This is a genomic window from Bradyrhizobium sp. Kon69, assembly GCF_055807515.1.
On sequence record NZ_JBVVOS010000010.1, the window covers coordinates 56,483 to 168,346 of the forward strand.

Below are 111,864 nucleotides of genomic sequence, written 5' to 3' on the forward strand. Positions count from 1 at the left end.
GGTCGAGCAGGGCGCACTGGATCGCCCACGCTCGCTTGTTCTCGGGGAGGCCGCCTCGGCGGGCCTGGTATAACGCGTCCATCAACTCGCCATAGACATCAAGCTGAAGCTGGCTGTGGGCGGCGTTCCCAATACGCACTGGCTTGGAGTTTTCGTATCCCGACAACCAGGGCACCTCCCACTCGGTTAGCCTGCGCTCCCCTGTGACGGCGTACATGATCTGCAACTGGTTCGGACTTCCCGCCACCGCGCGGATGAGCCAGTCTCGCCAGGCGCGCGCCTCGTCGTAGTAGCCAGCTCCCATAAGAGCCAAAAGGGTCAGCGTGGCGTCCCGCACCCAGCAGAAGCGGTAGTCCCAGTTGCGAGAGCCGCCAATTTGCTCCGGAAGTGAGGTGGTGGCCGCAGCGACGATGCCGCCGCTTGGTGCAAACGTCAGGGCCTTGAGAGTTATGAGAGATCTCAGAACCTGGTCCGAATATGGCCCGGCCGCTTCACAGCGGCTGGACCAATCGCGCCAGAAATTTTCTGTACGATCGAGGAGCAGCAACGGATCGGCAGGGGAGGCTGGATCTTCATACGATGTCTGGTAGGAGAGAACAAAGGCAACGCGTTGGCCCGGTTCGACGGAGAACGCGCCGACTGTCTTCATCGATTTGCCGTGCAGCGGCACCGCCGTTCTTAGCACCAGCATGGACGCTCCCGCGACCAAGCTGACCGCACCATCCTCCAGGCGGCTCACCCAGGGTACACTGACCCCATAGTCGAACCGCGCGACCAGCTCGGTTCGCATCTCGACGGATCCTTCCAGGCCCTCAACGATCCTGACGAGGTTCGATACGCCCGTCTTGGGCGGCATGAAGTCGACGAGACGTGCACGGCCGGTCTCCGTCGCGAGGACGGTCTCTAGGATCAACGTGCCTGGTAGGTAGCGACGTTCGTCCGTATATCCCTCGACCGGTCGAAGGCTCCAGTAGCCGTTTTTCTCATCCCCCAGGAGCCGCCCGAAGCAGCTGTCGGAATCGAACCGCGGGAAACAGAGCCAATCGATTGAGCCGTCGCGCCCGACCAGTGCGCCGGTCTCGCAATCGCCGATAAGCGCGTAATCTTCGATCCGGGCCATCAGGACACCCTTGATGGTCAATGGAAAGCCGCGCCCTCCAGTTCCGCGTTCAGGTGGTCCCGAGCATGTACTTTCGTCTAGAGCGCTGGCAACGCGGAAACAGGACCGGACGGCATCAGCACCGCGCCGTATCGCCCGCCCGACCGGTCCTCCGGCCCTCATCCCTCCCAGCACCAGCATTCGAATGGCGGGCCGTTTCCGCCGACGAGAGAACCCGCCATTTTGAGGCGAGCCGGCATCACCGAGGAGTAAGCAGGTCACTAGAGAGTGGTACAGGAGGTTAGGTAGGGGTGTTCAGAGCATCGAGACGCTTGCGCAGAAATGCCAGCACCATGATCTCGTCGGAAGTGAGCTTGGCGTGCTGGCGCTTGAACTTTTGCGCGATCTTGGCTTCAATCATCTTCACGAGGTCACCTGACATGTAGGCGTTCAGGACTTCCGGGTGCACGTAGCACTTTCGGCAGATGGCCGGTGTGTTGCCGAGCTGCTTCGAGACGCTTTCGATCGCGGCGACGACGTTGCGCTTCGCCTCGGCCTGGCTGTCGTACTTCTTGAATTCGGCCAGCGCCAACGCCGCCAGAACCGTTCCCGCCCAAGTCCGAAAATCCTTGGCACTGAAGTCCTCGCCCGTGATGTCCTTGATGTAGGCGTTGACGTCGCCGGAATCGACCGTGCGGGGCTTTTCGTCGTCGTCCAGGTACTTGAAGAGTTCGTGTCCCGGGATCTCCGCACAGCGCTTCACGATCGCAGCTATCCGCTTGTCCTCGACGCGAAGCTTCCATTGCTTGCCCGACTTGCCCGTGAAGTCGAACCGAAGCACGCCGCGCCCGACCGCGACGTGCTTGCGGCGCATGGTGGTGAGCCCGTAGGACTTGTTTTTCTCGGCATACTCGGCGTTGCCGACCCGGATCAACGTCTTCTCCAGAAGACTAACGATCGTGGCCAGCACCTTCTCGCGGGGCAGTCCGTCCCGCTTCATGTCGGCGGCGACCCGATCCCGCAGCGCGGGCAGCGCGGCAGCGAACAGGACGATATGCTCATACTTGTTCTGATCTCGTAGCTCGCGCCATTTCGGATGGTAGCGGTACTGCTTGCGACCCCGCGCATCGAGCCCGGTTGCTTGGATGTGGCCGTTCGACGACGGGCAGATCCACACGGACTCGTAGGCCGGCGGGATGCCGATTGATTTGATGCGTCGGATGACGGCGGCATCGGTGATGCGCTTGCCGTCCTTGTCGTAGTAGCTGAAGCTGGTTCCAGTCCGCTTGCGCGTGTACCCCGGCTCGGAGTCGCTGACATACCGGAGGCCTTCTTCCGCGATTGTGGCCGCGACCTCGGCGGTGCGGTCCAGAACCTCTTCTTCGTTGCTGGTTTGTCGGAGCATGGGCCGGTCCCCTCGGAAGCACCCTGGGATGGAGGCTCCACTCTTTCTCAAGGGATGAAGACACCGGTTGGTTCCGCTCGGAGGTCGGTGGACGCGAGGTGTGGATCAGTGGCCTCTGAATAGCCAGACCTCAGATGGCGAGCCGGTCCGGTTCCTTTCGAGAAGGCGCTGCGCAGTCGATGACGGCATGGTCTAACTTCAGACAATCGCCACAAATTTCACCGACACGCTTCCCACAGTCAGTCTGCACGAAGGCCACTATGCCCCAGTATTCGCTCGATGCATTGCGCCGGCGCTATGTCGTCGAGAAAAGACCGCTCGAGGCCGGCGTCGAGCAGATCTTGCGGGCCGACGCCCGCGCGGGAGCCCGTGCCATCCTGGCTTCAATCGACAAGCGGCGCTCCGAAAATAGGTCCGAAGGGCAGCGCCTCCGTAAGATGTTCCGGTTCGAGACCTCTCTCTGGGAAAGCGGCCAACATGCCGTGGCAGGCGTGGACGAGGCCGGAATGAGCCCTCTCGCAGGGCCAGTCTCTGCTGGCGCCGTGATCCTGAAGCCCGGCACGCGGATAATCGGAATCGACGACTCGAAAAAACTCGATGCCGCCGCTCGCGAAGAACTCGCGAAAGAAATCAAGGAAAAGGCAGAGAGCTGGTGTGTAGCATTCGTCGAGGTCGAGGAGATCGACGAAATCAACATCTATTGGGCAGGCATCCAGGCGATGCAACGTGCGGTCCGGGGCCTAGGGTTGACGCCGCAGCACTTGCTGATCGATGCGAAGCGGTTGAAGGAAATCGACATCCCTCAGCAGTCGATCATTAAAGGGGACGCCAGGTCCGCCAGCATTGCCGCCGCCTCCATCCTCGCCAAAGTCGAGCGCGATACGGTCATGCGGACACTCGACGTGCGTCACCCCGGCTACGGCTTCGCGGATCACAAGGGCTACCCGGTGCCGGCTCATTATGAAGCGCTCGCCAGGCTTGGTGCATGCGCAGCTCACCGGAGGTCGTTCGGACCTGTACGCAAGGCCCTCGGATTGCCGCCCCTGCCGCCGTGGCCTTCGGCATCCGAGCGCGCCGCCAGCTGAACTCCAGGTCGTACTCTGCGTCTGGGGAGCATTATTTTCGCGACCAACTCGTTTCGCGAACGACGTCCTTGGCGTTTTTGTCCGACCTCAGGCCGAGATAGACCGGCTGGCGCAGCTCGCCCTTGCTGGTCCACTCCGCGAATTTCACTTCCGCAACCAACGAAGGACGAACCCACGTCGTAACCCGCTCATCCTTCACCTTGCCAGGGAAGGGCGACTTGGCTGTCTTGAGCCTGACGAGCTTGTTATGAAGCTCTTCGAGAACCTGGTGGCTGAAGCCGGTGCCGACGTGGCCAATGTACCGCCATGCATCGGCGTCGCGTACCGCCAGCACGAGGGCGCCGAAGAAGGGCCGGGTTCGCCTCGGCGCGGTGAAGCCGGCGATCACTACCTCCTGCCGCTGCGCGGTCTTCACCTTCAGCCAATCGGCGGTCCGGCGTCCGGACGCGTACGGGCTGTCGGCGCGCTTGGCCATGATGCCTTCGAGATGTCTCAGCTCGGCTTGTGCAAAGAACTTTGTGCCGCTGCCTTTGCGGTGGTTGCTGAACGCGATGAGCTTGTGGCGCGGCAAGAGGGCCTTGAGCCGCTTCTTGCGCTCGAGAAGCGGCAGCGCACGCAGGTCCTCGCCGGCTGCGAACATGAGGTCGAACGCGCAGTACAAAAGCTTGGCCTCGTGACGCAGGGCGTTTTGAAGCAACTGGAAATGGGATACGCCGTCCTTCCCGATCGCAACGAGCTCGCCATCGATCACGGCGTCCGCCTTCACTCCCTCAAGTGCTTTCGCGACCTCGACATAGGAGTGGCTGATGATCTTCCCGTTGCGGCTGTAGAGCGCGACCCGACCACGCCGGATTTCCGCGACCATGCGGAAACCATCGAATTTGTCCTCGAAGACCCAATCGGGATCGTCGAACGGCGCATCCGTGAGCGTGGCCAACATGGGCTGCAGGCGATAAGGCAGGGTCGATTTGCGGGCCATGTAGGGTCTTTCTACACGGCCGGCAGAGGCCGAAACGAGGAGGACGGAGGGCGAGCCCGCGCGGTATCACCAGCCGCGACCATCCCGCCGGCCCGTACCACACCCAGCACCCCAGATTTGAACGGAGGGCCCGTTTCCGCCGACGAGAGCACCTGTTGCTTAAGGCCGGGGTGGAAGCGGTCGATCAGAACGCAAGGCGTCCGGAGGCCGGTCAGTTCCACGATGGCCGTTGGTCCAAGCTCGATGAGCGTCCCGAGCGGCATCCGCTCAAGGTCCAGACCGGCAGTGGTGATGTTCTCGCCGAGCTCTCCCGGCCGTACCTCGAAGCCCGCGTCCGAGAGGGAGGCGAAGAGCTCGGACGGGATCAGGTGGACCTGCCGGAGATTGGCCAGGCCTGGCCGGCGGCGGGCGAGATAGCGGTGCCGGACGAATGGGCCGGCGTGGGCGTCGCCTTCGACGCCGTGGCCTTCCACCAGGACGATGCGGTCCTGGGGCGGTTTGCTGAAGTTGTGCCCCGGGTCGGCGGCGACCGCCACCACCCTTCCCTGCAGCGAGAGATCGTGCGCCTGCGGCATCAGGCCGCCCGGGCGACCGAGCGCCGCTTCTGGCGGAGGTAGCGCGTGATCTCCGGAAGGGCCATCGCGTTCAGGACCCGGTCGGCGGGGACGCCGCCCTTCCGGGCCATCTCGACACCCCAGTGCATGTGGTCGAGCTCGGGGATCGAGTGCGCGTCCGGATTGATGCTCATCATGCAGCCGAACTCGAGGGCAGCCTGGTGCCAGCGCCAATCCAGGTCGAGCCGCCAAGGGTGGGCATTGATCTCGACGACGACGTCATGCCTAGCGCATGCCCGCAACACCTTCTCGATGTCGATTTCGTAGCCCGGCCGCCGCTGCAGCTGCCGCCCGGTCATATGGCCTATGATGGTGGTGTGGGGATCGGAGATCGCACGAAGCAGGCGCTGCGTCTGCGCCTTGGAGTCGAGTTTGAATCGGCCGTGGACGCTCGCGACCACGAAGTCGAAGCGCTGCAGCACGTCGTCCGCATAGTCGAGCGAGCCGTCGGCCAGAATGTCGGACTCGATGCCTTTCAGGATCCGGAAATCCTTGCCGAAGCGCTTATTCAACCGGTCGGCGTCCCGGTGCTGCTGCCTGATCTCTTCCTCCGAGAGGCCGCCCGCGTAGTGCGCGGACTTGGAGTGGTCGGCGACGCCGAAATACTCGAAGCCGCGCTGGCGCGTGGCCTTGGCCATCGTGTCCAAGCTCTCCGTGCCGTCGGAGGCATCGGTGTGGCAATGAAGGATTCCGCGCAGGTCCTTGTCGGTGACGAGCTTCGGTAACTTGCCCTTCAGGGCGAGCTCGACCTCGCCGCGGCCCTCACGGAGTTCAGGATCGATGAACGGCAGACCGAGGGCACTATAGATCTGGACCTCGTCGGCGGCGATCAGGGTGCGGCCCTTGTGCAGCCCGTCGCTCTCCAGCCGCATTCCTTTCTCCGCGGCCAAAGCCTGGAGCCTCTCGATGTGAGCGGCTGAGCCGGTGCCGAAAAGAAGGGCGGCGCCGAAGTGCTTGCGGTCGGACAGGCGGATTTGCAGTCCGTCCGCAGCGGATGCCTTCGAGGTCTTGTCGAGCTTGGGAGCCTCCGCGACGATCGTGAGGTCGCCGACGAGTTCGCAGCCGCGGCGGAAGTCGCCTGCGATCGTCACGCGCTTGAGCTCCGGCCGAGCCTTGCGCAGCGAGTCCTTGGCGTGCGCGAGCAGGGCGGCGGCACGGTGCAGGTGGAGGCGGCCTTCTCCGACTTTTGCGATCGCCAGGTTCTGCAATATCTTGGCTTGCAGCGCCGCGCCGAGGCCTTTGGCCTTCTTGATGCGGTCGTCCTTGGCGGCGGCCTCCAACTCCGCGAGCGAAGTGATGGCGAGATCCTTGTAGAGCCGCAGCACCTTCTCGGGGCGGAGGCCGGGAACGGCGAGCATCTCGAGCACGCCCTCGGGTATCTCCTTCCGGAGCTTTTCAAGGGTCCGATGAGAGCCCGTCTTGTGAAGCTTGGCAATAATGTCGGCGATCGCCTCGCCGACGCCAGGGATCTCCTTGAGCCGATCTTCCGCAATCAGCAGATGCAGAGGAACGGCAAGGGCTGCCAGGCTGTCGGCGGCCCTGGAATAGGCTTTTGCCCGGTAGGGGTTGCCGCCGCGCAAGGCGGTGCGCTGCGCATATTCCCGCAGCAGGTTTGCTACACCACGGGTGTCGAGGGAAGGCACTCAACAAGCCTCCCGTCCCGCGTCCTGCGACCTCGGCGGACTAAAGCGAGTCCCAGCGCCCGAGCCTTCGCCAGGCGGACGGTCGAGAGACCTCTCCAGCCTCTGGGCTGCCCGGAAGTCTTCAAGGTGCTGCGCATTCGGGCCGTAAGCGGCCTCTTTCTTGAGAAGATTATAGATCCGCCCGGCCAGCAGCTGCAGATGCTTCATCCTGCCCCGCGGCATCGACCGCGCTTTGCAAAGAGCCCGCACGGCGTAGGCGCGGAAGTAATCAAATGCGTCAGACATGATCTAGGTAAACGCAGGCCACGGCCGATGGTTCGGTCGGCAACGGTCGGGACTGGAGGCCGGTTCGGCTCGTCCATTAGGAACCCAGTGCGTGGGCGCGATGCCAAACGTTCGCGGATAGATCGCATAGCCTCTCGCTGTTCGAATATGAAGCAGAGACGGGTACGTCACTCACGGTCTGAGGGCTTATGGCAACAGCGAGGAGCTTGCGGAACCTCCGGAATCCTTAGGGCGTTGCACCGCCATCAGATTCGCAGAAGGAGGTGCCGATGGCAGCCGCGAAGAAGAAGACCGCGCGAGGACGCAAGCAGGACCGGGCGCGCGTCGCCGGCGGACAGAAGTACGAGGTCGGGTATGAGGCGAAGAAGACCGGCCGATCGGTCTCCGCCGTCAAGAAAGCGGTCAAGAAAGTCGGGAATTCCCGCAAACGGGTCGAGAAGCGTCTCGGCCGCTGAGGCCCGCGCTCTCGCCCCAATCCAGAGGCGGCCTGCTCCCAAGCTGGCCGCTTAAACGCGGGAGGAGAAGCGGGTGAAGGCGGTCAGCGTCTGCAGGCGCGGCTCTACGTCGCGCAGGTAGATCTCGGTCCGGAGAAACGCGAGCTCGGTGTCCAGCGCGGACTCGCGGACGTCGACGTACCAGGACTTTGGGCGACCGTCCGTGCCGTCGCTCCAGCGATAGCCGCGGCGCTTCAGCGAATCCTTGAGTTCGAACGGCGACTGTTCGGCCCAGATCCGGACGGTTTTCTGTCGTGCGGTCTCGAGCAGGACGGCGAGCGCGGGCGCGCCGGTCGTTGGTAGGTCGAAGTCCAAGATCTCGAGCAGCGCGTGACAGTCGTCAACCGCGCGGTGCGCCTGGTAGAAATAGCCGGCGCCATTCAGAAGGTAGCCGAGCTTCGCTCCATGGAAGCCGTGCTGCCGCCAATCGACCTCGGTCGCGGAGCATGCCCACGCCTTCCGCTCGAAGACGGGCCAGTAGCGCTCGGAAAATTTGCGATCAAACCCGCTGTTGTGCGCAATGACGACGACCACGGAGTCGTCGACGAAGGCGTTCACGGCTGCCTCGTCGATTTTGTGGCCAGCCACCATTTCGTCGGTGATGCCAGTAAGCGCCGTGATCTCGGCCGGGATCGGCTCGGACGGCTCATTGAAGGCGGAGAACGTCTCCCTGACCTCAATGACGCGCCCGTCCGGCGTGTAGCCGAACTTGACCATGCCGAGCTCGATGAGTTCGTCCTTGCGGTGGTCGAGGCCGGTGGTTTCGGTGTCGAGCAGGATGCCGATCTTGGTTTCCTGTCCGGAGGCCGGTATGGACGTCGGACGCGGCACCAGGCGGCGCAGCACCCGGTAGTCGCTCGATCGGCCTAGTGCCTCGGCCATCGCGGCCAGATCCGATGCGTCTTGAAACATCTCTTCTCGTGTGAGCCGATGAGGTAGTCCCGTGAGGCCCCACAATATCGGGAGCTCCCGGCACGAGATATCTGAAAGACAAAGCAATTCACGGGCTTTTCGGGAGTGTCGGTGCAGTTGGATTCGCTTGCGGGACGTTCGCGCAGGCCTCGATCACGAGCGCTCTGGAGGTCCCCGCCTATGAATGAGGCGGATCGGGCGGGGCATCTGCGGAAGGCTCGACAGCATCTGCGTATGGTTGCCGACCCCGGATTGCTACGGTCCCACTGGTGCGTGATCGTTTACGATCTGCAGCTATACTTCTATCCATGGATCTCGAGTACGACCCCAAGCGCGAGGCCGCCGCGGCGATGAAGCTTGCCGCCGAAGCAAAGGGCGCAGAGCGGCAGAGATGGATCACTGCCGCGCTCGCGTGGTCAGAACTCAACTCCCTGCGCGGGGCTGCCGAGCACAACGTGCCGGAAGGGTGGCCTACGCGGCAGCTCGTTGCCGGTTCAAGGCGCAGCGCCTTCCCCCACCCCCTTCCAAGGCGCTAGGAGCGAGTTCAGGGGGAAACGCGATGCCGCACTCGCTCACGGCATCAAATCCTCGCCGGTGAGGGCAGGACCACCGGCTGGGTATGTGAGCTTGGTCCACGGGAGGCGGCACTCTTCGCGCACTGCGGGACGGCTGCCAGGCTTCATCGGGTGCGCGGTGCGGCACCATCAACGACAGGCTGGGAGCGTCAGGCCTCGCCGGGTCCAGAGAAAGTCGCTGCATGCGGCGTTGTGCGAGGCGTCGGCAGCGGCCGCTCGCTCGGTCCGGATGCCGAGGGCTGACCTCCCCTGCTGTCATACCGCTTGGCGAGATCCAGGAGACGACGCCGGGTGAACGGATCAGCCTTCTCGGCCATACGCCGGACCCTTTGGGCCAGACCCCGGTAGAACTCCTGCTCCATGACACGCTCCTCAACATCACCGCCCAGACTTGAGTGCTGTGCGGCGACGGAGTCAAGAAGGCGCGCAACAGTGCGTGAACCCGACCTAATTTTTGTCGGCCAGCTTGAGCTCGCAATCTCGGCTGAACTAGAGTGCCATCGCAGGGGAAAAACAGATGGCCATGCTCCATCCGGTCCGGAAGGCGTGCCCGACGTGCGGCAAGCCGATGAAAGCTGTGTCCGAGGAAGCTTCAGAACGGCCGCCGCGGTACGTGTGCACCCATTGCAACGATGACCCGCTACACGACCCCGCCGCCCGCAAATGGGCGGACGGTCCGCTGCGGCCTCCGGAGCCGTAGGCGTTCGAGCTGCGCGCGGTCTTGATGTCGAGCATGGAACGGGCTCGGCCGGATGCCGTTGATGTGGTGGGCCCGCGCGAATGCACGGCCTGCGTGGCTCCGCCCTCAAGCCCCCCAGCCCCCAAAACGGCGGGGCCACGCTCATTCTTCCCAGTCCTCTCGCAGAATTTTTCGTTGACCGTAACTTGCGTGAATCCCCGGCTGGCCGGGTTCAGGCAGAATGCTGCTTTCGCTGGGGGAGACCTCCAATGTTCGATGCTGAAACCACCGCGCTGTTGCGCGCGGTCCTCGACGAGGTGTGCGAGAGCGTGTCACGCTACGAGACCTCTGCCCGCACCCACGTGGCCTCCATGATCCTCGAAGCCGCCACCAAGGGCGACATCGGTTGACGGGCTGAAGCAGATCGGCGGGAGTGCACTTCGCGAGGCGCCGATCCTGCGGAATTGACCTGCTCTCGAGGGCGCCGGCGCCCCGCTACACCGGCCTCAATTGGTCGAGGCTTGTGCCGCGAACTACGGTCTCGCGTCCAGGTTCACCTTATCGACACATCGTTGCACCGGTCCCGGGTAGTCTTGCTCGATCCAAGGCTCATCGGCGAAGCGAACTTCCTCAATCTTCGACAACCGAAGGCAGATCCAGCTGGCTTTGACCGGACGCTTCGTGCTCGAACTCGCCTCCACAAGGAGGGCGAATGCGCGCTCCTCACCGGCGGCGTGGCCCAGAGGGTACGGGCAGACCGTCTGGCGCTTGCTGCCATCACTCACGTGAACCGGCCGCCGTTCAAGGATCGCTTGTCTGAGCGCCATGAAGACCTGGCTGTGGCCTTCGCTGAGGATCTGGAACGGTCGCTTGCGACCGCGGCGGGGTCGGTACGCGGCGAAGTCCGGGTTGAAGGTCGCTGCCTGGGTGATCCCGATGCGCTCCATCATCGCAAAACTCGTCCGATCAACGAAGGAAAACAACCCTCTCCGGGAGAGCTCGCCTGTACCTCCGCAGCCGCATCCAGATCAGCGCGGACAATGGGTTCGATCCGAACTCCCCCGTCGCGCAGCCGGTCCCAGAATATCTCCGCAATGTCGCTGCCGAATTGGGCTTTTAGAAGCTGCCACGTTTCAGCCAGCACCAGGTCCGTCGTGAGATGCTGGTCGATGCTGCGAAGGATAGACTTGGCGCGCTCATTCTGAGCATCCCGCTTGGCGGCGGCGGCGAACCAGACGGAGGTGTCAACAAACGCACTCATGCGCGTCACTCCTGAACCGGGTACTCCCAAATCTTACCCGTCGGATCGTTCTGCTCAACCCACTTTTCCGCACACCCTTGCGAGGCAAAGAGCCTGACCCAATCGACGTCGCCAACCTCCCTGGACTCCGGATCGTGCGAGTAGAGCCAAACCGATCCTCGGGCCCGACCGCCTCCCACTTCGTATTCCCAGGCCACGCCTTCAGGGTCATTTTCCTTGAACCACCTCTCGGCGACGTCGGCAGACGCAAACACCCTTATCCATCCGGGCTCGCCGGCCGCGCGCGTTCTGCCGTCCCGGTAATCGTCGATGTACAGCCATACGGTTCTGCCCTCGCGGCGCGCCTCGTCATGGTGGCGGACCACCTCGTTCACCCTCTGCCGGTCGGAACGATCGGCCTCAGGCAGCGACATCACCGCGGCGTAGAGTTCGGCAGGAATGCTCCGCCTGTCACGGGGAGGTTTGTGGCGCCATTCCACCCATCGATCGAATGCATCCGACATGCGGCTCAGCTCCTTGGCTTAACGCGGAATGGACTCTCGATGGCGAAGGCGTCCGGCGCGATCCCGCTCTCGATGCGCTTCCAGGTCACGGGCGCTGCGATCGGAAATCCCTCACGCGCTCGCGGGGAATAGGTGCCGATCGCCGTGGTGCCGCGGCCATTGCGCAGATAATCGAGAAAGATGCGATCGCGACGCTTCGCCTGCGCAGACAGGAGGTAGCGGTCTGGATGGCGCGTTGCGAGGACGGAGACCAGCTGATGCGCAACCCGATGCGCCGTGTCGTGCAGCATCGGCTCATCCAGTGGCGCCATCAGATGAATACCTTTGCCGCCGGTGAGCTTGGGCCAGGTCTCGAAACCTTCTCGTTTCATCAGCGCGCGCAGATCGAGCGCGGTCTCCACGACGGCATCCCAGTCGACGCCCTCGCCGGGATCCAGATCGATCACGATGCGGTCGGCATGTTCGAAGTCCTCGACGGTCGCATTCCATGGGTGCAACTCGACGGCCCCGATCTCGACCAGCCCAAGGAAACCATCGAGGCTGTCGACCCACAGGCGAGTGCCTTGGCCGCCCTCGCGCTTCTGAATGCGGAGCTGGTGCACGGCGGCCGGAATGTCCTTCGGCAGCGGCCCCTTGTGATAGAAGGTCGTGCCGTGCACGTGACGCACTAGCTTGAGCGGGCGATGCCCGAGGTGCGGCAGCGCCTTCTTCCACACCCTGCGCCAGTAGTCGGCGAGTTGTTCTTTCGAGGGCGCAACCGCTTCGGGCAGAAGCTGCAGAATGTTCTCTCGGGGCACGCCCAGCTTCGGCCGGCCGGCCACGGAGGGCACCAGTCGCGGCGCCCTAACCTTGCGCACCGCAAGATCATCGCGAAAGCCCTTGAATACGGCCTCTCGGAGCAAGCCATCATCGGTCCGCGCGCCATATTGAACCTCGATTTCAAGGGTCGGCTCGACCCAGGTCGCCTTCGGCTTTTTGACCGCCACATCGAGCGGAGAAGCCTTGCGGATCAATGGATCAAGCCGCTCGCGCAGTTCGCGCGCCGTCGTCTCGGTGTAGCCGGTACGCACCTTGCCGGCGTAGAGCAGGTTGCCGTTCTCGCGCCGGCCGATGTAGAGCGAGGCCACCTTGCGCGGACGCGCGCCTAATTTCTCCACGAACGCGACGACCGGAAAGCTCTCGCTCTTCTTGCATTTGAGCTTGATCCAGCTCTCCTGCCGCCCCGAGCGATAGGGTTCGCCGAGCCGTTTGGCGACCAGGCCTTCGAGCCCCAGTTCGCACGCTTTCTCGAAGACCTCGTTGCCGTCCGCCGCCAGTGCTTCAACGTACATAAAGGTTTCGGGTGCGTCCTTCAGGAGCCGCTGCAGCAGGCGCTTGCGGTCCTCGTACGCGGCGCCACGCAGATCGTATCCGTCGAGGTACAGGAGATCGAAGGCGTGGTACCGCACACGCTTGCTGCGCTTTCGGCCGAGCTCTCTCCTGAGCTGCTGGAAGTCTGGCAAGCCGCCACTGCCGTACACCACCGCTTCGCCGTCGATGATCGCGCTGTTTGCCTTGAGCAGCTCGGCGCTCGCTGCGATCGAGGAGAACTGTTCGGTCCAATCTAGGCCCGTGCGCGAATAGACTTTGATGTCGCGAGCTTCAAGATGCAGTTGCGCACGGTAACCGTCGGCCTTGATCTCGTAGACCCACTCTTCGCCGCGAGGCGGCTTCTCCCGCAATGTGGGATCACACGGCTCGATGTAACCAGGGATAGCAACTTTGATGGCGCCGTGGACACGCGATACTCCCGAACGAGACTGACGCAACGCCACGGCACACATGCCGATTCAACGCCGTCGCCCTGATTCGTTCCGTGTCTCGCTGAGGACCCGTTCGGAACGCGGGTTGTCTCCGAGCGTTGGCGGCTGTGGGCGCGGGTAGGAGCGGTGCGATGATAGAATCGGAGACCCTGCTGGAGAAATGTCCCCAATGCGGTGCATGGCCTATGGCGGCAAACATCCAAAGGTCTGCTTTCGCGTTACGCGAAATCCAGTTCAAGTGTCCGAGGTGCCAGGCGGAGGAGGCCGGCCGGCTCCGTCGACCAACGTCGCCGCTGCGCGCTGCCTGACACAACGCGGCCAAAGAACCGAACGCGCGATTACCGTCGCCTTTCGAGGTGGGTTCTCGCCCGCCGGTAGACCAGGCTGACCCGCTCGATCCGAATGGTCCCCACGAGGAAGGCGAGTAGCTCGCGCGCTTCAATCCACCACATCAGGCGTCTGGAACGTAATTGACTTTCCGGCTTTTTGCTCCGTGATAGTCGGAGGGAAGTGCGATGAAATCGACGAGCGCTCTCGCATTGGCACTTGTCGTCTCGACAGCGACGGCCTCGGCGCAGCCGGTGCGATGGACCAAGTACACCATTCCCCAGACCGGTACCTCAATGGATTTTCCATCTTCGATCTTCACGGAAGAAGCTGGTGGACCCGACGGCTACGGGCAACGGTTCCGAACGGCCGACGGGCGCGCCGACCTCACAATCCAGGCCGCGTCTAACGTCGAGAACGATTCCCCCGCAGCCTTTCTCGCGAAAAAGCATCCGCCTTCACGCATTCAGTACAAGCGGTGACACCACGGTTCTTTGCAGTATCGAGCTACAAGGGTGACAAGGTTTGGTACAACCGCTGCAACTTCTCAGGGCGGCTGATCCATTGCGTCCTGATCAACTATCCCGCAGAAGAGGAGCGCGCCTGGGACAACACCGTCACTCGTATGAGCCTGTCGCTCAGCGGGAGGTAATTGCCTTGCGGGGCTCCGCGCAGAACATCTCCGCGCGTCCCTTCATAAGGTGCTCAGGTCGTCCGGCACGTGGCCGAACTTGCGGATCACGGTTGCGTCTCCGAATTCGCCTGTAGCCGGATCCCCGCTGCGGCTGAAGGCCACCGCGTCGACAATGCCAAGCTTTCGCGAAAGCGCCTCGGCTTTCATCACGGCGCCGTTGGGATTGAAGCACTCCACGGCCTTGCCGGCAGCGACACCGTCATCCGAAGGGAGGAACGGCAGAGCCACATAGTAGGTGACCGCGGGCATGTCAGTCGTACCAATCCTTTCGGTCGCGCGGTACGTCGAACCGGCCGCGCGAGTAGCCGGCAGAAATCGAAGCCCGCAGCTCTTCGACCTGCGCCTCGAGGAAGCCATTCGCGATGATGAGTGCCTTGAGAGCTTCCCGAGCGTCGCCCCCACAGGCCGCAATCGCCTGGTCGGCGGCGTCCTCCAAGTCGAAGCCGGCCGGTCCGGATGCCATGGGTTGGGTCATCGGCGCATGTTCTCATTTTGTTCGTAAGAGTCAAGACTGCCCGCCACGTCCGCCGGGCGCTTGACGGGAGTGTCCTCAATTTGGCGGTGGACGCCTGCGGGCAGAGTCGGAACTGTGTCGCGCCGTTCGTCTTGAGTCCAAGTCCCCGTACCTGGAGCGTTGCGTAATCATGGCCCCCCGCGCGAACTGGAAAGGCTTCCTTCGGCTGTCTCTCGTCACCTGTCCGGTCGCGCTCTACCCGGCGACGTCGGAGAGCGAGAAGATCTCCTTCAATCAGCTGAACCGGCAGACCGGCCATCGTATCAAGTACCTGAAGGTCGACGCCGACACCGGCGACGAGGTGCCCAACGAGGACATCGTCAAGGGCTACCAGCTCGAGAAGGACCAGTTCATCGAGGTCTCCAAGGAGGAGCTCGAGGAGATCGCGCTGGAATCCACGCGTACCATCGAGATCGACGAGTTCGTCGACAAGACCGACATCGATCCGCGCTACCTGATCCGCCCCTACTACATCCGTCCGGACGGAAAAGTCGGCCACGACGCCTTCGCGGTCATCCGCGAGACCATCCGCGAGATGAACAAGGTCGCTATCGGGCGGGTGGTGCTGACCAACCGCGAACACATCATCGCGCTCGAGCCGATGGACAAGGGTCTCGTCGGCACGCTGCTGCGCTACCCGTACGAAGTCCGCAGCGAACAGGAGTATTTCGACGAGATCCAGGATGTGAAGGTCACGAAGGACATGCTCGATCTCGCCAGGCACATCGTGAACCAGAAAGCGGGCAGCTTCGAGCCGGAGAAGTTCGAGGACCACTATGAGACCGCGCTGATCGAGCTCATCAACCAGAAGCGTGCCGGCAAGCCGATCGTGCCCAAGGATCGGCCGAAAGGCGAGAACGTCGTCGATCTGATGGACGCGCTACGCAAGAGCGTCGGCGGCGCAGCAGCCAAGACCGAGGCTCCGAAAAAGCCTGCCAAGAAGACGAAGAAAGCTGCGGCGGCTCAGAAGGAGATGCTGATGCCGATCGCCGGTAAGAAGTCGGCTAAGGAAGCGGCGGCGAAGAAGCCGGCATCAGGGGCGCGGCGCAAGTCGGCCTGATCTAACGTGAAGTATCCGGTGACGCCCGACGGTCGCTACTTCGTCGTCCGTGGCAGGTTGTGGCGCATGGCCAACCGTGGCCTCGGTGAAGCGGAGCGGACCGGTCTCGTCGGCCATCTGATGACGGCCCGTCGCGCGGTCGCCAACGCCAAGCAGACGCAGGCCCCGAGGCGGAGGCCGCCGCGCATAAGGCAGTGGACAAGGCAAAACGCGAGCTCGGTGAGAGAGGCCCCGTCTGGTGGGAAGACGGCGCACCGGATCTCAACCGGCACATGGCCAAAAACACGACCTACGCCGAATGGTACGCGAAGATCAGTCGCTCAAGCTCGGGAGGATCCTGAATTGACCAAAGCTGCAATTTTCGATGTGGACGGGACGCTCTTGGATTCGGTCGATCTCCACGCCCTCTCCTGGCACGAAGCGATGGTCAAATTCGGCCACGATGTCAGCTTCGAGCAGGCGAGAGGCCAGATTGGCAAGGGCGGCGACAAGCTGATTCCGCACTTCCTGTCCGAAGAAGCCCAGCGGGACCACGGCAACGAAATGGAGGAATGGCGCAGCCACCGCTTCAAGTCCCAGTATCTGCCGCTGGTTCGCCCATTCTCGGCGGTCCCCGATCTGTTGCGGCGCGTCAGGGATGCCGGCGTGCGGATTGCCGTCGCCTCCTCCGCCAAGAAGGATGAATTGGCCAAGTATCTCGACATCGCGGGCATCGGCGACCTGGTCGACGTGACGACCTCGTCGGACGATGTCCAGGAATCGAAGCCGGCTCCCGACATCTTCGAAGCGGTCCTAAAGAAGCTTGGGGTCGAGGGCCACGATGCTGTGGCGATCGGTGACACCCCCTACGATGCGGAAGCGGCGAGGAAAGCGAAGATCAATATCGTCGGCGTGCTGTGCGGCGGCTTCACCGAGAGTTCGCTGAGGCAGGCTGGATGTGTCCAGGTATACCCCGGCCCGGCCGCCCTGCTTGCCTGCTTCGGGGATTCGCTCCTCGCAAGATGAGTACGATGTGGAGGGTTTGATCAACGCGAGCCTTGAGGCGGCGGTTTGCTCTTGCTGTACCGAGCCGCCTTTTCGCGTACCATCTGACCGGCTACAATACGCTACACGTAGCGGGGACAGGGTGTTTTGTTCGACGGATTGTACAAATGCGAGTATCGCGCTGGTTCTGTACTGAACCGTAGCGTCATGCATGTCCGCGGTGGCCGCATGCTGGGCGGAAACTCGGCTTTCGCCCACGTCGGGAGCTACGAAGAGATCAACGGCGTGATCGTCGGTCGCGTAGCCGGACAGCGCCATGCCCTCAATCCCGAGGTGCGGCAGCTCTATGGTGCGGACGATGACGAGCTGATCCTGCGGGGCCGTGCGGTTGGTGATTCCTATCACTTCGATGCCTCTCCGGTCCGGCTCCCTGATCAAGTGATGCATTCCGTGATGACGAGCTTGGATGACGAGTCGTTGCCGCCGCCAGGAAAGGTCGGCAACGGCGGCATCCCAAATGGCCTTTACGGGCTGCGCATCCGCGCGCTCGATGGGATTGATGGCGGACTGACCGGTGTGATGCTGCTGGAGGACGGCCGCATGCTGGGCGGAGACGCCTTCTTCTACTATCTCGGCTCTTACTCCTCTGCGGACAACCGCTGGCGCGGTGAAATCGTCAACCAGGAACACACGGCTGCTCGCGACGCGATCTTCGGCGGGTACGAAGTGGGCATTGGCTTTTCGGGCAGTTGGGAGGCCAACGGCGCGATTTGGGAGGCGACGGCGCTGGCCGGAAAACGAAGTTTCCAGCTGGCGGCCGAGATGAAGCTCCTGCACAGGATCTGATCAAGAGTTCAGTTCGTGGTCGGGTAAGGCCGCTGCAGCTTGAGATCAACCAAGCGGCGAACCAGTAGAGCTTGAGCACGGATGAGGGCGCTCTGGGCGAGCAGGGTGGCCTCAAGCACGTGTGCATAGGAACGGCCCCGGCACCGCGCGGTTGGTGCTGTTCAATTGAAAATGCGCCGATGCATTTGGTCCGACGAGCAGATAGCCGGAGAAGGAGCTCCGCAGGATCGGTCCTGACCTTGGTTCTGGCCTGTTGGGATGGATTGCAAATCTTCCACGCGGCCAGTTGTGACGAGTTCGAGCAGATCTCGCCTGGTGGCGCGCCATGATCATACAGACGGTCGAGATCATCGCAGGAATTGTCCTGGTCGTTCTCGCCCTTCGCGATGTATTCGATACGGTGGTGGTGCCCGGTGAGAGCCGAGGCGCGCTACGCGTGGCGCGGCGGCTGCTCGCCATTATGCTTCCGGTTTGGAAGTGGGTCCGCCGCGGCAAGAGCGGGGTTTCCACCAGCTTTGCGCCGGCGATCCTCATGGGCTCCTTCCTGATCTGGATGGTCCTTCTGTGGCTGGGCTTCGGCTCATCGCGCATGCGCTGGGCGATTGGTTCGCGCCGCCAGCTGATTTCCTGAAGGCACTGTTCATCGTCGGAAGCGCGTTGTGCACGGTGGGACTGAGCGGCATCGAGGCCCACGGTCCGGCCCGCTGGGCCCTGGTCTTAGCCGGCCTTTCGGGTCTTTCGGTCCTGACGATGGCCGTCACATACCTGCTGCAGGTGCAAGAAGGCATTTCCCGCCGCGATGCCGGAATTCTCAAACTTACGACGGCTGCGGGTCAGCCGCCCTCGGCTCTCGGACTGCTCGAGCGTTATGCCGATCTCGACTCTCGGAGGAGGTCAGGCGCGTGCTTCACAGGGGACGCGATTGGTGCGCCACCGTCCTGCAGAGCCATGCTTCCCATCCATCGCTGATCTATTTCCGATCCGTCGGCGTAGGCTCGGGCTGGCCTGCAACGCTCGGAGCCATAATGGACCTCGCACTGATCTTCGAACTGCTGATCGAGGACCGCGAGAGCCGAGCGCTGGCGATCCTCCTTCGAAGCGAAGGGTTGCGCCTCATCGACGATCTGAATGGACTGATCGGCCTTGAGGCAAAATCTGACGACACGACTGCTGCGGCATTGCCGCGGGTTTGTGCCCGCTTGACGGCGGCTGGTTACAAGGTGCGTTCGTCGGTAGATGCGGCGGAATTCGCGGAGCAGCGGAGAAAGCACGCTGGCCGGGTGCGCGCCGCTGCCGAGCATCTTGGCACTATGGTGGCGCCCCTGGTCCCTTGATCGACAGCGGCATCGGACCGTGGGTGTTGGTGCGGTTCAGTCCGACGGGCATTCAGGGCAGGTATCGCCGATCGAATCCAGCATTCCGCGCAGCTCGGCGACAGCCTGATCCGGAGACAAGCCGTCCGGCGGCTCCTGCCTCGCGATGTCCAACGCGCGCTCGCGCGCGTGAGGGTCGGCCCGGTCCTTTGCCCAGCCGTGCTCCTCGCATTCGTGGATGGCGCCCGCCTCCTGCAGAAGGCTGAGCGCCCATCCGCGCAGCGTTCTGATCGCCGGCCGTCTTTCCTTCGTCATCAGCATCGAGCTTGCTCCTAACGGGACGAATCCATTCGCCTGTCTTCTCGTTCCGGGCGGTTAGCACGCAGCAGGGATTCGCAATCGGCAGGGCTGAGGTTTGTCCCCGTGTTCCGCGGCGCTGTGCACAACGCCACCTTCCGGTGCCGGCATGAGGTGCGCCCCAGTGCCCCGGCAGGCTGCTCGGCATTGCTATCCCGACCGTGAAAGGTGTAATTGCACTCGCAGGTACCTCCGACGTGGCAGGAGGGGTGCATGGGTAACTGGCTCGTTGTTCCCAAAGGGACAAGCTTGGCGAGGCGATCCCGGGCGGGCCGTGCTGCGCAATACGTTCGAATGTCGAGAGAGCTCCAGCGCTACTCGATCGCGAACCAGATGGCTGCCATCGCCGCCTATGCCGAGACGAACGCGCTCACGATTGTGCGCACCTATCGCGACGAGGGCCGGAGCGGACTCCGGATCAAGGGGCGTCCTAGTCTCATCGAGCTGATCGAAGATGTTCAGTCGGGTCGAGCCGATTTCGACCACATCCTCGTTTACGACGTCAGTCGCTGGGGCCGGTTCCAGGATGTCGACGAGAGTGCCTACTACGAATTCCTGTGCAAGCGGAGCGGCGTCCAGGTCGAATACTGCGCGGAGATCTTCAAGAACGACGGCACCTTCGTTTCCGGGATCGCAAAAAGCCTGAAGCGCGGGATGGCCGCCGAGTGGAGCCGGGAGCTCTCCGTCAAGGTGCACGCGGGACACTGCCGGGTCGCGAGCCTTGGGTACCGCGTTGGCGCTCCAGTCGGCTACGGCCTCCGACGCTTGATGGTCGACGAAAGCGAGCATCCGAAGGCCCGTCTCGAAAAGGGGCAATTCAAGGCTCTGCAATCGGATCGCGTTCGGCTGCAGCACGGATCGGCCGAAGAGACCGCCGTGATCCGGGAGATTTTCGATCAGTTCGTCAACTGCCGGAAGTCCTACAGCGACATCAGTCGCCAACTGAACGACGCCGGCATCGCCAATCACAACCGTCGGCCCTGGACCGACGGCATGATACCCACCATTCTCGGGAACGAGAACTACATCGGCAAGACCGTCTACAATCGCACCTCAAGACGCTTGGGCCAGAAGCTGGTCAAGAATCCGGACAACGCTTGGGTCCGGGGCGCTGCGGGAATCGAGCCTATCGTGGACCAAGGCATCTTCGCTCGCGCGCAGAAGCTGCTGGCCGATCGACGCGTGGAGATTCCGGAAGAAGAGATGCTGCTGCGCCTTCGACTCACGCTCCGCCGGCGCGGTAAACTCAACTCGCACATCATCAATACGACGCTGGGTCTCAATCACGTCTCCTCGTACGTGAAGCACTTCGGTTCGCTGCGGAAGGCCTATGCGCTGATCGGATATGTGTCCCCGCGCGACTGCGACTGGATTGATACCCGGGATTTTTGGGCCGCCGAACAATCGAGGCATGCCACCGAACTCGCGGAGGACCTGCGAACGGAATTTGACATCAACGCTGCTGTTGTTCCGGACCCCATAGGGGTTGACGTCGGAGGCTCACGCGTAGTTTCGTTTCTCGTCGCGCGACGACTGGCGCATCGTGGAAAGGACCACGCGGCGCAATGGAAAGCCTACCGTAGGCAGATCTCATCGGGCCTACTTGCCGTGATGCGGCTGGATGCGGCGAATCGGGAGATCGAGGATTACGTGCTGTTGCCTGCCCCGTTGAGGTCGGGACGCTACGTCTGGCTCTCATCTGATTCCCTTCGTCGACATCGGGGCGCGCTTTACCAGGAAAAGGAGGCATTGTTCGGTGCCATCAAGACAACGCTGGCAAAAACCAACCGTGCCGCCCCAACCAGCTCAGCACCGTCGAAAAAGCGATCGAAATCAGGCCGGCCCAGAGCCAAGGGCTTCGGCGGGCGGCGCTCACGGTGCGGAGATACAAAATCGCTCCGATGAGCGTGCCGTAATTCCTTCGGAAGTCACCATTCAGCTTCGCAATCTTGGACAATTCCGACGACGTCTCGACATCATTTGCCATCGGGCTGGCTCCTTCGTCTTGGTAGGACCAGCGCCCTATGAACCACTGTTTTGCCCGACGGAGCAAGTGATATTTCGTATTATCAGAAATAAACATGATCGCAGTGGAACTTGGCCGGAAGCTTTAGAATTCTCCGATGCGTCCGCAGTCCAGGCACCTGCTTGGTTATGAATTGCTACGCTGCTTCGCGGTACCCCTCTTCGCTCCGCTTCTTGTTGATGAGATTCAACAACTGCGCCGACGCCCGCGCATCGCATAAGGCTCGATGATGATTGTCGAGCGAGATGCCATATATCTCGCAAAGCTTCCCAAGTCCGTAGGACTTGTGTCCCGGATAGCGCCGCCGCATTCCGGCGCACGTGCAGAGCTTCGGGAATCTGAAGCGCCGCGCGATCCTTTCGAATTCGTAGGCCATGAAACCATAGTCGAAGCTGACATTATGGGCGACGAAAATGCCGTCCCCCATAAACTCCATGAATCGGTCCGCTACCTCCGCGAACAAAGGTGCGTCCCGAACCATTTCGTTCGTGATGCCGGTCAGCTGAACGATCTTTGCGGGAATGGAACGCTGGGGATTGATGAGAGAATGCCACTCGTCGACGACACAGTGATTGCGAACCTTCACCGCGCCGATCTCGGTGATGCGATCGCCATTCGACCAGGAGCCGGTCGTCTCGATATCGACCACCACGTAGTCCTGCTCGGGGTCGAAACGATAATCCACCCGACCGATCTCGGCGATGATGCCGGCCGCGCCGAGCTGGCGGAGACGGGTCAGCTGGTTGCGGCGGATCACGTCCCCCTCGGCCTTGACCTCCATGAAGGACGCTTTGCCGTCCTGCACCAGCATCAGGTCGGGGAAACCGTCCCGCATGCCGCGGAAATCTTCGCACATGCTGCGGACGATGCCGGCTATGGCGGTCGGATCGAATCCTTCGAGCAGCGCGCGGAGCGCCTCCACTTGCACATGATCCCAGCTGAAGATCCCATTCGGGCGGCCCCATTTTGCTGCGATGGTGCGGAGGATCAACGGAAGAGAAGCTCCGGATGCGATGGCGGCTAGTTTCTCGTCGATCGGCACGGCGAAGAGCCGCCGGAAGCTGCGGTCCTTGAGGCAATGGGGTAGCCGGTCGAACCCGCTGGGCATCCGGGTGCTCTCGAAGAGCTCGTCCCAGAAGAGAAGGCCGAACAGGGTATGCCACAGCACATTCTCGGTGAAGAAAACCTTGGTGCCCTCGCGCCGCAGAACGCCGGCGACGCCTGCTTCTGGATTGCCGCGATGGGTATCGTCGACGGTGATTGTGCGCCCGGACCGCAGCAGTTCGGTGTAGACGCCTGTGCGCCTCCCTCCGAACTTGCGAGCGTAAAAGTCAGTTGCGAAAACATGCTCCCCGTCGCTCGCGGGGTCATCGATCATCCGTTGCAGCAGGTCTTCGGCCTCAATGCGATCCCCCGTATTGTAAAGCAGGCGGACCAGGCGCTCGTTGCAGTCCGGCGAGCACCCCGCGCGGTAGAGCTGACGCGCAAGTTCGCTCTCGCCCGCTTTCTCGAAGAAGAGTCCGGTCTGATGAGCCGCTCGGCTCCGGAGGTCGTTGGCGTACTGTGTCCCGCAGGCAGGCCCGGACAGCACGTCGATGGCGGCCCGCCTGTGGACAGGCTCCGATCCGTTCTCAAGGCTGTCAAGAATCTGGCTGTAGTGGAACGAGGCAAGCGCCTCCTCGGCATCCGTGAAGCGTGCGCTGAACGCGGTCTCGCGGTTTGTGCGGAGGAGGCCCAAGTCCCGCAGCGCGAAGTTCTTGAGGTTCACCTCGGTCTTGCCGAAGTAGAGATAGAGCAGGAATTCGATCGGCCGCGTGCCGTCGAGAGCGATGAATTTCCGGGCGCCGCAGTGCTGCGCGGCCGTCGAAAACGGGATCTGTTCGAGATAATAGTCGATGAACTTGGCTTTAGCCCAATACTTGCGGACGTCTTTGCGCCCAGCCGCCTGTGCTCCGGTGAAGAGGACATCTTTGGGAAGACGCGCGACGAACCCGGCGTAGTCGACTTCGCCGAGCACCCGGGCATGACCGACCATCATCAGATCCGACGTCGCCTGCTCGATATCGTCGATCTCGGGGTACTCGAACAGGGATCGATTGAATATCGCACCACGCCGGTTGATCATGCGGATCAACAGGCATCGGGCATCTCTCGAAAGGCCCTCGAAGCGCGCTATGAAAGCGTGATGATCCGGGCCAAGCACGGGTTCGTACGTTCGCTGCACGAACCCGAGCATTTCGGCGAAATGGTCGAGATAATAGTAGACAGGCAGTTGCGGCAGTTTGGCCAAGCGGACCTTCGCGGCTGGAATCGTTTGTTCTATTTTTGTTCGAATGGTGTGAGTGAAGTCAAGCACCTCGACGGCTCCAGCTGCCTAGTCGCCGACCGCTCGGTCCGCTGAGTTAGGAAGGCGAAGCCGGGGCATCTTCCTTCAGACCCCGGGCGACGATCTTGAGCGCTCCGTCCGGAAGCGACCGCTGCAGCTTCAGGGCTTCCTCCGCAGGCGCGGTCATCCAGGTCTCGACTTCGTCAAGCGTCGTCAGGATCACGGGCATCGCCTTTGGATGGATTGCGCCGACTTCTGCGTTGGGCTCCGTCGTCAGGAAAGCGTAGAGGTCGTTCGTAGTCTCGCCCTCCTTGACCTTCCGGACCGACGTCCAGTTGGTCCAGATGCCGGCAAAGCAAAGTAGCGGACGGGTCTCGTCGAGCGCGAACCAAATGTCGCCGCCCTCGGCCTTGTTGAACTCGCTGAAGCTGTTGAACGGCACGACACAGCGATTCTCGACGTCGAGCCAGCGCGTCCAGTGTTTGCTTTTCACATTACGGATGTTGGTCGTTCCAGAATCCGGCTCCATCCGGAGCAATTCCTTGAAGTCGACGGCCTTGCCCTTGGCCTGCAGCTTCTCGGCGCGCTTCTTGGTGGCGTCCATCAGCGCTTTGGACGACGACGGCATACCCCAGCGCGCGGTCGCGAGTTCGCGGCCCTCGGCGCCGGTCCGCACGATCGGCGCCGCGTAATCCGGAAACACGCCAGGCATGGGAGCGAGGTTGCTGATATACTGGTTGACGATCCGGAACAGCGCCGTGATGGCCGCCTGGTTGGTGGTGATGGAGTAGAGATTGCACAAGGTCAGGTCTCCGGATCCGGATGGCGGGCCCGCTGCGCCAGCTGCAGAAGGGTAGCTGCTGGGCGCTTCCCGGCTTTCGCGCACGTCCGGCAGCGCAGGCGGCTCCCCAAGTCATGCACGAACGTCGTCGATGGGTGGGCGAGGGTCGCGAGGTCGACGTCGCGAGCGGCCTTGCAGCGCGAGCATTCGATCTGCAGCCAGCTATAGCCACCGTTGATGGCCTGGTCGATCGTTGGCGACGGATCGAGGGGGCCACCGTCCGACCACCAGCGTTCGTTGACCGACTCGCAAAGAAGCTTGTCGGCTTGCCGGATCAAGGCCTCACCCCCGAGCCTCGGAGGACTGCACCGCGAGGATCGTCGTCATCGCGCGCGCGCGTCCGAGCTCCTTGGCGAGGGCCTTGCGGTCTCCTCCGGAGAGGGGCGTTGGGTGGTGCTTGGGGGCCATGGACGTCCACCGGCTACGGCGCGTCGTACGAGGGCCAGCAGCCGTCTTCCTCGTGTCGCCCGGTCCGCTGTGAACACGTGCCGTCCAGCAGGCGCTGCCCGACATCCCTCCAGATCGCATCCAGACCGTACAGGCGAGTGGCATCGATCTTCTGGATCTCAACGGTCCGGCCGCACCGGCGGCAGCCAACCCGCAGTAGATGCGCCGGAATTTGACCTAACCGCAGCTGGCATTCGAACGGCCTGGGACTGGAGGAATTGCGATCGACGCGAGCATCGCCAAGAAGCGCCTGCCAGTATTCGGGCGGCAGATCGTCTTCCGGAGCCAATCCGCGTGCCGGTGCCGCCCTCCTGCCGCCGGCAGAGGCTATCCTGTCCATCTGCTTGCGGGTTGGCATGCGCCAGCTTGCGGGGCGGTCAGTCATGCCTCATAGAACACAACAAGAACACGAGAGTCTAGCCCCGTCGAACAGGAAACTCGGCGGGCGGCGAGTGCAATCCCATCGGCGGGCGGTTAGCGTGTCACTGCAAGGAGCTCGGCCTTCGATGGAACAGCATCTGCCGGCGCTGCGGGCCGACCGACATACAAAGACCAGGTAAATTGTTTAGATCACAAAGATTGCCATCCGGGAAAGTGCTCGAGTTCCTCATATCATCCGAGGGAGTTCGTCACGTCAGGGGACTTTCGCAAGCGCTTTGCGGAAAAAGAAATCCCCGTCGGTTATTGGGACAAGCCTGAAGATCTAGCAGCCTCGCGGTGTTCCTGCCTCGCGGTCGCGGTACATCATGGAAACGGTGATCCCGGTGGATGAGGACTAAGAAGGTATCAGCACAATTCCTGACGGCCGTAGGATCGGTGGAGCGCAGCGAAACCTATCGCTCATACCCTCGCGGAAGTACGATGGGCTTCGCAAGTGCTCTACCACTCTACGACTACTAAGCTCGACCGGCGATGCCCCGCAGCTCAGGCATCGCCGTCATTCTCAACCGTCTACTTCTCGTTCTTGTACGACTGATTCTTTGCGATCGTCACCCAGCGGCCGTTCTTGATCTGGCCGATGGTCGCGGCGGACACGCCGAGATGATTGTCCCTGGAGAAGGACACGGGCGCGCCGCCGAAGATGTCTTCGAAGACCTTGCCGGATTCCATCGCCCCGATGAGAGAATCCGTCGTCAGGTTCTTGCCCGCGAGGCCGGCATAGAACGCGAACGCCATGGCGCCGTCATACCCCGAGGTCGATTGCAAATTGGGATCGATGCCGAACATCTTGCGGTAGGCTTCGATGAATTCCTTCACCTTGCCCGTCGCCGTATCGGGATAGAAAATCTCGGTCTGGCCGACGCCGAAAATGCCTTCGGTGGCGTCCTTGCCGAGATCGTGCAGGTCAGGCACGTAGCTCGGCGACGACACCACGTAAAGCGGTGTCCAACCGAGCTTCTTGGCGGCAGTGACGATGCCGACGGACTCGCGGACCACGGAGCCGAGCGCAACGAGATCGCAGCCGTCCGCCTTCATGCGCGCAACCTGCGAGTTGAAGTCCGTCGCACCGCGCTTGAACGACACGCGGGTGGCCTCGGGCACCTTCAAATCCTTGAGCTGATCGGAATAGGCATCGGTGAAATTCTTCCCCATCTCGTCGTCCTGATAGACGATGCATGGCTTCTTGATGCCGTTCTTCTCCATCACGTATTTGATGCCGAGGCGCATCGTGTCGTAATAGGGGCTGAACATGTTGAACTTCAGCCTGTCCTCGGGCTTGGCCGGATCCATCTTGAAGGTGAATTCGGCGGCCGTGATTGGGAACAGATGGGTCAGGCCGGCGCCCTGCACCAGCGGCATCGGCGCCAGCGTCGTGGCCGAGCCCATCGCGGACACGATCGAGAATGCCTTGTCGAGCTCGATTAGCTTCTGCGTCTGCAGCACGGCCTTCTTCGGATCGTAGCTGTCGTCTTCTAGAATGAGCTTGATCTTTCGTCCGTTGATGCCGCCCGCGGCATTGATCTGCTCGACTGCGAGCTTCATGCCCGACGAAGCAGGAACGCCCCACGACTTGATCGGCCCGGAGAGGTCCATATGCGTGCCGATCACGATCTCCGTGTCGGTGACGCCCTGCGTCTTGAACTGTGCGAGCGCGGGCTGCGCGGCCAATCCCGTGAGCGCGACGATCGCGGCTGACAAAAGGAAACGTGACGTCATCGTATACCTCCCTGGGCTTTCGGTTATGCGCTCTGTGAAATGGCGCTTGCTGTCATGGAATGTTCTTTAGGACGCAGCAATCGTCTACGCAGCACGAGCATGGCGCTCATCTCGGGGTCGCCAGGACCGAGCGAACGCTCGATCAAGCTGAAACCGTCGATCTTCACGGGCGCCTTCGCATTGGTCTGCGCGATCACCCGACCGATCAGTGCGCGGATGTCGTCGGAGCGGCAAAGGCTGAGGAAGTGCGTGAATGGAATGCTGTTGTCCTGTGCGAACTTGATGACCGAATCAGCGTCCATCAACACCGCAGCGATCACCCTCCCCTCGTCATCGCGATGCAGGAACGCATCGGCGACGTAGGGCGATGTCACGAGATCGGCTTCGCTTCTGAGCGATGCGGCGCCGCTGTCGAGCTGATCCGCGACACGTCCCGCGGGATGCGGTTGGCCGGCATGGACGACATCGCCGCTTTGCCACCAGCCGTCGCGGACCGCGTTCGCAGTCTCACCGGCGTAGCCGACAAACAGCGTATCGGACCTTAGCCGGATTTCGCCCGATGCCAGCGTCTCCAGCCTCGCGCCATCGAGTGTTCTGGACGTGCCGCGATGCGAAACCAACGACACGGCCCCGCCGGACTCGGCCTGGCCGTAGGCATCGGTGAGCGGCCGCCGGATCGCCGCGAACCAGGCCCCGACATCGGCGCGCGCCGGTGCGCCGGTCGTGAGGCACAGTCGTGCCCGCGACAGACCGAGACGTGTGCGGACCGGCGTCAGGACCAGAGCATCGAGAATGAGGTTCGGCCCGGCGCTTCCGGGCTTCACGGCCAGGGCGACCATGCGGCGCTGAAACTTCGTTGCCTCCGCCGCAGCGAGTTCGACAGCGGACTTCAGCTTCGCCCACAGGCGTGGCGGCGCTTGCACGACGGTCGGCTGCAATTCCCTGAGATCGGCGAGCACGGTCTCGCGGCTCTCGGGAAAATTGATGATACAGCCCGCAAGCAGCGAGGCGTAGACGCCGACCACGCGCTCCATCACATGATGCAGCGGCGTCAACGACAGGCGCTCGTCGCGCGCGCTCAGTTGCAGTTCACTGGCGGCCCGCGCCGCCTGCCGGCCGAGTGCGGCCTGCGTGAGCAGGGCTCCACGCGCCGGCGCCGTAACGCCCGATGTCATCAGGATCGCGGTGATCGCGACCGCGGCAGGCGCAGGAAGCGTCTCGGCGCTCGCGCCGCGGGCCTGTAGCTCCGCCAGCGTCATCACATGGTCCACGCGCGCGCCGTCGTCCCACTGCTCGTGCATGACGACGATCAGCCGTAATCCCGGGCAGCGATCCCGGATGCCGAGCGCCTGGTGCAGATGCGCGTCGCCGGCGACGAACAGAATGGCGACCTCAAACAGATTGACCAGCCGCGCCAGCTCCTCACCGTTGGCGTCCGCGTCGAGACCCGCCGAAATGCCGCCGGCGGCCATGATGCCTAGATCGGCGAGCACCCAATCCGCGCAGGTGTCGCCGCAGATGCCCGCGACGTCCTTGTCCTGCAGACCGACGGCACGCAAGCCGCGCGCGATCGCGGCGATACGCATCGCGGTCTCCGTGCCGCTGAGTGGCTGCCAGAGCCCGTAACGCTTCGAACGCATGACGGTCGCCGCGCCGTGCGCCGCGAGGGCCGCGGCAAGACGGGCCGAGAGTGCCTCGTTTTCAGCGCCCGCCATGACCACCTTCACTGTGCATACCCAGATAGAATTCGCGGACCTGATCCGACTGGAGCAGATTGGCGCAGGTGTCGTGCATCACGACACGACCGACCTCGAGCACGTAGCCGTAATGCGCCGTCTCCAGCGCCATCTTGGCGTTCTGCTCGACCAGCAGGATCGCGACGCCCTCCTCCGCATTGAGCCGGCGGATGATCGTGAAGATCTCCTTCACCAGCAACGGAGAGAGCCCGAGCGACGGCTCATCCAGCAGCAGCACTTTCGGACGGCTCATCAGGGCCCGGCTGATTGCCAGCATCTGCTGCTGGCCGCCGGAGAGCTGGCCCGCGAGCTGGTTTTGCCGTTCGCGCAGCACCGGAAAATAGTCGAACACCTTCTCCAGATCACTGGCGATGGTCTTGCTGTCCTTGCGGATGTAGGCGCCCATCCGAAGATTGTCGCGGACGGAGAGGAACGGAAACACCTCGCGTCCCTCAGGCACGTGGCTGATGCCGAGCCGGACGACCTTGTCCGGCTCCATCGAGCGGATCTTGCGCCCTTCGAACTCGACCGTTCCCTTCACAGGATCGAGCACGCCGGAGATGGTTTTGAGGATGCTGGTCTTGCCGGCGCCATTGGCACCGAGCACGGTGACGATCTGCCCCTGCATAAGATCGAGGCTGATGCCGCGAATCGCGGTAATCGGCCCGTAGGTGCTCTCGACATTGGCTAGACGAAGTATCGGTTGCGCGTCCATCGTCATGTCCCGAGATAGGCCGCAATGACATCCGGGTGGCCCTGGACCTCCGCGGCCGTGCCGAGCGCCATCGTCTTCCCGTAGTTCAGCGCGAGCACGCGGTTAGAGACGCGGCTGACCAGCGACATGTCGTGCTCGACCATCAGCACGGTGACGCGGAGACGGCGGTTGATCTCCAAGATCCACTCCGCCATGGCATTGGTTTCCTCGACGTTGAGGCCGGACGATGGCTCATCGAGCAGCAGCAGCGTCGGACCGACACACAGCGCGCGAGCAACCTCGATCACCTTGCGGACGCCATAGGGAAGCGCGCCAATCGTGGTGTCGCGGTATCTTTGCAGCCGCAACACGTCCATCACCTCCTCGGCCGCGCGACGGTGCGCAACTTCCTCCGTGCGAGCCTTCTTCGTGCGGAGAATGTCGTGCCAGGCCCGCGTGGTCGAATGGCGGTGGCGGCCGACCAGAAGGTTTTGCAAGGTGGAGGCGCTCTCGAACAGCTCGATGTTCTGGAAGGTGCGCGCGATGCCACGTCCGGCGATCTGCTGCGCCGAAAGCCGCGTGACGTCCTCGTCGCGGAAGATGATCTGGCCCGCGCTCGGCGTGTAGAGCCGGCTGATGAGGTTGAACAGCGTGGTCTTGCCCGCTCCATTCGGGCCGATGATAGTGAAGACCTCGCCCTCGTTGATCCCGAACGAGACGTTGTCCACGGCCGTGAGACCGCCGAACTTCACCGTCAGGTTCTTGACGTCGAAGAAGCTCATCGGCGCTCGGATTTCAGGAACATGCGGGGTGGGCGCGCGCTGCGTTGGCGCGCCAGCGGAAACTGCTTGAAATAGGCCTTCACGCGCTGCCAGCGGCCGTCGAGGCCCATCGGCTCATAGATGATGAAGACGATGATGATGATGCCGAAGATCAGCGACTTCAGGCCGGGCGCGTTGACCACGCGAAGGACGCCGGCCTGAACGGCCTGGGTCACGGTCTCGGGCAGGAACAGACCGTGCATCATGGCGTCGGTGCACACCGGCACCTTGTCCTTGAGGATGATCAGCAACGGATCGGCCATGATCATGAAAATCGCGCCGAACACCGCGCCCCGGAGGCTCACCAGCCCGCCGATGATGATGATCATGACGAAATCGATCGAGACAGCCAGGCTGAACATCTCCGGCGAGATGAACGACATCTTGTGCGCATAGAGCGCACCCGCGATTCCCGTGATGCCGGCCGACAGCGCGAACGCCGTGGTCTTGTAACGCGCCGTGTCGATGCCCATGCTGCGCGCGGCGGTCTCGGAATCCCGGATCGCTATGAAGGAGCGTCCGGTCGAGGACCGGATGATGTTGATGGCGGCGAGGATCACCAGCACGGTGACGAGCAGACAGAGGTAATAGAAGCCTTCCGTGCCGAGCTTCACCCCGAACACGGACGGCGGCGGCAGCATCAATCCTTCGTTGCCATGGGTGACGCTCTCCCATCGCGCAATGATCTCCTCGACGATGAAGGCAAAGGCGAGCGTGGCAATGGCCAGATAGATCCCGTGCAGGCGAAGCGCCGGCAGCCCGACGAGGTAGCCCGCGACCCCTGTGAAGACACCCGCGAGCGGGAGATAGAGCACCAGCGGAACGCCGTGCTTCTGCGCCACCGCGGTGAAATAGGCTCCGATCGCGAGAAAGGCGGCGTGACCGATCGAGACCTGCCCGGCCTGCCCTGACAGGATGTTCAGCGCCACGCCGACGATGGCGTAGATCATAATGAACACCAGTTGGCTGAGATAATAGGATTCGATCACGTAGGGCGCGGCAATCAGCCCTGCGAGCAGAACAGCGTACCAGAACACTGCGGCCTTCGACGGGAACAGCGGATCGCTGTCGCCATAACCGGTGCGGACATGGTGCGCCATGCCTTACACCTTCTTGACGGCGTTGAGGCCAAACAGGCCCTGCGGCTTCCACAGCAGCACCGCGAGCAGGACGACATAGGCCGCGACGTCCTTGAATCCCTCCGGAAGATAGAAGCCGGACAGCGATTCGACGATGCCGATTGTGATGCCGCCGGCGACGGCGCCGGGAATCGAGCCGAAGCCGCCGAGCACGGCCGCAGGAAATGCCTTAATGCCGAGAAAACCGAGATTGGCGTGGACTAGCGTGATCGGCGCCAGCAGGATCCCGGCGGCGCACGCGACCATCGCGGATAGGCTCCAGATCAGCGAGAACATCCGCTTTACCGGAATGCCCATGTAATACGCGGCGAGCATGTTCTGCGACGTCGCCTGCATCGCGATGCCGACCCGCGTATGGCGGAAGAAGGCGTAGAGCGCGGCGCAGAGCAGCACTGTCGCAACGATGATGGAGAGCGCGTCCCAGGCGATGACGAGCTTGCCGACTGTGAACACGCCGTCAGTGAAGGGCGTCTCGATCCGCAGATCGTCCGTGCCCCAGATGATGCCGACGAGCGCGCGGATCACGAGCCCAAGCCCGATCGTCGCCATCACGATCGAGAACTGCGGGTAGCCGAGGATGGGACGAAGCACGAGGCGTTCCATGATCGCGCCGAGGATCGCCATCGCGATCACGCACAGCAGGAACGACAACCAGTAATTCAGCCCCAGCGTCGTGATGAAGGTGACCGACATGAAGGCGCCGAGCATCATGATTTCGCCTTGCGCAAAATTCACCACTTCGGTCGCCTTGTAGATCAGGACAAACCCAAGGGCGATCAGCCCATAGACGCACCCCAAAGCTACGCCGCTAATCAATTGCTGCGTGAAATCGAGCATTTCCGTCCCAATAGCGCGTTGCGCTTGATCTTTTTTCGATAAGAGGACGGTCGATGTTGTTAGTCAAGCAGCTAATTAATTCAATGCTGCGACCATCGCATGAGAACGTGATAGTGCGCTCAATCGTCTCGTGCAGCGCCTTACCACAAGACTTGCTGCAGACCATAATCGGCGCAGTGGCGTGCCGCCTCGGCCTTCTACGATCACGGGCATAGCTTGTAGAATGGGTGAAGCGCAGCGAACCCGTTCGGGTCTGTTGGGGAGGAGCGATAATCGGTTTCGCTCCGCTCCACTCGTCCTATGAACTGCCGCCTGGTGATTGCCCTCGCTCTACTCTTTCTTCGTTCGATAATCGCCGAACGTCGTATCGCGCTGGTCGAGGAGATCCTTCACGCTGCCGCCGTCGCGGCGAAAACTGCCCATGTAGGCCTTGCTCGCCTCAGTGGTGAAGGCCAGCGCCTGGATCTCGGTGCCGGCGCGAATGGCAGCGCGGGCGCCCATGATTTCCATGGCACGATGGACGCTGCGCTTGTTGAGCTGCTGCAACTCGATCGGCACCTTGGCGGCGCGCTCGGCGAAATCGAGCGTTTTCTCGTCGAGCTCGGCGAGCGGGAAGGACCGCGTCGCGTATCCCCAGTCGGCAGCTTCGCGTCCGGACATCGCATCGCCCGTCAGCATCAGTTCCATGGCGCGGCGCATGCCGACAAGCCAGGGATGATACTGCATGTCGGGCGGGCTCATGAGACGCACTGGCGGATAACCGATCTGCGCATCGTCGGCGACGTAGACGACGTCGCAGGCGGTGGCGAGCTCGGTGCCACCTGCAAGGCAGTAGCCGTGCACTTGCGCGATCACGGGCTTGGCGAGATCCCAGATCCGGAACCAGCCTTCGACCACGTGGCGTGACCACTGGCCCGGACCCGACGCCGAGTGATAGGGCTGGTCGACGCGATTGTCGGCGGAGAGATCGTAGCCGGCGGAGAAGCAAGGCCCCGCGCCGCGCAGGACCGCAATCGAGACTTCGCCGTCGCGATCGGTCTGTTCGAGCACCTCGAAGATTTCGCTGCGCAGGCGATTGTTCAGTGCGTTGCGCTTCTCCGGCCTGTTCAACGTGATGCGCCGGACGCGCGGACGCGGTTCGTCGACTATGATGTGCTCGTAGCTCATGAAATCCTCCCGATCGCCAGGCTTTTTGCCTTTGAGAGAGGTCTTGCCCGAGATCGAAAGCGATGTCATCGGCCGCAAACGCAGATCACCCCGCCAGCAGCAGCGAGAGCGAAGGCGGATATGTTGTCTGTCCAAAGGCGGCAGAGGCCCGACTTCTGAGGCGCTCGAGAGATCAGCCCCGAGCCACTAGCCACCTATTCATGCAGCAACGCTTGCCAGTCTGGGGGCACCGCTCCGGCCGGCCCGGGGACGGGCTGATCCGGCGGACGCGAGTGCGCGCCTTGAAGATTCGGGCCCGCGAAACTCTCTCCCGTGCGATAATCGTAAAACCATCGTTCGCCCGGCTCGAAGCTCGTGATGATCGGATGGGCCGTCGCCGCGTTGTGTTTCGATGCGTGTTGGTTTGGTGAAGTATCACAGCAGTCGATGTGTCCGCATTCGGCACATCTGCGAAGATGAAACCACCACCCGCCCGCGGCCGAGCATTCCACACACCCCGTTCCGGTCGGCTTGGCCGCGAGGTTGATGCCATCCTTCTCAGCCTTCATAGCTTTAACTCACTGGAACTGATGGCGACCACGACGGATGCATTCGCGCCGAGACCCTACCTAGCATCCTGCCAGTGTTTTGCCCGAGGGGTCAACGTGAGCGCAGCTGCTTGCGCAGTCATGAGGTGATTCGGAATAGCCACCGTTCGAGGAAGAAGGACATCCGATCTCCGGCTGAAGCCGAGATGAAACGCTCGTCGCCTTGGTAGGTTCGAACAGCAATTCGGATGGGTTCGAGGAGGACGTTGTCGATCCCTACTTCGAACATGCCGCCGGAGAACGTGCCGATAACGTTGAAGAGAAACCAACACATCTGAGATATCCCGCTGTTGCGCAAATAGACGTATTTAGGTCAGGGCCCGTTCGGAATTCATGGTGAGCCGATTGCGATTCATCGGCTCACTCAGGAACAATATCAGGCATCCGGGTAGCCATTCGCCCTGTTGCAAGCGCGACGATCGCGGTTGTAGGCGATCACACCGGCCGTATGACCGTAGAGCTGCGTTATTACCTGGCGTGGCTGTAAGCCTGTTGCACGCAGGCAACATATGGTTTGTTGCTCATTCAATCATATGGTCCTGCACTTGCAGTGGAGACCGAGACGACGGTCGAAGCGATTGCGGCCGCAGTTGCGATGGCGAAGAGCCCTGTTCGAAAGCATGTCATGTTCGTTGGTCCCAAGTCAGACCGCACTATTGCGTGTCTTTGCAATTACAATGGGAGCTCACCCGAGTTCCTGTATGTGCGGCACGTCACTTCACCACCGGCCACCGACAACTCTGCCCGTGGTCAGGATCGGACCGGCCTATGCAGCGCCTGCCCGATAATCATTAGGGGAACGGCCAACAAGATAAAAAAGATGGACATCATAACGAGCTGGTCGTGGAAATTAGTGTTAGGCGGCGTTCTTGAGACCACCAGGCTGGTGATGATGAACCCAAACCCGGCCAAAGAGGATAGTATGCTGCTGGCTTTGGCAATCAGCCCAAGCCGACGCCATTCGATGTCCCGAGCCTTGGCTCTAGCAGCGTGAGCATCCAGCTCCGAACGCAGTGCCCGCAGCTCGGTTTCTATTTCAGCCTGAGTCATATCTGGCGCTTTCAGGTGAGCTGCCCGTCTCGCCAATGTGACGGCACTCACCATCTCGGGTATTGACCGATGGTCCCTCGGGGATGCTTTTGACGTCTGGCCGCTCCGCATGCATTTTGACAAACAGGCGAAGCGGCCTTGGAGCGTGATCAGGAACCTCGCGCACCGCTCATGATCGGCCCAAACCTTTCCCAGCTTTCTCCCTTAAATCGCATCATCTGGAGCTGCTCGATCGGGGCGAAATCGTCAGGGCCTGTTTTGATACGTGTGCCAGTAATGTAAATTCCAATCTCAAAATCGAGGTTGGCTGCCTGCTTCATTACATTCTCTCGGGTCAGCGTATCGCCGCACTGACGGAGGACTTGCTCTAAACCCTTAGCAACACCATAGCCAAAGACAGTCGCAGAGTCGTCGAGATCACCTTCGGGGTACCACTTCGTCATAAAAGATCGCCACTCGTTCATCGATGCGTCGTTCTTCCATTCTGAATCCTTGGGGTCCTTGAGGTATGCGGTAGACAGAATGCCCTGGCTGGCCTCGAAGCCCGCGGGCTTGATAACCCCCCCTATAGAGCCAGAGACGTTGGTCAGGAACTGCACGGGATGCCAGCCTAGTTCGGCTACTTTCTTGATGGCCTGAGCGGCAAACTTTGGGGTGGCGATATTGACGAAGATGTCGGGGTTTGCGCCCTTGATCTGCACCACCTGGGAATCGACGGTAGGCGAGCTCGTCTCATACGCTGCCTCGACAACGATAAGCTTGCCGGCTTGGTCGCCGAGGCCATCCTTCAAGCCGGTGACGTAGTCTTTCCCAAAATCGTCATTCTGATAAAGCACACCGACAGTCTTACCGGGGTAGTTCTGCAGAATGTACTTGCCGTAGATGCGAGCTTCGACCTGGTAACTGGGCTGCCATCCCATAGTCCACGGGAAGTTCTTCGGGTCGTTCCATTTGGCTGCTCCGGTCGAGACAAATAGTTGCGGCACCTTCTTGGAGTTCATGTACTTCTGGATTGCGGTGTTACCGGGCGTGCCCAAGGGGTTGAAGATCAGCAGAACTTCATCGCTCTCGACCAGCTTGCGGGCTTGCTCGACCGTCTTCGGCGGGCTGTACGTATCATCATAGGAGACGAAGTTGATCTTGCGGCCGTTGATGCCGCCTTCGGAGTTAATCTTGTTGAAGTAGGCGGCTTCGGTCTTTCCAATCGTTGCATATGCGGATGCGGGACCAGAGTACGGCATGATGTTGCCGACCTTGATTTCGGTGTCCGTTGCGCCAGGGTCGTATTTCTTTTGAGCATTAGCGCTTGATGAGATCGTTGCAACAAGTGCCGCTGTGATTGCGGTCGAATAGACAAGCTTGACGTAAGAATAACGCATCGTTGTCCTCCCTTGCAGCACAAGCTGTTCAGCCATTCTGGTGAGCTGTTCAGCCGCGCATAAGTGAGTATGCATGAGAACCGTCTACGGCAGCAACGAAAGGTGCCTGCCATTTGACTTCAGCAGTTAGAAAGCCAACTCTAGACGCGGCGCACAATTCCTTCCGCAGGAATTAGCGGGAGCAGGCGGGCTGCAAGCTAAGCTTGCGCAGCACGGAGCTTACGCCATCTGCTCGACAGTCTTGAGCATCAGCAAACTTTGTGGCGGAGGCGTTTCGTGAGGCACTTTTCGTAGACTCCGCCTTTGGCTTCCTGGCGCTGACGCGGGTGTCATTAGGATCGTGCCAGTGGCGAGGAATGAACCCCGGCTCCCTCGCCTTTGCTACTTCCTTTGGCTGAGGCTGAGCTGGTAATCGAGACTCGGAAGGTGGCGTGTAAGCGAGGGCAACCTGCTCCACCGTCGGCTGAATGTCTTGGATGCTGATCAGCGATAGCCGATCAGCCTTGTTGCCGGTTACAGCAGGATAGACAATTGAAGGTGCCGGCACCGGAGCAGACTTGGAGGTGGCGGCAGCAATAGCTCCGGCACCACCAACACAAACTAATCCAACTACGATGACCTTGATCACAGCGATGCCCCACACCGAGGCGCCGAGCCTAGATGACATTTGGCCCGGATTAAGGCGACCTGATTTTTTGGTTAATTCTGCCGCGCAAGCCACTGCGATCGCCCGGGCCTGAACGTTTGTCTTTTGCCGATTCCAATGAGCGCCACCGGCGCCGAGATGCAGGCTACGACCTGCCTGCCAGCTCAAGGCGATAGTTGTCGATCACAGGCTTGGCGGGGTCTCATGACGCCTACCTTTCTCAAATGGATCGGGACGACATCGGCCATGTCCCTCTGGAGACGGCCTTCTGGTCGGGTTGAGACCACGGCCCCCTGTAAACCGGCTTCAAACGACAGGTGCTCTCGCCGCGAATGCGATCACCCGCAAGCCAGGAAACCTGCTGCGCCATCGTGCTGAATGATCTCTGATATTCAGGCGATCGACCTTACCGCACCTCTGACCGGCATTCCGTCCTGCGCACCCTCTTTAAGGCATTTTAATGCGGCAGCCTCGCATCCAATTTCCAAAGACTTTTGCAGCGAGACCATCTCACGTATCATAGACGCGAACGCGCCGACGAAGGCATCGCCGGCCCCGGTTGTGTCGATGGGCGTGATGCAGGGAGCAGGCGCGCGGAGACGCTTGCCATCGGCGGTGAAGGCGAGTGCGCCTAGCGCGCCAGCGGTTACGATGCAGTTGAGGTCACCGGCCCTGGCAAGTTCGGCGGCTGCGGCGTCGTAATCCGGCGACGGGGCGAAGCCGATGGCCCTGGCTGCATCCAGAGCCTCATGCTCGTTGACGAGGAGATAATCGGTCACCGAGAGAAGCTCGACCACCATCTCGCGGGTCATCAACTCCGGCACGGGTGCGAGATTCCAGATGACAGTACCGGACACGGATTTCGTCTTGCGTGCGGCCGCCAGCGCTTCTGCGAAAGGCACTTCCATCTGAAGCACCAGGATTGTGTCACGGCCGAATAGCGCGATGGGGAGGTCATCGGCGCTCGCGGTCATGTTGGCGCCGCTTGCCACCGTGATTGCATTCTCACCGGTCTGATCGACCGTGATGAAGGCACAGCCGGTCGGCTGGTCCGATCTGACGACGAGATCCGTGTCGACGCCGTTTGCTCGGAGATTCTCTACCGCTCTGTCGCCGAATCCGTCGCGTCCGATACGGCCCGCCATTCGGACGCGTCCCGACCCGGCAATGCGCGCGGCAGCCACGGCCTGATTGGCGCCCTTGCCGCCGAAATGGGTCCGATAGGAGGGCGCGAGCACGGTGCAGCCGGGGCCCGGAATGACCGGGACATGAGCTACCAGATCGATGTTAAGCGATCCGAACACTAGGATCATGGCGGAGAAACCGTCAGCCTTGCTCGTCCATGACTCGCAGCTTCTCGACGCGTCGGCGGAAATCCTCGTCGGTGGAGAACTCGGCGGAGAGATAGGACGAGACGAGATCGACGGCAAGCCACGCGCCGACGATCTGCGCGCCGATGCACATGACGTTGACGTCGTCATGCTCAACGCTCTGATGGGCTGAATGGATGTCGTGGCAGACCGCGGCGCGAATGCCCTTCATCTTGTTGGCGGCGATCGAGGCGCCGACGCCGGTGCCGCAGACCATGATGCCACGCGTGGCTTCGCCCGAGGTCACCTTCTGAGCCACGGCGCGGGCGATGTCGGGGAAATCCACCGGCTTGTCGTCATAGGAGCCGACGTCGAGGACGTCATGGCCGAGGCTGCGGATGTGGTCGATGACGGTTTGCTTGAGCGGCCAGCCGGCGTGGTCGGATCCGATGACGAGACGCATGTGATGCCCTTCTTGATTTTGCTGGGTCGTGGCAGCCGCGCGCGGCTGCCACGATTGTTTCTAGGTCTTAACTACGCATATCCGGCGGCAGCTCGACGCCGTGGAACTTCTTGTAGATCGCATTGAGCTTGCCGTTCTTGACGTTTTCGGTGATCCAGGTGTTGAGCTTGTCCATTAGGCGCTGCTCACCCTTCTTCAGTCCGATGGCGAGGTCGAAGGTCGCCAGCGGAATCCGGGACTCGAACACGCGCGAGGGGTTCTTCACTCCGATCTGGTTGATGATGGTCGCGGACGAGGCGACACAGTCGACCTGACCGGACACGGCCGCCGTCACCATGGTGGCGTCGTCATCGTAACGGGAGATCTTGAGGTCCTTGTCCTTCATGTTGGACAGGGTCGTGTCCTGCGTGGTTCCGCGCGAGACGCCGATCGACTTGTCCTTGAGGTCAGGCCAGTCCTTGACCGTCGATGATTTCAGGCAGCCGACGTCGGATTGCAGCGTCGCATAACGCTTGGTGAAATCGATCACCTTGGCGCGATCGGGCGTCACAGACAGCGTCGAAATGATGATGTCGGCCTTGCCGGTCAGGACGTTCGGGATACGGGTTGCCCCGGTGGTCTGGATGAACTCGAGCTCGAGTCCCCAGTCCTTGGCGAGCAGCTGCGCGACTTCGACGTCGGAGCCGGTCGGCTTCATGCTCGAGTCCATCATGCCCGACGGCGGGATGGCGAGGTCGGTCGAGATGCGGATCTTCTTGGCCTGCGTGATATCGTCGAGCAAGTCGGCCGATGCCGGCGTCGCCGCCATCATGACGAGGCCAAACAGCGCGGCGGCAGCTCCCAGCAATGTCTTCTTGGTCATTCCTAGTTCCTCCCTATTATGATTTTAAGTTTCCCGTGCCCACGAATTGCGTGAGTTCGGGGGTCGTCGGCGACGTCAGGATCGAGGCAGGTCCGGTTTCGTGAACCTTGCCGCGATGCATGAAGACGATCCGGTCGGCGATGCCTTTGGCAAAGCCCATCTCGTGGGTGACCATCACCATGGTCATGCCATCAGCCGCCAGCTGCTCGATCACCTTGAGCACTTCGCCGGTGAGCTCCGGATCGAGCGCGGATGTGACCTCGTCGAACAGCATCACTTTCGGCTGCATGGCGAGCGAGCGGGCGATTGCGGCGCGCTGCTGCTGGCCCCCGGAAAGCTGCTCGGGATAGGCGTGAAGCTTCTCGTCGAGCCCGACCTGCGTCAGCACTTGTCGCGCAAGGTCTTTGGCCTGCGACGCTGTCATGCCCTTCACGGCAGAGGGCGCCAGCGTGATGTTCTGCTCGATCGTGAGATGCGGAAACAAATTGTAGCTCTGGAACACGATGCCGACGTCCTGGCGCAGCGCGCGCAGGTCGACGTCGGGACGGTCGACCCGATGTCCGCAGACGACGATCTCGCCGCCGTCGACCTTCTCGAAGCGGTCGATGCAGCGCAGCGCCGTGCTCTTGCCGGACCCGGAGCGGCCGATCAGCGCCAGCACCTCGCCGCGCTCGACGGCAAAACTGACACCATCGAGCACCCGCAGCGAGCCAAAGCTCTTCTGCACGTCGCGGAGCAACACAATCGGTTCGGAGGCGGAGGCGTTCTGCTGCATGTTCAGGCCGGTGCAAGGTGAAACTTGCCACGCCCCATGCGACGTTCCAGCTTCTGGCTGAACAACGACAGGGGATAGCACATGGTGAAATAGGCGACGGCGATGATGGCGTAGATGACGAACGGCTCGAAAAGCGAGTTGTTGACGATCTGCCCCGAGCGCATCAGCTCGACAAAGCCGACGACGGAAGCGAGGGAGGTGTTCTTGATGATCTGCACCATGAAGCCGACGGTAGGCGGCGTCGCGATGCGGATCGCCTGCGGCAGGATCACCTTCATCATGCGCTGGGTCCGGCTCAGTGCCAGGCCTTCGGCAGCCTCCCATTGCGGCTTCGGCACGGACTGGATGCAGCCACGCCAGATCTCGCCGAGATAAGCGGCGACATAGAGTGTCAGCGAGGCGCCGGCGGCCGTGAGCGAGGAGACCTTGAGGCCGATTGCGGCGAGGCCGAAATAGCCCAAGAAGAGGATGACCAGCAGCGGTGTGCCCTGGATGAGCTGGACATAGACGCCACTGGCGATCCGCACCGATTTGAGCGGCGAGATGCGTGCCAGCGCAATCACAAAGCCCACGATGCTGCCGCCGATCAGCGCGATCACGGATAGACCAATGGTCCACAGCGCGCCCTGGCCGAGGAACATCAAATGGTTGATGTTGAGATGTCCGCCCATGGTCATCTCACAACGGTGTGCCGAGCCGGCGACGGCGCGGGAACAGCACGAGGCCGAGGCCCCAGAAGCCCGCTCGCATCACCAGCGACAGGATAATGTAGAGCACGGCGACGATGATGTAGGTCTCGAACGCGCGATAGGTGTCCGACTGAATGTAGTTGGCGACGGCGGTGAGCTCTTCGGCGGAGATCTGCGAGCAGACCGAGGAGGCCAGCATCAACAGCACGAACTGGCTGGTCAGCGCTGGATAGACCTTCTCGATCGCCGGCAGCAGGATGATGTGCCAGTAGATCTGGAGGCGTGACAGCGCCAGTCCTTCGGCGGCCTCGATTTGTCCGCGTGGAACCGCCTCGAAGCCGGCGCGCATGATCTCGGCGGTGTAGGCGCCGACATTGATGGTCAGCGCGGCCACCGCCACGGTAAAGGCCGAGAGTTTCAGTCCCAGGCTGGCGAGGCCGAAATAGACCAGGAAGATCTGCACCAGCAGGGGCGTGTTGCGGATCGATTCGACGTAGACCTTGCAGGTGCCGGCGATCAGCGCGCTGTGCGAGCCGCGGCCGACGGCTGCAAGCGTGCCGAACAGGGCGCCGAGCACGGTCGCAAAAATCGCCAACTCCAGCGTCAGCGCGGCGCCGGCGAGAAAGCTCGGCCAACGCTCCAGCACTGCGGGGAAGTCGAGTTGGAGGCTCATTGTGTCAGGTTCAGCCGGTGGTCTGGTTGGTCATGCGGTCATAGACGCGGAAAAGCGCCTGGTTGCCGTTGTTGCCTTCGCCATGCGCGCGCGCGTCCACATATTGGCTGGTGACGAGCGCCGTGCCCGGCAGCGGCACGCTCAGCGCCTGCGCGTGCTCCTGCACGAGGCGGAGGTCCTTCAGCTGGAGATCGATCCGGAAGCCGGCGGAGACATCACCGGCGATCATCGCGGGGCCGAGCTTGTCGAGCATCCAGGAGGCGGCGGAGCCTCCGAGCAGCACTCGGCGCAGCAAATTGAGATCGAGGCCCGAAGCGCGCCCGAGCGCGAGCGCCTCGCAGATGGCCTGGATGTTGATGCCGCAGATCAGCTGATTGCAGAGTTTGACGGTCTGCCCGGCGCCGGACGCGCCGACATGCGTGATGGTGGTGCCCATCGCGCGGAAGAACGGCTCGGCCTGCGCGAAGGCGTTCGCATCACCGCCGGCCATGATCGAGAGTGCGGCGTTCTTGGCGCCCAACGGCCCACCCGAGACCGGCGCGTCGATGAAGCTGACGCCAATTTTTTGCAGGTCGGCATGGATGCGGCGGACCGCGACCGGCGAGATCGTGCTCATGTCGACGATCAGCTTGCCGGGGGGCGGCGACTTCAGCAGCCCATGCTCGCTGTAAACAGTCGCCTCGACATGGGGCGTGTCGGGCAGCATGGTGATGACGATGTCGGCGCCTTGCGCAGCATCGGCCGGGTTCTTGGCCCGGGTCGCGCCTTCCTGGACGATACCGGCTAAGGCGGCCTCGTTGAGGTCGAACGCGTGCACCGCGTGCCCCGCCTTCAGAAGGTTGCGCACCATCTCCAGGCCCATCGTACCGACTCCGATGAAGCCGACGCCGCCCTTGTCGTTCCGTCCCATGCTATTCGTCCGTTTCTAGGTTAGTCCGCGATCAGCGCGAGGCGCTGGTCTTGTCGATGTCGCCGACGACGGCCCTCCTGCGGTATTCGTCGCCAATGGCAAAATGCTTGCGCAGTGTCGCATCCGCTCGCTCAGGGTCGCGCGCGATGATCGCGTCGAATATGCGCCGGTGGTCGTCGATGAGGTACGTCTTCATCGACGGGAAGGCCTGCACCAGCTTGCGGCGGCTGCGATGCGAATGCGTCAACAGACCCGCCAGCGACCCGTGCAGGACGGTCAGCGTCTCCGAATGCGAGGCCACGACGATTGCGCGATGGAATTCGAAGTCGGCCATACCGCCGGCATCGGACTCGTCGATGGTGTCCCCAATTTTCGCCAGTGCACGCTGCAGCCGTTCGAAATCGGCAATGTTGGCGCGCTCGCAGGCGAGGCGGATCGCCTGGCATTCGATCGCGACGCGCGCCTGCATGACGTCGTCAAGCATGTCTGCCTGGTGGGCAAGGGCGAAGGTGAAGAAGTCGTTCAGTACCGAGACGTCCGGCCGGGTCACCACAGTGCCGATGCGGTCGCGGATCTCAACGATGCCGAGCACCGTAAGGGCACGCAGCGCCTCGCGGACGATCGGCCGGCTAACGCCAAGCAGGGTGGCGAGCTCGCGTTCCGAGACCAGGCGGTCGCCCGGCCTGAGCGAGCCCGCGAGCAGGCGTTCGCGCAGGAAGGCAAACACCTTCTCAAACCCTTTTTCGGCTTCGACCGCGCGCTTAAGCTCCATCCCGATCTCGCTGGTCTGATCTTGGTCAGACCAGTATGACGACAAGCTGACCTCGTCAACTCTTTTGATGTGGGGCTATCCGTGGATTCCGGTTTCATATGCAAGTCGTTCAAGCTGGGGGCGTATAGCGCGCGGCCCCGAACCAAGTGTGGATCTTAGAAAACGGCGCCTCCTCTCGGCGGACATCTTCTTCCCCGACCTGCCGCCGTTCACCAGCATTCCGGAGAGCAAAGCGTTCGTGGGCGCCTACACCAAGGCCTGTGGCACCGCTCCCGACAAGAGTGCCGCCCTGGGCGCCGCCGCCGTGCAGGTGTGGGCGCAGGCCGTGGAGTCGACAAAGTCGCTCGACCGCAAGACGGTCGCGGAGGCGATCCGCGGTAAGCCAGTCAACGGAACGGTGTTCGGCGACGTCCAGTTCCTGCCGAACCGGCAGATGCAGCCGCACTACGTCATGTTCAGGTCGTCGACGGCAAGAAAGCTCGAGGCGCTGCCGTAGTCACACCCACCTGGACTGGTCAGTTCGTAAGTGCCCGCCGAGTTAGCGCGGGCGTCATGGCGTCGCATGTGTTGTCAGCCGGTGCACGGCCCAGCCCGCCGTTCGGAAGTCGCAGGTGCGGGGCCACTGCTGCCCCACGGCCCGGTCCACGGGACGAAGCTTCGCCGCCGGCCACGGATACGGCATCTCGGACAGTGGATAAGGCCGACACGTCCGATAAACTTGCCGTCGAGGCTCTTATGAGGAGAGTAGCTCCCGCGAGCGCTCAAGCACGAGACCGACCGCTGTTATGGCGAAGCAAGGATTCGAAAAACGGTTCGCTGCCCGGGATTCAGCGGCGGTGACGGCGCTCGCAAATAACATTCGTCGGCTGCGAAAGCTGAAGGGCTGGAGTCAGGATCGCCTGGCGAGCGAACTGGAATGGAACAGAACGCCGTCAGCCTGCTCGAGAATGGCCGAGCCAATCCCACGTTGATAATGATTGAAGGCATTGCGGTGGCCTTAGGAGTCCCGTGGATCTGCATACGCGCATAGAGCGATGGCGCCTTCGGTACGGAAGCCATGATGCAGTTGCCGCAGATGTAGAATTTGAAGGGCAGCGGAGCGTGGGGGTGATCGGGCCAGCCGTCAGAATTTCCCCGACGAGATCGGCGAAGCGCAAGGTAACCGGCAATCCGTCGCAGTATTCGGCGCCATTAATGTTTAGCATGGTGAGGGACATCACGTCGTTCATCACCTGCGCGATGCCCGCCGTTCCCTGCCTGACTTCCACGGTCAACGGATTCGGCACTTCCCGACCCGGTAGGTCCTCAGTCGTGGAATATAGCCGCGGGTCCACAGATAACCCGACGTATCCGAGATGACGACGGCCGTCCGCGCAGGACCGCGTTTGCCCCGTAGCGACTTGACGTATCTGCACGCCGACCAATTTCGTCGTCGCTCGATCCGTTCCGCTTCCCACGATGACTGCGCCGTAATCTCGCGCAATGCCAATCGGGTGGTGCCATGATCGAGGTCGCGAATTCCAATCTCGGCTTTCGCCGCGCGATCGGCCTGGCATCTTCTTGCGTACCTCTCGGCGTGGTCGCGAGCTATCGGCGTTGCTGCGATCACATTGCGCGGGCAGGAGTCGTCCGACTTCCGCGTCGACGGAAGTTGTCTTTGGCCATTCCCCATGCCAAATAAGGGGCTCCCCCTAGGGCTACACCTTGGGGCTACACCAGAGATCTCTGGCGTGCAGTAAGGCCTGATTTTACGGGACTTTCTCGAAGCCGTTTTAATATGGCGGAGAGGGAGGGATTCGAACCCCCGATAGGCTTGCACCTATGCCGCATTTCGAGTGCGGTGCATTCGACCACTCTGCCACCTCTCCTGAAGGCGCCAAGTAAGGAGCATGGCCCCTGTGGTTCGGGCGTTAATAGGCGAGGATGGCGGGCCAGACAAGGCTTGCGAGGGCGAAAATCGGGCCGGTTTTCCGGCTGGACCCACGATGTCACGGTGATGATCGGGGGCGATCACGGATTTCGGCGGCGGTTTGCGCGGGAATGGGCCTGAGCCGTTCGCCACTGACCCGGCGCGAGCCCGATGCGGCACGTCGGTGCCCGAATCACTGGTACCCGCAAAAGGCGGGGTGGGACCGCCAGACGCGGTAAACACTGGCGGTCCCGTGCCGCTCCTTAAAATACTGGCTGGGAAGGGCGGCTTCGCCGGCCAGGTGAGGCGACGGTTCCGACCGTAGCGTGCGGCCCGTGCACCGCAACGCAATCCGGTCCTTAACCTAACCAGTCAAGGTTACTCCTTGTCGCTCTTGGCCTTTTTCTTCCCGTTGCCCGTGGAATCCCCGTCTTTGCCGTTGTCCTTGCCGTTGTCCTTGCGGCGGTTGGTGAAGCGGGCATTGCCCAGCCCAGTGCCGATGGTGAGCACGCCCCAGCGATCGACGTCCTGCATGAACGGCACCTCGGAGAGGCCCTGAACCACGCCGTCATTGTGCATCAGGATCGCGGTGTCGTGCTCGCCGATGGAAGGGATGCCGTCGAGCAGGCTCGCCGGCAGGTTGAACTTGCTGCTCTCCCAATTGCCCGGCAGGTTCTGCGCGCCTTTCTCGATCGAGCCGTCGGCGTTGATCACGCCGGGACAGGCGATGCCGATGAACGGCGCCAGCTTGTAGCCTTCCTTTTCGGCCTCGGTGATCAGCCCCTTCAGCATCTTGGTGAGCCGCTTCACCGCGCCTTCGCGCGTCGGCTCGTCGTCGGCATGACGCCACAGCTCGGCTTTCACGACCTTGGCTTTCGACAGGTCTTTTGCCTTTTTCCAGCTGGTCTCCACCAGGCCGCAGCGGATGTTGGTGCCGCCGATATCGACGGCGAGGATGCTGTCATGGGCCTCGAAGATCCACGACGGCGCCAGATGCAGCGCGCCGATCAGGCCGGCTTCGTCGGGATGATGACGGATCGGCACCATGTCGATCTTGAAATCCTCGGCCATGAGGATGATCTCGGTGCGCGCGATCGCGAGCTCGCCGAGCCTGGAATCGCGAAAACCGCCGCCGACCACGATGCGCTCGGTCTTGGCCCAGGCCTTGGACTTGAGGAAGCGGCGGGTGACGTAAGCGAGCTCCTGGGCGAAGTCCTCGATGGCGCTATGCACCACCGCCCAGGCCTCGGTGTCATCGCCGACCAGGATGGCGTCCAGCGTCTTCTTGCTGATCTCGTCCGACGGCTCCTTGCCGAACGGGTCCTCGCCGGACTTGCGCAGCGGCTTGCGCCAGCGCTCGAGGATCTCCCTGAACGCGCCCTTGCTGGCGCGGTCGCCGATGAAGCCATCCTCGTCCTTCATCTCGATGTTGAAGCTGTCGATATCCACCGACGGCAGCCGTTCCGCGCCGTGATGGGCGATGCCCGTCGTCGTCTTGACCAGCTCGTCTGTTGCCATGGTATGCCCCTTGCCCGTGTGACCGAATTCGCGGGGACAACGGCGGGGGAACCTGTTGGTTGCGGCGCGGTCCGAAATTCGCCTGCGGAGCCGGATCGGGCCCAAATGCTTCAAATCCGGGCCGTTTTCGCCGGCTTTTCCTTGACTCTGTGCAGTCAGCGGCTATAAATCCCGCAACCGGCGCGGGGCGTTTCTCGCGCCGCTTGTTTTTGCGTGGGTTTTCAAAGGGATAACTCCCGCCCGCACAAAACTCGCATAAACCCATAACGACTGACAAAAAGCCGGCCCCGACACTATGTCGCGAGGCCGGGAATGAACACGAAGGAAAACAACGATGTTCGCAGTCATCAAAACCGGCGGCCGGCAGTACCGCGTCGTTCCGGATGATGTCCTGGAAGTAGGCAAGATCGAAGGCGAAGTCGGCTCGATCGTGCAGCTCAATGAAGTTCTCCTGGTCGGCGGCGACACGCCGGTCCTGGGTCTGCCCACGGTCGCAGGCGCCTCGGTTGCGGTCGAGGTGCTCGACCACAAGCGCGGTCCCAAGGTCATCGCTTTCAAGAAGCGCCGCCGCAAGAACTCGCGACGCAAGCGCGGCTATCGCGACGAGATCACCGTGCTGCGCATCTCGGAAATCCTGACGGACGGCGCCAAGCCCACCAAGGGGCCGCGTCCGAAGCGGGAGAAGGTCGCCAAGCCAGAGACCACGACCGAAGAGGCCGCCGCATAATTTGATCACGCGCCATCACGAATTGATGCGTGAGAAATTGTGAAATGATTCCGTCAAGGAATTGATCTAGACATACGTAGAATTTCGGAGACGAGCCATGGCTCACAAAAAAGCAGGCGGTTCATCGCGTAACGGTCGCGATTCCAAGGGCAAGCGCCTCGGTATCAAGGCGTTCGGCGGGGAAGTTGTGATTCCCGGCAACATCATTGCGCGTCAGCGCGGCACCACCTGGCATCCCGGCCTTAATGTCGGCATGGGCACGGACCACACCTTGTTCGCCAAGGTCGAGGGTCGCGTAACGTTCCAGGCCAAAGCCAACGGCCGCACCTTCATCTCGGTGCTCCCGCTCGCAGAGGCGGCTGAATAGACGGTGGATCAAATTTGGAGTCCGCCGGGTCCCAGACCGAACCGGCGGAGTCCTTGAGATCAAAATAGATCGAAGGCTCCAGGGGAGGCGGGAAACCGGCCTCCCCTTTCGTTTGCGTGCTCACTTTTCACTTTAGTGACTTCGACGGAGCCGGACATGTTGCAGGACTTTTCGAGCGTGACCTTGCGGGAGGCGAGACCCAGCGTCGTCGCCACCGAGCGGCTGACCTTGCGGCGGCCGACCCTCGCCGACGTCAGGACCATCGCCCTCCTCGCCAACGATCCCCGCGTTGCCGAAAACACAAGGCGCCTCCCGCACCCCTATTCGCAGGACGACGCCGTCGCCTTCGTCCGCGCCACCGCAGTGCCCGGCGGCGAGACGGTGTTCCTGATCGAGCATGACAGCGGCCCCATCGGCATGGTCGGCATCGACTGCTCGACGCCGGGCAACGCTGAGCTCGGCTATTGGCTCGGCGTCGAGCATTGGGGCCGGGGCTTTGCCACCGAGGCCGCGCGCGGCGCGATCGACTTCTTCTTCGAGGAGTTCGAGGACGATCATCTATATGCAGGCGCGCGCGTCACCAACCCGGCCTCGCGCAACGTGCTGGAGAAGTGCGGCTTCCAGTGGAGCGGCGTCCAGCTGCATCGCTTCCTGGCGCTCGGCTCGTCGACGCCGGTCGATTGCTTCCGCCTGTCACGCGGCGTGTGGGCGTCGCTGAAGAGCTGGAGCAGTGCGCGGCGGGTGAGGTAGGCGGAAGTGGCGCCACATTCACACTGTCGTCCCGGCGAAGGCCGGGACCCATAACCACAGGGAGTAGTTTGGCGAAGACTCGGAGTGAGAGTCCTAGCATCAGCAACAGTCGGGGTTATGGGTCCCGGCCTTCGCCGGGACGACACGATGGTTGGAATTACGCGGGCGGATTCACCTCTCCGCCGGCGCGCCCGAGATCGCGCTCACGCAAGTAAATATAGAACCCGGCGCCGATGATGATGGCGGCGCCGATAATGGTGGCGATTTCGGGCACGTCGCCGAACACGACGAAGCCGAAGATCACCGCCCAGACGATCATCGAATATTGATAGGGCACGACGACGCTGGCCGGCGCGAGCTTGAGCGAGCGGTTGACGCAGAACAGCGCGGTGACCGAGACGCATCCCGCCAGCGCGAAGATCACGAGGCTGCCCGGCGTCGGCGGCACCCAGTGGAACGCTGACAGTACCGCACCCAGCCCAAACGTGCCGACGAATTGGGACGACGCCATCACGATATCGGGCGTCTTGCGCAGGCTGCGCGTGATCAGCATCAGCGTTGCAAATGACAAGCTGCCGCCCAGTGCGATCAGCGCCGGCAGGCTCACCGTCTGCGCCGAGGGCCGCAGCGCGATCAGCACGCCGCAGAAGCCGATCAGGATCGCCGTCCAGCGCCGCCAGCCGACCTTCTCGCCGAGAAAGATCGCCGACATCGCGGTGACGAAGATCGGCCCCGCGAGATAATAGGTGATGACGTCGGCGAGCGGCAGGTAAACCGTCGCCAGGAAGAAAGCCGCCACTTCCAGCGTCGATAGCACCACCCGAAACAGCTGCAGCCACGGCCGCTCGAGCTGCAGGAATTCATGGCGCTGCCGCCAGACCAGCGGCGACAGCAGCAGCAGCGCCGCGCAGGCGCGCAGGAACAGCAGCTGCCCCACCGAATAAGTCCCGACCAGGAACTTGCCCATGGCATCGCCGAACGAGAACATGAAGATCGACAGCACCATGAGCGCAATCCCGGCGAGCCGCGCCGAGCGTTCGTCATAGGCCGAGAGATTCTTGAACAGGGGCATTGCTGTCGTTCGTGGAAACGCGTCATTGCGAGGAGCTCTTGCGACGAAGCAATCCAGACTGTTGCCGCGGAGACAGTCTGATTGCTTCGCTTCGCTCGCAATGACGAGCGGAGAGAGCGTCGAAACGGCGACCAGAGTCGCTTGCGGTCGTTTTAATGACGTGAGCGCCCGCGACAAGCCCGCCTTGGACGAATTGAACGGATTGTCGCAGTCTTCGCGTCGCGGTAGCGATAGGCGTTCTGCCGATAAGAGAGCCAGGAAAGAGCCAAGCCATGACCGACTTCGACCCGGCCCGGCATCGCATGATCCCCGCGCAACGCTGGTTTGAGGATTTCGTGGTCGGCGAACGTTTCGTGCTGCCGAGCCGCACGCAGACAACGGCGGTGTACGCGGCATTCCAGACCGCAAGCGGCGACACGCATCCGGTGCATTACGATGTGGAGTATTGTCGCAGCCGCGGCATGCCGCATCTGCTCGCCCACGGTTTCCAGACGCTGATCCACACCGCGCCCGGCGCGGGCCTGTTTCCGTTCATGGTCGAGGACTCCCTGGTCGGCTTCCTCGAGCAATCCAGCCGGTTCCTCAAACCTGTCTTCGCCGATGACACAATCTATCCCGCGCTAGAGGTCATCGAGCTGGTGCCGGGACGCTCGACCGGCGCGGTGACGCTCAAAAGCACCGTGTTCAACCAGCGCAAGGAGCTGGTGCTGGAGGGCACGCAGAAATTCCTGATCCGGCGCCGGCCCTCCTAACGTCGTCCCGGGGTTAAGCACACCCCAAAATCGCGGAAATTCGGCCGATTTGCGGGTCTATCCGGGTTGCCGCGCGGGACCGGCTGGCCTACCTATGGCCCATGAAATTCCTAGACGAAGCAAAGGTCTATATCCGCTCCGGCGACGGCGGAAACGGCTGCGTGGCGTTCCGCCGCGAAAAATTCATCGAATTCGGCGGCCCCTCCGGCGGCAATGGCGGCCGCGGCGGCAATGTCATCATCGAGGTCGCCGACGGCCTGAACACGCTGATCGACTATCGCTACCAGCAGCACTTCAAGGCCCAGAAAGGCGAGAACGGCTCGGGCTCGGACCGCCATGGCGCCAACGGCAAGTCGATCGTGCTGAAGGTCCCCATCGGCACGCAGATCTTCGACGAAGATCGCGAGACCATGATCCACGATTTCACCACGGTGGGCGAAAAATTCGTGCTGGCCGAAGGCGGCAATGGCGGCTTCGGCAACGCGCATTTCAAGACCTCGACCAACCGCGCGCCGCGCAATGCCAATCCCGGCCAGCCCGGCGAGGAGCGCTGGATCTGGCTGCGGCTGAAGCTGATCGCGGATGCCGGCCTCGTCGGCCTGCCCAATGCCGGCAAATCGACCTTCCTCGCCAAGGTCAGCGCGGCCAAGCCGAAGATCGCCGACTATCCCTTCACGACGCTGCATCCGCAGCTCGGTGTCGTGAATGCCGACGGCCGCGAATTCGTGCTGGCTGATATCCCCGGCCTGATCGAAGGCGCGCATGAAGGCGTCGGTCTCGGCGACCGCTTCCTCGCCCATGTCGAGCGCTGCCGCGTGCTGCTGCATCTCATCGATGCGACCTGCGAGCACGCCGGCAAGGCCTACAAGACGGTGCGAACCGAGCTGGACGCCTATGCCGGGCAGCTCACCGACAAGATCGAGATCGTCGCGCTGAACAAGATCGACGCGGTCGAGCCGGACGAGCTGAAGAAGCAGAAGGAACGGCTGAAGCGCGCCGCCAAAAAGACGCCGCTGCTGCTCTCCGCCGTCACCGGCGACGGCGTGCAGGAAGCGCTGCGCGCCCTGGCGGATGTGATCGGCGAGAGCCCGGTCTCCGCCAAGGCCAAGAGCGCGGCCGAAGCGGAGCCGTGGTCGGTTTGATTCGTCGTCCCGGCCTAGTGCGCAATTGCGCACGGGGGCCGGGACCCATAGCCACCGAACGCGATTTGGCGAAGATTCGTCATTGCCGTCTTGCGCCACGACTTCTGCTGAGGAGTATGGTCCCGGCCTTCGCCGGGACGACGTTTGGGAGAGGTTGTCACCGGCGTTCCGATAGCGCAGCATCCAGCAATCAAGAAACGGCAGGGATGATTCATGGCGCGCGCGAAGAACGTTCTCTGGATCATGTGCGACCAGCTTCGCTACGACTATCTCGGCTGCACCGGCCATCCCACGCTTAAGACACCGAACATCGACGCCATGGCCAAGCGCGGCGTGCTGTTCAGCAAGGCCTATGTGCAGTCGCCGATCTGCGGCCCCTCGCGGATGTCGTTCTACACCGGGCGCTACATGCGCTCGCACGGCTCGCACTGGAACGGCTGGCCGTTGCGGGTCGGCGAGCCCACCCTCGGCGATCACCTCAAGAAGCTCGGCGTGCGCAACGTGCTGGTCGGCAAGACACACATGGCGCCCGATCTCGAAGGCATGAAGGCGCTCGGCATCCCGCCGGAATCGATGATCGGCGTGCACGTCGCCGAATGCGGGTTCGAGCCCTATGAGCGCGACGATGGCCTGCATCCGACTGGGCGGCCGCGTCCGAAATACGATGAATATCTGCGCCAGCAGGGTTTTGATGCGCCCAATCCCTGGGAGCATTGGGCCAATTCCGGCGCGACCGAGGACGGCTCGCTCCAGAACGGTTGGCTGCTCGTGCATGCCGACAAGGCCGCGCGCGTGCCGGACGAGCATTCCGAGACGCCCTACATGACGCGACGCGCGATGGACTTCATCAGCGAAGCCGAGACCGACGGCAGGCCATGGTGCCTGCATCTGTCCTACATCAAGCCGCACTGGCCCTACATCGCGCCCGAACCCTACGCCAGCATGTATTCGACATCGGACATGATCCCGGCCATCCGCTCCGAGCGCGAGCGCCAGAATCCGCATCCGGTGTTCGGCGCCTATATGGACATGCGCTACTCCCGCAACATGGCGCGCGACGATGCCCGCGAGAAGGTGATCCCGACCTATATGGGCCTGATCACCCAGATCGACGACCAGATGGGCGTGCTGATGAAATTTCTGGAGGAGCGCGATCTGCTGGACACCACCATGATCGTGTTCACCTCCGATCACGGCGACTATCTCGGCGATCACTGGATGGGCGAGAAGGATCTGTTCCACGAGCAGTCGGCGAAGATCCCGCTCATCATCATCGATCCCTCGAAGGAGGCCGACGCCACGCGCGGCACGCGCAACGATGCGCTGGTCGAAGCCATCGATCTCGCGCCGACCTTCGTCGACTATTTCGGCGGCAAGGTGCCGGGCCATATCCTCGAAGGACGCTCGCTGCTGCCGCTACTGCGCGGCGAGAGCCCGCCGGATTGGCGCAAGGTGGCGTTCTCCGAATACGACTATGTCATGCAGGACGTTCGGCTGAAGCTGAACCAGCCGATCGAGCGCTGCCGCCTGTTCATGGTGTTCGACGGCCGCTGGAAATACATCCACGCCTCCGGCTTCCGCCCGATGCTGTACGACCTCGAAACCGATCCGGAAGAGTTTCTGGATCGCGGCGACGACCCTGAGTGCGCCGGCATCATCGCGCGACTGCAGGCCGAATTGTTCGACTGGGCGCTACATCCCAACGACCACATCACGACCTCGCGCGAGAAGATCGCGGCCTATGCCGACAACCAGCTCCAGGTGAAGGGCGGCATCCTGATCGGGATCTGGGACGAAGCCGAGCTGGCGTCGATCAAGGACGGCATCGCGCAACGCGCGAAGCTGTGAGGTGTCTTCGCCTCTCCCCGCGTGCGGGGAGAGGCCGGAATGCGCGCAAAGCGCGGATTCCGGGTGAGGGGGGAGTCTCCGCGAGTCCGACTGTCACGATATTTGCGGAAGCAGCCCCTCACCCCGCCCTCTCCCCGTAAGAACGGGGAGAGGGAGAAGACCTCAATTCTCGATCTTGTAGCCCGTCGCCTTCACGATCGGCTGCCAGAACGCCGTGTTGGCGGCGAGCTCCTTGGTCAGACCTTCCGCGCTGCTGCCGACCGGGATCAGCCCAATCGCGGTGAGCTTCTCCTTCACCTCGGGCTTGGCGAGCGCGGCGCTTGCGGCCGCGCCGAGCTTGCTTGCGAATTCCGGCGGGCTGCCGGCGGGAAGCCACATGCCGTACCAGGCGTCGGCAACGAGATCGATGCCGCTCTCCTTCAAGGTCGGCACCTCCAAAGCAAAAGGTGAACGTTCGGCGCTCGCGACCGCGATGATCTTCACGCCCTTGGCACGATGCTGCGGCAGCGCATCGGCCAACGTGACGATGCCGAACGAGACATGACCGCCGATGATGTCGTTGAGGATGGGCGCGCTGCCGCGATAGGGCACGCGCGTCATGGCAATGCCGAGGTCCTTCTCGAGCTTGGAGCCCATGAAATGCGGGATGGTGCCGTTGCTCGGCACGCCGAACGAGGCCTTGTCCGGATGCGCCTTCAGCCAGGCGACGAACCCCTTGAAATCCGCGGCATCGATTGTCGGATTGATGACGACGGCGAACTCAAACCGCGCCAGCAGCGAGACCGGGACGAAATCCTTTGCGGTGTCGAAGCTCGGGGTCGTCTCCACCATCGGCAGCAGGTACATGGTGGGCCCGGTCGTCACCAGCACCATGCTTCCGTCCGGGCTACCCCCCTTCACCGCCTTGATGCCGATCAGGCCGTCACCGCCGGTGCGGTTCTCGACCACCATCGTCCGTTGCAGCGCCGGCGCCATCTCCTGCGCGATCAGCCGGCACAGCGTGTCGCCGCCCGCTCCCGCCGCGAACGGGAAGATCATTTTCGTCAGGCCGGCCTGAGCTTGCGCCTCGGCCGCCTGCGCCAGCAACGGCAACCCGAGGCATCCGGCGATGAAGTTGCGGCGGTCCATTGGTTTCCTCTTTGAGCCTATTATGGTTGGCGACAGTTAGAGCCAGACGGGCGCTCCGGACAAGCGCCGTTTACCGGGCCTGCCGCCTTGCGCCGGCCATCGTCCTGCTGCAAAAGCGGGCCTTACCGGCGCCGCTCTCCAGCACATACACGCACCACATACACACATGGCCAGCCCCGAACTCAGTCAATTCCGCCGCATCGTCGTCAAGGTCGGCTCCGCGTTGCTGGTCGATTCCGACAAGGGCGAGGTGCGGGCGTCCTGGCTTGCCGCGCTCGCCGACGACATGGCCAAGTTGCATCGCGAGGGACGTGACGTTCTCGTCGTCTCCTCAGGCTCGATCGCGCTCGGCCGCAGCCGCCTGAAACTGCCGCGCGGCCCGCTGAAGCTGGAGGAGAGCCAGGCGGCCGCCGCCGTCGGTCAGATCGCGCTCGCCCGGATCTGGTCGGAGGTGCTTGGCGCTCACGGCATCGGCGCCGGCCAGATCCTGGTGACGCTGCAGGACACCGAGGAGCGCCGCCGCTATCTCAACGCGCGCTCCACCATCGGCAAGCTGCTGGAGTGGCGCGCGATCCCCGTGATCAACGAGAACGACACGGTCGCGACCAACGAGATCCGCTACGGCGACAATGACCGCCTTGCCGCGCGCGTCGCCACCATGGCGAGCGCCGACCTGCTGGTGCTGCTGTCGGACATCGACGGGCTCTACGACGCCCCGCCGAAGAACAACCCGAACGCCAAGCTCATTCCCGTCGTCGACAGCATCTCCTCGGAGATCGAGGCCGTTGCAGGCGACGCCGAGTCCGAGCTGTCGCGCGGCGGCATGCGCACCAAGGTCGAAGCCGCAAAAATCGCGACCACCGGCGGCACGCATATGCTGATCGCCTCGGGCAAGATCGAGCATCCGCTTCAGGCGGTCGCCGATGGCGGCCGCTGCACCTGGTTCCTGACGCCTGCCAATCCCATCACGTCGCGAAAACGCTGGATCGCGGGCTCGCTGGAGCCGAAGGGCACCCTGACGATCGACGCCGGCGCGGTCGCGGCGCTGCGCGCCGGCGCCAGCCTGCTGCCGGCCGGCGTGATCAAGGTCGAGGGCCAGTTCGCCCGCGGCGACGCCGTGATCGTGCGCGGCCCCGACACCAGCGAGGTCGGCCGCGGCCTGATCGCCTATGACGCCGACGATGCCGAGCGGATCAAGGGCCGCTCCTCCCCGGATGTCATGGCCATCCTCGGCATCAGCGGGCGGTCCGAGATGATCCACCGCGATGATCTGGTGATGGGCGGGTAACGCTCGGCAGGCACCCAAAACGTCATGCCCGGGCTTGTCCCGCCTGCGCGGTCGAAGCCGCTTCGGCGAGGCGAAGGCCCGGGCATCCACGTTCTTTCTTGCTGGCGGCAAGGCGTGGATGGCCGGGACAAGCCCGGCCATGACGTCGGAGCTGGGCCAGTGGCCGATGTGGCACAACACCGGGAGACCAGCCATACCCTGCCGACCCTTCGCAAAAGCGGGATTTCCGTGCTAGGACACTGCCTTAGCAGAAGGTTGAAACTCCCATGGCTGCCCCCCTCAAAGCCGTCGACGGCAATGCCGATCTTCAGGCGCTGATGACCGATCTCGGTACCCGTGCCCGCGCTGCCGCGCGCGTGCTGGCGCTGGCGCCGCCGGAGCAGAAGAACCGGGCGCTCGAGGCCATGGAGCGGGCGATCCGCAACAACGCGGCCGCGATCCTTGCCGCCAATGCCGAGGACGTCACGGAGGCCCGCGCCTCCGGCAATGCCACCTCGTCCTTCATCGACCGCCTGACGCTGACGCCGGCGCGGGTCGAGGGCATGGCCGAGGGCATCGGTATCGTGCGCGGCATTGCCGATCCGGTCGGCATCGTCACCGAGAGCTGGCAACGGCCGAACGGCATGACCATCGAGCGCGTGCGCGTGCCGCTCGGCGTCGTCGGCGTGATCTTCGAGAGCCGGCCGAACGTTGCGGCGGATGCCGGCGTTCTGTGCCTGAAGTCGGGCAATGCCGTGATCCTGCGCGGCGGCTCCGACAGTTTCCGCTCCTGCCGCGCGATCCATCAATGCCTGGTGCAGGGCCTGCGCGAAGCGGGCCTCCCCGAGGCTGCAATCACGCTGGTGCCGACGCGCGACCGCGCGGCGGTAGGCATGATGTTGTCGGGATTGAACGGCGCCGTCGACGTGATCGTGCCGCGCGGAGGCAAGAGCCTCGTCGCGCGTGTCGAGCAGGAAGCGCGCGTGCCGGTGTTCGCGCATCTCGAAGGCGTCAATCACGTCTATATCGACGGCAGCGCCGACCTCGCCATGGCGAAATCGATCGTGCTCAACGCCAAGATGCGCCGCACCGGCGTCTGCGGCGCCGCCGAGACGCTGCTGGTCGATCGCGCGGCTGCCGGTAAAAACCTCAAGCCGCTGGTCGAGATGCTGATCGAGGCCGGCTGCGAAGTGCGCGGCGACGATGCCGTGCAAAAGACCGACGCGCGCGTCAAGCCCGCGAGCGCGGACGATTGGGACACCGAATATCTCGACGCGATCATCGCAGCGAAGGTCGTGGACGGCGTCGACGGCGCCATCGCGCATATCCAGAACCACGGCTCGCACCATACCGACGCGATCGTGAGCACCGATGAGAGCGCTGCGAAGAAATTCCTGAGCGAGGTCGATTCCGCGATCGTGCTGCACAATGCCTCGACGCAGTTCGCCGACGGCGGCGAGTTCGGCTTCGGCGCCGAGATCGGCATCGCCACCGGCAGATTCCACGCCCGCGGCCCGGTTGGCGCCGAGCAGTTGACGAGCTTCAAATATCGCGTTCACGGCACCGGGCAGACGCGGCCGTAGACGACGCAGGGCGCGGGGCATTGAGCAACAATTTCGTCGCGCCACGTTTCTTCGCGCAGGCCATACCGACCCATACCTCGGGCATGCGCATCGGCCTGCTCGGCGGCTCGTTCAATCCACCACACCAGGCTCATCGCGCGATCAGCCAGTTCGCGCTGAAACGCCTCCAGCTCGATCGCGTGTGGTGGCTGGTGACGCCAGGCAATCCGCTGAAGGAGAACGGCACGCTGCATGAGCTCGGCGAGCGCATGCAGGCGGCGCGCGACGTCGCCGACGATCCCAGGATCGAGGTGAGTTGTCTCGAATCCGTCATTCGCACGCGCTATACCATCGACACGATCAACACCTTGCGCCGCCGCCTCTCGGGCTTGCGCTTTGTCTGGATCATGGGCGCCGACAACCTCGCTCAATTCCATCGTTGGCAGCACTGGCGGCGCATCGCCGATCAGGTGCCGATCGCGGTCATCGACCGCCCGCCACAGAGTTTTCGCGCCCTCGCCTCTCCCGCCGCCCAGGCGCTCAGGCGCTACCGTTTGCCGGAGAATGAGGCGCCATTGCTTGCGGATCGGGCCGCCCCGGCCTGGGTATTCCTGACAGGTATGAAGCTGAATCTCTCTTCGACCGGCTTACGGAACCCGGACGGAAGCTGGAAAGGTACGAAGTGAGTCAGATTGTGCGAACGCGTTCGGACTTCGGGCTCTCTGGCATATTGAAACCCTTAACCCCACATGATGTAGTGTAACCAGTGAGCGCCGGATTCGGCGTTCGCGATACAGTGAAAGGAATGGTCCCTGACCACATCTGTATTGTCCAAGACAGCCTCACCCAAGACGGCTTCACCGAAGTCTGTTTTACCCAAGGTTGCTAAGCCGACGCGTAAAACATCGACCAAAGCTGCGGCCTTGAAGGCGCAACCCGACGCCGACAAGACGCTGAGCCTGATCCTCTCCCGCCTCGACGATATGAAGGCGGAAGAGACGGTCACCATCGACCTTCGCGGCAAATCGGCCTACTCCGACTACATGATCGTCACCACCGGCCGGGCTAACCGGCACGTCGGCGCGATCGCGGAGAACGTCGCCAAAGGCCTCAAGGAAAACGGCATCAAGAACATCCACGTCGAGGGCTTGCCCAATTGCGACTGGGTGCTGATCGATTCCGGCGATGTGATCGTGCACGTGTTCAGACCCGAGGTCCGCGAGTTCTACAGTCTCGAGAGATTGTACACGCAGGGCCCAGGGGCGGCGAAGGCGATCTGAGAGGCTGCTGGCCGATTTCGAATCGGCCGACGCGCATGCTAGCGTCGTGCGCGCGCATATCGCGCGCGGCCCAGAAAACGCGACCCTGAACATATCATGCGCATAGCCGTCATTGCGGTGGGCCGGCTGAAGCAGGGCCCCGAACGGGAGCTTGCCGAGCGCTATTTCGAGCGGTTCGACGAGGCCGGGCGTAAGCTCGGATTCCGCGAGCTCGCCATCCACGAATTGCCCGAAAGCCGCGCGCGCGATACCGCGACGCGGATGGCCGAGGAGGCCGCGGCGATCTCAGCCCATATTCCCGAAAAATCGATCCTGGTGGCGCTGGACGAGCGCGGCCAGAATCTGGATTCGACCGTATTCGCACGGCATCTCGGGCGCTGGCGCGACGAGGGTGCCGGTCATACTATCTTCATGATCGGAGGGGCGGACGGACTTTCGCCCGAATTGCGCCGTAAGGCCAAGCTCGCGATCGCGTTCGGCTCTGCGACCTGGCCGCATCAAATGGTCCGCGTCATGCTTCTGGAACAGCTTTATCGAGCCGCCACCATTCTGGCCGGCCACCCCTATCACCGCGCGTGATCCGCGCCACAACGAGCACCTTTGCCTAAAGCGATGCGAGCGCCAATTCTCAACCAGCTGCTGATCGCCGGCGTTATGGGCTCAAGTATTTTGGGCGCAAGCCTCGCGCAAGCTCAGACGCCTGCACCGCAGACTGCGGCCGTCGCGCCTGACGCGATCAAGCAGCGCGAGCAGGAGCTCGAAGCCGCGCGCGCAAGCAAGAAGAGCGCGGAGGAAGCGCAAGCCAAGCTCAAAGCGGAGATCACCTCGCTCGGCCAGGACCGCACCCAGCTCAATCAACAGTTGATCGACACCGCCGCCAATGTGCGCACCGTCGAGACCAAGATCGACGAGGCCGAAGCGCGGCTGCGATCGCTGAACGGCCGCGAGCAGGCGATGCGCAGCTCGCTCGATTTACGCCGCGCCGACATCGTCGAGGTGCTGGCGGCCTTGCAGCGCGCCGGAAGGCGGACGCCGCCAGCGCTGCTGGTGCGGCCCGAGGACGCACTGCAATCGCTGCGCACGGCGATGCTGCTCGGTGCCGTCGTGCCGGAATTGCGCGGCCGCGCCGAGAAGATCGCAAGCGAGCTCGGCGAGCTCGTGGCCTTGCGCAAGACCATCGCGACCGAGCGCGACCAGCTTGCCTCCGACCGCGACAAGGTGCGCAACGACCAGACCCGGCTCGCGGCTCTGGTCGACGAGCGGCAGCGCCAGCAGGCGTCGCGCGAAAAGGACCTCGACGCCGAGAATGCGCGCGCCGTCGCGCTCTCACGACAGGTCGGCGATCTCCAGGGGCTGATCGCCAAGATGGAGCAGGATCTGCAAAGTGCCGCCAAGGCAGCCGAGAAGGCGGCTGAGGCCGCCAGGCAGGCCGAGGCCAAGGCGGCTGCAAACGCGGCCGCCAGCGCCAAGACCGGCCCCGGCGCTTTCAAGGATCGTTCCCGGACCACCCCTGCGATGGCCTTTGCCGCGGCCAAGGGCCTCCTGCCTCTTCCGGTTAACGGTAACAAGATCAGGGATTTCGGCGGTTCGGACGGGCTCGGCGGGGTCCAGAAGGGCATTTCGCTGGCGAGCCGGCCCGGGTCTCAGGTCACGACGCCGTGTGATGGCTGGGTGGTCTATGCCGGCCCGTTCCGCAGCTATGGACAACTCTTGATCCTCAATGCCGGGGGCGGGTATCATGTGCTGATCGCCGGGATGGAGCGCATTTCGGTCAACATCGGTCAGTTTGTGCTCACGGGGGAGCCTGTCGCGACCATGGGGTCGACTTCTCAAGTCGCCTCCATTCTCGCCACGAACGCGAGTCAACCTGTGCTCTATGTCGAGTTCCGCAAAGACGGCACTCCAATCGATCCAGGCCCATGGTGGGCCGCAAATGAAGGCGAGAAGGTTCGCGGATGATGCGCAAGACTTCAGTTATCCTCCTCAGCGCGGCCACCGGTGCGGCGCTGACGCTGTTCGTGACGCAACCGCGCGCGGTCTTCATGGGCTCCAGCGCGCGAGCCGCCACCGCGGACACCTATCGCCAGCTCAATTTGTTCGGCGACGTCTTCGAGCGCGTGCGCTCGGACTATGTCGAGAAACCCGACGACACCAAGCTGATCGAATCCGCGATCAGCGGCATGCTCACCGGTCTCGATCCGCATTCGAGCTACATGGACGCCAAGAGCTTCCGCGACATGCAGGTGCAGACCCGCGGTGAGTTCGGTGGCCTCGGCATCGAAGTCACGATGGAAGACGGCCTGATCAAGGTGGTCTCGCCGATCGACGACACCCCGGCCTCGCGCGCCGGCGTCATGGCCAACGACATCATCACCAATCTCGACGACGAGGCGGTGCAGGGCCTGACCCTGAACCAGGCGGTCGAGAAGATGCGCGGCCCCGTCAACACCAAGATCAAGCTCAAGATCATCCGCAAGGGCCAGGACAATCCGATCGACGTCACGCTGGTGCGCGACAACATCCGCGTCCGCTCGGTGCGCGCCCGCGTCGAGGCCGACGACATCGCCTATATCCGCATCACCACCTTCAACGAGCAGACCACCGAAGGCCTGAAGCGCGAGGTCGCCAACCTCTCGAATCAGATCGGCGACAAGCTGAAGGGCTACGTCATCGACCTCCGCAACAATCCGGGCGGCCTGCTCGAGGAAGCGGTCACCGTCTCCGACTCCTTCCTGGAGAAGGGCGAGATCGTCTCGACCCGCGGCCGCAATGCCGAGGAGACCCAGCGCCGTACCGCGCATACGGGCGACCTCACCAAGGGCAAGCCGGTCATCGTGCTGGTCAACGGCGGCTCGGCTTCGGCGTCGGAGATCGTCGCGGGCGCACTGCAGGACCACAAGCGCGCGACCATCGTCGGCACGCGCTCGTTCGGCAAGGGCTCGGTGCAGACCATCATTCCGCTCGGAAGCGGCAACGGCGCGCTGCGGCTGACCACGGCGCGCTACTACACGCCGTCGGGCAAGTCGATCCAGGCCAAGGGCATCGTGCCCGACATCGAAGTGCTGCAGGACGTGCCGGACGAGCTAAAGTCGCGCACCGACACCAAGGGCGAAGCTTCGCTGCGCGGCCATCTCAAGAACGATGGCGACGAGAAGACCGGCTCGCAGTCCTACGTCCCGCCGGACGCCAAGGACGACAAGGCGCTCAAGCTCGCCGACGATCTGCTCCACGGCATCAAGAACAGCGCCTCGGCGGCGCCCACCCCGGGCGGCGACAAGGCCACGACCGACAAGCCCAAAGCGGCGAACTAGGTCGGCGCATCGCGATCTGACGAAAAGGGCGGCTCCCGGGAGCCGCCCTTTTTGCTTGGAACTCCTGCTATCCCCGGCCTATCCCGGCCTGCCGCCGCTTGACCTCGGCGTGGTATCGTCGTCTCGAGTGATTCGGGATCGCGCATGACTGAAACGGCCGATGATCTGAGCGCCCCGCTCGGACGGGACAAGCCGCGCCGGAAACGCCGGCTGCGGCTGCCGTTCACGGCCATGCAACTGCTCGCTGTCCTGCTCGGCCTGTTCCTGGTCAGCTTTGCCGGCTTCGCCATCTTCAACAAGGATCCGCTTGGCGGCGAGCCGATGACGCGGCTCGCGATCCGCGAGCCCAGTGCCGCAGACAAGGCCCGCGATGACAAGCCGGCCGCATCCGGCCACGGCCAGGACAGCAAGCAGGAAAGCAAGCAAGAGACTAAGGAGGCGCCGAAGCAGGCGGGCGAGCAGAAGACCGTCACCATGATCGACGGTTCCACCGGCACGCGCCACGACGTGGTGATCGGCGGCGATGCCGCCGGCAAGAGCGAGGCGGCCTCGGCCTCCGCACCGCCGCCCGTCATGGCCGGGATCGACCCAAAACTCCTCGAGAAATCGCGCTACGGTATGATCCCCGCGATGTCCGGCGACCTCAAGCCATTCAACGTCTATGCGGCGGATGCCGACCGCGCCAAGGCCGCCAAGATGCCGGTGGTTGCGATCCTGATCGGCGGCCTCGGCGTCGGCGCCGCCAAGACCACCGATGCCATCATGCGGCTGCCAGCGGCGGTGACGCTGGCCTTCACGCCTTATGGGTCCGATCCAGGGAAACTCGCCGAGCGCGCCCGCGCCCAGCGCCACGAGATCTTCCTCCAGATCCCGATGGAGCCCTATGACTTCCCCGACAACGATCCTGGACCGCAGACGCTGCTGACGTCGCTGAGTGCCGACCAGAACATGGACCGGCTGTACTGGCATCTGAGCCGGATGCAGGGCTATGCCGGTCTCACCAACTTCATGGGCGCCCGCTTCATCGCAACGGAGCCGGCGATGCAGCCGATCATCCGCGAGGCGGCCAAGCGCGGCCTCGGCTTCTTCGACGACGGCTCCTCGCCGCGGAGCATCGCGCCCCAGGCCGCCGGCAGTCTGGCGATGCCGTTCGGCAAGGGCGATATCGCGATCGACGCGGTGCCGACCCCGGCCGAGATCGATCGCGCCCTGACCAAGCTCGAAGCGGCGGCGCGCGAGCGCGGCATGGCCGTGGGCACCGCCTCCGCCCTCCCGGTCTCGATCGAGCGCATCGGCGCCTGGACCAAGACATTGGGCGACCGAGGTATCCTTTTGGTGCCATTGACAACCGCGATGCTGAAATCAAAATCCAGCTAAATCAACGGATTGGTACGGCACAGGCCCGCGGGGCCTGCTTCAGCCTTACCGACAGCATGCGAGAGGTCTGGCGGAATGGCGCGTTACGAGGATCTGCCCTACCGGACCTGCGTCGGCGTGATGTTGCTCAACAAGGACGGACTGGTGTTCATCGGCCGGCGTGCCGGCGGTATCGAGCACGTCGACGACACCCATGTCTGGCAGATGCCGCAGGGCGGCGTCGATCCCGGCGAGGACAATTGGGAGGCTGCCAAGCGCGAGCTCTATGAGGAGACCAGCGTGCGTTCGGTCGAGCGGCTCGGTGAGGTTCCGGACTGGCTCACTTACGACATTCCGCGCACAGTCGCCGGGCGCACCTGGAAAGGCCGCTACCGCGGCCAGCGCCAGAAGTGGTTCGCGGTCCGCTTCACCGGCAAGGACAGCGAGATCAACGTCGAAAAGCCCGGCGGCGGCCACAAGGCCGAGTTCGTGAGCTGGCGCTGGGAGCCGATGAAGAACCTGACCGGGCTGATCGTCCCGTTCAAGCGCCCGGTCTACGAGCGCGTGGTGAAGGAATTTTCCCCGCTGGCGCAGGATTAAGTTCAAGTCGCCATTCCAGGTTGATGCTAATGCATCGCCTGAAATGACGACGAGAGATCCACGCGTGACCCATGAAAAGCCTTACCGTCCCAATGTCGGAATCGCGCTGTTCAATGCCGATGGCCGCGTGCTGATCGGGCACCGCTTCAAGGGCGACGGACCCGAGATCATCCTGCCGGGCCTCGACTGGCAGATGCCTCAGGGCGGCGTCGACGAGGGCGAGGATTTACGCGACGCCGCGCTGCGCGAGCTCTGGGAAGAGACCAGCGTCAAGAGCGCAACCTATCTCGGGGAGACCGATTGGCTGACTTACGAATTCCCGCCCTATGACGGGCCGCAGACGCATCGGCTGGCGAAATTCCGCGGCCAGCGCCAGAAGTGGTTCGCGCTGCGCTTCACCGGCAAGGATGACGAGATCGATCCGCTGACGCCGCGCAACGGGCAGCCCGCCGAGTTCGACGCCTGGCGTTGGGAGCGGCTCGACCGTGTCCCCGACGTCGTGGTGCCGTTCCGCCGCCACGTCTACAGCGCCGTGGCGCAGCAGTTTGCGCCCTTCGCAAACTAAAAACGCGAAAACAACCCCATGCACAGTAGAACGGGGTTGAAATCATTAGAGAACTTTCGCCGGAAATTTGCGCGAGCCTAGTTGATCGGTCCCACCGTGAAGGGGCCGATCGCGATGACGTGGCAGTCGCTGTCGCGCTTGGCGCAGTCGGCGAGCGCGGAATTGACCGCGGTCTGCTCGTCGGCGGCCCTCACACCGAGGCCCGGCCGGCCCGCGGTGCCGACCGCGACGGCGTTCCAGCCCATGCCATCGGCGAGCTTGCGCACCACCTCGTCGCGCGCGTCGGCGACAATCGAGGTGTTGGACGCCGCGTGGAAGAAGCCGGTGATCCGGAGCAGGGTCGGGATCGGCACGACGAAATTCTCGTCGACCGCAACGACCAGGCAGGCGACGCCGGCGATCGCGCCGCACGATTCCAGCGAACGCCGCGCGGCGTCGTCGGCGGATGATGCGCCCATCACCATGAAATATTGACTCCCCGGGCCGAGCGCGACCGCGCGGGATTTTGCCGCGGGCACGAACATGTTCTCGAGCCGGACCTTTGCGGGATCACGCACCATCGGAAAGTCTTTCGAGGCGAAGGCGCGCTCGGTCATGGCATCATGCCGGACGAACGGTTGCGGCGGCATCGGCGGCTTGCCGTGTGTGTAGACGACATTGTTGCCGACCGCGTAGAGCTCGCAGCGCCGCGGCGACTGCGCGGCATCGGCGCGCTTCTGACACTGATCGAGTGCGGCGTTGCGCGCGGCTTCCTCGTTCGGCTGATTCAACGACGCGCCGGTGAATCCGCCGACATTGAGCGCGAACGCCTTGTAGTCGCTGGCAGCGGAATAGTCGCCGGCCAGGTAGTTGCGGATGCGCTCGTTGATGAAGGGGACGCTGTCGGCGGGAAACTTGCCGGCCATCGGCGAAGCCGATGGTGCCGGCATGGGCATCGGCGCTTTCGCCGCCATGGTGGATGACGGGCTTGGCGCAGTTGGTGCGGGGCTTGATACAGGGCTTGATGCAGGGCTTGGCACGGTCGCTGCGATCGCCGGCGCCCTCGTGGTCTCGAGCTTGGTGAAATAGAGGAAGCCGCCGACGCCGATGGCGACGATGGAGACGACACCGACCACCAGCGGCCACATCCAGTTCGGCGCGGGCGCGGCCTTCGCCACTTTCTTGATCTGCGGCGTTGCGTAGCTGCCGTCCCCGCGCCGCATTGCGACCATGTAGGCGTGCACCGGCGTCGGGATGTTCTTGACCTCCTGCGCGCCGATATCGGCGAACTGTACCGACAGCTTGTTGGCGACCTGCTCGTGCACCGCGCGGGAGACGCAGATGCCGCCGACCTCGGCGAGGCCCTCGAGCCGGGCGGCGATATTGACACCGTCACCGAGTAGATCGCCGTCGCGCTCGACCACATCGCCGATGGTGATGCCGATGCGGAACGACATCTGCCGGCTTGGCGGATAGGCCATGTTGCGGGTTCGCAGGGATTCCTGGATATCGATCGCGCAGCGCACCGCATCGACTGCGCTTGGAAATTCCGCGAGCACGGCGTCGCCCGCAGTGTTGAAGATGCGTCCGCCCGCCCTGGCAATGAAATCGTCGACGACCTCGCGATAGGAGGCGAGACGCCGCAGCGTCTCCTCTTCGTCTTCCGCGACCAGTCGCGAGTAACCGGCAATATCGGCCGCGAAAATCGCTGCGATCTTGCGTTTCATCTGCGGCCCGCCCCCGGAACAAAGTTCGCGGGCGCAGAATGGCGCTATCGGCGGCGCCGTGCAACAAAGTTCAGCGCCCGCCACTTCCGTGACAAGCGCTGGATTTATTCAGGAGTTTGTAGGTTGAGCCCCGGCGCGGTGCACCGGGGCTTAGTGCATAGCCGTGGTGTTGAGCTCGTGCTGGATACTCTTGAAGTGGTCGAGCCGGGCGATGGCTTGATCGAGCTCGTTGCCTTCGTGCTCCTTCAACCCCTCTTCCATCTCCGAGACGGTCGCGGCGAACTGGGCGCGGTCGAGCTCGGCCAGCGAGGTCGCGACGTCGGCGAGCACGGTCAGGCCCTTGTCGGAAACTTCGGCGATGCCGCCGAGCACGATGATCTTCTCGTGCTTGCCGCCGGTGGTCACGGTGAGAATGCCGGGCCGGATCGCGGCCACGACCGGCGCATGTCCCGCCAGCACGCCGAAGTCACCCTCGACGCCGGGGATATCGACCTGGTCGACCTCGCCCGAGAAGGCGAGCTTTTCCGGCGAGACGAGATCGAAGTGGAAGGTGGCCATTGGAAACCTGCGAATGGTGAGTAGCGAATTGCGAATGGAGCGGGAGCAGCGCGACTAATCGCTACTCCCTGCTCGCCCTTCGCAGCTTAGGCCGCCTCGGCCGCCAGCTTCTTGCCCTTCTCGATCGCCTCTTCGATGGTGCCGACCATGTAGAAGGCGGCTTCCGGCAGGTGGTCATACTTGCCTTCGCAGAGGCCGCGGAAGCCCTTGATGGTGTCCGCGAGGTCGACGAACTTGCCGGGCGAGCCGGTGAAGATTTCGGCGACGTGGAACGGCTGCGACAGGAAGCGCTCGATCTTGCGGGCGCGAGCCACCGTCAGCTTGTCCTCTTCCGAAAGCTCGTCCATGCCGAGAATGGCGATGATGTCCTGCAGCGACTTGTAGCGCTGCAGCACCTGCTGGACCTGACGCGCGGTGTCGTAATGCTCCTGGCCGACGACGAGCGGCGAGAGCATGCGCGAGGTCGAGTCGAGCGGGTCCACCGCCGGGTAGATGCCCTTTTCCGAGATCGCGCGGTTCAACACCGTGGTGGCGTCCAAATGCGCGAACGAGGTCGCGGGCGCCGGGTCGGTCAAGTCGTCGGCAGGAACGTAAATGGCCTGCACCGAGGTGATCGAACCCTTCTGCGTGGTGGTGATGCGCTCCTGCAGCGCGCCCATGTCGGTGGCGAGCGTCGGCTGATAACCCACGGCGCTCGGGATACGACCGAGCAGCGCCGACACTTCAGAACCGGCCTGGGTGAAGCGGAAGATGTTGTCGACGAAGAACAGCACGTCCTGACCCTGGTCACGGAAGTGCTCGGCGACAGTCAGACCGGTGAGGCCGACGCGGGCGCGGGCGCCGGGCGGCTCGTTCATCTGACCAAACACCAGCGCGCACTTCGACTTGACGCTCGGATCCGGATTGTGCGGATCGGCGTTGACCTTGGACTCGATGAACTCGTGATAGAGGTCGTTGCCCTCGCGGGTACGCTCGCCGACGCCGGCGAACACGGAATAACCACCGTGCGCCTTCGCGACGTTGTTGATCAGCTCCTGAATCAGCACGGTCTTGCCGACGCCGGCGCCGCCGAACAGGCCGATCTTGCCGCCCTTGGCGTAGGGCGCGAGCAAGTCGACGACCTTGATGCCGGTGACGAGAATTTCAGCTTCGGTCGACTGGTCGGTGTAGGTCGGCGCTTCCTGGTGGATGGCGCGCGTGCCTTCGGACTGGATCGGGCCGGCTTCGTCGATCGGCTCGCCGATCACGTTCATGATGCGGCCGAGCGTGCCCGCGCCGACCGGAACCGAGATCGGCTGACCGGTGTCGGTCACTTCCTGGCCGCGGACCAGACCTTCGGTCACGTCCATCGCGATCGTGCGCACGGTGGACTCACCGAGATGCTGCGCAACTTCCAGCACGAGGCGGATGTTGCCGTTCCTGGTTTCCAACGAATTCAGAATGGCCGGCAGATGGCCTTCGAACTGAACGTCGACGACGGCGCCCATGACCTGGGTGACACGACCGACCTGGGTAGCTGCTGTAGCCATGAAGCTCTCCTTCGAAATTCTTTACTTGAACGACCGTCGTTTGGTTCGTGCGTCAGACCGCCTCGGCGCCGGAGATGATCTCGATCAGCTCCTTGGTGATCTGGGCTTGACGGGTTCGGTTGTAGATCTGGGTTTGCTTGCGGATCATTTCGCCGGCATTGCGGGTGGCGTTGTCCATCGAGCTCATCTGGGCGCCGTAGAACGAGGCGTTGTTTTCCAGCAGCGCGCGGAAGATCTGCACCGCGATATTCCGCGGCAACAGGCCGGAGAGGAGTTCGTCTTCCTCCGGCTCGTAGTCGTAAGACGTCGACGGCGCGTTCGCCGCCTTTTCTTCCACGGTCAGCGGAATGATCTGCTGCGCGGTCGGGACTTGGGCGATCACCGACTTGAACTGCGCGTAGAACAGCGTGCAGACGTCGAATTCGCCGTTGTCGAAGCGGGCCAGAACCTTCTTTGCGATGTCCTCGGCGTTGACGAAGCCGAGCTGACGAACGCCGCGCAGGTCGAGATGCTCGACGATCTGCTTGTCGTACAGGCGGCGGAGCTGCTCGTAGCCCTTGCGGCCGACGCAGAAGAATTTGACTTCCTTGCCCTGCGCCATCAGCGCCTGGGCGCGCTCGCGCGCGAGGCGCACGATCGAGGAGTTGAAGGCGCCGGACAGACCACGCTCGCCGGTGCAGACCAGCAGCAGGTGAATCTGGTCCTTGCCGGTGCCGGCCAGCAGCACCGGCGCGCCGGGCGAACCGGCGGCAGCGCTGGCGATGTTGGAGATCACCGCGCTCATCTTGTCGGCATAGGGCCGCGCCGCCTCGGCCGCTTGCTGGGCACGGCGCAATCGGGACGCCGCGACCATCTGCATGGCCTTGGTGATCTTCTGCGTCGCCTTGGTGGAGGCGATGCGGACGCGCATGTCTTTAAGTGACGCCATTCTTCGTTCACCCCGGCGGTTCGATCCCTTGGATCAAGCCGCTAGCCTATCCCAGTCGTCATGCCCGGGCGTGTCCCGGGCATCCACGTCTTCGTTTCCATGCAGTGAGGCACGGAAGGCCGGGACAACAAGCCCGGCCTTGCGACCGCTCTCTTATGCGAAGCTCTTGGCGAAACCTTCGACCACCGACTTCAGCTTGGCGGCACTGTCGTCGGAGAGATCGCGGCTGTCGCGGATCGCGTTGAGGATCTCGACGTTCTTGCCGCGCAGGAGCGACAACAGACCGTCCTCAAACGCGCGCACCTTGTTGACCGGAAGCGGATCGAGATAGCCGTTGGTGCCGGCCCAGATCACGCAGACCTGCTCTTCCATCTTCAGTGGCGCGAACTGCGGCTGCTTCAGGAGCTCGGTGAGACGCGAGCCGCGGTTGAGCAGGCGCTGCGTCGAGGCGTCGAGGTCGGAGCCGAACTGCGCGAACGCCGCCATTTCGCGGTACTGCGCCAGCTCGCCCTTGATCTTGCCGGCGACCTTCTTGGTGGCCTTGGTCTGCGCCGAGGAGCCGACGCGCGACACCGACAGACCGACGTTCACCGCGGGGCGGATGCCCTGGAAGAACAGGTCGGTTTCGAGGAAGATCTGGCCGTCGGTGATCGAGATGACGTTGGTCGGAATGTAGGCCGACACGTCGTTGGCCTGGGTTTCGATGACCGGCAGCGCCGTCAAAGAGCCCGAGCCCTGGTCCTTGTTCAGCTTCGCCGCGCGCTCGAGCAGGCGGGAATGCAGATAGAACACGTCGCCCGGATAGGCTTCGCGGCCCGGCGGGCGGCGCAGCAGGAGCGACATCTGGCGGTAGGCGACGGCCTGCTTGGACAAATCGTCATAGATGATGACGGCGTGCATGCCGTTGTCGCGGAAGTACTCGCCCATGGTGCAGCCGGTGAACGGCGCGATGTACTGCATCGGCGCCGGATCGGACGCGGTGGCGGCGACGATGATCGAATATTCGAGCGCGCCCTGCTCTTCCAGCACCTTCACGAACTGGGCAACGGTCGAGCGCTTCTGGCCGATCGCGACGTAGACGCAATACAGCTTGATGTTCTCGTCCGGCTGCGCGTTGAGCGGCTTCTGGTTGAGGATGGTGTCGAGCGCGATCGCGGTCTTGCCGGTCTGACGGTCGCCGATGATCAGCTCGCGCTGGCCGCGGCCGATCGGGATCAGGGCGTCGATCGCCTTGAGGCCGGTTGCCATCGGCTCGTTCACGGACTTGCGCGGAATGATCCCGGGCGCCTTGACGTCGACGCGCATGCGCTTGTCGGCCTGGATCGGGCCCTTGCCGTCGATGGGATTGCCGAGCGCGTCGACGACGCGGCCGAGCAGGCCCTTGCCGACCGGCGCGTCCACGATGGCGCGGGTGCGCTTGACGGTCTGGCCTTCCTTGATCTCCCGGTCGGCGCCGAAAATGACGATACCGACGTTGTCGGTTTCGAGGTTCAGCGCCATGCCGCGGGTGCCGTTCTCGAACTCGACCATTTCACCGGCCTGGACGTTATCCAGACCGTAAACGCGGGCGATACCGTCGCCGACGGACAGCACCTGTCCGACTTCGGAGACTTCAGCTTCCTGGCCGAAATTCTTGATCTGGTCCTTGAGGATCGCGGAAATTTCCGCGGCGCGGATGTCCATCAGCCTGCCTCTTTCATCGCGTGCTTGATCGAATTGAGTTTGGTGCGAAGCGAGCTATCGATCATCCGGCTGCCAAGCTTGACCACGAGGCCACCGATGATCGAGGGATCGACCTTCACGTTGAGCGCGACGTCCTTGCCGGTCACCGACTTCAGGGCAACCTTGAGGGCGTCGAGATTCTTGTCCGAGAGCGCCTCCGCCACGGTGACGTCGGCCGTGGCCTCGCCCTTGAACTTGGCGACCAGGGCGCGATAGGCGCGGATGACGTCAGCCACCGCGAACAGGCGGCGGTTGGCGGTCAGCACTTTCAGGAAATTGGCGGAGATGCCGGCGATGCCCGCCTTGTCCAAAACGGCCGAGAGGGCCCTGGACTGGGCGTCGGCCGCGAAAACCGGGCTGCGGACGAGGCGCTTCAGATCGGCGCTTTCGTTCAGCATGCCCTCGAATTTCTCGAGATCGGCTTTGACCTCGTCGACCACTTTCTGGTCGCGGGCCAGTTCAAACAAGGCCGTTGCATAACGGCCCGACACACCGGAAACGGACGTATCTTCTGCAGCCACAGACGTGCTCTTTTTGCTGTCAAACTCGCAAGGGAAAAACCGTCGCCACAAAGCGGCGCCTAGCGATCCAAGCCCTTGGAATTCAAGCGGGACTTCGATTTTCGACCCCGCACGGAAGTGCCGGGCTCGTTAAAATCGCGGCTTTGCTAACATAGCAGGCGCGCACGTGCAACATGACGCCAAATTAAAGGCATGACGTTCTGTCGCCAGTTCGTCGCAGTCCACGACGACGCGATGACGACCTGCCACGCCGCGGAATTGCCACAGCCCCTAAGGCCACCCCCGAGCCGATGCCGGCCATTGGTTCCTGCCCTCAGCGCATAGCGGCCATGAACACGGATCGCTGAGGCGTGATTCCGGCGCTCCCAGCTTCACTCGCCGAATACTTTCCGAATTCTAAATGCAGAAAGCGATGACTTCGTTTTACAGTATTCCCGAGTAATATAGAAGTTAATGAATCGTTAAATTTCAATATTACGGAATGTCGGCTGAATATCCCTGCCGGTAACAAGATATTACACGGCGACACAGAACGGATTTACTGCCCAATTCACGCCTCATTAGGAATCGAAACGCGGTCCCGCTCGCAAACTTACGGGGGCTCCACTTGCCACATATGTGGCAATACTAGCTTAGGGACCAATATATGCTTTGTTTGAAGACGCTGGGCTCTGTGACCCGGCCGCGTACGGCGATCGCCTTTGTTGCCGCAACTCTTCTCATCGGTGGAACTGCCACCGAAGCTTCCGCCAAATCCCGCCATCACCATCGGTATTCCCACCATCATCACCGCCACCACGCCCAGAACGATGCCAACACGACCTCCGATTGGCGTAACGCCAATGCGTCGATGACGCCGTCGCAGGGCACCGGACGTTCCTTCTCCGGCATGGCTTCCTTTTACGGCAACGAGTCCGGCAGCAGGACTGCCTCGGGCCAGCGCTTCAACCAGAACGCCATGACCGCGGCGCACCGTTCGCTGCCGTTCGGCACCAAGCTGCGCGTTACCCATGGTGGCTCGAGCGTCATCGTCACCATCAACGACCGTGGCCCGTTCATCCGCGGCCGTGTCCTCGACCTCTCCACGGGCGCTGCCCGCGCCATCGGCCTCACCGGCGCCGGCGTCGGCCGCGTCACCGCGGAAGTCGTCTCCTAAGACGCGCGACGCGTGAAACAAGCCCGCCGTCTTGGGGGACGGCGGGCTTTTTGTTTGTTCCTCGGCCGTCATTGCGAGGAGCGCAGCGACGAAGCAATCCAGACTGCCTCCGTGGAGGGATTCTGGATTGCTTCCGCCTTCGCTAAAGCTTCGGCGGACAAGTCGCTGCGCTCGCAATGACGGGGAGAGAGCGGTGGCCTACAAAAAGCTCTGCGGATCGACGTCGATTTCGAGCTTTTGATTGCCCTTCGGCTTCGGGCAGACGGCAAGCCAGTTGCGCAGATAATCCGACAGGTCGAAGCCGCGTGCGGATTTCACCAGAATGCGGAAGCGGTAGCGGCCCTTGATGACCGCGAGCGGGGCTTCCGCCGGGCCGAGCACCACCACGCGCTCGTCGCGCGGCGCGAGCGCAACGAGGTGGCGGCCAAAACCCTCGGCGCTCGGCCGGTCGCCGGCGGAAATGATCAGGCTCGCAAGCCGCCCGAACGGCGGATAGAGCGTGCGTTCGCGCAAATCGATCTCGCTGTCATAGAACGCTTCGCGGTCGCAGGCGATCAGCGCCTTCATCACGGGATGATCGGGCTGGTGGGTCTGGAGATAGCCGACGCCGCGGCCCTGCTCGCGCCCGGCGCGGCCGATCACCTGGTTGAGCAATTGCCAGGTGCGCTCCGATGCGCGCGGATCGCCATTGGACAGGCCGAGATCCGCATCGACCACGCCGACCAGGTTGAGCCGCGGGAAATTGTGGCCCTTGGCGACGAGCTGGGTGCCGATGATGACGTCGACGCGGCCCTCCGCAATATCATTGAGTTCCGAGCGCATCGTCTCGATCGAGGTGATGAGATCGCTCGACAGCACCATGGTGCGCGCTTCCGGGAACAGCGCCGCCGCTTCCTCCTGTAGGCGCTCGACGCCGGGCCCGACCGCGACCAGCGATTCCTCCGCCGCGCAATGCGGGCAGGTTTGCGGGCGTGGCATCGAGAAACCGCAATGGTGACAGACGAGGCGCTGGCGGAAGCGGTGATCGACAAGCCAGGCATCGCAGATGGTGCAGGCGAAGCGATGGCCGCAGGCGCGGCACAGCGTCAACGGCGCATAGCCGCGGCGATTGAGAAACAAGAGCGCCTGCTCGCGCCGCTCGATCGCGGTCCTGATCTCGGACGCCAGCCGCGGCGAGATGAAGCGGCCGCGCGCCGGCGGCTCGCGGCGCATGTCGATGGCCTCGATATGCGGCATGTGCTGGCCGCCGAAGCGCGACGGCAGCGCGATGCGCTGATAGCGGTTCTTGCGCGCATTGACCTCGGACTCGACCGACGGCGTCGCCGACGCCAGCACGATCGGGACCTTTGCGATGTGCGCGCGCACCACCGCCATGTCGCGGGCGTGATAATGCACGCCCTCGTCCTGCTTGTAGGCCTGGTCGTGCTCTTCATCGACCACAATGAGGCCGAGATTGGCGTAAGGCAGAAACAGCGCCGAGCGCGCGCCGACCACGACCGGCGCGCTGCCCTCGGAGATCGCCGCCCAATTGCGCGCGCGGGTGCGCGGCGTCAGCTCGGAATGCCATTCCAAGGGACGCACGCCAAAACGTTGCGCAAAGCGATCGAGGAACTGGCCGGTGAGCGCGATCTCCGGCATCAGGATCAGCGACTGTTTTCCGCAGCGGATCGCCTCGGCCACGGCTTCGAAGTAAACCTCGGTCTTGCCCGAGCCGGTGACGCCGTCGAGCAGCGCGACGTGAAAGCTGCCGTTGGCCGCGAGCGCGCGCATGGCATCGACCCCGGCGCGCTGGAGCGGCGAAAACTCCGGCCGGCTGAAATCCGGATCGGGTGCGGGCGGCGGCGGAGGCGGCGGCATCGGCTCGACCGTGAGCGTACCTTCGTCGACGAGGCCGTCGATCACGCCGGCCGAAACGCCGGCCTCCTTGGCGGCTTCCGACTTTCCGTGCAGCAGCCGGTCCGACAGCACCTCGATCAGGCGCTGCCGCGCCGGCGTCAGACGTTTTGGCGGATCGCCGACCAGGCGGACGCCGGCGCGCACCCGCTCGGGGCCGAGGTTCTCGCCCATCCGCAGGCACATGCGCAGCACCATGCCGCGCGGGCTCAGCGTGTAATTGGCGATCCAGTCCACGACCGCACGCAACTCGGGCTTCAACGGCGGGATGTCGAGCTTTTCGCTGACCTCCTTGAGGCGGTTGTGCAGGCGCGGATCGGGATTGGCGTTTTCGGCCCAGACCACGGCGAGCACCTCGCGCGGGCCGAGCGGCACGCCGATAATATCGCCCGCCTTCAGCTCCATCCCGCGCGGCACCTTGTAGGAATAGGTCTGGTCGAGCGCGACCGGCACCAGCACGTCGACCATGCGGGTCGCGTTGGCGGAGACGGCGTTGCTGCGCGACGTGTGGTCCATGAGGGGAATCGGAACCCGGGGCTTCAAGGCTAGCGCCCTGAGGCGGCCTTAGCGAACGATAAACGAGTGTGATGCGATATACTGAGTGGAATCACCACGTCCAGAGCGCATGAGCAAAGCCGCCGCCCCACAAATCGAGCTCGCCAGCGCCGATCCTGACATCGCGCAGGAGATGACGCGCTGGCTGTCGCATCTCGGCGCGGAGCGACGGCTGTCGCCGAAGACGCTGGAAGCCTATGCCCGCGATTTGCGGCAGTGCCTGAATTTCCTCTGCGGCCATTGGGGCGAGCGGGTGACGCTGAAGCGGTTCGCCGCGCTGGAAGCCACCGATATCAGGGCCTTCATGGCGATGCGCCGCGCCGACGATATTGCCGGCCGCTCGCTGATGCGCGCACTCGCGGGCCTGCGCTCGTTCGGCCGCTTCCTCGAACGCGAAGGCAAGGGCAAGGTCGGGGCGCTCTCGGCGATCCGCGCGCCGAAAGTCGCCAAGAGCCTGCCAAAGCCGCTGCCGATGGCGTCGGCCAAACGTCTCGCGGACGCCGACGAGCGCGCCGGCGAGGATCGCGAGAGCTGGATTCTGGCGCGCGATGCCGCGGTGATGGCTCTCCTCTACGGCTCGGGCCTGCGCATCTCCGAAGCGCTTGGCCTGACGCGCCGCGAGGTGCCGCGTCCCGGTGAAGGCGACGTGCTGATCGTAACAGGCAAAGGCAACAAGAGCCGCATGGTGCCGGTGCTCCAGAACGTGCTCGCACTGGTGCAGGAATACGTTTCGATGTGCCCGTATCCGCTGCCGGCCGAAGGCCCGATCTTCGTCGGCGCACGCGGCGGGCCCTTGAGCCCGCGCATCATCCAGCTCGCGATGGAGCGGCTGCGCGGCGCGCTCGGCCTGCCCGACAGCGCCACGCCGCACGCGCTCCGGCATTCCTTCGCCACGCATCTGCTGTCACGCGGCGGCGATTTGCGCGCGATCCAGGAATTGCTCGGCCATGCCTCGCTCTCGACCACGCAGATCTATACCGGCATCGATGCCGAGCGGCTGCTGGAAGTCTATGCCAGCGCGCATCCGCGGCGCTAGCGGCTCAGTTGGCGAGATACTCGATATCGTAAACGTAGTTCGAGCCGCGCCCGACCTCGACGCGGACCATCGGCCTGAACGTCTCCAGCCGCTCGTACAGCGGCGCGGTGACCTTCACCGGTTGGCCCGCGATGCGAACGAGATAGTCCGCCTTGCGACGGTTACCTGACCTCCACGCACGATCGACACGGCCTTCGATCACAAGGCGGGACGTCAGGTGATCGAGAAACAGCATTCGTCCGGCATACCATGCAAGACCGCTGCCGAGCAGCACGATCAGGATCATCGAGGCGAACGCCTTCGCCTTGTCGCGCCATGAGCCGTACAGCGGAGGTTGTCGCAGCTGCGAGCCGACGATAATCAGGCCCAGAACAACGAGGCCGATATGGACGTCGTTGACTGCGATGATCGAGCTCTTGTCATAAAACCGCAACAGGCCGATGTAGATCAGGCCAAGCGCGAGAACAATCTTGCCGACGAACGGAAAGGCCGCGGTGTTGCGGGCCTTCAGTAGCGCAAACGCGGAGGCGAGGATGGAAGGCCAGACGCAGGCTGCGATGAATTCCGCTGTGGTCATGGGACAGGACTAGATCAGCCCGGAAGCGAAACCCTTAATTGCAACGGCCATCGCGGCTTGCCACTTGCGCCCGTCGCGCAGTTCGGTCAATCGTTGGTAAACAGGCAGGAGGGATTTATGAGTGCACATGAAAGCATGGAGCATGCCGAGCACGCCGAACACGCGTCCGGCTCGAACAAGAAGATCGCGCTCCTGATCGCCGTTCTGGCGCTGTTCCTGGCGATCTCCGAGACGCTCGGCAAGGGCGCCCAGACCGAATCGATCAGCAAGAACGTCGAGGCCTCCAACCTCTGGGCCTTCTTCCAGGCCAAGAGCATCCGCCGCACCGTGGTGCAGACCATGGCCGACCAGGGCAAGCTCATCCTCGGCGCGGCGAGCGACGAGGCCAACAAGGTTGCCGTGCAGAAGCAGATCGAGGACTGGCAGAAGACCGCGCAGCGCTACCGCTCCGAGCCGGAGACCGGCGAAGGCACCGAGCAGCTGGCCGAAAAGGCCAAGCACGCCGAGCACGAGCGTGATGAGGCCACTGCGAAATATCATCATTTCGAGCTGGCGTCCGCCGCCTTCCAGATCGGCATCGTGCTGGCCTCGGCGACGATCATCACCGGCATGCTGCCGCTCGCCTGGATCGCGGGCCTGCTGTCGCTTGCCGGACTTGGGATGACCATGCTCGGCGCATGGTCGCCGCATCTGCTGCATCTGCATTGAGGCTCGTAGCCCGCATGAGCGCAGCGACATGCGGGGAGCCACAATAAGGAATCCCGGATATCGCTTTGCTCATCCGGGCTACGCGACGCTCATTGCGTCGACGCTCAACGCGCTTCGTGCACGCTCTTGCGAAAACGCTGGATCAGGCGGAGCGTGCGGGAGGACCAGCCTTCGCCGTTGCCGGCGATCAGCTCCCTGATGCGCCGCTTGACCGGATCGACCAGCTCGGCGGCCTTGGCACGCAGCTTCAGCACCAGATCATAGAGCCGCTCGAACCAGGCCATCTCCATCAGCTTGTCGCGCGTCACATCGAACACGAAGGCGGTGACGCCGACCCCGAGCAGCTTTGCGAACACGATGGTGAAGACCGCGCTGGTCCAGTATTCGTGCGTGAGCAGCCACAGGCCGACCAGCTTGAGCGGAAACAGCGGGATGATCGGCACAGCGAACACGATCAGCGTCATCGCCGGCGACAGCGCATCGACGCGGTCCGACAGCCATTGCTTGAACCGCGCGAGCGGGACAATGGCGACAACGCGCGCAACGATCGGTTCGAGATGGTCCCACAGCCAGGCTTCGATCAGGAAGATGATCGCAAGCAGGACCCAGACCGGTTGAAGCAGGCGGCGTAGCATGTGTTTCCCGCCCGGTTCGGCGCTGGGCGCGACCTACATATGGATGGCCCGCTTGCCGACTGCAAGCGCGGCCTCCTTGATGGCCTCGGAGCGGGTCGGGTGTGCGTGGCAGGTGCGCGCGAGATCTTCCGCGCTGCCGCCAAACTCCATGAGAACGGCCGCCTCATGGATCATTTCGCCGGCTTCGCGGCCGATAATGTGCACGCCGAGCACGCGATCGGTCTTCGCATCTGCGAGAATCTTCACAAAGCCGTCGGTGGTCTGGTTGACCTTGGAGCGGCCGTTGGCGGTAAAGGGAAACTTTCCGACCGTATAAGCCACGCCCGCCTGCTTCAGCTCCTCCTCGGTCTTGCCGACGGAGGACACTTCCGGCGTGGTATACACGACGCCTGGGATAACATCGTAGTTCACGTGGCCGGCCTGCCCCGCGATGATCTCGGCAACAGCGACGCCTTCATCCTCGGCCTTGTGCGCGAGCATCGGGCCCGCGACGACATCTCCGATGGCATAGACGCCCTTCACACTGGTGGCGAAATGCGGATCGATCTGCACGCGGCCGCGATTGTCGAGCGCAACGCCAGCTTCCTTCAGGCCCAGCCCCTCCGTGTACGGCACACGGCCGATACAGACGAGAACGACGTCGGCTTCCAGCGTCTCGGCGGCGCCGCCGGCGGCGGGCTCGACCGTCGCCTTCAGCGTCTTGCCGGAGGTGTCCACGCCCGTGACCTTGGCACCCAGCTTGAAGGCAAAGCCCTGCTTCTCCAGGATGCGCTGGAATTGCTTGGCGATCTCGCCGTCCATGCCGGGCAGGATGCGATCCAGGAATTCGACGACGACGACTTCGGCGCCGAGACGGTGCCAGACCGAGCCGAGCTCGAGGCCGATCACGCCGGCGCCGACGATCAGCAGCTTGCCGGGGACCTTGTCCAGCGACAGCGCGCCGGTCGAGGACACGATGCGGGTCTCGTCGATCTCGATGCCCTTGAGGCGCGCGATATCCGAGCCGGTCGCGATCACGATGCTCTTGGTCTCGACGACCTGCGACTTGCCGTCGGCCGAGACTTCGACCTTGCCGGTGCCGAGGATCTTGCCGGCGCCCTTGAGCACGTCGATCTTGTTCTTCTTCATCAGGAACTCGACGCCCTTGACGTTGCCGTCGATGCCCTGCTGCTTGAAGTTCATCATCGCAGGCAAATCGAGCTTCGGCGCGGAGACGCTGACGCCCATCTTGGCGAAGGAATGCCCGGCCTCGTCGAACATTTCGGAGGCGTGCAGCAGCGCCTTCGACGGCATGCAGCCGACATTGAGGCAGGTGCCGCCGAGCGTCGCGTTCTTTTCGACCACGGCGACTTTCATGCCGAGCTGCGCTGCACGCACCGCGCAGACATAACCGCCCGGTCCGGTGCCGATGACGACGAGATCGTATGCCATGAGAGAAAGTCCCGTAAGTTTAGCGTTGAGGGAGGTGTCGGCGTCCGCGCAGCGCGTCAGCGTCCGCCGGAGACATCGAGAATGGCTGAGGTGACGTAGGAGGCCTCGTCCGACATCAGCCAGACGATGGCATTGGCGACTTCATCGGCAGTACCGACGCGCTTCATCGGCACCATATGGGCCAGACGATGGGCGCGGTCGGGCTCACCGCCGGCAGCGTGGATTTCGGTGTCGATCAGGCCGGGGCGGATGCCCGCGACGCGAATGCCCTCGCCGGCAACCTCATAGCCGAGGCCGATGGTGAAGGAATCGATCGCGCCCTTGGACGCGGCATAATCAACATAGGTGTTAGGCGCGCCGAGCTTGGCAGCAACCGATGACAGATTGACGATGACGCCGCCCTGGCCGCCGTGCCTGGTCGACATCCGCTTCACCGCTTCGCGCGCGCAGAGGATGGAGCCGGTGACGTTGACCGCCATGACGCGCTGGATGCGCTCGGCCGACATCTCGTCGACGCGCACGCCGCTGGTCCCGACAATACCGCCATTGTTGACGAGTGCGCCGAGCGTGCCGAACGCGTCCGCGGCCTTGAACAGCGCGAGGATATCGCTTTCCTCGGCGACGTCGCATTTCACCGCGATGGCCTTGCCGTTGCTGGCTTCGATCGCGGAAACCACCTCGTCGGCGGCCATCTTGTTGCTGGCATAGCCGACGACGATTCGGAAGCCGCGAGCGGCCGCCGCGATCGCAGTCGCGCGGCCAATGCCGCGGCTGCCGCCGGTGATGACAACGACTTTATCGGTCACGCACGCCTCCATGGTTCGACACGCGCCGTCGCGAAAGGCGACGGCGCTCGCAGAGCATCAGGGATCAGAGATCGAGCACCAGGCGCGCGGGATCTTCCAGGCTCTCCTTGACGCGAACCAGGAAGGTCACGGCTTCCTTGCCGTCGATGACGCGGTGATCGTAGGACAGCGCCAGATACATCATCGGGCGGACCTCGATCTTGCCGCCGACGACCATCGGCCGCTCCTGGATCTTGTGCATGCCGAGGATGCCGGACTGCGGCGCGTTCAGGATCGGGGTCGACATCAGCGAGCCGTAGATGCCGCCATTGGTGATGGTGAAGGTGCCGCCCTGCATCTCGTCGATCTTGAGCTGGCCGTCACGGGCGCGGCGGCCGAAATCGGCGATGCCCTTCTCGATGTCGGCGATCGACTTGTTGTCGCAGTCGCGCACCACGGGCACGACGAGGCCCTTGTCGGTGCCGACGGCAACGCCGATGTGGTAGTAGTTCTTGTAGATCAGGTCGGTGCCGTCGATCTCGGCGTTGACGGCCGGGATGTCCTTCAGCCCCTGCACGACGGCCTTGGTGAAGAAGCCCATGAAGCCGAGCTTCGAGCCGTGCTTCTTCTCGAACGCATCCTTGTAGTGGGCGCGCAGCGCCATGACGTTGGTCATGTCGACCTCGTTGAAGGTCGTGAGCATCGCGGCGGTGTTCTGCACGTCCTTGAGGCGGCGCGCGATGGTCTGGCGCAGCCGGGTCATCTTGACGCGCTCTTCGCGGGCGGCGTCATCGGCCGGCGAGGGTGCGCGGACCTGAACCGCTGCGGCAGGCTGGTTGACCGGGGTCGGCGCCGAGGCAGCACGCTCGATCGCGGCGAGCATGTCGCCCTTGGTGACGCGGCCGTCCTTGCCGGAGCCCGGAACGGTCGAGGCGTCGATGCCGGTCTCGGCCGAGAGCTTGCGCACGGACGGGGCGAGCGGCGCATCGGCCGGCGGCGCCTTCGCCGCAGCGGGAGCAGCCGCAGCAGCGACGGCAGGAGCGGCAGCCGCGGGCTTGGCGGGCGCAGCGGGCGCCGGCTTGGCAGCGCCGGCGGCGCCTTCGGTAATCTGGCCGAGCAGCGCACCGACCGCAACGGTCGTGCCATCTGCGGCGATGATCTCGCTTAGCGTGCCCGCGGACGGCGCCGGGACCTCAATGGTGACCTTGTCGGTCTCGAGCTCCACCAAGGGCTCGTCAACGGCGACAGCATCGCCGGCCTTCTTGAACCAGCGGCCGATGGTGGCCTCGGTGACGGATTCGCCGAGGGTCGGCACACGAATTTCAGTCATGGTCTTTTCCTTAAGGAGATCGCCAATGCGGTCGGGAATTTCATACGTCATTGCCCGCGAAGGCGGGCAATCCAGTACGCCGTGACTTTCGTGATTAAGACGAGCGGCGCGGAATACTGGATGCCCCGCCTCGCGGGGCATGACGACGTCCAAAAAACTTCTCAGCTCAATGCTTCGTCCAGGAACGCCTTCAACTGCGCCTGATGCTTCGACATCAGACCCGTCGCGGTCGCGGCGGAGGCGGCGCGGCCGACATAACGCGGACGCCGGCTCACACCGTTCACCTGGTTCAGCACCCATTCCAGATAGGGCTCGATGAAGTGCCAGGCACCCATGTTGCGGGGCTCTTCCTGGCACCACACCACTTCGGCCTTCTTGAAGCGCGACAGCTCGGCCACCAGCGCCTTCAGCGGCACCGGATAGAGCTGCTCGATGCGCATCAGATAGATGTCGTCCATGCCGCGCTTCTCGCGCTCCTCGTAGAGGTCGTAATAGACCTTGCCCGAGCAGAGCACGATGCGGCGGATCTTCTCGTCGGGAACGAGCTTGATCGCTTCGCTCGGCAGCATCTGAGCGTCGTCATAGAGGATGCGGTGGAAGGTCGTTCCCTTCGCGAGCTCCTCGAGACGCGACACCGCCCGCTTGTGACGCAGCAGCGACTTCGGCGTCATCACGATCAGCGGCTTGCGGATCTCGCGGTGGAGCTGCCGGCGCAGCACGTGGAAGTAGTTCGCCGGCGTGGTCGGATAGACCACCTGCATGTTGTCTTCCGCGCACATCTGGAGATAACGCTCCAGACGCGCCGAGGAGTGCTCCGGTCCCTGGCCTTCATAGCCATGCGGCAGGAGGCAGACGAGGCCGGACATGCGCAGCCATTTGCGCTCACCCGAGGAGATGAACTGGTCGAACACGACCTGCGCGCCGTTGGCGAAGTCGCCGAACTGCGCTTCCCACAGGGTCAACGTATTCGGCTCGGCGAGCGAATAGCCGTATTCGAAGCCGAGCACGGCTTCTTCCGACAGCAGCGAGTTGATGACCTCGTAATGGCCCTGCTCGTGACCGAGATGGTTGAACGGCGTGTAGCGGCTCTCGTCTTCCTGGTCGATCAGGACCGAGTGGCGCTGCGAGAAGGTGCCGCGCTCCGAATCCTGTCCGGACAGGCGGACATGGTGATTCTCGTTGAGCAGCGTGCAGAACGCCAGCGCCTCGCCGGTCGCCCAGTCGATGCCCGTGCCGCCGTCGATCGCCTTGGCGCGGTTTTCGAGGAAGCGCTGGATGGTGCGGTGGACGCGGAAACCGTCCGGCACCTTGGTGATCTTGCGGCCGATGTCCTTCAGTGCGGTGATGTCGACGCCGGTGACGCCACGCCGCGCGTCTTCCTCCTGATCGGCGATCTTGAAGCCGGCCCATTTGCCGTCGAGCCAGTCGGCCTTGTTGGGCTTGTAGCCGGAGCCGGCTTCGAGTTCTGCATCGAGCCGCGCGCGCCAGTCGGCCTTGGCCTTCTCGACCTCGCCCTCGGTCAGCACGCCTTCGCTGATGAGACGGCGGGCGTAGAGCTCGAGCGTCGAGGGATGGGCCGCGATCTTCTTGTACATCACCGGCTGGGTGAAAGCCGGCTCGTCGCCCTCGTTATGGCCATGCCTGCGGTAGCAGAACATGTCGATGACGACGGGCTTGTGGAATTTCTGCCGGAACTCGGTCGCGACCTTGGCCGCGAACACGACGGCTTCCGGATCGTCGCCGTTGACGTGGAAGATCGGCGCGTCGATCATCTTCGCCACGTCGGACGGGTAAGGCGACGAACGGGAATAACGCGGATAGGTGGTGAAGCCGATCTGGTTATTGACGATGAAGTGCACGGAGCCGCCGGTGCGGTAGCCCTTCAGGTCCGACAGGCCGAAACATTCCGCGACCACGCCCTGGCCGGCGAACGCAGCGTCGCCATGCATCAGGAGCGGCATCACCGAGATGCGCATATCCGGCGGATCGCCGTGCTGATCCTGCTTGGCGCGGACTTTTCCGAGCACCACGGGATCGACGATCTCGAGATGCGAGGGGTTGGCGGTCAGCGACAGATGGATGCGGTTGCCGTCGAACTCGCGGTCCGAGGACGCGCCGAGGTGATATTTGACGTCGCCCGAGCCTTCGACCGCATCAGGATTGGCCGAACCGCCCTTGAACTCGTGGAACAGCGCGCGATGCGGCTTGCCCATCACCTGGGTCAGCACGTTGAGCCGGCCGCGATGCGGCATGCCCAGCACGACCTCCTTCACGCCGAGATTGCCGCCGCGCTTGATGATCTGCTCAAGCGCGGGGATCAGCGATTCAGCACCGTCCAGGCCGAAGCGCTTGGTGCCGGTGAACTTGGTGTCGCAGAACTTCTCGAAGCCTTCGGCTTCGACCAGCTTCATCAGGATGGCGCGGCGGCCTTCGCGGGTGAAGGAGATTTCCTTGTCCGGCCCCTCGATGCGCTCCTGGATCCACGCCTTCTGCGCCGCGTTGGTGATGTGCATGAACTCGACGCCGAGCGTCTGGCAGTAGGTACGCTCGCAGATCGCGGTGATTTCGCGCAAGCTGGCGTATTCGAGACCGAGCACATGGTCGAGGAAGATCTTGCGGTCGAAATCGGCTTCGCTGAAGCCGTAGGTCCGCGGGTCGAGCTCTTCGCGGTTGCGCTGGGCTTCGATGCCGAGCGGATCGAGCTTGGCGTGGAAGTGGCCGCGCATGCGGTAGGACCGGATCAGCATCAGGGCGCGGACGGAGTCGCGCGTGGCCTGGAGCAGATCGGCGGAGGAGAGGCCGCCGGCCTTGTCGCCACCCTTGGCCTGGGCCTTGGCAGCGATCTTGGCGCCGACGGTCTTCTCGACTTCCGCCCAATTGCCGTCGAGCGCGGAGGTCAGATCGTCCTGCGGGGTCAGCGGCCAGTTGGCGCGCTCCCAGGACGGGCCTTGGGCGTTCTTGCTGATGTCACCCGGCTGGTCGTTGAGGCTCTTGAAGAATTCCTGCCACTCGGCATCCACCGAGGACGGATCCTTCTCGTAGCGGGCGTAGATTTCGTCGATGTAGGTGGCGTTGGTGCCCTGCAAAAAGGAGGAGAGGGCAAAGGCTGCGTTCGCGTCTTGGCGAGACATACTTGAGTTCCTGGCGATTTCGGTTCGCGCATAACAAACGGCGCTGGCGCTGGGCTCCCCGGCAGAGGACCAGCGCGACAGGCACCATTTACCCTATTTGCTGCGAAACTTCGCCCGGAAAATTACGAAGGTGTGAATCAAGCCTTCAATTTTTCGGCAAGCGTGTGGCCAAGGCGAGCGGGAGATGGCGACACTGTAATTCCTGCCGATTTCATGGCGTCGGTCTTGGAACCGGCGTCGCCCTTGCCACCCGAAATGATCGCGCCGGCGTGGCCCATGCGGCGGCCGGGAGGGGCCGTGACACCGGCGATGAAACCGACCATCGGCTTCTTGCGGCCGCGCTTGGCCTCGTCCTTGAGGAACTGGGCGGCGTCCTCCTCGGCGGAACCGCCGATCTCGCCGATCATGATGATCGACTCGGTCTTGGGGTCGCCGAGCAGCATTTCCAGCACGTCGATGAACTCGGTTCCCTTGACCGGATCGCCGCCGATGCCGACCGCCGTGGTCTGGCCGAGGCCTTCCTGGGTGGTCTGGAACACGGCTTCGTAGGTCAGGGTGCCCGAGCGCGAGACGATGCCGACGCTGCCGGTCTTGAAGATGTTGGCCGGCATGATGCCGATCTTGCATTCGCCGGCGGTCATGACGCCCGGGCAGTTCGGCCCGATCAGGCGCGACTTGGAGCCGGCCAGCGAACGCTTCACCCGGACCATGTCGATGACCGGGATACCTTCAGTGATGCAGACGATCAGCGGGATCTCGGCGTCGATGGCTTCGCAAATCGCATCGGCCGCGCCCGGCGGCGGCACATAGATCACCGACGCGTCGGCACCAGTCTTCTCACGCGCCTCGCGCACGGTGTCGAACACCGGCAGACCCAGATGCGTCGCACCGCCTTTGCCGGGCGAGGTGCCGCCGACCATCTTCGTGCCATAGGCAATCGCGGCCTCCGAATGGAAGGTGCCGTTCTTGCCGGTAAAGCCCTGGCAGATGACCTTGGTGTTCTTGTCGATCAGGATGGACATGAGGTCTGCTTTCGCGAAACTAACGAGTGAGAGGTCAGTGGATGCGGCGGTAGACGCCGGTGAGCACGTCGGCCCAGCCTTCCGCGTCCGGCGAGAACTGGATCTTCAACGAATAGGAATCGTCGTCGATGATTTCATAGACGTGGCGCGCATTGCCGCGGAGCGAACCGCGCACCAGCGTCAGGGTCTTGCCGACCCAACCACCGGAGGCGGGCGAGGGCGGCGTGTAGCCGAGCGAATCGTACCAGAACAATTTGTAGGTCCGGTCTTCGCGGTCGAAGGTGAAGATGCCGTGGGTGGCGAAGCTCTGCTTGCCGTCGCGGGTCTGGACCGAGTCCTGGATCAGGTAGAAGCCGTTGAGATCCATGTGGGCCACGACGTGAGAGGTCGCCGTTCCACCCTCCGTCCACCGCGACGCAAAGACCACCTCTTCGCCATTCCATTCACCGGCGAATGCGGCAAGACGCGCGTGCTCCGGCAGCGGGGATGATGCAGCGAGATGGTCCTGGGTCATGGCCTCAGCCTCCCTTGACGGCCTTCACGATCTTCTGCGCGGCGTCGTCGAGATTGTCGGCCGGCACCACGTTCAGGCCGGATTCACGGATGATCTTCTTGCCCAGCTCGACATTGGTGCCTTCGAGGCGAACCACCAGCGGCACGCTGAGGCCGACCTCACGAACCGCAGCCGTGACGCCCTCGGCGATCACGTCGCACTTCATGATGCCACCGAAGATGTTGACCAGGATGCCCTTCACGTTCGGGTCCGCGGTGATGATCTTGAAGGCGGCCGCGACCTTCTCCTTGCTGGCGCTGCCGCCGACGTCGAGGAAGTTCGCCGGCGCCATGCCGTAGAGCTTGATGATGTCCATCGTCGCCATCGCGAGGCCGGCGCCGTTGACCATGCAGCCGATATTGCCATCGAGGGTGACGTAGTTGAGGTCGTATTTCGACGCCTCGATTTCCTTGGCGTCCTCCTCGGTCTCGTCGCGCAGTGCGAGCACCTCGGGGTGACGGAACAGGGCGTTGTCGTCGAACGACACCTTGGCGTCGAGCACGCGGAGCTGGCCCTGCTTGGTCACGACCAGCGGGTTGATCTCCAGCATCGACATGTCCTTGGCGACGAACGCCGCGTAGAGCTGCGCGGTGAGCTTCTCGGCCTGCTTGGCGAGATCGCCGGAGAGTTTCAGCGCGTTCGCGACGGTGCGGCCGTGATGGCCCATGATGCCGGTCGCGGGATCGATCGAGAAGGTCACGATCTTCTCAGGGCTGTTGTGCGCGACGTCCTCGATGTTGACGCCGCCCTCGGTCGACACCACGAAGGAAACGCGCGAGGTCTCGCGGTCGACCAGGATCGAGAGGTAGAATTCCTTGTCGATGTCGGAGCCGTCCTCGATGTAGAGGCGGTTGACCTGCTTGCCGGCGGGGCCGGTCTGGATGGTGACGAGCGTGGCGCCGAGCATCTGCTTGGCGAATTCGGAAACCTCCGCGGCCGACTTGGCGATGCGCACGCCGCCCTTGTCGCCAGCCGATGCTTCCTTGAACTTGCCCTTGCCGCGGCCGCCGGCGTGGATCTGGCTCTTTACGACCCAGACCGGGCCCGGGAGTGCCTTTGCCGCCGCGTCCGCATCGGCCGCCTTCAGGACCGGAACGCCCTTGGAGATGGCGACGCCGAACTCGTTCAGCAGCGCTTTGGCCTGATATTCATGGATATTCATATGGTCGCTCCCTGAACCCGCGGGCGGTGACCTCGTAGGCCCACCTCAGTCTTGTGGCTGGCATACCATATACCACAGGAACTGCAACCCGGATTCTCTGACATCGATCTCTGGACTTGCGGACCCGCACCCCCCCCAACCTTAAACAAGGTTTGGCGGAGCCCGGAAATGAAACCGCCGAAGACCGGTTTTCGATCTTCGGCGGAATGTTTCGACCTTAGCGGCCCAGAAGATCGGGTGCGATCTTCTTGCAGGCGTCAACCAGACCCTGCACCGCGCCGACCGACTTGTCGAAGGCTTCGCGGTCCTTGCCGACGAGCTCGATCTCGACGACGCGCTCGACACCCTTGGAGCCGATCACGACGGGCACGCCGACATACATGTCCTTCACGCCGTATTCGCCGTTCAAATAGGCGGCCGAGGCCAGCACGCGCTTCTTGTCACGCAGATAGCTCTCGGCCATCGCGATCGCGGAAGCCGCCGGCGCGTAGAAGGCCGAGCCGGTCTTGAGCAGATTGACGATCTCGGCGCCGCCGTTGCGGGTGCGGTCGACGATCTCGTCGAGGCGCGCCTGCGAGGTCCAGCCCATCTTGACGAGATCGGGCAGCGGGATGCCGGCAACGGTGGAGTATTTTACCAGCGGCACCATGGTGTCGCCATGGCCGCCCAGCACGAAGGCGGTGACGTCTTCGACCGAAACGTTGAACTCGTCGGCCAGGAAGTAGCGGAAGCGCGACGAATCCAGCACGCCGGCCATGCCGACGACTTTCTTGTGCGGCAGGCCGCTAGCCTTCTGCAGCGCCCAGACCATCGCGTCGAGCGGGTTGGTGATGCAGATGACGAAGGCGTCGGGGGCGTACTTCTTGATGCCGGCGCCGACCTGTTCCATGACCTTGAGGTTGATGGACAGGAGGTCGTCGCGGCTCATGCCGGGCTTGCGCGGCACGCCGGCGGTGACGATGCAGACTTTTGCGTTGTCGAGCGCCTCGTAGGAGTTCGCGCCGGTGTAGTGCGCGTCAAAGCCGTCGACCGGCGAGGACTGCGCGATGTCGAGCGCCTTGCCCTGCGGCACGCCCTCGGCGATGTCGAACATCACCACGTCGCCCAGCTCTTTCAGGCCGATGAGATGAGCCAGCGTTCCGCCGATCTGACCGGAGCCAATCAAAGCAATCTTGTCGCGCGCCATGTGAGCCTGTCCTTTAGACACGTAAGGAGGGGAAAACTGAGACGGGTGGTTATCCCTTTCGCCTCCCCCGTTCAAGTCACGGGTTGCCCAATTGTCGGGCTTGCCGCGTATTCGAGCGCAACCTCGTCATTCCGGGGCTTGGGAAGCGCCGAGCCCGGAATGACAGCGCTGGCAAATAGGACTTAAGTCCCCGCCAGACCCTTTAAGTCTCAACCAAACCTTTGGTCGAGCCGCTGGCGGTGGAATCCTTGCGGCCGTGGGGCAGCGCCAGATAGGATTCCGAGCTCATTTCGATCAGGCGCGAGGCGGTGCGCTTGAACTCGTTGGCCTCGTTGCCCTCGTTGGCAAGATAGAGCGAGATCGGGTTGGCATCGGCCGAGGCCATCAGCTTCACGGCATTGTCATAGAGCGTGTCGATCAGCGTGATGAAGCGCTTGGCGGCGTTGCGCTGGGAGATGTCCATCACTGGAATATGGTCGACCAGGATGGTGTGATAATCGTGCGCCAGCCAGAGATAGTCCGATGCCCCGAGCGGCTTCTCGCAGAGATCGGCGAACGCGAAGCGCGCCACGCCGTGGGCCGAGCACGGCACGTGCAGGATGCGGCCCTTGATCGAAATATCCCGCGACTTGCATTTGGCGCCGCCTGACATCTTCGACCAGGCGCGGTCGAGCGCGGCGTCCGCCTCAGTGTCTGCCGGCGTCAGCCACATCGGCACGCCCTGAAGCTTTTCCAGCCGGAAGTCGGTGCGCGCGTCGAGCCGCAGCACGTCCATGTGGTCGGTGATCTGCCTGATGAAGGGCAGAAACAGCGAACGGTTCAGGCCGCCCTTGTAGAGGTCGTCAGGCGCGACGTTGGAGGTCGCGACCACCACGGTGCCGAGCTCCAGCAGCTTTGCGAACAGGCGGCCGAGGATCATCGCGTCCGCAATGTCGGTGACGTGGAATTCGTCGAAACAGAGCAGCCAGCTCTCCTCGAAGATCGCATGCGCGGTCAGCGCGATGACGTCGCCGTCGGCGATCTCGCCGCGCGCGATGCCCTGGCGAAAATCGTAGATGCGCTCGTGCACCTCGGCCATGAATTCGTGGAAATGCGCGCGCCGCTTGTGCTCGACGGTCGAGTGCTGGAAGAACAGATCCATCAGCATGGTCTTGCCGCGACCGACCTCGCCATGGACGTAGAGCCCGTGCGGCGCCTCGTCCTTGTCGCTGCTGAACAGGCGGCTGAGCAGGCCCTGCTTGCGCGCCGGCTTGTAGTCGGCGAGCCGCTGATCAAGCGCCGCATAGGCGTCGGCAATTTCGGCCTGCGCGGCATCGGGCTCGATCGCGCCGGACGCGATCTGGGCCTGATAGGCCTCGCGAAATGAGGAACTGGGGGTCGAGAGCATGCTCTTTACCGCCAGAGATGAGCGGAAATTGCAACTCCGTATTGGCGCAAAGGCTTATGCGCGCACCCACATCCACGTGGTCGGAGGCGAATAATTGAGATATCACAGGGCTAAAGCGACTACTTTGAGGTTCCTGGCATGGCCCTTAGTATCGAGGACTCCGAGGTCGAACGTCTCGCGAGGCGTCTGGCGCAACTCACTGGCGAGACGGTTGCCCTTGCTACGACGCGAGCTATCGAAGAGCGCCTCAGGCGCATCGACAATCAGTACTGCAAAACTGCTCTTTTGGAGGATATGGCCGCAATCCGTCGACGCTGGAGCGAGCTGCCTGTATTAGCCGACCGGATGCCCGACGAAATAGTTGGATACGACGAACACGGATTGCCATTCTGACTTCAGTCGATGCTAGGCATCTACGCGCCATATGGGTCGGCGTCGCTCCATCTTCTGCGAGCCAGACTCACTCACACAGCTCGTACGCGTCCTCGACCACATACGGGCCGCCGCCGGTGGAGGCGCGAGACGAGAACAGCACGAAACGTTCGGCCGTGAACGCCTTGCTGGGAAAATAGCCGCGCAGCGAGAGATAATCGGCGACGTCACGGTCGGTGGCGTCGTGCAGCCGGGCCAGCGTGACATGCGGGATGAACTTGCGGCCCTCAGGGTCGAGGCCGATCCGCTGCATCAGGCGCTCGAGCTCGGCCTGCAATTCCATCAGCGGCTTGCTCGGCACGATGGTGGCCACCACCGCGCGCGGCTTGCGTCCGCCGAAACTCTGCAAACCCTGCACCTTCACCTCGAACGGCTTGCGGTCGACGCGAAACAGCATCGAGGCGATCTCGTTGGCGGACATGCCGTCGATATTGCCGATGAAGCGCAGTGTGACGTGGTAATTTTCGGGATCGATCCAGCGGGCGCCGGGAAGGCCGCCCCGCAAATTGGAAAGCGACTGGCCAATCTCGGCCGGAATTTCCAGACCAGTGAACAAACGCGGCATCGTTTCGCACTCCCGATGCTTGGGCATGATCCCGGGGCAAGATCCCAAGGCAAGATCATATCCAAATTTTAGAGCCGGCGACGAATCACCGGTACCTTAATTCCTATCGCAGTTGTGTGACTCTGCGAAGCATCGCCCGCCTCACCCCGGTAAAACCCTGGGAATTACGGTCGGCGCTGCCTGCTTTTCAACGCCGCTGCTCAGCTATCGTGCCAATGAATGCCTCAACCGTGGGCAAGATATTCCTGACGATGATGTCGACGCCGACCGCGGTCGGATGAATGCCGTCGGCCTGGTTGAGCTTGGTATCGGCTGCGACACCCTCAAGAAAAAACGGATAGAGCGGCACGCCGAATTTTTTCGCCAGATCCGGGTAAATCGAATTGAAGCGCGCGGCATAGTCCGCGCCGTAATTCGGCGGCGCCAGCATGCCGCACAGCATCACCGCGATCTTGCGCGCCTTGAGGCGCTGTACGATCTCGGTCAGCGCGGTGCGCGTCAAATCGGGATCGATGCCGCGCAGCGCATCGTTGGCGCCGAGCTCGATGACCACACCGTCGGTTCCGTCGGGGACCGACCAGTCGAGCCGGTCACGGCCCCCGGAGGAGGTGTCGCCGGAGACCCCGGCGTTGGTCATATCGACCTCTATGCCTTTGTCTTGCAAAGATTTTTGAAGTTTTGTGGGGAATGCTTCCTGAGCCGGGAGGCCGAGGCCGGCGCTCAAGGAATCGCCGAGAACCACCAGCTTGATCGGTTTCGCCGCCTCGGCCCATGCCGGAGCCCACGCCGGATTTGCGACCGTCATCAAAGCGAGCATCAACACGGCTATGTGCATGAACAATCCGTAACGCCTCTCGACCGCGCGTGCGGAGTTGCCATATGACCGGACCATGGATACTCGCATCTCTTCCTCTTCGCTCGCCGACAGCTCGGCGGACACCATCGCCATCTCCAACGTCAATCTGTCATTGGGTACGGGCGCGGCACGCGTTCACATTCTCAAGGATATCAGCTTGCGCGTGGGCCGGAGCGAAACGATCGGCCTGATCGGCCCGTCAGGCTCGGGCAAATCCACGCTGCTGATGGTGATGGCGGGGCTGGAGCGTCCTGATAGCGGAGAGGTGGTGGTCAGCGGCACGCCTTTCAATGCCCTCGACGAGGACGCGCTGGCCCGCTTCCGCGGCCGCCAGGTCGGCATCGTCTTCCAGTCCTTCCATCTGATCCCGACCATGACCGCGCTGGAGAACGTCGCGGTGCCGCTCGAGCTTGCGGGCAATCCCGACGCCGCCAAGCGCGCGGCGCAGGAGCTGCAATCGGTCGGGCTCGGCGACCGTCTGCACCATTATCCGACGCAGCTCTCCGGCGGCGAGCAGCAGCGCGTCGCGCTGGCCCGCGCGCTGGCGCCCGATCCCGCGATCCTCGTTGCCGACGAGCCGACCGGCAATCTCGACGAAGCCACGGGACAACAGATCGTCGACCTCCTGTTCAGCAAGCATGCCGAGCGCGGCATGACGCTGGTGCTGGTCACGCACGATTCCTCGCTCGCGCATCGCTGCGATCGCGTGATCCGCCTGCGCTCCGGCCGCATCGACACGCAGTCGGCGCCGGCATGAGCGCTGCTGCCGAACCGTTCGCGAAGCCCAACGGCGTCGCGCTGTCACTGCGCTACGCGCTGCGCGAATTGCGCGGCGGCCTGCGCGGCTTCTACGTCTTCATCGCCTGCATCGCGCTCGGCGTGATGGCGATCGCCGGTGTCGGCTCGGTCTCGGCGAGCCTGAGCGACGGCCTCGCCCGCGAGGGCCGTACCCTGCTCGGCGGCGACGTGTCATTCGTCCTGTTTCAGCGCGAGGCCAAGCCGGAGGAAGTCGCCTTCCTGCGTTCGCGCGGCACTGTCTCGAGCGCCGCCACACTGCGCGGCATGGCGCGCTCGGCCGAGGGCAAGCTGGCGCTGGTCGAGATGAAGGCGGTCGACGACACCTATCCGATGCTGGGCCAGTTGACGCTGGCGCCACCGCTGCCGATGTCCGACCTGCTCGCGGAGCGCGACGGCGCGTTCGGAGCGGCCGCCGATCCGACACTGCTGGCGCGGCTGTCGCTCAAGACCGGCGATCGCGTCACCGTCGGGGCTGCGACGTTCCAGATCCGCAGCGCCGTCGAAGCCGAGCCCGACAAGCTCGCCGGCGGCATCGGCTTCGGCCCGCGCTTCCTGATCAGCGAAGCGGGCCTTCAAGCCACCGGGCTGGTCCAGCCCGGCAGCCTGGTGCGCTGGGTCTATCGTGTGAAGCTGCCGGAGATCGCCAATAGCGAGCGCGCCACCGACGCCTTCATCGCGGACGCCCGCAACGCCGCGCCGCAGGCCGGCTGGGAGGTCCGCAGCCGCTCCAATGCCTCGCCGCAGCTCGAGCGCAACATCAACCGCTTCACGCAGTTCCTGACGCTGGTCGGCCTCGCCGCGCTGCTGGTCGGTGGCGTCGGTGTCGCCAATGCCGTCAAGGCCCATATCGACCACAAGCTCGAGGTGATCGCGGCCTTCAAGGCCGTCGGCGCCACCGGGCGCGACGTGTTCGGCATCTATCTGGCCCAGGTTCTCCTGCTCGCCGCGATCGGCTCGGCGATCGGCCTCGCGCTCGGCGCCGCGATGCCCTTCGCGATCGTCGGCCTGTTCGGCAAGCTGCTGCCGCTGCCGGTGGTGCCGGCGGTGCATGCCAACGAGCTCGCGCTGTCGTTCGTCTACGGGCTGCTCACGGCGCTTGCCTTCGGCCTGTGGCCGCTCGGCCGGGTGCACGACGTGCCCGTGGCCGCCCTGTTCCGCGACACCATCAGCTCCGAATGGCATCGGCCACGCTGGAGTTATCTCGTCTTCATGGCTGTCGTGATCACGCTGCTCATCGCGGTCGTAATTGGCCTCTCCTTCGACAAGCGCATCGCCGCCGTGTTCGTGGCCTCCTCCGTGGTCGTGTTCGCGCTGCTGCGTGGCATTGCCGCGCTGCTGATGACGATCGCGCGGCGGCTGCCGCGCACGCGATGGCCGATGCTGCGACTTGCGATCGCCAACATCCACCGGCCGGGCGCGCTGACGCCCTCGGTCGTGCTGTCGCTGGGCCTCGGGCTCGCCGTGCTCGTCACCATCACCCAGATCGACGGCAATCTGCGCCGGCAGTTCCTGGCGGCACTGCCCGAGCACGCGCCATCGTTCTTCTTCATCGACATTCCGAGCACGCAGGCCGAGCAGTTCGACTCATATCTGCGCCAGATCGCCCCTGGCGCGAAGGTCGATGACGTGCCGATGCTGCGCGGGCGCATCGTCGGAGCCCGTGGCGTCCGCGCCGAGGAGCTCAAGCCCAGCACCGATTCCGAGTGGGTGCTCCAGAGCGACCGTGGCCTGACCTATACCGCCGAGCTGCCGAAGGGCTCCAAGGTGGTCGAGGGCGAGTGGTGGAGCGCCGATTATGCCGGCCCGCCGCTAGTTTCGATGGAGAAGAAGATCGCAGACGGACTCGGCCTCAAGCTCGGCGACGAGGTCGTGGTCAATATCCTCGGCCGCGACATCCCCGCGAAGATCAGCAATCTGCGCACGATCGACTGGCAGGGCCTCGGCATCAATTTCGTCCTCGTGTTCTCGCCGAACGCCTTCAAAGGCGCGCCGCACACCCACATCGCGACTCTCACGGAAGCCGGCGGCGATGCGGCCGGCGACGGCAAGATCATCAAGGATGTCGCTGACGCCTATCCGATGGTGACGAGCGTGCGCGTGCGCGAGGTGATGGAGACGGTCGGCTCGGTCGTGACCAACCTGGCGCTGGCAATCCGCGGCGCCAGCGCGGTGACCCTGATCTCCGCGATCCTGGTGTTGGGCGGCGCGCTCGCCGCCGGCCACCGCCATCGGGTCTACGATGCGGTGATCCTCAAGACCCTGGGCGCGACCCGGCTGCGGCTGCTCGGCGCCTATGCGCTCGAATACCTCCTGATCGGACTTGCCACCGCAATGTTCGGCGTTTTCGCCGGCAGCGTCGCGGCCTGGATGATCGTGACCCGGCTGATGACCCTCACTTTCGTCTGGCAGGGCGGCAGCGCCGCCGGCGTGGTCGCGGCTGCCTTGGTCGTCACGGTCGGCCTGGGTCTCGCCGGTACGCTGCTGGCGTTGAACAAAAAGCCCGCCACGGTGTTGCGGAATTTGTGACAAATGGTAGCGGGCGGGTGCGCGGGAGCGAAATCGCACGATTCCGGCGATTAACCACGTCCGCTCGTCTGGATTGCAGGGAAGGGCGACATTCAGCCGCGCGTGGACGGTTGCAGCGGATGTGTTAGTTTCCCACATATCGAATGGGTTCGGAGCCCCGATTGTTAGCCAAAATTTAGTCGGCAGACATCGGTATCCGAGATAGAATTTGACGAACCGGCGGCATGGCGACCCTCATGCCGGACCGGACCAACCAACGGGAATTCGACCATGTCGGACCTAGACCGCAATTACGCTTCTCCTTTCGGCAGGGCCGCCGGGCGTGTTGACGCCGCGACGGTCGATGCCGGCCTGCGCGCCTACATGCTGCGCATCTACAACTACATGAGCATCGGCCTGGCCATCACCGGCTTGGCCGCGCTCGGCGTCTACATGGCCGCCGTGACGGACGTTCCGACCCCGGAAGCCGTCCGCGTCGGCAAGCTGTTCCTGACGCCGTTCGGCTACGCGATGTTCGTCAGCCCGCTGAAGTGGCTGTTCATGCTCGCGCCGCTCGCCATGGTGTTCGTGATCTCGGCGGGCATCAACCGTCTCGCTCCCTCGACCGCCCAGATCCTGTTCTGGGTGTTCGCGGCGCTGATGGGCGTCTCGCTGTCCTCGATCTTCCTGGTGTTCACGCACACCTCGATCGTGCGGGTGTTCTTCATCACCGCGGCGACCTTCGGCGCGCTCAGCCTCTACGGCTACACGACCAAGCGTGACATGAGCGGAATGGGTTCGTTCCTGTTCATGGGCCTGATCGGCATCGTCATCGCGAGCCTGGTGAACCTGTTCCTGGCGAGCTCGGTGCTGCAGTTCGTGGTGTCGGTGGTCGGCGTGCTGGTGTTCGCGGGCCTCACCGCCTGGGATACCCAGCGGCTGAAGAACGATTACATCTACGGCTACGCCTCGGCCGGCGGTGACATCGCAGAGCGTGCGGCCATCACCGGCGCGCTGTCGCTGTACCTGAACTTCATCAACCTGTTCACGCTGCTCCTGCAGCTCCTCGGCCAGCGCGACTAAGCGCCAGACCAGAGCGAACGACACCAGCCCCGGCCGAAAGGCCGGGGTTTTTGTTTGGGCGTGATGTTCCCTCAACCACGGTCATTGCGAGGAGCTCTTGCGCCGAAGCAATCCAGAGTCCCTCCACGGACGCATTTCTGGATTGCTTCGCTTCGCTCGCAATGACGACGTGCGGAGGCCGTTCGCCTCTTCCAGTCGTCCCGGGAAGGCTCTAATCTTGCCCCATGTCCGCACCCGAAATCAGGCCCACCACTGAGGCCGACCTTCCCGCCATCACCGCCATCTACCAGCAGGCTGTCCGCGAGGGCACCGCGACGTTCGAGCTGGAGCCGCCCGACCTCGCCGAGATGACGCGCCGCTACCGCACGCTGATCGACGGCGGCTATCCCTATTTCGTCGCCATCCTCGACGGGCGCGTCGCCGGCTACGCCTATGCCGGCGCCTACCGGCCACGGCCGGCCTACCGCTTCACGGTCGAGAACTCGATCTATCTCGATCCCTCTTTCCACCGCCGCGGCATCGGGGCGCTCCTGCTGGAGCGGCTGATCGTCGAATGCGAGGCGCGCGGCTTCCGCCAGATGATCGCCGTGATCGGCGATTCCGCCAATGCCGGCTCGATCGGCGTGCACACCAGGGGCGGCTTCAAGATGATCGGCACGCATCCCAGCGTCGGGCTGAAATTCGGCCGCTGGCTGGACACGGTGATGATGCAGCGGGATCTTGGTGAGGGCGCGAAGAGCGTGCCGGCAAAATAGGTCTCGTAGGGTGGGCAAAGCGAAGCGTGCCCACCATAGCCAACGCGTTTGACGAAAGATGGTGGGCACGGCGCGATGCGCCTTTGCCCACCCTACAGCACCGAGCGCGCCGCTACACCACCGCCAGCTTGCGATCGATCACCAGGAGCACGCGCTCGAGCTCGTGGCCACGGCGAAGGATCAAGCCCGTCGCCGAGATCACGCTGTACATGCCTTGCTTGCGCGCGAGGCGCGGATCCTTCTCGATGCGATAGATCGGCACTTCCGAAGCGCGGCGAAAGACCGAGAACACGGCGCGATCCCTGAGGAAGTCGATGGCGTAGTCGCGCCACTCGCCGTCGGCGACCATCCGGCCGTAGAGATTGAGAATACGGTGCAGCTCGAGCCGGTTGAACGTCACGCGGCTCAGTTGCGCATTCGAAGCGGCGGGGCGCGCCGCCGCGCGCTGTTCGCTCGGGTCGGCATCCTCCGACAGACTCATAGGCCGCCTCCTGTCGCATCAGCATGACCGCGTCCGCGAAGACCGTCCCCGGAACCGCGGATCATGACAGTTGCATGATCGCGCCAACTGTTCCCCGCCGCAAGGGGCCCTGTAAGGACGCTGGACCGGAGCAAACCGCCCACACGCAGCGGTGGAACTCTGTCGCGGCAAACCGTCACGGGATCGTTAGCAGGAATCATAGTGTCGCCGCTTTTCCGCCAAGCGACTGCCGCCCTGCATTGCGAAAAGACCTGTGTGCGTTGACCCGGTCCTTTCGGTTCCGGATTCCTCAGCCCCCAGCCCCCCGGGGCCGTCAGGATCGGGTCTGTTCGCACGACAAGGAGGGCCAACGCGAGTTGGTCCTTTTTTGTTTGTGTCGGTTTGGTTTGGGTCGGGATGTTTCTGCCGCGACGGATCTCACCATCTCAGCGCAAACTCTCTCCCCTCATCCTGAGGAGCCGCGAAGCGGCGTCTCGAAGGATCGAGGCTGAATTGCATCAGCGGGCCTGCATGGTTCTCGCGGCGATGCGCAGCATCGTCCGCGGCGCGCGCAAGAGCGCGCTCCTCACCATGAGCGTTGAGAGCGAGTACGACGCCTAGGAAGAGTGAAGCAAATCAGTGCAGCGACGTGTACGCCGCGCCCAGCATCGGGCCTGGTTTCTCGCGGCTGCCGTCCTGAACATAGACCACGGCACCGTCGACGCCGTCACGCGTGAGGTTCTCGATCGGCACCGTCCAGCTTTCCGGACGGCCGGTCCAGTCGCCGACCTTCAGCAGGTTGCGCACCACGTTGTGATAGATCACCTGCTGTCCGCGATTTTCACCGCGGCTGATCGCGATCGGCACCGACTTCGCAATCGAGCAGATCCAGACCTCGCCGTGGGACGCCGTCGGCTCCTTGCTCGCGGCCACCGAGACGTTGATCTGCTTGCCCGCGAGCGACATCGTCACCGGCACGCTCATCACACCAGTGCCCGTGTCGGTTTTGCCGATGGCGCTTTCGATGCCGGTGCGGTCGCTGCCCACGACATGCGTGGAGCCGTTGACCACGACCTGCGGCGTGTAGACTTCGCGGTCGCCGCGCATGCGCGAATAGGCACGCTGCCGTGCAGAGAAGCGCGAATCGGCCAACGTGTCCTTCCAGCCGAGATAGTCCCAATAGTCGATCGGCATGCTCAGCGCGATGATCGAGGGATCGCGGGCGAGGTCGCCGATGATCTTGTCGGCCGGTGGGCAGGAGGAGCAGCCCTGCGAGGTAAACAATTCGACAACGGCGCGGGGGTCAGCCTCGGCAGGACGAATGACGGCGACGATCGCACAGAGACCAAGTGCACCCGACCAGAGGGCGCCGGACCACCTCGAGATCACGTTGCGTGAAACCAGATGAGAAGCCGTCATTGTTGTCATGTCGAACGCCGCACACCATTGCTCGTGAGAGGGAAATCTTACCGCCGGATGGTCACCGTAGTCTTACGGGCCTCACACATTCGTCCGTCCAAGAACCGTGCAAGGCGAGGTTCTCTGCCGGGCGGGCCCATCTGAAGCCTGCCGCAAACGCGTGAAGGCGGCCTTGTGATAGGCCGCCTTCGTGTAACCTACTACTCACTTCGCAGTGAGCCACCGTTCACAAATCCGCGCTTACGCCGCGAGCTTGCGCAGCACGTAGTGCAGGATGCCGCCGTTGCGATAGTATTCGAGCTCGTCCAGCGTATCGATGCGGCAGAGCAGCGAAACGCGCTGCAGCGAACCGTCGCCGGAGACGATCTCGGCGGTCAGCTTCTGGCGCGGCTTGAGGTCGCCGATGAGGCCGCGCAGCGTGACCTTCTCGTCGCCCTTCAGGCCGAGCGAGGACCAGGAGGTGCCGTCCTCGAAGGTCAGCGGCAGCACGCCCATGCCGACCAAATTGGAGCGGTGGATGCGCTCGAAGCTCTGGCAGATCACGGCGCGCACGCCGAGCAGACGCGTGCCCTTCGCGGCCCAGTCGCGCGAGGAGCCGTTGCCGTATTCGGCGCCGGCGAACACCACCAGCGGCACCTGCTCCTGCTGGTACTTCATCGCGGCGTCGTAGATCGACATCTGCTCGCCGTCGGGCCAGTGCTTGGTGAGGCCACCTTCCGGAATATTGCCGTCGGCGCCCTTCAGCATGAAGTTCTTGATGCGGATATTGGCGAAGGTGCCGCGCATCATGACTTCATGGTTGCCGCGCCGCGTGCCGTACTGGTTGAAGTCGGCCGGTCGCACCTGGTGCTCGCTGAGATATTTGCCGGCGGGCGAGGTGAGCTTGATCGAACCGGCCGGCGAGATGTGGTCGGTGGTGATCTTGTCGCCGAACATGGCGAGGATGCGGGCCTCGACGATGTCGGTGACCGGCTCCGGCTCCTTCTTCATGCCTTCGAAATAGGGCGGGTTCTGCACATAGGTCGAGCTCATGTTCCAGCGATAGGTTTCGCTCTCGACGGTCTTGATTTTGCGCCAGTTGGTGTCGCCCTTGAACACGTCGGCATACTTCTTCTTGAAGATCGCCGCGGTCACGAACTTCTTCATGAAGGCGTTGATCTCCTTTGTCGTCGGCCAGATGTCCTTCAGGTAGACCGGCTTGCCGTCCTTGCCTTCACCGAGCGGCTCGACCGCGAGGTTCTTCGTGACGGTGCCCGCGAGCGCGTGGGCGACCACGAGCGGCGGTGAGGCGAGGTAGTTCGCCTGCACGTCCGGCGAGACACGGCCTTCAAAGTTGCGGTTACCGGAGAGCACCGCAGCCGCGACGATGCCATTGTCGTTGATCGACTTCGAGATCTCCTCGGGCAGCGGACCGGAATTACCGATGCAGGTGGTGCAGCCGAAGCCGACCAGGTTGAAGCCGACCTTGTCGAGATCGGCCTGGAGACCGGAATCGGCGAGATAGGCCGCCACCACCTGGCTGCCCGGGGCGAGCGAGGTCTTCACCCACGGCTTTGCCTTGAGGCCCTTCGCGGCGGCGTTGCGCGCCAGCAGACCGGCACCGATCAGCACGCTCGGGTTCGAGGTGTTGGTGCAGGAGGTGATCGCGGCGATCACGACGTCGCCATGGCCGATGTCGAACTTCTTGCCGTCGACGGCGAAGCGCTTCTCCGGCTCCTCGGCCTTCTTGTATTCGCTGGCGAGCGCGAGCGAGAAGCCCTCGGCTACGGACGGCAGCGCAATGCGGCCTTCCGGGCGCTTCGGGCCGGCCATCGAGGGCACGACGTCGCCGAGGTCGAGCGTCAGCGTCTCCGTGAACACCGGATCGGGCGACTTGGCGGTGCGGAACAATCCTTGCGCCTTCGCGTAGGCCTGCACCAGCGCGACGCGCGCCGAGGCCCGGCCGGAGGTCTTGAGATAATCGAGCGCGGCGGCATCGACCGGGAAGAAGCCGCAGGTCGCGCCATATTCGGGCGCCATGTTGGCGATCGTCGCCTTGTCGGCGACCGAGAGATGGTCGAGGCCGGGGCCGAAGAACTCGACGAACTTGCCGACGACGCCGAGCTTGCGCAGCATCTGCGTCACGGTCAGCACGAGATCGGTCGCGGTGACGCCTTCCTTCATCGCGCCCTTCAGCTTGAAGCCGACGACATTGGGCAACAGCATCGACAGCGGCTGGCCGAGCATGCAGGCTTCCGCCTCGATGCCGCCGACGCCCCAGCCGAGCACGGCGAGACCGTTGACCATGGTGGTGTGGGAATCGGTGCCGACCAGCGAGTCGGGATAGGCGACCTCGAAGGTGCCGGTCTTCTTGCCGACCGTCATCTTCTCCTTCTTGGTCCAGACCGTCTGGGAGAGATATTCGAGATTGACCTGGTGGCAGATGCCGGTGCCGGGCGGCACGACGGAGAAGTTCGAGAACGCCTTCTGGCCCCATTTCAGGAACTCGTAGCGCTCCTGGTTCTGCTTGTATTCCTCGGTGACGTTCTTGCCGAAGGCCTTGTTGTCACCGAAGAAGTTCACGATCACGGAGTGGTCGATGACGAGGTCGACCGGCACCAGCGGATTGATCTTCTCGGCATCGCCGCCGAGCTTCTGCATCGCGTTGCGCATCGCGGCGAGATCGACCACGGCGGGCACGCCGGTGAAGTCCTGCATCAGCACGCGCGCCGGGCGGAAGGCGATCTCATGCTCCAGCGACTTCTTGCGCAGCCACTTCGACACCGCGACGATGTCTGCCTTCTTGACCGAGCGGCCGTCCTCGTTGCGGAGCAGGTTCTCGAGCAGGACCTTCATCGAATAGGGGAGTTTCGAAATTCCCTTCAGACCATTCTTCTCGGCCGTGGGCAGGCTGTAATAGACATAGGTCTTGGCGCCGACCTTGAGGGTCTTTTTGCATTTGAAGCTGTCGAGCGAGGTCATGTAGGAAATCCCAATTGTCAGTTATACCCGGCAGGGTATTTTAACACCGTCAGCGTAGGCAGGCTGAGTCGCTTGCAGGGGCAGGTTGAGTTGCTGCATCAAGTAGTTCCGGGCTTATAGAAGCTTTCTAACCGCGCCGCCACAGCCACAAACGTGCCGCGGCAATCCGCGAGCCAAAAATTCCCATACGCTACCCCAAGTTTTCCTGAGGCCTGACGTTGAGCGGGTTGGTACGAGGCGAGATGCAGCTTTCCGGACATGGGGTCACATGCGTGCGGGGCGGCCGCGAGGTGTTTGCGGGGCTCGATTTCGGGGCCGGCTCCGGCGAAGCCGTGGCGGTCGTCGGCCGCAACGGATCGGGCAAGACCTCGCTGCTGCGGCTGATCGCGGGCCTGCTCATTCCGGCGGGCGGCACGATCACGCTGGACGGAGGCGATTCCGAGCTGACATTGCCGGAGCAATGCCACTATCTCGGCCATCGCGACGCACTGAAGCCCGCCCTGAGCGTGGCGGAGAATCTGACGTTCTGGGCCGATTTTCTCGGCGGCGAGCGTTTTGACGCCGGCAAGAGCCTCATCACCGTCGGGCTCGACCATGCCGCCGATCTGCCCGCCGCCTTCCTGTCCGCCGGCCAGCGCCGCCGGCTCTCGCTGGCCCGCCTGCTGACCGTCCGCCGACCGGTCTGGCTATTGGACGAGCCGACCACGGCGCTGGACGTCGCGGGACAGGACATGTTCTCCGGATTGATGCGCGAGCACTTGGCGCGCGGCGGCCTGATCGTCGCCGCCACCCACGCCCCGCTCGGGATCGATTCGCGGGAGCTGCGGATCGGGGGGACGGCATGATTCCCGTTGACCCTCAGTTTTCCAAGCGGCGGGGTGCCGCTCTCTCCGTTCCCTCCCCCCTTGTGGGGGAGGGTCAGGGAGGGGGGTGCCACACGGCGCGCTCTCTCGGAGCTGGCGGTCGGCAGGCGGGCGCTCTGTTGCTCGCGGCCCGCACCCAAGAACCATCTTCACCGGGGCTACCCCCCTCCCCCGCCCTCCCCCACAAGGGGGGAGGGAGCGCAGCTCGCCCGGGGCAACCGGCCGACGTTGCCTCCTCACCTCTGGGAGCAGTGGCATGACCGCCCTGTCTGCCCTCATTCGCCGGGACATCAGGATCGCGCTCCGCGTCGGCGGCGGGGCGTTGATTGGCGTGCTGTTCTTCCTGACCGTGGTGGTGCTGATGCCGTTTGCGGTGGGGCCGGATCTGGCGCTGCTGTCGCGGCTCGGGCCGGCGATCCTGTGGCTGGGGGCGCTGCTGGCGAGCCTGCTCACCCTGGACCGGCTGTTCATGGCCGACCATGAGGACGGTTCGCTCGACCTGATCACGATGAGCCGGACCCCGCTGGAACTCGCCTGCGCGGCGAAGGCGCTGGCGCATTGGCTGGCCGCCGGCCTGCCGCTGATCGTCGCAACCCCCGTGCTCGGCCTGCTGCTCAACCTCGACATGGTCGCGACCGGCGCGGTGGCGCTGACGCTGCTCGCCGGCACCCCGGCCCTGACGTTCACCGGCATGATCGGTGCGGCGCTGGCGGTGACGCTACATCGTGGCGGATTATTGATGGCGGTCCTGGTGCTGCCGCTGTCCATCCCGGTGCTGATTTTCGGGGTCGCGGCCTCGCAGGCGGCGATCGTCGGCCCCATGACGTTCGGCGCGCCGTTCTCGATCCTGTGCGCGCTGTCACTGGTCAGCCTCGTGATCGGCCCCTTCGCGGCTGCGGCGAGCCTGAAGCATGGGCTGGATTGAGATGGACTGGACTGACCTTGACCCCGATCAACTTTCGCTGCGGACTTTCGTGCTGATTGCGTGAGCGCTTACCTGTGATTATCAGGATACCATGACGCTGATCGACCTCGCCAACCCCACACGGTTCCTCGCGCTGACGGGGCGGCTCTTGCCGTGGCTTGCGGCTGCGACAATCATTCTGCTCACGATCGGACTCTATCAGTCTGCCACCGCGCCCGATGACTATCAGCAGGGCGCGACGGTTAAGATCATGTTCATCCACGTGCCCAATGCCTGGCTGTCGATGTTCGTGTGGGGCGTGATGAGCATCGCCTCGCTGGGCACGCTGGTGTGGCGGCATCCGCTCGCCGACGTCGCCGCCAAAGCGGCTGCTCCCATCGGGGCCGCCTTCACCTTCCTCGCGCTGCTGACGGGCTCGCTGTGGGGCCGGCCGATGTGGGGCACCTATTGGGAATGGGACGCGCGGCTGACCTCGGTGCTGATCCTGTTCCTGATGTATCTCGGCCTGATGGCACTGTGGCGCGCGGTCGACGAGCCCTCCCGCGCGGCGCGCGCCGCCGCCGTGCTGACGCTGGTCGGCGCGCTCAACCTGCCCATCATCAAGTTCTCGGTCGACTGGTGGAACACGCTGCACCAGCCGGCCTCGGTGATGCGGATGGGCGGCTCGTCGCTGGACAGATCCTTTTTGATTCCGTTGCTGGTGATGGCGGTCGGGTTCACCCTGCTGTTCGTCACGCTGCATCTGGCTGCGATGCGCAACGAGATTTTGCGCCGGCGCGTGCGGTCTTTGCAGATGATGCAGGCGAGCCGTGTGGCGTTTTCAGAAGTCGGCACCGGCTCGCATGAAGGCAGCACGTCAAAAGAAGCTGGGGCTGCATGATCATGTCGCTCGGTCCCTACGCGTCTTTCATCGTGACATCCTATGCCGCGGCCGCCCTCGTGGTCGTGATCCTGATCGGCTGGATCGTGCTCGATTATCGTAGCCAGACACAGCGCCTGCGCGAGCTCGAGCGCAGCGGCGTGACCCGCCGCTCCGGCCGTAGCGCGACGGATCGGCCATGAGAGATCGAGCATGAGAGATCAATCATGAGCGAGCAATCGACGTCCGCTCCGCCGCAGCGCCGCACCTTCCTGATGGTGCTGCCGCTGATCGCCTTCATCGGCCTGGCGCTGCTGTTCTGGTTCCGGCTCGGCAGCGGCGATCCCTCGCGAATTCCTTCCGCGCTGATCGGACGTCCCGCGCCGCAGACCATGCTGCCGCCGCTCGAGGGATTGCAGGCTGACAACGCGCAGATCCCCGGCCTTGATCCCGCTGCGTTCAAGGGCAAGGTCAGCCTCGTCAATGTCTGGGCGTCCTGGTGCGTGCCGTGCCACGACGAGGCGCCGCTGCTGACCGAATTGGCAAAAGACAAGCGCTTCCAGCTCGTCGGCATCAACTACAAAGATGCCGCCGACAATGCGCGGCGCTTCCTCGGGCGCTACGGCAACCCGTTCGGCCACGTCGGCGTCGATGCCAACGGCCGCGCCTCGATCGAATGGGGCGTCTATGGCGTGCCGGAAACCTTTGTCGTCGGTCGCGAAGGCACCATCGTCTACAAGCTGGTCGGGCCGATCACGCCGGACAATCTGCGGACGGTGTTGCTGCCGCAGATGGAGAAGGCGTTGAGATAGCCGCCGTCATTGCGAGGAGCTCTTGCGACGAAGCAAGCCAGCATCCCTCCGCGGAGACATTCTGGATTGCTTCGCTTCGCTCGCAATGACGAGTTGAAAGAGCTCAGCCCTTCCTCACATCCCCCGCCTCGGCCTCGCTCGCTTCCAGCGACGCCGGCTCGAGGTGATAGCGCTTGGTCAGCGGCATCTGGGCGATGGCGAAGATCATGGTGATCGGCGTGACGCCGAACACCTTGAAGTTGACCCAGAAGTCGGTGCTCTGGGTGCGCCAGACGATCTCGTTCAACACCGCCATGCCGGCGAAGAACAGCGCCCAGCGTAGCGTGAGGATGCGCCAGCCCTGCGGCGTCAAATTGAACATCTGGTCGAACATCACGGCGATGAAGGAGCGGCCGAACAACAGGCCGCCGCCGAGGATCGCGGCGAACAAAGCGTAGATGATGGTCGGCTTGAGCTTGATGAAGGTCTCGTCGTGCAGCACCAGGGTCAGCGTGCCGAACACCAGCACGATGACGCCTGTCACGATCGCCATGATCGGGATGTGCCGCGTCACCACATAGGAGGCGATCATCGCCGCGACGATCGCGACCATGAAAGCGCCGGTCGCGGCGAACAGATTGAACTTCGCATTGACGAAGAAGAACACGAGCAGCGGACCGAGCTCGGTCGCAAGCTTGAACAGCGGGTGCGGCTGGGTCTTGTCCATTCTTCAGCTTTCGATTCCGGCAATCGCGCGAGCGAAATCGCGCGCGGTGAACGGCGCGAGATCGTCGACGCCTTCGCCGACGCCGATGAAATGCACCGGCAGTTTGAATTTCTCCGCGAGCGCCACCAGAATGCCGCCGCGGGCGGTGCCGTCGAGCTTCGTCATCACGAGGCCGGTGACCCCGGCGGTGCGATGGAAGGCCTCGACCTGCGACAGCGCGTTCTGGCCCACGGTGGCGTCGAGCACCAGCAGCACCGCATGCGGCGCAGTCGCGTCCACCTTGCGGATGACGCGCACGACCTTTTCGAGCTCGTTCATCAGCTCGGCCTTGTTCTGAAGCCGCCCGGCGGTGTCGATCAGGAGCACGTCGATGGCCTGCTCCTTCGCCGCCGTCAGCGCGTTGAAGGCGAGGCTCGCCGAATCCGAGCCTTGCGCACCTGATATGACGGGCGTCTTCGTGCGTTCGCCCCAGACCTTGAGCTGCTCGATCGCCGCTGCGCGAAACGTGTCGCCGGCGGCCAGCATCACCTTGCGGCCTTCGGACGCGAATTTTTGCGAGAGTTTCCCGATGGTCGTGGTCTTGCCGGAGCCGTTGACGCCGACCACGAGGATGACGAAGGGCTTCTTGCCGGCGTCGATCTCGAGCGGTTTTGCCACCGCTGCCAGCACCTTCTCGACTTCGGTCGCGACGACGTCCTTGACCTCGTCCGCCGAGATCGCCTTGTCGTAGCGTCCCGTGCCGACCGCATCCGCGATCCGCACCGCGACCGAGGTGCCGAGATCGGCGCGCAGCAGCACGTCCTCGATGTCGTCGAGCATGGCGCGATCGAGCTTGCGCTTGGTGACGAGGTCGGCGACCGCGGTCCCGAGCGAGGACGAGGTGCGCTTCAGCCCGTCGGACAGGCGGCGCCACCAGCTCAGCTTGGGGGTCTCGGGGGTGGTATCGTTCATGGTGGCGGTGTGTTAGCCGTTCCGGCTCGCAAACGAAAGTCTTGACCGAAAGTCTCGCCGATAACGAAAGTCTTGCAATTGCTCGATGTTCCCGAATTGACGGCCGAGGAAATCCTGGCGCGCGTGCTCCATCGCGACGGGCTGATGCTGGTCATCGACAAGCCGGCCGGCCTGCCGGTGCATCGCGGACCCAAGGGCGGCGCCAATCTGGAAACGTCCTTCGATGCGCTTCGTTTCGGCCTGCCGCGGCCGCCGGTGCTGGCCCACCGGCTGGACAAGGACACCTCCGGTTGCCTCGTGCTCGGCCGCCATCGCAAGGCGACGGCCTCGCTCGGCCTGCTGTTCAAGCATGGCAAGATCGGCAAGACCTACTGGACCATCGTCGAGGGCGGCCCCACCGAGAACGAAGGCACCATCGACATGCCGCTCGGGCGGCTGAACGCCGAGCGCGGCTGGTGGCAGAAGCCCGATCCCGAGGGCCAGAAGGCCATCACCAACTGGAAGGTGATGGGCCGGGGCGACGGCCTGACCTGGCTCGCCATGGAACCGGTGACCGGGCGGACCCATCAACTGCGGGTGCATTCGTCCGCGACCGGCTGGCCGATCTTCGGCGATAACATTTACGGCAACGGCCCGCGCTTCGGCGAGCCGAAGCTGCACCTGCATTCCCGCGAGATCGTGGTGCCGATCTCCCGCAACAAGGAGCCGGTTCGCGTGATGGCGCCTGCCCCGCCCCACATGCACGAGCGGCTCCGCGCCTGCGGGTGGAACGGGGAGTAGCCCAACTGCTCGCTCCTCATGGTGAGGAGGCCGCGCATCGCTCCCTATAGTTTACGAAACGTTCAGTGCTCGTCTCTAATGATAGCGGTTGCTTAGAACAAGCTTCCGTCAATCTGCTCAGGACGAGCTGCGCGTCATGTCCACGGCCGAGTTATCGATCATCGACGAGGTCGAGTCCGCGCTTCGGACTGGCTCCGCGGAAAAGGGCTTGGCAACCGCCCGCCGCGTCACCGACCTGTTCCTGTCCTCCGCCGGCAGTTTCGATGACGAGCAGATCGCACTGTTTGACGATGTGCTGGATCGCCTGATCGGCACCATCGAGCTCCGGGCCATCGCCGACATGGGCGCGCGCGTAGCGCTCGCCGAGATCAGCGCGCAGCTCGCGCCGATCGCGCAGGCGCCGCCATCGGTCATTCGCCGCCTCGCTAACAATGACGAAATCCGCATCGCCGGTCCCGTGCTGCAGGAATCCGCGCGCCTCGATGACGGCGCGCTGGTGCAGATCGCATCCAGCAAGGGCGAGCCGCATCTGCTCGCGGTCGCCGGGCGCTGGTGGCTGAAGGAGATCGTCACCGATGCATTGCTGGCGCGGCGCTATCCCAGCGTCAGCCGCCGGCTCGCCGCCAATCCCGGCGCGCGCGTGTCCGGAAACGGATTTGCCGTCATCGTCGGACAGGCCGAGGCCGATCCCGAGCTCGCGGTCAGCGTCGGCGTCCGCGTCGATCTGCCGTCAGACCTGCGCCGTCAATTGCTGCGCTCGGCGAGCGATGCCGTGCGGACCCGGCTGTTGTCGCGCGCTCCGCCGCATCTGTTCGAGGAGATCCAGACCGCGATCGCCGCCGTCACCGTCGGTGTCGGGCGCGAGATGTCGGGGGTCCGCGATTTCGAAGGTGCCAAGCGCGCCGTCGCAGGCCTGAAGGCGGCCGGCCAGCTCAGCGAAGCAACGCTGCTCGGCTTCGCCACGCAACGGCGTTATGAAGAAGCGGTGGCCGCATTGGCCGCATTGTCGGGATCGACCGTCGAAGTGATCCGCCCGCTGATGCAAAGCCTGCGCGAGGACGGCCTGCTGGTGCCGTGCAAGGCGGCGCAGCTCAGCTGGGAAACCACCGCCGCCGTGCTTCAGAGCCGCTTTGCGAGCGGCGCGATGAAGCCGGCCGATATCGCAAGGGCGCAAAGCCATTACGCGCGCATGACCCCAGAGAATGCGCGGCGGACGCTGCGGTTCTGGCAGGTGCGGGCGTTGTAGTTTTTCCCTCTCCCCTTGTGGGAGAGGGTGGCTCGCCGCGCAGCGGCGAGACGGGTGAGGGGTCTCTCTCCGCGAGTCCACATTGAGTTGAGTACGCGGAAGCAACCCCTCATCCGGCGCTTCGCGCCACCTTCTCCCACAAGGGGAGAAGGGAAGGAACCGTCACACCGTCAGCCGCGCGCCATCACGACCGGCGATCCGCAGCGGCACCACACTGCCGATACGCTCGCCCGCGATCGCCACCGGCAGATAATGCTCCGTGCGTCCCTGCTCCTCGCTCTCGATCAGCACCTCGCGCGTGGCGCCGATCTCGGCTTGCAGCCGCCGCAGAAGCGCGGCCTCACCGGCCGAGCGCAGCCGCTTCGCCCGCTCCTTGATTGCGCCGCCCGCCACCTGCGGCATCCGCGCGGCCGGTGTGCCGGGACGCGGCGAATAGGGGAAGACGTGGAGGAATGTCAGGCCGCATTCTTCGATCAGGTCGAGCGAGCGCGAGAACATCTCCTCGGTCTCGGTCGGAAAGCCCGCAATGATGTCGGCACCCAGCGCGATATCCGGGCGCAGGCGACGGACCTGGTCGCAGAACGCGATGGTGTCGCCGCGCGTATGCCGCCGCTTCATGCGCTTCAAGATCATGTCGTCACCGGACTGCAGCGACAGGTGCAGATGTGGCATCAGCCGCGAATCCTCAGCGATGGCATCCAACAGATCGCTGTCTGCCTCGATCGAATCGATCGAGGAGATGCGCAGGCGCCTGAGCTCCGGCACATGCCGCAAAATCTGCTTCGTCAGCAGGCCGAGTTTCGGCGCGCCCGGCAGGTCGGCGCCGTAACTGGTGAGGTCGACGCCGGTCAACACGATCTCGGCATGGCCGCGTTCGACCAATGCCCGGACCTGATCGACCACCGCGCCCATCGGCACCGAGCGCGAATTGCCGCGCCCGAACGGAATGATGCAGAAAGTGCAGCGATGGTCGCAGCCGTTCTGCACCTGCACGAACACGCGCGGCAGGCCGCTCGCAAAGCCGTCGATGAGATGCGGCGCCATCTCCTTCACCGCCATGATGTCGCTGACGGCGATTTTTTCGCACGCACCGAGATCAAACGCCGCACGCGCCTCGCGCCATGCGGACGACCGCATCTTGTCGTCATTGCCGACGACGCGATCGACCTCGGGCATCCCGGCGAACATTCCGCTTTGCGTCTGCGCCGCGCAGCCGGTGACGACGATGCGCGCTGCCGGCCGCTCGCGCTTCAATTTGCGGATCGACTGGCGCGCCTGCGCCACCGCCTCATTGGTGACGGCGCAGCTGTTGATGACGATGGTGTCGGAGAGCCCCGCGCCCTCGGCCTCGCGGCGGATCACCTCGGCCTCGAAAGCGTTGAGGCGGCAGCCGAAGGTGACGATGTCGACGCTCATCAGCCGACCGGCGCGAACAGCGCCGGATCGAAACGGCCTTCATATTCGAAGGTCGCCGTGCCCGTCATCAGCACGTGATCGTCGCGCTCGCGCCATTCGATCCCGAGCTTGCCGCCGGGCAGCGCGATCTCGACATTGCGCTCGGCGCGCTTCAGCCGCGCCGCCGCGACCGCCGTGGCACATGCGGCCGACCCGCAAGCCCTGGTCAGGCCGGCGCCGCGCTCCCAGGTGCGGATCGTGATGTGCTGGGGATCGACGATATGGGCGAGCGTGATGTTGGCGCGCTCCGGGAAGATCGGATGGTTTTCCAGCAGCGGACCGAAACGCTCGAGGTCGTAGGCGTTGACGTCATCGACCCAGAAGATCGCATGCGGATTACCCATGCTGACCACCGAGGGCGAATGCAGGATCGGATTGTCGATCGGGCCGATCTGCAATTCGATGTAGCGGGTGTCGCGGAATTCCTGGTCGAGCGGAATGTCCTGCCAGCCGAATTTTGGCGCGCCCATGTCCACCGTATAAAGCTCCGGCGCCGGACCCTGCCAGGCATTGAGCAGGCCCGCGGCCGTCTCGAACGTCGCATTGGTCTGGCCGGTCTTCTCGAAGATGCGGCGCACCACGCAGCGCATGCCGTTGCCGCAGGCACCTGCCTCGGAGCCGTCACTGTTGTAGATGCTGATGAAGGCTTCGGTGCCGTCGAAGCGCGGCTTCTGCAGCACCATGAGCTGGTCGTAGGCCACGCCGCCTCGCGCCGATGCCACCGCGCGGGCATCGGCCGCGGTGACCTTTGAGGTGGAATCGCGCATGTCGACGACGACGATCTCGTTGCCGATGCCGTTCATCTTGGCAAATGCGTGGTTGGCCAGCGCGCTCATGAAAATTCCCGAATTTCGCCTGCCTTATATGGCGATCCTTGGCCCTCTTGGCCAGTGATTTGCCGCCGAGAGCCAGGACGCTGCCATGACGCATCTGTCATGGGACGAATTCGGCGCTCGCGTGTTAGAACGGCGCAATTCGCGCAAACCGGGACATGCGGCCGGGTTAAGGCCTCGGAGACGTAAGGCCTTGG

At 63.6% G+C, this 111,864-nt stretch carries 107 protein-coding genes, 1 tRNA gene and 4 pseudogenes (1 of these 112 running past the window's edge); 44 read left to right on the plus strand and 68 right to left on the minus strand.

The features are described 5' to 3' along the window. On the minus strand, window positions 1-1,123 hold the 5' portion of the coding sequence (locus AC0L3U_RS15155) for a glycoside hydrolase family 15 protein (RefSeq protein ID WP_473362371.1). 719 nt of this gene lie to the left of the window's left edge; 1,123 of the gene's 1,842 nt are visible here — the first part of the coding sequence; the start codon lies at window positions 1,121-1,123; the stop codon falls past the left edge of the window. A 277-nt stretch (window positions 1,124-1,400) separates the two neighbouring features. Next, window positions 1,401-2,504 (minus strand): DNA topoisomerase IB, encoded by a 1,104-nt coding sequence (locus AC0L3U_RS15160; protein ID WP_473362247.1) that lies wholly within the window; start codon window positions 2,502-2,504, stop codon window positions 1,401-1,403. Window positions 2,505-2,764: 260 nt separating this feature from the next. Here AC0L3U_RS15160 and AC0L3U_RS15165 point away from each other — a divergent pair, with 260 nt between their 5' ends. Next, window positions 2,765-3,589 (plus strand): ribonuclease HII, encoded by an 825-nt coding sequence (locus AC0L3U_RS15165; RefSeq protein WP_473362248.1) that lies wholly within the window; start codon window positions 2,765-2,767, stop codon window positions 3,587-3,589. Window positions 3,590-3,620: 31 nt separating this feature from the next. Here the strand turns inward: AC0L3U_RS15165 and ligD (AC0L3U_RS15170) are convergent, their stop codons facing one another. From ligD (AC0L3U_RS15170) to AC0L3U_RS15180, 3 genes are read right to left on the minus strand one after another with little or no spacing between them, the layout of a single operon-like run. Further along, the gene (gene ligD / locus AC0L3U_RS15170) at window positions 3,621-4,568 is read right to left on the minus strand and encodes a non-homologous end-joining DNA ligase (RefSeq protein ID WP_473362249.1); all 948 of its coding nucleotides are present in this window, start codon (window positions 4,566-4,568) and stop codon (window positions 3,621-3,623) included. A gap of 11 nt (window positions 4,569-4,579) precedes the next feature. After that, a complete protein-coding gene (locus AC0L3U_RS15175; protein ID WP_473362250.1) occupies window positions 4,580-5,143 on the minus strand; it encodes an MOSC domain-containing protein in 564 nt (187 codons plus the stop codon). Continuing rightward, entirely contained in the window at window positions 5,143-6,825 is a 1,683-nt protein-coding gene (locus AC0L3U_RS15180; protein ID WP_473362251.1) for a PHP domain-containing protein, read from the minus strand. The genes AC0L3U_RS15175 and AC0L3U_RS15180 overlap by 1 nt, the downstream gene beginning before the upstream one ends. A 554-nt stretch (window positions 6,826-7,379) precedes the next feature. On the opposite strand from AC0L3U_RS15180, the gene AC0L3U_RS15185 reads away from it, so the two are divergent. Next, window positions 7,380-7,565, plus strand: a complete 186-nt coding sequence (locus AC0L3U_RS15185; protein WP_354161654.1) for a DUF3606 domain-containing protein — start codon at window positions 7,380-7,382, stop codon at window positions 7,563-7,565. Window positions 7,566-7,616: 51 nt separating this feature from the next. Here the strand turns inward: AC0L3U_RS15185 and AC0L3U_RS15190 are convergent, their stop codons facing one another. Continuing rightward, a complete protein-coding gene (locus AC0L3U_RS15190) occupies window positions 7,617-8,516 on the minus strand; it encodes a 3'-5' exonuclease (protein ID WP_473362372.1) in 900 nt (299 codons plus the stop codon). Between the two features lie 724 nt (window positions 8,517-9,240). Continuing rightward, window positions 9,241-9,453 (minus strand): hypothetical protein, encoded by a 213-nt coding sequence (locus AC0L3U_RS15195; RefSeq protein ID WP_473362252.1) that lies wholly within the window; start codon window positions 9,451-9,453, stop codon window positions 9,241-9,243. A 586-nt stretch (window positions 9,454-10,039) separates the two neighbouring features. Between AC0L3U_RS15195 and AC0L3U_RS15200 the strand changes: the two are divergent. Beyond that, window positions 10,040-10,238, plus strand: a pseudogene (locus AC0L3U_RS15200) (hypothetical protein). Window positions 10,239-10,303: 65 nt separating this feature from the next. On the opposite strand, the gene AC0L3U_RS15205 reads toward AC0L3U_RS15200, so the two are convergent. Genes AC0L3U_RS15205 through ligD (AC0L3U_RS15220) form a run of 4 tightly spaced genes read right to left on the minus strand, consistent with a single transcriptional unit; the run spans window position 10,304 to window position 13,357 of the window. Then, complete coding sequence (locus AC0L3U_RS15205; protein WP_473362253.1) at window positions 10,304-10,720, minus strand: hypothetical protein; 417 nt, start codon at window positions 10,718-10,720, stop codon at window positions 10,304-10,306. After that, window positions 10,717-11,031 (minus strand): type II toxin-antitoxin system VapC family toxin, encoded by a 315-nt coding sequence (locus tag AC0L3U_RS15210; protein WP_473362254.1) that lies wholly within the window; start codon window positions 11,029-11,031, stop codon window positions 10,717-10,719. Before AC0L3U_RS15210 ends, AC0L3U_RS15205 begins: the two co-directional genes overlap by 4 nt. Before the next feature lie 5 nt (window positions 11,032-11,036). After that, entirely contained in the window at window positions 11,037-11,534 is a 498-nt protein-coding gene (locus AC0L3U_RS15215) for a hypothetical protein (RefSeq protein WP_473362255.1), read from the minus strand. Window positions 11,535-11,539: 5 nt separating this feature from the next. Beyond that, entirely contained in the window at window positions 11,540-13,357 is a 1,818-nt protein-coding gene (ligD, locus tag AC0L3U_RS15220; RefSeq protein ID WP_473362256.1) for a DNA ligase D, read from the minus strand. Between the two features lie 494 nt (window positions 13,358-13,851). Here ligD (AC0L3U_RS15220) and AC0L3U_RS15225 point away from each other — a divergent pair. Next, window positions 13,852-14,315: pseudogene (locus AC0L3U_RS15225) on the plus strand (hypothetical protein). A 42-nt stretch (window positions 14,316-14,357) separates the two neighbouring features. On the opposite strand, the gene AC0L3U_RS15230 reads toward AC0L3U_RS15225, so the two are convergent. Then, window positions 14,358-14,606, minus strand: coding sequence for a hypothetical protein (locus AC0L3U_RS15230; RefSeq protein ID WP_473362257.1), 249 nt, complete (start codon window positions 14,604-14,606; stop codon window positions 14,358-14,360). 1 nt (window position 14,607) lies between these two features. Continuing rightward, window positions 14,608-14,832 (minus strand): hypothetical protein, encoded by a 225-nt coding sequence (locus AC0L3U_RS15235; protein ID WP_473362258.1) that lies wholly within the window; start codon window positions 14,830-14,832, stop codon window positions 14,608-14,610. A 169-nt stretch (window positions 14,833-15,001) separates the two neighbouring features. Here AC0L3U_RS15235 and ku point away from each other — a divergent pair, with 169 nt between their 5' ends. The 6 genes and pseudogenes from ku (at window position 15,002) to AC0L3U_RS15265 (ending at window position 19,095) form a co-directional block, all read left to right on the plus strand. Further along, window positions 15,002-15,931, plus strand: a complete 930-nt coding sequence (gene ku, locus AC0L3U_RS15240) for a non-homologous end joining protein Ku (protein ID WP_473362259.1) — start codon at window positions 15,002-15,004, stop codon at window positions 15,929-15,931. Window positions 15,932-15,937: 6 nt separating this feature from the next. Continuing rightward, window positions 15,938-16,272: pseudogene (locus AC0L3U_RS15245) on the plus strand (hypothetical protein). 1 nt (window position 16,273) lies between these two features. Continuing rightward, complete coding sequence (locus AC0L3U_RS15250) at window positions 16,274-16,936, plus strand: HAD family hydrolase (protein WP_473362260.1); 663 nt, start codon at window positions 16,274-16,276, stop codon at window positions 16,934-16,936. A gap of 126 nt (window positions 16,937-17,062) precedes the next feature. Beyond that, window positions 17,063-17,761, plus strand: a complete 699-nt coding sequence (locus tag AC0L3U_RS15255; RefSeq protein WP_473362261.1) for a GrlR family regulatory protein — start codon at window positions 17,063-17,065, stop codon at window positions 17,759-17,761. 325 nt (window positions 17,762-18,086) lie between these two features. Next, a complete protein-coding gene (locus tag AC0L3U_RS15260) occupies window positions 18,087-18,392 on the plus strand; it encodes a hypothetical protein (protein WP_473362262.1) in 306 nt (101 codons plus the stop codon). A 394-nt stretch (window positions 18,393-18,786) separates the two neighbouring features. Continuing rightward, on the plus strand, window positions 18,787-19,095 hold the full coding sequence (locus AC0L3U_RS15265; RefSeq protein ID WP_473362263.1) for a hypothetical protein: 309 nt from the start codon (window positions 18,787-18,789) through the stop codon (window positions 19,093-19,095). 36 nt (window positions 19,096-19,131) lie between these two features. Here the strand turns inward: AC0L3U_RS15265 and AC0L3U_RS15270 are convergent, their stop codons facing one another. Next, window positions 19,132-19,395 carry a hypothetical protein gene (locus AC0L3U_RS15270; protein WP_473362264.1) on the minus strand — a complete coding sequence of 88 codons (264 nt, stop codon included), beginning with the start codon at window positions 19,393-19,395 and terminating at the stop codon, window positions 19,132-19,134. Between the two features lie 249 nt (window positions 19,396-19,644). Between AC0L3U_RS15270 and AC0L3U_RS15275 the strand changes: the two genes are divergently transcribed. Next, window positions 19,645-21,336, plus strand: coding sequence for a recombinase family protein (locus AC0L3U_RS15275; protein WP_473362265.1), 1,692 nt, complete (start codon window positions 19,645-19,647; stop codon window positions 21,334-21,336). Between the two features lie 257 nt (window positions 21,337-21,593). Here the strand turns inward: AC0L3U_RS15275 and AC0L3U_RS15280 are convergent, their stop codons facing one another. From AC0L3U_RS15280 to AC0L3U_RS15390, 23 genes and pseudogenes are all read right to left on the minus strand, one after another. Continuing rightward, window positions 21,594-23,747 carry a 3'-5' exonuclease gene (locus AC0L3U_RS15280; protein ID WP_473362373.1) on the minus strand — a complete coding sequence of 718 codons (2,154 nt, stop codon included), beginning with the start codon at window positions 23,745-23,747 and terminating at the stop codon, window positions 21,594-21,596. 112 nt (window positions 23,748-23,859) lie between these two features. Continuing rightward, window positions 23,860-24,585: an SOS response-associated peptidase gene (locus AC0L3U_RS15285; protein ID WP_473362266.1), complete on the minus strand. Its 726-nt coding sequence runs from the start codon at window positions 24,583-24,585 to the stop codon at window positions 23,860-23,862. A gap of 2 nt (window positions 24,586-24,587) precedes the next feature. Next, window positions 24,588-25,032, minus strand: a pseudogene (locus AC0L3U_RS15290) (hypothetical protein). 13 nt (window positions 25,033-25,045) lie between these two features. Then, complete coding sequence (locus AC0L3U_RS15295) at window positions 25,046-25,456, minus strand: hypothetical protein (RefSeq protein ID WP_473362267.1); 411 nt, start codon at window positions 25,454-25,456, stop codon at window positions 25,046-25,048. Window positions 25,457-26,022: 566 nt separating this feature from the next. Beyond that, window positions 26,023-27,228, minus strand: a complete 1,206-nt coding sequence (locus AC0L3U_RS15300) for an ABC transporter substrate-binding protein (protein ID WP_106945605.1) — start codon at window positions 27,226-27,228, stop codon at window positions 26,023-26,025. A gap of 23 nt (window positions 27,229-27,251) precedes the next feature. Next, window positions 27,252-28,943 carry an AMP-binding protein gene (locus AC0L3U_RS15305; RefSeq protein WP_473362268.1) on the minus strand — a complete coding sequence of 564 codons (1,692 nt, stop codon included), beginning with the start codon at window positions 28,941-28,943 and terminating at the stop codon, window positions 27,252-27,254. Further along, window positions 28,930-29,679, minus strand: coding sequence for an ABC transporter ATP-binding protein (locus AC0L3U_RS15310; protein WP_473362269.1), 750 nt, complete (start codon window positions 29,677-29,679; stop codon window positions 28,930-28,932). Before AC0L3U_RS15310 ends, AC0L3U_RS15305 begins: the two co-directional genes overlap by 14 nt. A gap of 2 nt (window positions 29,680-29,681) precedes the next feature. Further along, window positions 29,682-30,440 (minus strand): ABC transporter ATP-binding protein, encoded by a 759-nt coding sequence (locus AC0L3U_RS15315; protein WP_473362270.1) that lies wholly within the window; start codon window positions 30,438-30,440, stop codon window positions 29,682-29,684. Next, the gene (locus tag AC0L3U_RS15320; protein ID WP_473362271.1) at window positions 30,437-31,579 is read right to left on the minus strand and encodes a branched-chain amino acid ABC transporter permease; all 1,143 of its coding nucleotides are present in this window, start codon (window positions 31,577-31,579) and stop codon (window positions 30,437-30,439) included. The genes AC0L3U_RS15315 and AC0L3U_RS15320 overlap by 4 nt, the downstream gene beginning before the upstream one ends. A 3-nt stretch (window positions 31,580-31,582) precedes the next feature. Next, window positions 31,583-32,455: a branched-chain amino acid ABC transporter permease gene (locus AC0L3U_RS15325; RefSeq protein ID WP_473362272.1), complete on the minus strand. Its 873-nt coding sequence runs from the start codon at window positions 32,453-32,455 to the stop codon at window positions 31,583-31,585. A 330-nt stretch (window positions 32,456-32,785) separates the two neighbouring features. Then, window positions 32,786-33,622 (minus strand): enoyl-CoA hydratase-related protein, encoded by an 837-nt coding sequence (locus AC0L3U_RS15330; RefSeq protein WP_473362273.1) that lies wholly within the window; start codon window positions 33,620-33,622, stop codon window positions 32,786-32,788. 194 nt (window positions 33,623-33,816) lie between these two features. Continuing rightward, entirely contained in the window at window positions 33,817-34,170 is a 354-nt protein-coding gene (locus AC0L3U_RS15335) for a UBP-type zinc finger domain-containing protein (RefSeq protein ID WP_473362274.1), read from the minus strand. Window positions 34,171-34,288: 118 nt separating this feature from the next. Next, window positions 34,289-34,483: a hypothetical protein gene (locus AC0L3U_RS15340; protein ID WP_473362275.1), complete on the minus strand. Its 195-nt coding sequence runs from the start codon at window positions 34,481-34,483 to the stop codon at window positions 34,289-34,291. A 476-nt stretch (window positions 34,484-34,959) separates the two neighbouring features. After that, window positions 34,960-35,259 (minus strand): hypothetical protein, encoded by a 300-nt coding sequence (locus tag AC0L3U_RS15345; protein WP_473362276.1) that lies wholly within the window; start codon window positions 35,257-35,259, stop codon window positions 34,960-34,962. Window positions 35,260-35,408: 149 nt separating this feature from the next. Then, window positions 35,409-36,638 carry an ABC transporter substrate-binding protein gene (locus AC0L3U_RS15350; RefSeq protein WP_473362277.1) on the minus strand — a complete coding sequence of 410 codons (1,230 nt, stop codon included), beginning with the start codon at window positions 36,636-36,638 and terminating at the stop codon, window positions 35,409-35,411. Between the two features lie 1,038 nt (window positions 36,639-37,676). Then, window positions 37,677-38,597: a ribokinase gene (locus AC0L3U_RS15355; protein ID WP_473362374.1), complete on the minus strand. Its 921-nt coding sequence runs from the start codon at window positions 38,595-38,597 to the stop codon at window positions 37,677-37,679. Window positions 38,598-38,610: 13 nt separating this feature from the next. Next, entirely contained in the window at window positions 38,611-39,057 is a 447-nt protein-coding gene (gene rpiB, locus AC0L3U_RS15360) for a ribose 5-phosphate isomerase B (protein ID WP_473362278.1), read from the minus strand. Between the two features lie 67 nt (window positions 39,058-39,124). Continuing rightward, window positions 39,125-39,919, minus strand: coding sequence for a transporter substrate-binding domain-containing protein (locus AC0L3U_RS15365; RefSeq protein WP_473362279.1), 795 nt, complete (start codon window positions 39,917-39,919; stop codon window positions 39,125-39,127). 16 nt (window positions 39,920-39,935) lie between these two features. Further along, window positions 39,936-40,694, minus strand: coding sequence for an amino acid ABC transporter ATP-binding protein (locus AC0L3U_RS15370; protein ID WP_473362280.1), 759 nt, complete (start codon window positions 40,692-40,694; stop codon window positions 39,936-39,938). 2 nt (window positions 40,695-40,696) lie between these two features. Continuing rightward, complete coding sequence (locus tag AC0L3U_RS15375) at window positions 40,697-41,365, minus strand: amino acid ABC transporter permease (RefSeq protein ID WP_354211472.1); 669 nt, start codon at window positions 41,363-41,365, stop codon at window positions 40,697-40,699. Between the two features lie 7 nt (window positions 41,366-41,372). Next, on the minus strand, window positions 41,373-42,056 hold the full coding sequence (locus AC0L3U_RS15380; RefSeq protein ID WP_473362281.1) for an amino acid ABC transporter permease: 684 nt from the start codon (window positions 42,054-42,056) through the stop codon (window positions 41,373-41,375). A gap of 10 nt (window positions 42,057-42,066) precedes the next feature. Beyond that, window positions 42,067-42,966 (minus strand): NAD(P)-dependent oxidoreductase, encoded by a 900-nt coding sequence (locus AC0L3U_RS15385; RefSeq protein ID WP_473362282.1) that lies wholly within the window; start codon window positions 42,964-42,966, stop codon window positions 42,067-42,069. Window positions 42,967-42,997: 31 nt separating this feature from the next. Then, window positions 42,998-43,738 (minus strand): FadR/GntR family transcriptional regulator, encoded by a 741-nt coding sequence (locus AC0L3U_RS15390; RefSeq protein WP_473362283.1) that lies wholly within the window; start codon window positions 43,736-43,738, stop codon window positions 42,998-43,000. Window positions 43,739-43,886: 148 nt separating this feature from the next. Here AC0L3U_RS15390 and AC0L3U_RS15395 point away from each other — a divergent pair, with 148 nt between their 5' ends. Both AC0L3U_RS15395 and AC0L3U_RS15400 read left to right on the plus strand, forming a co-directional pair. Further along, window positions 43,887-44,234, plus strand: coding sequence for an ABC transporter substrate-binding protein (locus AC0L3U_RS15395; protein ID WP_473362284.1), 348 nt, complete (start codon window positions 43,887-43,889; stop codon window positions 44,232-44,234). 420 nt (window positions 44,235-44,654) lie between these two features. Next, entirely contained in the window at window positions 44,655-44,768 is a 114-nt protein-coding gene (locus AC0L3U_RS15400; RefSeq protein WP_473362285.1) for a hypothetical protein, read from the plus strand. 748 nt (window positions 44,769-45,516) lie between these two features. Here the strand turns inward: AC0L3U_RS15400 and AC0L3U_RS15405 are convergent. Both AC0L3U_RS15405 and AC0L3U_RS15410 read right to left on the minus strand, forming a co-directional pair. Continuing rightward, window positions 45,517-45,606: transfer RNA gene (locus AC0L3U_RS15405), tRNA-Ser, on the minus strand. Between the two features lie 419 nt (window positions 45,607-46,025). Next, window positions 46,026-47,165 (minus strand): ROK family protein, encoded by a 1,140-nt coding sequence (locus tag AC0L3U_RS15410; protein ID WP_473362286.1) that lies wholly within the window; start codon window positions 47,163-47,165, stop codon window positions 46,026-46,028. A gap of 334 nt (window positions 47,166-47,499) precedes the next feature. Between AC0L3U_RS15410 and rplU the strand changes: the two genes are divergently transcribed. The 3 genes from rplU (at window position 47,500) to AC0L3U_RS15425 (ending at window position 49,009) form a co-directional block, all read left to right on the plus strand. Continuing rightward, window positions 47,500-47,892, plus strand: a complete 393-nt coding sequence (gene rplU, locus AC0L3U_RS15415; RefSeq protein ID WP_473362287.1) for a 50S ribosomal protein L21 — start codon at window positions 47,500-47,502, stop codon at window positions 47,890-47,892. A gap of 97 nt (window positions 47,893-47,989) precedes the next feature. Further along, window positions 47,990-48,259, plus strand: coding sequence for a 50S ribosomal protein L27 (rpmA, locus tag AC0L3U_RS15420; protein ID WP_007598923.1), 270 nt, complete (start codon window positions 47,990-47,992; stop codon window positions 48,257-48,259). Between the two features lie 156 nt (window positions 48,260-48,415). Further along, window positions 48,416-49,009, plus strand: coding sequence for a GNAT family N-acetyltransferase (locus AC0L3U_RS15425; protein ID WP_473362288.1), 594 nt, complete (start codon window positions 48,416-48,418; stop codon window positions 49,007-49,009). Window positions 49,010-49,166: 157 nt separating this feature from the next. Here AC0L3U_RS15425 and AC0L3U_RS15430 read toward each other — a convergent pair whose 3' ends face one another. Continuing rightward, window positions 49,167-50,081: a DMT family transporter gene (locus tag AC0L3U_RS15430; RefSeq protein WP_473362289.1), complete on the minus strand. Its 915-nt coding sequence runs from the start codon at window positions 50,079-50,081 to the stop codon at window positions 49,167-49,169. 272 nt (window positions 50,082-50,353) lie between these two features. On the opposite strand from AC0L3U_RS15430, the gene AC0L3U_RS15435 reads away from it, so the two are divergent. The 3 genes from AC0L3U_RS15435 (at window position 50,354) to AC0L3U_RS15445 (ending at window position 53,823) form a co-directional block, all read left to right on the plus strand. Continuing rightward, window positions 50,354-50,833, plus strand: coding sequence for a MaoC family dehydratase (locus AC0L3U_RS15435; RefSeq protein WP_473362290.1), 480 nt, complete (start codon window positions 50,354-50,356; stop codon window positions 50,831-50,833). A 101-nt stretch (window positions 50,834-50,934) separates the two neighbouring features. Continuing rightward, window positions 50,935-51,975, plus strand: coding sequence for a GTPase ObgE (gene obgE / locus AC0L3U_RS15440; RefSeq protein WP_085348676.1), 1,041 nt, complete (start codon window positions 50,935-50,937; stop codon window positions 51,973-51,975). 213 nt (window positions 51,976-52,188) lie between these two features. Beyond that, a complete protein-coding gene (locus tag AC0L3U_RS15445) occupies window positions 52,189-53,823 on the plus strand; it encodes an alkaline phosphatase family protein (RefSeq protein WP_473362291.1) in 1,635 nt (544 codons plus the stop codon). Between the two features lie 162 nt (window positions 53,824-53,985). Here AC0L3U_RS15445 and AC0L3U_RS15450 read toward each other — a convergent pair whose 3' ends face one another. Then, entirely contained in the window at window positions 53,986-54,951 is a 966-nt protein-coding gene (locus tag AC0L3U_RS15450; protein ID WP_473362292.1) for a Bug family tripartite tricarboxylate transporter substrate binding protein, read from the minus strand. Between the two features lie 166 nt (window positions 54,952-55,117). Between AC0L3U_RS15450 and proB the strand changes: the two genes are divergently transcribed. From proB to AC0L3U_RS15500, 10 genes are all read left to right on the plus strand, one after another. Beyond that, complete coding sequence (gene proB, locus AC0L3U_RS15455) at window positions 55,118-56,239, plus strand: glutamate 5-kinase (protein ID WP_027515023.1); 1,122 nt, start codon at window positions 55,118-55,120, stop codon at window positions 56,237-56,239. A gap of 266 nt (window positions 56,240-56,505) precedes the next feature. Beyond that, the gene (locus AC0L3U_RS15460; RefSeq protein ID WP_473362293.1) at window positions 56,506-57,801 is read left to right on the plus strand and encodes a glutamate-5-semialdehyde dehydrogenase; all 1,296 of its coding nucleotides are present in this window, start codon (window positions 56,506-56,508) and stop codon (window positions 57,799-57,801) included. 20 nt (window positions 57,802-57,821) lie between these two features. Next, complete coding sequence (locus tag AC0L3U_RS15465) at window positions 57,822-58,466, plus strand: nicotinate-nucleotide adenylyltransferase (protein WP_473362294.1); 645 nt, start codon at window positions 57,822-57,824, stop codon at window positions 58,464-58,466. Window positions 58,467-58,703: 237 nt separating this feature from the next. After that, window positions 58,704-59,060 carry a ribosome silencing factor gene (gene rsfS, locus AC0L3U_RS15470; RefSeq protein ID WP_007604366.1) on the plus strand — a complete coding sequence of 119 codons (357 nt, stop codon included), beginning with the start codon at window positions 58,704-58,706 and terminating at the stop codon, window positions 59,058-59,060. A 96-nt stretch (window positions 59,061-59,156) separates the two neighbouring features. Further along, a complete protein-coding gene (gene rlmH / locus AC0L3U_RS15475) occupies window positions 59,157-59,639 on the plus strand; it encodes a 23S rRNA (pseudouridine(1915)-N(3))-methyltransferase RlmH (protein ID WP_473362295.1) in 483 nt (160 codons plus the stop codon). Between the two features lie 33 nt (window positions 59,640-59,672). After that, complete coding sequence (locus AC0L3U_RS15480) at window positions 59,673-61,019, plus strand: murein hydrolase activator EnvC family protein (RefSeq protein WP_473362296.1); 1,347 nt, start codon at window positions 59,673-59,675, stop codon at window positions 61,017-61,019. Continuing rightward, window positions 61,016-62,371: a S41 family peptidase gene (locus AC0L3U_RS15485; protein ID WP_018459850.1), complete on the plus strand. Its 1,356-nt coding sequence runs from the start codon at window positions 61,016-61,018 to the stop codon at window positions 62,369-62,371. Before AC0L3U_RS15480 ends, AC0L3U_RS15485 begins: the two co-directional genes overlap by 4 nt. 144 nt (window positions 62,372-62,515) lie before the next feature. Next, the gene (locus tag AC0L3U_RS15490; protein WP_473362297.1) at window positions 62,516-63,748 is read left to right on the plus strand and encodes a divergent polysaccharide deacetylase family protein; all 1,233 of its coding nucleotides are present in this window, start codon (window positions 62,516-62,518) and stop codon (window positions 63,746-63,748) included. 75 nt (window positions 63,749-63,823) lie between these two features. Further along, the gene (locus tag AC0L3U_RS15495; protein WP_456766774.1) at window positions 63,824-64,327 is read left to right on the plus strand and encodes an RNA pyrophosphohydrolase; all 504 of its coding nucleotides are present in this window, start codon (window positions 63,824-63,826) and stop codon (window positions 64,325-64,327) included. A 64-nt stretch (window positions 64,328-64,391) separates the two neighbouring features. Next, entirely contained in the window at window positions 64,392-64,892 is a 501-nt protein-coding gene (locus AC0L3U_RS15500; RefSeq protein WP_007598899.1) for an RNA pyrophosphohydrolase, read from the plus strand. A 77-nt stretch (window positions 64,893-64,969) separates the two neighbouring features. On the opposite strand, the gene AC0L3U_RS15505 is transcribed toward AC0L3U_RS15500, so the two are convergent. The 6 genes from AC0L3U_RS15505 to AC0L3U_RS15530 form a co-directional block, all read right to left on the minus strand. Continuing rightward, a complete protein-coding gene (locus AC0L3U_RS15505; RefSeq protein WP_473362298.1) occupies window positions 64,970-66,598 on the minus strand; it encodes an adenylate/guanylate cyclase domain-containing protein in 1,629 nt (542 codons plus the stop codon). Between the two features lie 150 nt (window positions 66,599-66,748). Continuing rightward, on the minus strand, window positions 66,749-67,156 hold the full coding sequence (locus AC0L3U_RS15510) for a F0F1 ATP synthase subunit epsilon (protein WP_473362299.1): 408 nt from the start codon (window positions 67,154-67,156) through the stop codon (window positions 66,749-66,751). Window positions 67,157-67,242: 86 nt separating this feature from the next. Beyond that, window positions 67,243-68,685: a F0F1 ATP synthase subunit beta gene (gene atpD, locus AC0L3U_RS15515; protein WP_027515013.1), complete on the minus strand. Its 1,443-nt coding sequence runs from the start codon at window positions 68,683-68,685 to the stop codon at window positions 67,243-67,245. A gap of 52 nt (window positions 68,686-68,737) precedes the next feature. Then, a complete protein-coding gene (locus AC0L3U_RS15520; RefSeq protein WP_473362300.1) occupies window positions 68,738-69,613 on the minus strand; it encodes a F0F1 ATP synthase subunit gamma in 876 nt (291 codons plus the stop codon). Between the two features lie 153 nt (window positions 69,614-69,766). Next, complete coding sequence (gene atpA, locus AC0L3U_RS15525; RefSeq protein WP_106945574.1) at window positions 69,767-71,296, minus strand: F0F1 ATP synthase subunit alpha; 1,530 nt, start codon at window positions 71,294-71,296, stop codon at window positions 69,767-69,769. Beyond that, the gene (locus AC0L3U_RS15530) at window positions 71,296-71,856 is read right to left on the minus strand and encodes a F0F1 ATP synthase subunit delta (RefSeq protein ID WP_027566412.1); all 561 of its coding nucleotides are present in this window, start codon (window positions 71,854-71,856) and stop codon (window positions 71,296-71,298) included. The genes atpA and AC0L3U_RS15530 overlap by 1 nt, the downstream gene beginning before the upstream one ends. A 646-nt stretch (window positions 71,857-72,502) precedes the next feature. Here AC0L3U_RS15530 and AC0L3U_RS15535 point away from each other — a divergent pair. After that, window positions 72,503-73,012 (plus strand): septal ring lytic transglycosylase RlpA family protein, encoded by a 510-nt coding sequence (locus tag AC0L3U_RS15535; RefSeq protein ID WP_027566411.1) that lies wholly within the window; start codon window positions 72,503-72,505, stop codon window positions 73,010-73,012. Between the two features lie 198 nt (window positions 73,013-73,210). On the opposite strand, the gene AC0L3U_RS15540 is transcribed toward AC0L3U_RS15535, so the two are convergent. After that, the gene (locus AC0L3U_RS15540; RefSeq protein WP_473362301.1) at window positions 73,211-75,421 is read right to left on the minus strand and encodes a primosomal protein N'; all 2,211 of its coding nucleotides are present in this window, start codon (window positions 75,419-75,421) and stop codon (window positions 73,211-73,213) included. A gap of 109 nt (window positions 75,422-75,530) precedes the next feature. Here AC0L3U_RS15540 and AC0L3U_RS15545 point away from each other — a divergent pair, with 109 nt between their 5' ends. Continuing rightward, entirely contained in the window at window positions 75,531-76,496 is a 966-nt protein-coding gene (locus tag AC0L3U_RS15545) for a tyrosine recombinase XerC (protein WP_473362302.1), read from the plus strand. 4 nt (window positions 76,497-76,500) lie between these two features. Here AC0L3U_RS15545 and AC0L3U_RS15550 read toward each other — a convergent pair whose 3' ends face one another. Then, the gene (locus tag AC0L3U_RS15550; RefSeq protein WP_473348830.1) at window positions 76,501-77,073 is read right to left on the minus strand and encodes a hypothetical protein; all 573 of its coding nucleotides are present in this window, start codon (window positions 77,071-77,073) and stop codon (window positions 76,501-76,503) included. A gap of 117 nt (window positions 77,074-77,190) precedes the next feature. Between AC0L3U_RS15550 and AC0L3U_RS15555 the strand changes: the two genes are divergently transcribed. Then, on the plus strand, window positions 77,191-77,781 hold the full coding sequence (locus tag AC0L3U_RS15555; protein ID WP_026233888.1) for a DUF4337 domain-containing protein: 591 nt from the start codon (window positions 77,191-77,193) through the stop codon (window positions 77,779-77,781). 104 nt (window positions 77,782-77,885) lie between these two features. On the opposite strand, the gene AC0L3U_RS15560 is transcribed toward AC0L3U_RS15555, so the two are convergent. The 10 genes from AC0L3U_RS15560 to zapE all read right to left on the minus strand — a co-directional run bounded on the left by AC0L3U_RS15560 (window position 77,886) and on the right by zapE (window position 90,403). Further along, on the minus strand, window positions 77,886-78,416 hold the full coding sequence (locus AC0L3U_RS15560; protein WP_027566406.1) for a hypothetical protein: 531 nt from the start codon (window positions 78,414-78,416) through the stop codon (window positions 77,886-77,888). A gap of 33 nt (window positions 78,417-78,449) precedes the next feature. Beyond that, entirely contained in the window at window positions 78,450-79,847 is a 1,398-nt protein-coding gene (gene lpdA, locus AC0L3U_RS15565) for a dihydrolipoyl dehydrogenase (protein ID WP_473362303.1), read from the minus strand. Window positions 79,848-79,903: 56 nt separating this feature from the next. After that, a complete protein-coding gene (locus tag AC0L3U_RS15570; RefSeq protein WP_473362304.1) occupies window positions 79,904-80,653 on the minus strand; it encodes an SDR family oxidoreductase in 750 nt (249 codons plus the stop codon). Window positions 80,654-80,717: 64 nt separating this feature from the next. After that, a complete protein-coding gene (gene odhB, locus AC0L3U_RS15575) occupies window positions 80,718-81,962 on the minus strand; it encodes a 2-oxoglutarate dehydrogenase complex dihydrolipoyllysine-residue succinyltransferase (RefSeq protein ID WP_473348835.1) in 1,245 nt (414 codons plus the stop codon). Window positions 81,963-82,123: 161 nt separating this feature from the next. Further along, complete coding sequence (locus AC0L3U_RS15580; protein ID WP_473362305.1) at window positions 82,124-85,093, minus strand: 2-oxoglutarate dehydrogenase E1 component; 2,970 nt, start codon at window positions 85,091-85,093, stop codon at window positions 82,124-82,126. 137 nt (window positions 85,094-85,230) lie between these two features. After that, window positions 85,231-86,115: a succinate--CoA ligase subunit alpha gene (gene sucD / locus AC0L3U_RS15585; RefSeq protein ID WP_007604325.1), complete on the minus strand. Its 885-nt coding sequence runs from the start codon at window positions 86,113-86,115 to the stop codon at window positions 85,231-85,233. Between the two features lie 34 nt (window positions 86,116-86,149). Next, complete coding sequence (locus AC0L3U_RS15590) at window positions 86,150-86,629, minus strand: DUF1579 family protein (RefSeq protein WP_473362306.1); 480 nt, start codon at window positions 86,627-86,629, stop codon at window positions 86,150-86,152. A gap of 4 nt (window positions 86,630-86,633) precedes the next feature. After that, a complete protein-coding gene (gene sucC, locus AC0L3U_RS15595; protein ID WP_007604323.1) occupies window positions 86,634-87,830 on the minus strand; it encodes an ADP-forming succinate--CoA ligase subunit beta in 1,197 nt (398 codons plus the stop codon). Window positions 87,831-88,047: 217 nt separating this feature from the next. Then, window positions 88,048-89,016, minus strand: a complete 969-nt coding sequence (mdh, locus tag AC0L3U_RS15600; protein WP_007598869.1) for a malate dehydrogenase — start codon at window positions 89,014-89,016, stop codon at window positions 88,048-88,050. Between the two features lie 202 nt (window positions 89,017-89,218). Continuing rightward, a complete protein-coding gene (gene zapE / locus AC0L3U_RS15605) occupies window positions 89,219-90,403 on the minus strand; it encodes a cell division protein ZapE (RefSeq protein ID WP_473264764.1) in 1,185 nt (394 codons plus the stop codon). A gap of 138 nt (window positions 90,404-90,541) precedes the next feature. Between zapE and AC0L3U_RS15610 the strand changes: the two genes are divergently transcribed. Next, window positions 90,542-90,796 (plus strand): type II toxin-antitoxin system VapB family antitoxin, encoded by a 255-nt coding sequence (locus AC0L3U_RS15610; RefSeq protein WP_354201509.1) that lies wholly within the window; start codon window positions 90,542-90,544, stop codon window positions 90,794-90,796. A gap of 67 nt (window positions 90,797-90,863) precedes the next feature. Here the strand turns inward: AC0L3U_RS15610 and thpR are convergent, their stop codons facing one another. Both thpR and AC0L3U_RS15620 read right to left on the minus strand, forming a co-directional pair. Next, entirely contained in the window at window positions 90,864-91,400 is a 537-nt protein-coding gene (gene thpR, locus AC0L3U_RS15615; RefSeq protein WP_007598862.1) for an RNA 2',3'-cyclic phosphodiesterase, read from the minus strand. Between the two features lie 187 nt (window positions 91,401-91,587). After that, complete coding sequence (locus AC0L3U_RS15620; RefSeq protein WP_473362375.1) at window positions 91,588-92,235, minus strand: arylesterase; 648 nt, start codon at window positions 92,233-92,235, stop codon at window positions 91,588-91,590. 55 nt (window positions 92,236-92,290) lie between these two features. Here AC0L3U_RS15620 and AC0L3U_RS15625 point away from each other — a divergent pair, with 55 nt between their 5' ends. From AC0L3U_RS15625 to AC0L3U_RS15640, 4 genes are all read left to right on the plus strand, one after another. Then, window positions 92,291-93,013, plus strand: coding sequence for an ABC transporter ATP-binding protein (locus tag AC0L3U_RS15625; protein ID WP_007604314.1), 723 nt, complete (start codon window positions 92,291-92,293; stop codon window positions 93,011-93,013). Next, window positions 93,010-95,580 carry an ABC transporter permease gene (locus AC0L3U_RS15630; protein ID WP_473362307.1) on the plus strand — a complete coding sequence of 857 codons (2,571 nt, stop codon included), beginning with the start codon at window positions 93,010-93,012 and terminating at the stop codon, window positions 95,578-95,580. Before AC0L3U_RS15625 ends, AC0L3U_RS15630 begins: the two co-directional genes overlap by 4 nt. A gap of 270 nt (window positions 95,581-95,850) precedes the next feature. Next, window positions 95,851-96,642 (plus strand): Bax inhibitor-1/YccA family protein, encoded by a 792-nt coding sequence (locus tag AC0L3U_RS15635; protein WP_007598855.1) that lies wholly within the window; start codon window positions 95,851-95,853, stop codon window positions 96,640-96,642. Window positions 96,643-96,866: 224 nt separating this feature from the next. After that, a complete protein-coding gene (locus AC0L3U_RS15640) occupies window positions 96,867-97,397 on the plus strand; it encodes a GNAT family N-acetyltransferase (RefSeq protein WP_473362308.1) in 531 nt (176 codons plus the stop codon). Between the two features lie 112 nt (window positions 97,398-97,509). Here AC0L3U_RS15640 and AC0L3U_RS15645 read toward each other — a convergent pair whose 3' ends face one another. The 3 genes from AC0L3U_RS15645 to acnA all read right to left on the minus strand — a co-directional run bounded on the left by AC0L3U_RS15645 (window position 97,510) and on the right by acnA (window position 102,237). Continuing rightward, window positions 97,510-97,878 carry a DUF2794 domain-containing protein gene (locus AC0L3U_RS15645; RefSeq protein ID WP_007598853.1) on the minus strand — a complete coding sequence of 123 codons (369 nt, stop codon included), beginning with the start codon at window positions 97,876-97,878 and terminating at the stop codon, window positions 97,510-97,512. A gap of 615 nt (window positions 97,879-98,493) precedes the next feature. After that, window positions 98,494-99,285: a DUF1223 domain-containing protein gene (locus tag AC0L3U_RS15650; RefSeq protein ID WP_473362309.1), complete on the minus strand. Its 792-nt coding sequence runs from the start codon at window positions 99,283-99,285 to the stop codon at window positions 98,494-98,496. Between the two features lie 231 nt (window positions 99,286-99,516). Continuing rightward, complete coding sequence (gene acnA / locus AC0L3U_RS15655; protein ID WP_473362310.1) at window positions 99,517-102,237, minus strand: aconitate hydratase AcnA; 2,721 nt, start codon at window positions 102,235-102,237, stop codon at window positions 99,517-99,519. Between the two features lie 242 nt (window positions 102,238-102,479). Here acnA and ccmA point away from each other — a divergent pair, with 242 nt between their 5' ends. The 5 genes from ccmA to AC0L3U_RS15680 all read left to right on the plus strand — a co-directional run bounded on the left by ccmA (window position 102,480) and on the right by AC0L3U_RS15680 (window position 105,696). Then, window positions 102,480-103,082 (plus strand): heme ABC exporter ATP-binding protein CcmA, encoded by a 603-nt coding sequence (ccmA, locus tag AC0L3U_RS15660; protein WP_473362311.1) that lies wholly within the window; start codon window positions 102,480-102,482, stop codon window positions 103,080-103,082. Window positions 103,083-103,356: 274 nt separating this feature from the next. Then, complete coding sequence (gene ccmB, locus AC0L3U_RS15665) at window positions 103,357-104,025, plus strand: heme exporter protein CcmB (RefSeq protein ID WP_106945554.1); 669 nt, start codon at window positions 103,357-103,359, stop codon at window positions 104,023-104,025. Between the two features lie 91 nt (window positions 104,026-104,116). Next, entirely contained in the window at window positions 104,117-104,905 is a 789-nt protein-coding gene (locus AC0L3U_RS15670) for a heme ABC transporter permease (RefSeq protein WP_473362312.1), read from the plus strand. Beyond that, a complete protein-coding gene (gene ccmD, locus AC0L3U_RS15675) occupies window positions 104,902-105,087 on the plus strand; it encodes a heme exporter protein CcmD (RefSeq protein ID WP_106945552.1) in 186 nt (61 codons plus the stop codon). The genes AC0L3U_RS15670 and ccmD overlap by 4 nt, the downstream gene beginning before the upstream one ends. A 24-nt stretch (window positions 105,088-105,111) precedes the next feature. Beyond that, entirely contained in the window at window positions 105,112-105,696 is a 585-nt protein-coding gene (locus AC0L3U_RS15680) for a DsbE family thiol:disulfide interchange protein (RefSeq protein WP_473362313.1), read from the plus strand. 103 nt (window positions 105,697-105,799) lie between these two features. Here the strand turns inward: AC0L3U_RS15680 and AC0L3U_RS15685 are convergent, their stop codons facing one another. Together AC0L3U_RS15685 and ftsY are read right to left on the minus strand one after the other, a co-directional pair. Further along, on the minus strand, window positions 105,800-106,402 hold the full coding sequence (locus AC0L3U_RS15685) for a septation protein A (protein ID WP_007598838.1): 603 nt from the start codon (window positions 106,400-106,402) through the stop codon (window positions 105,800-105,802). A gap of 3 nt (window positions 106,403-106,405) precedes the next feature. Further along, window positions 106,406-107,353: a signal recognition particle-docking protein FtsY gene (ftsY, locus tag AC0L3U_RS15690; RefSeq protein ID WP_473362314.1), complete on the minus strand. Its 948-nt coding sequence runs from the start codon at window positions 107,351-107,353 to the stop codon at window positions 106,406-106,408. Window positions 107,354-107,431: 78 nt separating this feature from the next. On the opposite strand from ftsY, the gene AC0L3U_RS15695 reads away from it, so the two are divergent. Further along, complete coding sequence (locus AC0L3U_RS15695) at window positions 107,432-108,133, plus strand: RluA family pseudouridine synthase (RefSeq protein ID WP_473293653.1); 702 nt, start codon at window positions 107,432-107,434, stop codon at window positions 108,131-108,133. A gap of 136 nt (window positions 108,134-108,269) precedes the next feature. After that, on the plus strand, window positions 108,270-109,379 hold the full coding sequence (locus AC0L3U_RS15700; RefSeq protein WP_473362315.1) for a DUF2336 domain-containing protein: 1,110 nt from the start codon (window positions 108,270-108,272) through the stop codon (window positions 109,377-109,379). Window positions 109,380-109,541: 162 nt separating this feature from the next. Here the strand turns inward: AC0L3U_RS15700 and mtaB are convergent, their stop codons facing one another. After that, a complete protein-coding gene (gene mtaB, locus AC0L3U_RS15705) occupies window positions 109,542-110,795 on the minus strand; it encodes a tRNA (N(6)-L-threonylcarbamoyladenosine(37)-C(2))-methylthiotransferase MtaB (protein ID WP_473362316.1) in 1,254 nt (417 codons plus the stop codon). Then, a complete protein-coding gene (gene dapF / locus AC0L3U_RS15710) occupies window positions 110,795-111,670 on the minus strand; it encodes a diaminopimelate epimerase (RefSeq protein ID WP_473362317.1) in 876 nt (291 codons plus the stop codon). The genes mtaB and dapF overlap by 1 nt, the downstream gene beginning before the upstream one ends. Window positions 111,671-111,864: the final 194 nt, after the last annotated feature.

Bases quoted from the DNA above. Each gene is read 5' to 3' on its own strand.
- AC0L3U_RS15160 (WP_473362247.1), bottom strand. From the start codon at position 2,504: ATGCTCCGACAAACCAGCAACGAAGAAGAGGTTCTGGACCGCACCGCC.
- AC0L3U_RS15165 (WP_473362248.1), top strand. From the start codon at position 2,765: ATGCCCCAGTATTCGCTCGATGCATTGCGCCGGCGCTATGTCGTCGAG.
- ligD (WP_473362249.1), bottom strand. From the start codon at position 4,568: ATGGCCCGCAAATCGACCCTGCCTTATCGCCTGCAGCCCATGTTGGCC.
- AC0L3U_RS15175 (WP_473362250.1), bottom strand. From the start codon at position 5,143: ATGCCGCAGGCGCACGATCTCTCGCTGCAGGGAAGGGTGGTGGCGGTC.
- AC0L3U_RS15185 (WP_354161654.1), top strand. From the start codon at position 7,380: ATGGCAGCCGCGAAGAAGAAGACCGCGCGAGGACGCAAGCAGGACCGG.
- AC0L3U_RS15190 (WP_473362372.1), bottom strand. From the start codon at position 8,516: ATGTTTCAAGACGCATCGGATCTGGCCGCGATGGCCGAGGCACTAGGC.
- AC0L3U_RS15195 (WP_473362252.1), bottom strand. From the start codon at position 9,453: ATGGAGCAGGAGTTCTACCGGGGTCTGGCCCAAAGGGTCCGGCGTATG.
- AC0L3U_RS15205 (WP_473362253.1), bottom strand. From the start codon at position 10,720: ATGATGGAGCGCATCGGGATCACCCAGGCAGCGACCTTCAACCCGGAC.
- AC0L3U_RS15210 (WP_473362254.1), bottom strand. From the start codon at position 11,031: ATGAGTGCGTTTGTTGACACCTCCGTCTGGTTCGCCGCCGCCGCCAAG.
- AC0L3U_RS15215 (WP_473362255.1), bottom strand. From the start codon at position 11,534: ATGTCGGATGCATTCGATCGATGGGTGGAATGGCGCCACAAACCTCCC.
- ligD (WP_473362256.1), bottom strand. From the start codon at position 13,357: ATGTGTGCCGTGGCGTTGCGTCAGTCTCGTTCGGGAGTATCGCGTGTC.
- AC0L3U_RS15230 (WP_473362257.1), bottom strand. From the start codon at position 14,606: ATGCCCGCGGTCACCTACTATGTGGCTCTGCCGTTCCTCCCTTCGGAT.
- AC0L3U_RS15235 (WP_473362258.1), bottom strand. From the start codon at position 14,832: ATGACCCAACCCATGGCATCCGGACCGGCCGGCTTCGACTTGGAGGAC.
- ku (WP_473362259.1), top strand. From the start codon at position 15,002: ATGGCCCCCCGCGCGAACTGGAAAGGCTTCCTTCGGCTGTCTCTCGTC.
- AC0L3U_RS15260 (WP_473362262.1), top strand. From the start codon at position 18,087: ATGATCATACAGACGGTCGAGATCATCGCAGGAATTGTCCTGGTCGTT.
- AC0L3U_RS15265 (WP_473362263.1), top strand. From the start codon at position 18,787: ATGGACCTCGCACTGATCTTCGAACTGCTGATCGAGGACCGCGAGAGC.
- AC0L3U_RS15270 (WP_473362264.1), bottom strand. From the start codon at position 19,395: ATGCTGATGACGAAGGAAAGACGGCCGGCGATCAGAACGCTGCGCGGA.
- AC0L3U_RS15275 (WP_473362265.1), top strand. From the start codon at position 19,645: ATGGGTAACTGGCTCGTTGTTCCCAAAGGGACAAGCTTGGCGAGGCGA.
- AC0L3U_RS15295 (WP_473362267.1), bottom strand. From the start codon at position 25,456: ATGACTGACCGCCCCGCAAGCTGGCGCATGCCAACCCGCAAGCAGATG.
- AC0L3U_RS15300 (WP_106945605.1), bottom strand. From the start codon at position 27,228: ATGACGTCACGTTTCCTTTTGTCAGCCGCGATCGTCGCGCTCACGGGA.
- AC0L3U_RS15305 (WP_473362268.1), bottom strand. From the start codon at position 28,943: ATGGCGGGCGCTGAAAACGAGGCACTCTCGGCCCGTCTTGCCGCGGCC.
- AC0L3U_RS15310 (WP_473362269.1), bottom strand. From the start codon at position 29,679: ATGGACGCGCAACCGATACTTCGTCTAGCCAATGTCGAGAGCACCTAC.
- AC0L3U_RS15315 (WP_473362270.1), bottom strand. From the start codon at position 30,440: ATGAGCTTCTTCGACGTCAAGAACCTGACGGTGAAGTTCGGCGGTCTC.
- AC0L3U_RS15320 (WP_473362271.1), bottom strand. From the start codon at position 31,579: ATGGCGCACCATGTCCGCACCGGTTATGGCGACAGCGATCCGCTGTTC.
- AC0L3U_RS15325 (WP_473362272.1), bottom strand. From the start codon at position 32,455: ATGCTCGATTTCACGCAGCAATTGATTAGCGGCGTAGCTTTGGGGTGC.
- AC0L3U_RS15330 (WP_473362273.1), bottom strand. From the start codon at position 33,622: ATGAGCTACGAGCACATCATAGTCGACGAACCGCGTCCGCGCGTCCGG.
- AC0L3U_RS15335 (WP_473362274.1), bottom strand. From the start codon at position 34,170: ATGAAGGCTGAGAAGGATGGCATCAACCTCGCGGCCAAGCCGACCGGA.
- AC0L3U_RS15340 (WP_473362275.1), bottom strand. From the start codon at position 34,483: ATGTGTTGGTTTCTCTTCAACGTTATCGGCACGTTCTCCGGCGGCATG.
- AC0L3U_RS15345 (WP_473362276.1), bottom strand. From the start codon at position 35,259: ATGACTCAGGCTGAAATAGAAACCGAGCTGCGGGCACTGCGTTCGGAG.
- AC0L3U_RS15350 (WP_473362277.1), bottom strand. From the start codon at position 36,638: ATGCGTTATTCTTACGTCAAGCTTGTCTATTCGACCGCAATCACAGCG.
- AC0L3U_RS15355 (WP_473362374.1), bottom strand. From the start codon at position 38,597: ATGATCCTAGTGTTCGGATCGCTTAACATCGATCTGGTAGCTCATGTC.
- rpiB (WP_473362278.1), bottom strand. From the start codon at position 39,057: ATGCGTCTCGTCATCGGATCCGACCACGCCGGCTGGCCGCTCAAGCAA.
- AC0L3U_RS15365 (WP_473362279.1), bottom strand. From the start codon at position 39,919: ATGACCAAGAAGACATTGCTGGGAGCTGCCGCCGCGCTGTTTGGCCTC.
- AC0L3U_RS15370 (WP_473362280.1), bottom strand. From the start codon at position 40,694: ATGCAGCAGAACGCCTCCGCCTCCGAACCGATTGTGTTGCTCCGCGAC.
- AC0L3U_RS15375 (WP_354211472.1), bottom strand. From the start codon at position 41,365: ATGGGCGGACATCTCAACATCAACCATTTGATGTTCCTCGGCCAGGGC.
- AC0L3U_RS15380 (WP_473362281.1), bottom strand. From the start codon at position 42,056: ATGAGCCTCCAACTCGACTTCCCCGCAGTGCTGGAGCGTTGGCCGAGC.
- AC0L3U_RS15385 (WP_473362282.1), bottom strand. From the start codon at position 42,966: ATGGGACGGAACGACAAGGGCGGCGTCGGCTTCATCGGAGTCGGTACG.
- AC0L3U_RS15390 (WP_473362283.1), bottom strand. From the start codon at position 43,738: ATGGAGCTTAAGCGCGCGGTCGAAGCCGAAAAAGGGTTTGAGAAGGTG.
- AC0L3U_RS15400 (WP_473362285.1), top strand. From the start codon at position 44,655: ATGGAACAGAACGCCGTCAGCCTGCTCGAGAATGGCCGAGCCAATCCC.
- AC0L3U_RS15410 (WP_473362286.1), bottom strand. From the start codon at position 47,165: ATGGCAACAGACGAGCTGGTCAAGACGACGACGGGCATCGCCCATCAC.
- rplU (WP_473362287.1), top strand. From the start codon at position 47,500: ATGTTCGCAGTCATCAAAACCGGCGGCCGGCAGTACCGCGTCGTTCCG.
- rpmA (WP_007598923.1), top strand. From the start codon at position 47,990: ATGGCTCACAAAAAAGCAGGCGGTTCATCGCGTAACGGTCGCGATTCC.
- AC0L3U_RS15425 (WP_473362288.1), top strand. From the start codon at position 48,416: ATGTTGCAGGACTTTTCGAGCGTGACCTTGCGGGAGGCGAGACCCAGC.
- AC0L3U_RS15430 (WP_473362289.1), bottom strand. From the start codon at position 50,081: ATGCCCCTGTTCAAGAATCTCTCGGCCTATGACGAACGCTCGGCGCGG.
- AC0L3U_RS15435 (WP_473362290.1), top strand. From the start codon at position 50,354: ATGACCGACTTCGACCCGGCCCGGCATCGCATGATCCCCGCGCAACGC.
- obgE (WP_085348676.1), top strand. From the start codon at position 50,935: ATGAAATTCCTAGACGAAGCAAAGGTCTATATCCGCTCCGGCGACGGC.
- AC0L3U_RS15445 (WP_473362291.1), top strand. From the start codon at position 52,189: ATGGCGCGCGCGAAGAACGTTCTCTGGATCATGTGCGACCAGCTTCGC.
- AC0L3U_RS15450 (WP_473362292.1), bottom strand. From the start codon at position 54,951: ATGGACCGCCGCAACTTCATCGCCGGATGCCTCGGGTTGCCGTTGCTG.
- proB (WP_027515023.1), top strand. From the start codon at position 55,118: ATGGCCAGCCCCGAACTCAGTCAATTCCGCCGCATCGTCGTCAAGGTC.
- AC0L3U_RS15460 (WP_473362293.1), top strand. From the start codon at position 56,506: ATGGCTGCCCCCCTCAAAGCCGTCGACGGCAATGCCGATCTTCAGGCG.
- rlmH (WP_473362295.1), top strand. From the start codon at position 59,157: ATGCGCATAGCCGTCATTGCGGTGGGCCGGCTGAAGCAGGGCCCCGAA.
- AC0L3U_RS15480 (WP_473362296.1), top strand. From the start codon at position 59,673: ATGCGAGCGCCAATTCTCAACCAGCTGCTGATCGCCGGCGTTATGGGC.
- AC0L3U_RS15485 (WP_018459850.1), top strand. From the start codon at position 61,016: ATGATGCGCAAGACTTCAGTTATCCTCCTCAGCGCGGCCACCGGTGCG.
- AC0L3U_RS15490 (WP_473362297.1), top strand. From the start codon at position 62,516: ATGACTGAAACGGCCGATGATCTGAGCGCCCCGCTCGGACGGGACAAG.
- AC0L3U_RS15495 (WP_456766774.1), top strand. From the start codon at position 63,824: ATGGCGCGTTACGAGGATCTGCCCTACCGGACCTGCGTCGGCGTGATG.
- AC0L3U_RS15505 (WP_473362298.1), bottom strand. From the start codon at position 66,598: ATGAAACGCAAGATCGCAGCGATTTTCGCGGCCGATATTGCCGGTTAC.
- AC0L3U_RS15510 (WP_473362299.1), bottom strand. From the start codon at position 67,156: ATGGCCACCTTCCACTTCGATCTCGTCTCGCCGGAAAAGCTCGCCTTC.
- atpD (WP_027515013.1), bottom strand. From the start codon at position 68,685: ATGGCTACAGCAGCTACCCAGGTCGGTCGTGTCACCCAGGTCATGGGC.
- AC0L3U_RS15520 (WP_473362300.1), bottom strand. From the start codon at position 69,613: ATGGCGTCACTTAAAGACATGCGCGTCCGCATCGCCTCCACCAAGGCG.
- atpA (WP_106945574.1), bottom strand. From the start codon at position 71,296: ATGGACATCCGCGCCGCGGAAATTTCCGCGATCCTCAAGGACCAGATC.
- AC0L3U_RS15535 (WP_027566411.1), top strand. From the start codon at position 72,503: ATGCTTTGTTTGAAGACGCTGGGCTCTGTGACCCGGCCGCGTACGGCG.
- AC0L3U_RS15540 (WP_473362301.1), bottom strand. From the start codon at position 75,421: ATGGACCACACGTCGCGCAGCAACGCCGTCTCCGCCAACGCGACCCGC.
- AC0L3U_RS15545 (WP_473362302.1), top strand. From the start codon at position 75,531: ATGAGCAAAGCCGCCGCCCCACAAATCGAGCTCGCCAGCGCCGATCCT.
- AC0L3U_RS15550 (WP_473348830.1), bottom strand. From the start codon at position 77,073: ATGACCACAGCGGAATTCATCGCAGCCTGCGTCTGGCCTTCCATCCTC.
- AC0L3U_RS15555 (WP_026233888.1), top strand. From the start codon at position 77,191: ATGAGTGCACATGAAAGCATGGAGCATGCCGAGCACGCCGAACACGCG.
- AC0L3U_RS15560 (WP_027566406.1), bottom strand. From the start codon at position 78,416: ATGCTACGCCGCCTGCTTCAACCGGTCTGGGTCCTGCTTGCGATCATC.
- lpdA (WP_473362303.1), bottom strand. From the start codon at position 79,847: ATGGCATACGATCTCGTCGTCATCGGCACCGGACCGGGCGGTTATGTC.
- odhB (WP_473348835.1), bottom strand. From the start codon at position 81,962: ATGACTGAAATTCGTGTGCCGACCCTCGGCGAATCCGTCACCGAGGCC.
- AC0L3U_RS15580 (WP_473362305.1), bottom strand. From the start codon at position 85,093: ATGTCTCGCCAAGACGCGAACGCAGCCTTTGCCCTCTCCTCCTTTTTG.
- sucD (WP_007604325.1), bottom strand. From the start codon at position 86,115: ATGTCCATCCTGATCGACAAGAACACCAAGGTCATCTGCCAGGGCTTT.
- AC0L3U_RS15590 (WP_473362306.1), bottom strand. From the start codon at position 86,629: ATGACCCAGGACCATCTCGCTGCATCATCCCCGCTGCCGGAGCACGCG.
- sucC (WP_007604323.1), bottom strand. From the start codon at position 87,830: ATGAATATCCATGAATATCAGGCCAAAGCGCTGCTGAACGAGTTCGGC.
- mdh (WP_007598869.1), bottom strand. From the start codon at position 89,016: ATGGCGCGCGACAAGATTGCTTTGATTGGCTCCGGTCAGATCGGCGGA.
- zapE (WP_473264764.1), bottom strand. From the start codon at position 90,403: ATGCTCTCGACCCCCAGTTCCTCATTTCGCGAGGCCTATCAGGCCCAG.
- AC0L3U_RS15610 (WP_354201509.1), top strand. From the start codon at position 90,542: ATGGCCCTTAGTATCGAGGACTCCGAGGTCGAACGTCTCGCGAGGCGT.
- thpR (WP_007598862.1), bottom strand. From the start codon at position 91,400: ATGCCGCGTTTGTTCACTGGTCTGGAAATTCCGGCCGAGATTGGCCAG.
- AC0L3U_RS15620 (WP_473362375.1), bottom strand. From the start codon at position 92,235: ATGCACATAGCCGTGTTGATGCTCGCTTTGATGACGGTCGCAAATCCG.
- AC0L3U_RS15625 (WP_007604314.1), top strand. From the start codon at position 92,291: ATGGATACTCGCATCTCTTCCTCTTCGCTCGCCGACAGCTCGGCGGAC.
- AC0L3U_RS15630 (WP_473362307.1), top strand. From the start codon at position 93,010: ATGAGCGCTGCTGCCGAACCGTTCGCGAAGCCCAACGGCGTCGCGCTG.
- AC0L3U_RS15635 (WP_007598855.1), top strand. From the start codon at position 95,851: ATGTCGGACCTAGACCGCAATTACGCTTCTCCTTTCGGCAGGGCCGCC.
- AC0L3U_RS15640 (WP_473362308.1), top strand. From the start codon at position 96,867: ATGTCCGCACCCGAAATCAGGCCCACCACTGAGGCCGACCTTCCCGCC.
- AC0L3U_RS15645 (WP_007598853.1), bottom strand. From the start codon at position 97,878: ATGAGTCTGTCGGAGGATGCCGACCCGAGCGAACAGCGCGCGGCGGCG.
- AC0L3U_RS15650 (WP_473362309.1), bottom strand. From the start codon at position 99,285: ATGACAACAATGACGGCTTCTCATCTGGTTTCACGCAACGTGATCTCG.
- acnA (WP_473362310.1), bottom strand. From the start codon at position 102,237: ATGACCTCGCTCGACAGCTTCAAATGCAAAAAGACCCTCAAGGTCGGC.
- ccmA (WP_473362311.1), top strand. From the start codon at position 102,480: ATGCAGCTTTCCGGACATGGGGTCACATGCGTGCGGGGCGGCCGCGAG.
- ccmB (WP_106945554.1), top strand. From the start codon at position 103,357: ATGACCGCCCTGTCTGCCCTCATTCGCCGGGACATCAGGATCGCGCTC.
- AC0L3U_RS15670 (WP_473362312.1), top strand. From the start codon at position 104,117: ATGACGCTGATCGACCTCGCCAACCCCACACGGTTCCTCGCGCTGACG.
- ccmD (WP_106945552.1), top strand. From the start codon at position 104,902: ATGATCATGTCGCTCGGTCCCTACGCGTCTTTCATCGTGACATCCTAT.
- AC0L3U_RS15680 (WP_473362313.1), top strand. From the start codon at position 105,112: ATGAGCGAGCAATCGACGTCCGCTCCGCCGCAGCGCCGCACCTTCCTG.
- AC0L3U_RS15685 (WP_007598838.1), bottom strand. From the start codon at position 106,402: ATGGACAAGACCCAGCCGCACCCGCTGTTCAAGCTTGCGACCGAGCTC.
- ftsY (WP_473362314.1), bottom strand. From the start codon at position 107,353: ATGAACGATACCACCCCCGAGACCCCCAAGCTGAGCTGGTGGCGCCGC.
- AC0L3U_RS15700 (WP_473362315.1), top strand. From the start codon at position 108,270: ATGTCCACGGCCGAGTTATCGATCATCGACGAGGTCGAGTCCGCGCTT.
- mtaB (WP_473362316.1), bottom strand. From the start codon at position 110,795: ATGAGCGTCGACATCGTCACCTTCGGCTGCCGCCTCAACGCTTTCGAG.
- dapF (WP_473362317.1), bottom strand. From the start codon at position 111,670: ATGAGCGCGCTGGCCAACCACGCATTTGCCAAGATGAACGGCATCGGC.